Below are 111764 nucleotides of genomic sequence, written 5' to 3'. Positions count from 1 at the left end.
GCACCTTGCCGTCGCGCCGCGCGATGAGCTTCGTCCCGCTGCCGCGGCCGATGTAGTACCCGATCTGGTTGCCGAGGACCGCGACGATCAGCGCGGCTCCCGACAGGAACCACGCGTTCGCGTCCGAACCGTGCTGCGCCAGCACCACGCCGGCCCCGAACAGCAGCGAATCACCGGGCAGGAACAGCCCGATGATCAGCGCGCACTCGACCAGCACGAAGCTCAGCACGATCACCCAGACGAGCAGCGGTCCGGCGGTGTCCAGCCAGCTCACGCCGACGCCCGCGGCCTCGGTGCTCACGACGTTCACCCCGCGAGCCTACGTGGCCCAGGTGAACGGTCCGCGGCGAACGGTCAAATCGCGCTCTCCGGGAGTTTCAGCTTTCACGAACGGTGAAGGCCCCCTCACCCAGCGGTGAGAGGGCCTTCCGGAGACGGGCTCAGAACTGCGGCAGCGTCTCGCCCTGCACCGCTTCGATGTCCAGCTCGACCTTCACGGTCGTGCCGACCGCCGCCACCCCGGCGCGGACCATCGCGTTGTAGTTGATCGCGAAGTCGTTCCGGTGCAGCGTCGTCTCGGCGTGGAACGCGACGCGCACGCCGCCCCACGGGTCGGGACCCCAGCCGCCGTAGGTCAGCTCGAGCTCGATCTCGCGGCGCTCGCCGTGCAGCGTCAGCTCGCCCAGCAGCGTCCACGAGTCCGCGCCGCGCTGGCGCAGCCCGGTGCTGGTGAAGGTGATGACCGGGTGCACGTCGACGTCGAGGAAGTCCGGCGAGCGCAGGTGGTCGTCGCGCATCTTGATGCCGGTTTCGATGCTCGCCGCCTTGATCTCGGCGTGCACCGACGACCGCTCGGCCGGGCGGCCGATCTCGATCCGGCCCGAGACGTCCGGGAACCGCGCCTTGATGCTCGCGATGCCCAGGTGCCGGGCGGTCGCGACCACCGACGAGTGGATCGGGTCGATCACCCACGGCCCGGCGGGCGGCAGCTCGATCGCCTCGGCGACCGGGGCCAGCACGACGTCGCCGAGCGAGCCGCTGCCGTCCGAGGCGATCTGGGCCGTCCGGGCGACCGGGGTGTACCCGGCCGCCGTGACGACGGCGGTGTAGACACCCGGGGCGAGGGCGTCGGTGACGACCTCGCCGCGGACGTCGGCCGCCTGCCGGGCGACCTGCCGCCCGGCCGGGTCGGTGACGGTGAGCACCGCGTGCTCCACCACCCAGCCCTCGGCCGTGCGCAGCGACGCGCGCAGGCCGGTCATGACCGGTCGACCAGCTCGTCGAGGGCCTGGTCGTAGCTCAGCCGGACGTCGTGGTCGGCTTCGCCGCCGGTGAGCTCCACCTGGCTGGTCGCCGGCGGGTAGCCGCTCGCGACCACGGTGTACGCCCCCGCGGGCAGGTCGCTGACCACGTACCGGCCTTCGCCGTCGGTCCGCGCGACCGCGGCCACGTTGCCTTCGGCGTCGAGCACGGTGATCCGCGCGTCCGGCACGATCCGGTCGCCCTCGGTCCGCGCGGTGCCGGACAGCAGCACCGAGCTGGCGAGCTCGACGTCGTGGCGCAGCACGCCGCTGTCGGGCACGGTGAGCGTCAGCGCGACGGGCCGGTAGCCCGCACCGCTGGCGACCAGGGTGTACGCCCCGGCGCCGACCCCGACGAAGGCGTAGGTGCCGTCGGTCGTCGTGATGAACGCGCCGTTCACCTCGCCGCGGCCGTCGGTCAGCGTCACCGTCACGTTCGGCAGCGGCTGCCCGGTGGCGGCCGCCTTCACCGTGCCGGTCAGCTCGCCGGACCCGGTGAGCGTGACGTCGACCGTGGCCGGCCCGTTGCTGATCACGACGCTGGACGCCTGCGGCTGGTGGCCGTGCGCGGACACGATGAGCACGTACGCGCCCGGGCCCTGGCTCGGCACCGAGTAGCTGCCGTCGGCGGACCCGGTGGCCCGCGCGACTTGGCGGCCGCGCTGGTCGATGAGGGTCAGCGCCGCGCCGGCGACGTGGCTGCCGTCCTGGCGCCGGACGTGGCCGGTCACCGGCAGGCCGCCCGCGCCGAGGGGCGTGTCGAGCTCGGACTCCGCGACGGAGTTCGTGATCGGCAGCGCGCCCGAAACGGCCTGGTAGTCGCCGTGCCCGTTGCTGCTCAGCGCGTGCCGCCCGCCGCCGACCAGTGCCGGCTCGCGGTCGACCGGCTTGACCGGCTCGACGATCTCGGTGGGCTCGTCGGCGTGGTCTTCGAGCAGCGCCTCGCCGCCCTCCATGGCCGCCGCGGCCGGGGCCGCGTTGGTCAGCGGGATCTCCTTCATGAACAGCAGCACCACGGTCGCCAGCAGGGCCACCGCGCCCGCGATGTAGAACACCGTGGTGATCGACTCGGTGAAGCCGATCAGCACCGGGGTCTTGATCGCCTCGGGCAGGCTCTGGATGCCGCTGGTGTTCTCCGACAGGCTGCCGATGCCCGCGCCGGCCCCGGCGGGCAGCTGCCCGCCGAACGCCTTGGTGATGTTGGGCAGCAGGGTGTTGAACAGGACCGTCAGGAAGATCGCGACACCGGCGGTACCACCGATCTGGCGGAAGAACGTCGCCGCCGCGGTCGAGACGCCCATGTCGCTGCGCGGGCCGGCGTTCTGCACCGCGATGATCAGCGTCTGCATGCACTGGCCGAGGCCGAGGCCGATGATGGCCGCCGCGACCAGCGGGTGCCACAGCGCCGAGTCGTACTTGACCTGGGCGAAGAAGAACGCGCCGCCGGCGATCAGGATGGTGCCGATGATCGGGAAGATCTTGTAGCGCCCGGTCTTCCCGGTGAGCCGGCCGGACACGATCGAGCTGAGCATGATGCCCGCCATCAGCGGCAGCATCAGCAGCCCCGATTCGGTCGGCGTGTAGCCCTGCACGACCTGCATGAACTGCGGGATCATCGTGATCGCGCCGAACATCGCGACACCGACGATGACACCGCCGATGATGGCCACGGTGAACGTCGAGTTCTTGAACAGCCGCAGCGGGATCAGCGCGGCGTCCTTCATCAGCCGCTCGACCACGATGAACGCGATCACGCCGACGCCGCCGACGACGTAGCAGAGGATGGCCTTCTGGTCGCCCCAGCCCCACTTCTGGCCCTGCTCGGCCACGATCAGGAACGGCACGACCGCGACGATCATCGTCAGCGCGCCCCACCAGTCGATCTTGTGCTTGTGCGGCGTGTGCGGCACGTTCAGCACCTTGGCCACGACGAACAGCGCGATGACGCCGATCGGGACGTTGATCAGGAAGACCCAGCGCCAGCCGTGCAGGCCGGCCAGGTTGTCGATGCCGGCGAAGAAGCCGCCCAGCACCGGGCCGAGCACGGTGGACAGGCCGAACACGGCCAGGATGTAGCCCTGGTACTTGGCTCGCTCACGCGGCGGCACGATGTCGCCGAGGATGGTCATGGCCAGCGACATCAGACCGCCGGCGCCGAGGCCCTGCACCGCGCGGAACGCGGCCAGCTGGTACATCGACGTCGCGAAGGTCGAGGCGAGCGAACCGGCGACGAAGATGCCGATCGCGGTCAGGTAGAACGGCTTGCGGCCGTAGATGTCGGACAGCTTGCCGTAGATCGGCGTGACGATCGTCGAGGTGATCAGGTACGCCGTGGTCGCCCACGCCTGCAGGTCGAAGCCGTGCAGGTCGTTGGCGATCTTGACGATCGAGGTACCCACGATCGTCTGGTCGAGCGCGGCGAGGAACATGCCGCACATCAGGCCGCTCAGGATCGTGACGATCTGGCGGTGGCTCAGCCGTGGCGGTTGTCCCGCCTCGGCCGGTGCCGTTTCGGTGGTGGTGCTCATGCGTTGGCCCCCTTGGCCGGTGCACCGGCGGACGCGTGCGCGTCGGCCAGCTGTGGAGAGTGGTTCTCGATACCTGTGTTCAGCCGGGCGAAGAGGCGGTTCAGGGTCTGGATTTCCCCGTCGGTCCAGTCCCCGAGCACTTCGGCCAGCCACTGGTTGCGCTGCTTGCGGTTCTCTTCGAACACCCGCATGCCCTCGGTCGTCGGTGCGAGCAGGCAGGCCCGGCCGTCTTCCGGGTCGGCCTGGCGCTCGACCAGTCCGTGCTGGACGAGCGAGCTCGACTGCCTGCTGATCGTCGAGATCTCCGAGTGGAGCGACTCGGCGAGCCGGCTGGTGCGCTGCGGGCCCTCGTGGATGAGGGTGAAGAGGATCGCGTACGCCGCCCGTTCGATGCCGTCCGGACCTTGCTTGGCGACCTGCGACTTCGCCTTGTTGATCAGCCGGACCAGGCGGACGAGCTCGTGCCCGAGCTGGTCGGCGAGGTCCAGTTCGGCCGTGGGCCGGGTGGCGGAGCTGGTGGGTGCCATGGTGATCCTTCACGGCGTTGGTTGGCGGCTGCAACTAGTTGCCTGAGGCAAGGATGTGCCTTAAACAGCCGTTCTGCAAGCGGAGTACCTCGTGATGTGGCACAACACACTTTAGTTGCCGTATGCAAGCAGATTTCGCCGGCCTCCCTTCGGAACAAAGCCGGCGGGCGCCGGTTTCAAGGGGTATGACCGACGACACAGCGTTTAAGGATTTCCTCGCGGCACGCCGCCACGGCGTCCTGGCCACGATCCGCCGCGACGGCCGGCCGCAGCTGTCGACCATCACCCACCTGTACGACCCGGAGGCGAACACGATCACGGCGTCGATCACCGAGACCCGGGCCAAGGCGAAGAACATGCGCCGCGACCCGCGGGTGACGTACCACGTGGGCAGCGAGGACGGCTGGAGCTACGTCGTCGCCGAGGGGCGCGCTTCGCTCACCGCGCCCGCCGCGGCGCCCGACGACGACACCGTCGAAGCCCTCGTCGACTATTACCGGCGGGCGGCGGGCGAGCACCCGGACTGGGCCGAATACCGGGAGGCGATGGTCGCCGACCAGCGGGTGGTGCTGACCATCCACATCGAGAAGCTCCTGGGTCTGGTCCGCTGACGGCTGCTCCGTTCCGGCCGGATTCGAAACTAAATTTCCGCACTGCGGACTGTGCGGGCTTACGATGAGGCCATGAGCAACGAAGCTTTGGTCACCCGGCTCCGCGACCTGCTCGGCAAGAGCGCCGTGCTCACCGACACCGACGTCACCGCCTCCTACGCCCGCGACATGATGCCGCTGGCGCCGTCGGGCACGCCGCTCGCCGTGGTGCTGCCCGCGAACGCCGCGGAGGTGCAGGCGGTCGTCAAGGCGTGCGCCGAGGCCAAGGTGCCGATCGTGCCGCGCGGGGCGGGCAGCGGCCTGTCCGGCGCGGCCAATGCCATCGACGGCTGCGTCACGCTGTCGCTGACCAAGCTGAACGAGATCGTCGAGATCGACCCGGGCAACCGGCTCGCGGTCGTCCAGCCGGGCGTGGTCAACCTGGACTTCCGCACCGAGGTGGAGAAGCACGGGCTGTTCTACCCGCCGGACCCGTCGAGCTACGACTGGTGCACGATCGGCGGCAACTTGTCGACCAACGCCGGCGGCCTCTGCTGCGTGAAGTACGGCGTGACGACGGATTCGGTGCTCGGCCTGGAGGTCGTCCTGGCCGACGGGTCGTTGCTGAAGACGGGCCGCCGCACGGTCAAGGGCGTCGCGGGCTACGACCTGGCCCGGTTGTTCGTGGGCAGCGAGGGCACGCTCGGGGTGATCACGCAGGCAACGGTCCAGCTCAAGCCGCTGCCGCAGGCGCCGGCGACGCTGGTGGCGGGCTTCTCGACGACCGAGGCCGCGGGTGAGGCCGTGGCCCGCGTCGTCCGGGAAGGGCTGGTGCCGTCGCTGCTGGAGATCATGGACGCGTCCTCGATCAAGGCGGCCGAGGCGTACCTGAAGACGGACCTCGGCGCGGGTTCGGACTGCCAGGCGCTGCTGCTGGGCCAGTCGGACGCGGGCGGCGAGGTCGCGCGCCGCGAGCTGGCGGCCCTGGAGCAGATCTGCGTCGACTGCGGCGCGGACCTGGCGTACACGACGGAGGACCTGGAGGAGGGCCGCATGCTGCTGCAGGCCCGCCGGGTGGTCCTGACGGCGCTGGAGACGTACGGGCTGTGGCTGACCGACGACGTGTGCGTCCCGCGGACGAGGATCGCGGAGCTGATCCGCGGCTGCGAGAAGATCAGCGCCGAGGTGGGCCTGCGCATCGCGGTGGTGGGCCACGCGGGCGACGGCAACATGCACCCGACGATCGTCTACCAGCCCGACGACCCGGACGAGTTCGAGCGGGCGCAGCGGGCGTTCGACGAGATCCTGGAGGTCGGGCTGGCACTGGGCGGCACGGTGACGGGCGAGCACGGGGTCGGGAAGATCAAGCGCGAGTGGCTGGCCCGGGAGATCGGGCCGGTGGGGATGCGGGTGCACCGGCAGATCAAGCAGGCGCTGGACCCGGAGAACCTGTTCAACCCGGGCTCGATGTTCTCGATGACCTGAGCCGTCGGCAGGGGTCCCCGCCCGGGGGACCCCTGTTTTCACGTTACCGCGGGGGTCCGACAGTTTCGGCCGCAGCGCACGAAGGTCGCCGGAGCGCACGAAGGTCGCGAATGACTCATTCGGGACCTCCGATGTCCCGAATGAGTCATTCGCGACATCGGGGGTGGCGCCCGGGGGCTGGGCCGGACCTCAGTCCTTGATGCGCGGGATCCGCTGCGTGACCTCGGGGTCGGTCTCCGCGACCGCCTTCTTCTCGCGACGCGACTTCAGGTACTCCAGCCCGATCGGGACCACCGACACCAGCACGATCAGCACGAAGATCGCGTCGACGTTGTCCTTGATGAACGAGATGTTGCCCAGCAGGGAGCCCAGGATCGTGATGCCCGCGGCCCACAGGATGCCGCCGATCACCGTGTACGTGAAGTAGCGCTTCGGGTCCATGCGGCCGATGCCCGCGATCCACGTGATGAAGGTGCGGACGAACGGGACGAACCGGGCCAGCACCACCGCCTTCGGACCGTGCTTCTCCAGGAACTCGTGCGTCTTGTCGACGTACTCCTTCTTGAAGAACTTCGAGTCCGGCCGGTTGAACAGCTTCGGCCCGGCGAAGTACCCGAGGTAGTAGCCCACCACGTTGCCGAGCAGCGCGGCGACCGTCACCAGGACGCAGACCAGCCACAACGGCGCGTTCAGGGTGCCGTTCGCGATGAACAGGCCCGCCGTGAACAGCAGGGAGTCACCGGGCAGCACCGGGAAGATGCTGCTCTCGATGAAGATGATCAGGCACAGCACCGCGATGACCGGCGTCGTCAGGCCGCTCAGCAGGTGCTGCGGGTCCAGCCATGACGGCAGCAGCGACATCGTGTTGACCGTGCTCTGGGCGAGAATCACCCCAAAAACGGTACAGGGTCACCCTGAGTCGTTACTGAGACCCGGTCAGACCAGCGTCAGCAGGCCCACCACGGACCCCGCGGCGAGGCCCAGCAGCACCGCCAGCAGCAGGATCCAGTACGCGGGCAGCTGCGCCGAGGTGCGCACCGGCTCCGGTGGGCGCGGGGCGAACGCCGTCGGTGCCTCCGCGTCCAGGGCCGCGCGCTCGCGCTCCAGTGAGTCCGCGCTCGCGCCCGAGAGCAGCCCGTACGCCGACGGGAGCTCGTTGATCGCGCTGGTCGGGACGGCTTCGGTGGTCGGTTCGGGCTCGCGAGCCGGGGAGGCCGAAGGGGCGAAGACCGCTTGGGCGCGAAGGGCGTCCGCCAGCAACTGCTCGGGGTCCTTCGGCTCGCTCATCTCCGCCCGTCTCTGTCCAATGGGGGATGCCCCCACACCCCCGCCGGGGCTCCGCCCCGGAGCCCCGTCCGCTCGCAACGAAACCTACGTGCTCAAGGTAGCCGTTCCCACCTCGGCGACCCATTCTCCCCGGCGCAGCACCTTCGCCGGCCGCAGGTCCTGGTCGAGGACCACGATGTCGGCCTGGTAGCCGGAGCACAGCATCCCGGTGCGGTCGGCGATGCCGAGCAGCTCCGCGGGCCGTTGCGACGTCGCGTGCACCGCGTCGAGGATGCCGAGTTTCGCACCCCCGACCAGATTGCGGAAGGCGGTGTCCATCGTCAGGGTGCTGCCGGCCAGCGAGCCGTTGTCCGCCAGCGTCGCGACGCCGTCGTGGACGTCTACCTCGAGCCGGCCCAGCGTGTAGCGGCCGTCCGCCGCGTCCGTGGCCGACATCGCGTCCGTGATCAGGACCGTGCGGTTGCGGCCCGCGTGCTTCGCCGCCAGCCGCACCACCGTCGGGTGCAGGTGGACCAGGTCGCAGATGAGCTCGATGGTGATGCGCTCGTCGTCGAGCAGCGCGCCGATCGGGCCCGGTTCGCGGTGGTGCAGCGGCCGCATGCCGTTGAACAGGTGGGTCGCGACCGTCGCGCCCGCGTCGATCGCCGGCAGCAGCTGCTCCTCGACGCCGTCGGTGTGCCCGATGGCCGCGATGACGCCGGACTCGGCCAGCTGCCGGACCGCCTTGACGCCGCCGTGCAGCTCGGGGGCGATGGTCACCATCCGGATCGCGCCCTGGCCCGCGCGCAGCAGCTTCTCGACCGTGCCGGTGTCCGGTTCGAGCAGCGTCTCCGGGTCGTGCGCGCCGCAGCGGGCCTTGGAGATGAACGGCCCCTCCAGGTGGATGCCCGCGACCTCGCCGTCCTGGACGAGCTCGCGCAGCGCGGCGACCTGGTCGCGCAGGATGTCCACCGGGTCGGAGACCAGGCTGGCGAGCATGGTGGTGGTGCCGTGACGGCGGTGCGCTCGCACCGCCGTCAGGAGTTCCTCGGGATCGAGGGAGGTGAACGAAGCACCTCCCCCGCCGTGGCAGTGGGTGTCGATGAACCCGGGCACGACGAGTGCCCCGCCGACGTCGACGTGTTCGCCCGACGGCGGGGTCCCGGAACCCACGCCGGCGATCCGCCCGTCGGAGACGGCCACCCAGCCGTCGTCGAGTAAACGGTCCGGGGTTGCCACCCGGCCGCCCATGATCACGAAATCTCCGGCGCCTCTCACGCCCCCCAGCATATATTGGTCTGGACCAAGCATGGTGATACGACTCAGTGATCGGAATGGTCCACCCGGGTCACTGTGGGGTCTGCATGGCCTTCTGGAGTGCCTCGAGCGCCCGGCTGGCGGTCGATTTAACGGTACCCTTGGAAATGCCTGCGGCCTCAGAGATCTCGGCCTCGCTCAGCCCGCCGTAGTACCGCAGCACCAGCACTTCGCGCTGGCGGGGCGGCAGCTTGGACAGCGCGCTGACCACCGCCTGGTGCTCGCTGGAGAGCATCGCGAGGCTCTCCGCGGACCGCGCGTTGACCGCGTGCGGCGGCACGTACTCGCGGGCGGTCTTGCGGCGGCGCAGCACGCTGCGCGACCCGTTGACCACCGCGGTGCGCAGGTAGCCGACCGCGGCCGCCGCGTCCCGGAGCCTGCCCCAGTTGCGGTGCAGGCCGGTGAAGGCCTCCTGGACGACGTCTTCCGCCGTCGCGGGCTCGTCGACCAGCAGAATCGCCAGCCGGACCAGCCGCATGCGGTGCTGGCGGTAGAGGTCTTCGAGGGTCAGTGGCGCGGCGGTCTGCGCCGGGGCCGGACCGTCCATGACCCGCAGGTGGCCGAGGGTCGCCTCGACGCTGCGTTCCGCATTGCCCTCGAGCATGAACCCCTGCCTGTTCTCGACCCCGGTTTGCACGGTGTGCCGCGTCAGCAGGTTCACGGTATTCACAGCGCTCACACAGGTACTGACGCACGCCCAGCCTATCGGGTTCAGATGCCGGTGCCACAGATCGGCCGCTGGTACGGAACTGTGACGCGGGTAGCGTCGGGTTCGTCCCGCCCGTGCCGACCCCGGAGATCCACATGGCCTGGTTCCTCGTCGAAATCACCTACGTCCAGGAGAAGATGCCGGACGTCCGGCCGCGCCACCGCGAGTTCCTGTCGAAACTGGCCGGGGAGGGCCGCGTCGCGGTCGCCGGGCCGCTCGGCGACGGCACCGGCGGCGTCACGCTGTACCAGGCCGACGACGAAGCGCACCTCAAGGAGACGATCGACCGGGACCCGTACTTCCTGGAAGGCGTCATCGCCGAGCGCAGCGTCCGCGAGTTCAAGCCGGTGATCGGCGCCTGGCTGCCCGCGGAGTCATAGGTCGAGCACGGCGGTGCCGCGGTCGACGCAGATCCGCATGGATCCGCCGTCGGCCGTCGGCACCGCGCACGTCCCGCAGAAGCCCTGGCGGCACGAGTACGGCGTCCCCGGGCGCGCCTCGCGCAGGACATCGAGCGCACTCCGGTCGCCCGGCACCTCGAGGACCTCGCCTGACCTGCGCAAAGTGAGCCGGAACGGCGTCCCGGCGACGATCGGCGGCGGCGCGAACCGTTCGAAGTGGACGGCCGTGGTCCGGGCCAGGTCCATGCGGACCCCGGTGATCATCGGCACCGGCCCGCAGCAGTACACGGACGCGCCTTCGGGCAGCCCGGCGAGCAGTTCGGCGCCGGACGCCGGAATGCCGTACTCGGTGTCCGGGCGGATCCACACGCGGTCGTCGTCCGGCAGCTCGCCGAGGAACGGCATCGACGCCCGGCTGCGGCCGGTGTAGACCAGCCGCCAGTCCGCGCCGCGCGCGACGGCTTGGCGGACCATCGGCAGGATCGGCGTGATCCCGATGCCGCCGGCGACGAACAGGAACGGCCCTTCGCCGACGAAGGGGAACGCCGTCCGCGGGCCTTTGACGGTCAGCCGCGTGCCCGGCGTGAGGGCGTGGATTTCGCCGGAGGCGGCGCCGATCTTGCGGACGGCGATCCGGTAGCGCGAGCGGTCGGCGGGGTCGCCGCAGAGCGAGTATTGCCTGGTCAGGCCGGACGGCAGCACGACGTCGACGTGCGCACCCGGTCGCCAGGCGGGCAGCGGGGTGCCGTTGGTGAGCCGCAGGCTGACGACGTCCTCGGCCTCGGGGCGGATCGTTTCGACGACCAGCGAAAGGTTCCGGTCCACCGCGCGGACGGGCGGCCGCCGCCGTCCGCTGAATTGCGACAAGCGGCGGTAAACGCCCACGACACCGACCAAAGTGGACATCAGGTGATCGGTGCGGGCGCTGCCGTCCAGCCGCGTGGGACGGCCGAGGGTCACCCGGCCGCCCGGGCCGCGGGCGAGCTCGCCAGGTAGGCCACCGCCTGCTCGGTGTTCCCGGTCTCGGACGGGTGATACGCCTTCCGGAAGTACGGCCGGATCTCCCGCGCCAGCTCCCGTCCGGTCGGCAGCAGCCCCCGTCTGGCCGCCCGCCGGTACGCCCGCAGGGACGCGCGGCCCGGGCGGGCCGGGTCGTTGCGCATCAGGTACCGCGTCCCCCGCAGGAACACCCAGGCCAGCACCGGCGTCACCGCCGCCATGCTGCGCACGCGGCGCGGGTACCGGCCGTCGAGGTGCATGAACACGTCGAACGCCACCGACCGGTGCTCGACCTCCTCCGCGCCGTGCCAGCGCAGCAGGTCCAGCATCACCGGGTCGGCGCCCGCCGCCGCCAGCGGCGCGTCGAGCACCCACTGGCCGAGGAACGCCGTGTAGTGCTCGATCGCGGCGATGATCCCCAGCCGCTCGACCAGCCACTCCTCGGCGGCCTGCCCGGTCAGGTCGCGGTCGCCGAGCAGCTTCCGGAACAGCCACTCCATCTGGGCCACGAACGGCCGCACCCGCACGCCCGCCGCTTCGAGGTGCGCCGCCGCGCCGTCGTGGGCCTCGGCGTGGACCGCCTCCTGGCCGATGAAGCCGAGGACGTCCTCCTTGAGCCGTTCGTCGCGGATCAGCGGCAGCGCCTGCTTGAACACCTCGACGAACCAGCGCTCGCCTTCGGGCAGCGCCAGGTGCAGCACGTTGATCGTGTGCGTGGCCTGCGGTTCGCCGGGGATCCAGTGCGACGGCAGCGCTGCCCAGTCGAACTCGACGTCTCGCGCGTGCAGGACGAGCTGCTCGTCTTCGGACGTCATGACGCTCGGCCGGACAGTTCGTAGTCGGCCGGGTCGACCTTGCGCGTCTCCAGCCAGTAGCGCCAGGTGAAGCCGGGCCAGATCGTCCGGTTCACGCCCTGGGCGTCGAGGTACCAGCTCTTGCAGCCGCCCTGCGTCCAGACGCCCTTGACCAGCTTGTCCTGGATCTCCCGCTGGAACTCGTCCTGCACGCCCGGCCGGACGTCGAGGGCGGCGGCGCCGCGCGAGTCGGCGAGCTTGATGGCGTCCACGACGTACCGCGACTGCGATTCGATCATGAACACCACCGAGTTGTGGCCCAGCGCGGTGTTCGGGCCGAGCAGGAAGAACAGGTTCGGGAAGCCGGACACGGTGATGCCCTTGTGCGTCCGCATGCCCTCACTCGCCCACTCCTTCGCGAGGTTGCGGCCGTCGACGCCGGTGATGTCGAGGTACTCCAGCGCGTCGGTCACCTTGAAGCCGGTGCCGTAGACGATCGCGTCGACCTCGTGCTCGACGCCGGCCGCGTCGACGATCGAGTGCGCCTTGACCTCGCGGATGCCGTCGGTGACGACGTCGACGTTCGGCCGCGCCAGCGCCGGGTAGTAGTCGTTGGAGATCAGGACGCGCTTGCAGCCCATCGTGTAGTCCGGCGTGACCTTCTTGCGCAGCGCGCGGTCCTGGATGCCCTTCGCGATGTTCCGCTTCGCGATCAGCTCGCCGGCCTTCATGATCGCCGGGTGGCCGTTGAAGCCGATGGCGCGGGCTTCGAGCAGCCAGTACAGCGCGTTGCGGTACAGGCGCTGGGTGCCCGGGACGCGCTTGAACAGCGTCTGCGCCCACGACGGCATCGCGTGGTCGGGCTTGGGCATGATCCACGGCGGCGTCCGCTGGAACAGCGTCAGCTCGGCGACCTCGGGGGCGATCTTCGGGACGAACTGGACCGCGCTGGCACCGGTGCCCACGACGGCAACACGCTTGCCGCGCAGGTCGTACTCGTGGTTCCACCGCGCCGAGTGCCAGGTCTGACCCTGGAAGTTCTCGATCCCGGGCAGCTCGGGGACCTGCGGGATGTGCAGGCCGCCGACGCCGGAGACGAGGAACTGCGCGACGAACTCGCGGCCGTCCTTCGTCGTCGCCGTCCAGCGGCGCTCGCGTTCGTCCCAGTGCGCGCCGGTGAGCTCGACGCCGAACCGGATCTTCTCGCGCAGCCGGTACTTGTCCGCGACGCCCTTGAGGTAGTCGAAGATCTCCGGCTGCGGCGAGAACGACCGCGACCAGTCCGGGTTCTGCTCGTACGAGAACGAGTACATGTGCGACTGCACGTCGCACGCGCACCCGGGGTAGGAGTTGTCGCGCCAGGTCCCGCCCACCTCGGCGGCCTTCTCCAGGATCACGTAGTCCCGGATGCCGGCCTTTTCGAGCTGGATCGCCTGGCCGAGCCCGGAGAACCCGGTGCCCACGATCACGACCTTGAACCGCTCGGTCATCTGTCGGCCTCCGCTGCGTCGAGTTGGCTGCCCAGATGACGTTACCTCAGGTAACAGTTACTTGGAAGTACTCCCTACCGATCAGTACGTCCCGCCGAGCTTGCCGTGGTCCCAGCTGACGACCTTGGTCGGGCGGAACACGAGCCCGACGCGTTTTGCCGCCTGACCTGCGATGAAGGCCTGGAGTTCGGCCGGTGCCGGGTCACCCGGCTTGGCGCCCGAGTACCGCTGCATCAGCGCGGTCCCCATCCGGGTGACCTCGGCGGTGTCCTCGACGAGCTCGACGTCGGCCTCGAACGAGACGCCGCGGAGCTTCTCGTAGCTGTCGCCGTCCTCCACCAGCACCGTCGCCTCCGGCAGGCGGCGGAGGTTCTTCGCCTTCTGCGACGTGCCGTACGTCCAGGTCGCGACGCCGTCTTCGTGCGGGAAGTACCAGAGCGGCGCGAGGTGCGGGCGGCCGTTCGGGCCGACGCTGGCGACGTTGATGACCTTCTGCTCCGCGAGGTACGCGCGGACCTCGTCCTCGGTCATCCTGATCTGGTCGCGACGGGACATCTTCACCCCTTGGTGGCGGCCCGCCCGCCGTGGCCGGTGACCGCCGACTCGAACGCGCCGCGGGCCTCGATGTCGGCCAGCGCGGCCTTGTCCGCCGACGGTACCCGGCTGCGGGAGCCGATCTCGATGATCGGCGGCAGGAACGCGCGGAGCAGCTTGAGGCCGCCGACCCAGCGCGGCACGTGGATGGTCCGGGCGCGCTTGAGGATGCCGGCTTCGAGGTCGTCCAGGGCGACGTCCAGCGGGTACGTCTTGCCGATCAGGCCGGGCATCGACGCGCGGAGCTTGCCGAACACCGGGTGGGCGTCGGCGCTTTCGACGAGGTCGGTGCGGATCCACGTCGGGTGCGCGACGCCGACCTTGACGCCCAGGTGGGCGACTTCGGCGCGCAGGCTGTTCGAGAAGGCTTCGACGCCGGCCTTGGCGGCGGCGTAGTTGGCCATCCCCGGCGCGTGCGTGATGGCGGCGAGGCTGGAGATGGCCAGCAGGTAGCCCTTGCGCTCGATGACGTGCGGGAGCGTGACGCGGAACGTCCGCCAGACGCCGAGCAGGTCGACTTCGATGACCTTCTCGAACGCGGCCCGGTCGACCGAGCGGACGAAGCCCGCGGTCGCGATGCCGGCGTTGGCGATGACGATGTCGATCCCGCCGAAGTGCTCGACAACCCCCTTCGTGGCGGCTTCGAGGGCGTCCCAGCTGGTGACGTCGGCTTCCCAGGCGTGGGCGTTCGGGCCGATCCGGTCGGCGACCTTCTGCTGCTCCTCGGCTTCGAGGCCGACGAGGGCGACCTTCGCGCCGCGGGCGGCCAGCCGTTCGGCGAGCCCGGCGCCGATGCCGCGGGCCGCGCCGGTGATCAGCACGACCTTGCCGTCGACCTTCTTGGTGCCGCTCAGCAGCGAAAACGGGTTGGCCACGGTGCCCTCCTAGACGTCACTTGAGGGCACCGTACCTCAACTTACCCACAGTAAGCTACCCGTGAGTATGTTCAGCTGGCGGCGTCGCTCAGCGCGGTCACCTCGGCGTCCGTCAGTTCGAGCGCCACGGAAGCGGTCAGGTCGGCGAGCTGCTCGGGCGTCCGGGCGCTGGCGATCGGGGCGGCGACCGTCGGCTGCTGCCGCAGCCACGCGAGCGCCACCGTGGCGACCGAAACGCCGTGCGCGGCCGCGACTTCGTCGAGCGCGGTCAGCACGCGCTCGCCGCCGGCGTCCAAATAGGACGCGGCGCGGGCGGCACGCGGGCTGTCGCCGGTCTCGTCCTTCGAGCGGTACTTGCCGGTGAGGAAGCCCTTCGCCAGGGCGAAGTACGGCAGGGTGGCCAGGCCCTCCCGCTCGACGACCGGGGCGAGATCGCGCTCGTAGTCCCGCTCGACGAGGTTGTAGTGCGGCTGCAGCACGGCGTACCGCGCGAAGCCGTTCTGGTCCGAAATGGACAGTGCTTCGGCGAGCCGCTCGGCGGTGTAGTTCGACGCGCCCAGGTAGCGGACCTTGCCCGCGCGGACCAGCGCGTCGAACGCGCCCAGCGTCTCCTCGAGCGGCGTGTCCCGGTCGTCGATGTGGGCGTAGTAGAGGTCGATGTGGTCGGTTCCGAGCCGCCGCAGCGAGTCCTCGGCCGCGCCCTGGATGTTCTCCGCCGACAGGCCCGGCCGCTGCGGCCACCCGCCGACCTTGGTGGCCACGACGAAGTCGTCACGCCAGCCGCGCGCCGCCAGCCAGCCGCCGAGGATCTCCTCGGAGCGGCCGCCCCCGCCGTAGAGGTCGGCGGTGTCCACGAAGTTGCCACCGGCGGCGGCGTAGGCGTCGAGCACGGCGTGGGACTGCGGCTCGTCGGCCGTCCAGCCGAAGACGTTCGCGCCGAGGTTGAGGCCGTAGACGTCGAGGTCGGTGTTGCCCAGCTTGGTCATGCTCCCGACGTTAGTCTTCCCGGGTCGTGGGAACCGGGAGGAAAACCGGTACTTCGTGCGTTGGGGTGTTCTATGGCTATCGAACTGGGCAAGCTCGGGATCTGGCGGTACCACGCGAACGTCGACGCGAAGTTCGCGGCGGAGGCGGAGAAGCTCGGCTACGGCGCGATCTGGCTGGGCGGTTCGCCCGGCGCCGGCGACCTCGACTCCGTCGACGACCTCCTCGCGGCGACGGACTCGCTGGTCATCGCGACCGGCATCGTGAACATCTGGCAGGACGAACCGGCGTCGATCGCGAAGGTGTACGAGCGGCTGGCGGGCAAGTACCCGGACCGCTTCCTGCTGGGCGTCGGCGCAGGCCACCGCGAAGCGACGAAGGAGTACAAGAAGCCGTACGCGGCGCTTGTCGACTACCTGGACGGCCTGGACGCGGCCGGTGTCCCGGTTTCCGGCCGCGCGCTGGCGGCGCTGGGGCCGAAGGTGGTGGAGCTGTCGGGAACGCGCACGGCCGGCGCGCACCCGTACCTGACGACGCCGGAGCACACCCGCTCGTCGCGCGAAATCCTCGGCGCGGGGCCGCTGCTGGCGCCGGAGCACAAGGTCGTCCTGTCGACAGACGCCGACGAGGCCCGCGCGATCGGCCGCAACACCGTCAAGTACTACCTCGGGCTGTCGAACTACGTCGCCAACCTGCGGAAACTCGGCTTCACGGACTCCGATTTGGCGGGCGAGGGCAGCGACCGCCTGGTCGACGCGCTGGCGCTGCACGGCGACGCCGCGACGATCGCGCGGGGGCTGTCGGCCCACCTGGACGCGGGGGCCGACCAGGTCGTCGTCCAGGTGCTGAACGAGGACCCGTGGCCGGCGTACCGCGCGCTGGCGTCCGAGCTGCTGTGATCTCCGTCCGGCCGCCGGTGCGCCCGGCGGCCGGAAGCACCCCCTTCTGAACCGATTCGACGTGCGGGGAAGTTTCTCGCCGGGGACCGGTGTGCGGCGGCGGTACACCTCGTACGATGCGGTCGGGACCACCCTGTGCCAAGGAGGAGTAACGATGCCCATCGCCACCCCCGAGGTCTACGCGGAGATGCTCGACCGGGCCAAGGCGAACGAGTTCGCCTACCCGGCCATCAACGTGACCTCGTCCGAGACCGTGAACGCCGCCATCCGCGGCTTCGCCGAGGCGGAGAGCGACGGCATCATCCAGTTCTCCACCGGTGGTGCGGAGTTCGCGTCCGGCCAGAAGGTCAAGGACATGGTGACCGGCGCGACCGCGCTGGCCGAGTTCGCCCAGGTCGTCGCGGCGAAGTACGACGTCAACGTCGCGCTGCACACCGACCACTGCCCGAAGGACAAGCTGGACGGCTTCGTCCGCCCGCTGATCGAGATCTCGGCCGAGCGCGTGAAGAACGGCCAGAACCCGCTGTTCCAGTCCCACATGTGGGACGGCTCGGCGATCGACCTCGACGAGAACCTGGAGATCGCCCAGGAACTGCTGGCCAAGACGGCGGCGGCGAAGATCATCCTCGAGGTCGAGATCGGCGTCGTCGGCGGCGAAGAGGACGGCGTCGAGGCGGAGATCAACGAGAAGCTGTACACGGCCGAAGGCGACTTCCTGAAGACGATCGACGCATTGGGCGCGGGCGACCGGGGCCGCTACCTGCTGGCGGCAACGTTCGGCAACGTCCACGGCGTGTACAAGCCGGGCAACGTGAAGCTGCGCCCGGACGTGCTGAAGGGCGGCCAGGAAGCGGCGTCGAAGAAGCTGGGCCTCCCGGAGGGCTCGAAGCCGTTCGAGCTGGTCTTCCACGGCGGATCGGGCTCGCTCCCGGAGGAGATCCGCGAGGCGGTGTCGTACGGCGTGGTGAAGATGAACGTGGACACGGACACGCAGTACGCGTTCACGCGCCCGATCGTGGACCACTTCTTCAAGAACTACGACGGGGTCCTGAAGATCGACGGCGAGGTCGGGAACAAGAAGGTGTACGACCCGCGGTCATACCTGAAGGCGGCTGAGGCCGGGATGGCGGCTCGGGTCGTCGAGGCTTGCCAGGCGCTGGGCTCGGCGGGCACGAAGCTGAAGTAGGTCTTTTCGCGCGAAGAGGGGGCCGCCACGGTTGAGTGGCGGCCCCCTTCGTCGTTTCAGACCTCGACGACTTCGAGGAGACTTTCCAGGCCGCGGAAGTCTTTGGCGTTGCGGGTGTACAGCGGCAGGCCACGCACGGAGGCGATCGCCGCGATCATCAGGTCCACCCGGCGGGGTCGCGGCGATCGGCCTGCGGCGATGGTCAGCGCGACCAGCGTGCCGTAGCGCGCGGCGGCTTCGCCGTCGAACGGCAACGGGGTGAACTCGACGATGGCAGCGCCCAGCTGCTCGTTCCGGATGGCCTTCGCGGCCGGGTCCGCTGTCATGACAACGCCTTGGTGGAGTTCGGCCATGGTCACCGCGGTGATCTCCGGGAACTCCGGAAGCGCCGCCGGATCAAGCGTGCCGAGCTCGAGGTAGGCGCAGGTGTCCAGCACCCCGGCGGCGTGACGATCAGCCATGCTTGCGCTCCCACGGGTTGTCGTCATCGCCGAGGCGATCGTCGCCGAAGAACTCGCCGGCCTCTCGACGCAGCTCGGCTGCATCGACCCTTGGCAGTCGCTTGTGCCGCTCGACCAGCTCCGCCGCGGTGAACTGCTTCCGGCGCGACACCGGCCGCAGTTCGGCGATCTCCACGCCGTTGCGGGTGACGTGGTACGTCTCGCCGGCCTCGACCGCGTCCATGATCGCGGCCGAGTTGTTCCGGAACTCGCGCTGGCTGATGACGTTCACCACGTGATTGTAGCACCGCGTGCTACACCGTTACCCGCCTTGCGGACCACCGCCGCGAAGCCGGGCCGGCCGCCGCCCACAGGGCGAACACCCCGCCCAGCACCACCAAAGCCGTCCAGTACGCCGCCGGTGGGGCCGACTCCGTGTGCGCGTCCCCCAGCACCCACGGGCGGAACTGCGACTGCACCCAGAACGCCCCGTACCCGAACGCCGTCACCAGCAGCGCCCCCGCGCCGGCCTGGAGAACACCCGAGCTCATCGCGAACGCCAAGTCCACCGCCAACCCGACGAACAAGAGGTAGAACGGCACCGTCGAAACCGGAAAACCCAGCCCCAGCAACAACGGCCACATCACCGACCGGTAAGCGACGTACGCCAGCGCCACCGAAGTGGCCGCCCAGCGGAAGCCCAGCGTCCGACGCGCCAGGGCCAGGATCAGCGCCATCACCCCGATGCCCCACAACGGATACACCCACGACGGGATCGGCATCGTGAAGTGCAGCACCGCCGTCCGGTCGACCGGGTGGCCGATCTGGTTGGCCGCGAAGTCCAGCAGCGACTTCTCCGCCTCCGGCTCGCCGCGCTCCCACGCGCGCAGGCCGAGGATGCCGTACTCCTGCTGGCCGTTCGGGAAGAACGTGTTCTCCAGGAAGAACGCCCACAGGCCGAGCAGCACGCCCGTCCGGAAGCGGCCCGGGGGCGCGTACTTCAGCCAGCCCAGCAGCACGCCCGCCTGCATGATGCCCGTGCCCAGGTACAGCATCATGTGGGACGGGCTCCACGCCGTCAGGTCGAGGCCGTTGACGCGGTGGTTGATCACGTCCAGCGGTGCCGCCACCAGGAACGTCAGCAGCCCGATCTGCATCAGGCGCAACGACCGCTTGTCACACCCGAGGCCCGTGTAGCTGTGGATCGCCACCAGCACCACGATGATCACCGTGCCGACCGTGTTGATCAGGTGCGGGGGTGCCAGGTCGTCGCGCAGCCAGCGGAAGTGCCACGACATGTCCCACGACGAGCCCAGCAGCTTGAACGCGAACGCCGTCAGCCACATCCCGTAGCAGAACCGGAGCACCCAGTCCGGGGTCGGCTGCCCCGGGGCGCCGCGGTGCCAGTGCCGCGTGAAGAACAGCCGCGTCTTGCCGATCGGGCTGCGCGGGATCACGTCCACCGGGACGTCGACTGCCTTGGCCATGCCGGACATCATGGCCGGTCATGGTCACGAGTGGGCCAAGACCGTGGCAAAGGACGCGAAAATCGGGGTTCACCCGTAGGGGTCACGAACTTGCCCTGAGCGGCCACCCCTTGGCATGGTGTCGCGCCATGATGCCGAAACGAGTTGTCGCGGGCGTGCTCGTCGCCGCCCTGGTGCTGGCCGGAGCCGGGGTGCTGGGGACCCTCTTCCTCTAGGGGCAGAATGGCCCCATGACGCACAACCTGCTCGGCCCCGAGCCGACGCTGCTGCCCGAGCACACCGCCGCCCAGGCCGCGCTCGACGCCGGGACCGACCCGGCCACCGTCGCCGCCGAACACCCGGACTACAGCGAGGCGTGGGCCTCGCTCGCCGAGAAGGCCCTGGACGCGGGCGAGACCGTCGCCGCGTACGCCTACGCCCGGACCGGCTACCACCGGGGCCTGGACCAGCTGCGCCGCGCCGGCTGGAAGGGCTTCGGCCCGGTGCCGTGGTCGCACCGCCCCAACCAGGGCTTCCTGCGTGCCCTCGCCGTCCTCGGCAAGGCCGCCGGCAAGATCGGCGAGACCGAGGAGTACGAGCGCTGCAAGACCTTCCTCGCCGACTCCGACCCCGCCGCCGCGGAAGCCACCGGCCTGAAGTGACCCACCGGTCGTGAGTGGTAAGGCGCGTTAGAACGCGCCTTACCACTCACGACCAGCCGCGGCAGACCTCAGAACCAGCCGCAGTTGACCGGTGCCGGGAGGCCGGCGAAGCGGCCCTCCAGCCAGGCGAACGCCTCCGGGTACGCCCGCACCGCGCCGAGCACGTGCGTCGGCACCAATGACGTGCTGAACTGCAACTTCACGCCCTTGCCGCACCACGTCCGGCCCAGGTCGCGGTCCTGCGCGTAGGGCACGATGTCGTCGAGTGCGCTGTGCACGATCAGCACCGGCGCCGACGGCTTCAGCGAGCCGATCTTCTGCTCGGCCACCCGCGACCGGTACGGCTCTTCGCCGAGGTACGCGGTCAGCGAGCGGCCATCGCTGGTCAGCGACGCCGACTGCGTGAACGCGTGCGCGGCGATCGCCTCCACCGTGCACTCGGTCCGGACCTGCTCGAACAGCTGCTTGCCGCGCGCGTTGAGCAGCGCCGGGATGTTCAGCTCCGGGTACGCGTAGTTCAGGCTGACCAGCGCGAACCCGAGGAACCCGACCGCGTAGTGCCCGTCGAGGTTCTTCGCGACCTCGGCGAGGTCTGCCGGCACTGCTCCGGCGTACGCGCCCTTCAGCTTCAGCTCGGGCGCGTAGCTCGGCTGCAGCTCCGCCGCCGCGGCCGACGCGCCGCCGCCCTGGGAGTAGCCCGCGATCGCGACCGGGCCGTCGTCCGGCAGGCCCGCTTCCGGCAGCCGCTGCGCCGCGCGGATCGCGTCGAGCACCGCGTGCCCCTGCGAAGCGCGGTTGACGTACGTGTGGTCCCCGGGCGTGCCGAGCCCTTCGTAGTCGGTGACGACGACGCCGTAGCCGCGCGTCAGCAGCCCGGCGATGAACGGGCCTTCGTACTCGAAGCCCGCGGCAAGCGCTTTCGACGGCGCGCAGTCGTCGCCCTCGCCCTGCGTGCCGACGGCGTAGGAGACGATCGGGCGCGGTCCGGAGCCGTGCCAGGCCGCGTGCGGGGTCAGCACCGTGCCGGTGACGGCGATCGGCGTGTCGTGCGTGTCGCGGCTGAGGTACATGATCCGCTGCACGTCCGCGTCGGCCTTGATCAGCTGGATCGGGTCGATGTAGAACGTCGACGCCTCGTGCCGGATGACGTCGCCGTTGCCGAGGGCGGGGAGGGGGGACGGGGGATCGTAGAAGGACGCGGCCGAGGCGCCGGGCGGGCCGAGCGTCGCCAGTGCCAGAACGGAAACCGTGGCGACGGCCGCAGACAGGGCGCGGCGGGAGAAGATACGCATGCTTGCTCCTCGTTGAGCAGGTCGAGTGCGCGGGGAACACCTTTTCAGACAGAGGTGTCGGAAAAAGAATCACGTGAGGTGGACCACATGTCAAGCCCGGCTCCGCGCGGGCGGCCGCGCAAGCTCCCGGTTTCCGAGCAGCGCGCCCGCGTGCTGCAGGCGACCGCGCGGGTCGTCGCGCAGCACGGGATGCAGGGCGCGACGATCGAGCAGATCGCCCGCGAAGCCGGCGTCTCGCGGCAGGCCGTCTACGAGCAGTTCGGCGACCGCGCGACGCTGTTCGCCGAGGTCGTGGCGCTGACCGAGGAAAGCGCGTTCACCGCCATCGCCGGGCCTTCGGTGGCCGACACGCAGCCCGGGCTGCGGGCCTGGGCGCGGGCCAACTACGCCAACATGGTCACCTTCGTCGCCGACAGCCCGGAGGCGTACGGGGTGCTCCGGGCGGCCGAGCGCGCCGGCGACCCCGCTCTCACCCGGTTGAGGGAGAGGCTGGCCGTCGTCTACGCCGACGCCAGCCGCAAGCGGTGGGCGGCGCACGGCATCGACTCCGGCCGCGCCGACCGCGCGCTCGTCACGCTCTTCTTCGCGATGACCGAATCACTGGTCCAGGCCACCTGGGACGGCGAGCCGCCGGACCAGGACGCCCTGATCGACCTGCTCACCGAATTCACCGTCGGTGGCGTCGCCCGCCTCCAGACCAAGGCGAGCGACGTCATCGACCGGCTGCGGTAGGCAAGGGCGCTAAGCCGCGGCCAACGCCGCCGCGGCCGACCCCACCACCCTATTTCGCCCGCCGTGTTTGGCCGCGTACACGGCCGCGTCGGCGGACGCCATCACTTCCTCGATCGACGACCCGTCCAGCGGGTAGGCGGCGACGCCGATGGACGCCGTCTGCCGTTCGATGTCGACGGCGGCGCCCGCGTTGGTCGTGGTGCTGATGATCAGCTCGCTGACCCGTTGCCGGATCCGCTCCGCCGTGACGATGGCGTCCTCCTTGGACGTCGACGGCAGCAGTGCGACGAACTCCTCGCCGCCGAACCGGCCGACCAGGTCGTGCGCCCTGGTCTCCTGCTTGACCACGGCGGCGACCGCCTTGAGCACGTCGTCCCCCGCGAGGTGCCCGTAGGTATCGTTGATCCGCTTGAAGTGGTCGAGGTCGATCATCATGGCGCCGAAGCTGCCGTTCTCGCGCTCGGCGCGCGAGATCTCGCGCTGGGCGCCGTCCTGCCAGGTGGTGGCGTTGAGCAGCTGCGTCTTCTGGTCCGTGGTGGCCAGCTCTTCGAGCCGCTTGACCAGCACGGACCGCTGCAGCACGTACAGCGGCAGGATGACCAGCACCGACAGCAGCGGCTCATGGCCGAGCACCATCACCAGCAGGCCGCCGACGCACAGCGTGGACAGCTCGAGGAGGTTGTCGTCCATCCCGCCGAGGCAGCTTTCGACCGTCGCCTCGGCCGGGTTGGCCAGGTAGAGGCCGAGTCCGGTGAGGGCCGCGTTGACCACGAAGTACACCAGCACCGCGATCGAGACGGTGACGACGCTCAGCTCGGGCGAGTACAGCGTGACCAGCCCGGCCGAGCACGCCGACAGCGTCGCGCTGGTGGCGTTCGCGGCGACCCGGTGCGGCTGGCCCGGGCGGGTGCCCGACCAGCTGCGCAGGGCCAGGCCGACGTACAGCGTCACCCCGAGCAAGGTGACCAGCTGCGTCGGCAGCAGGAGCGCGGCGGGCAGCAGCCACACCGACGTCATGTTCATGTGCGGGCCGTCGCTCAGGATGCGGCGCTGGCGCTCGATCCGGCGGCTGACCTCGGTTTGGGCCAGTGCGAGGGCCCCCAGCAGGCCCAGGATGCCCAGGTGCTTCAACGTGACCGGGGTGGTGACCGTGGCGACGGCCGTCCAGCCCACCAGTACTGCGATCGCCGCGAGCGTGACAGCGATCCAGCGGGGCGGCCGCCGCCACAGCGCCCAGCCCGCAACACCAGAAATCACGCCTTGTCCAGACCGTTCCCCCAATGTGACCATTTTTCCCCCAAACCCTTGCGCTCGGTGGTGGTGATGAACCACTCACGGACAGTTTCAGCCCGTTTGCCGTCTGTCCACAAGGGCCTTAGGTGTGTACATTTTCCGGGACGCCGGATCGAAGGGTGGCCAGCGATGCGTTCCAGAGATCAGTGAGCCGGAGCCGCGCCGCAAGGTCGCGATGACGAAGCCAGCGTGTCGAGCGTGTTCAGGCGTGTTCGGCGCGCTGGGTCTCAAAGTCGTGCCCGCCTCCGCCTGCCCTTGAAAGCCGCGCTCGCCGCCACGCCAGGGCGAGCGGCGCGGTAAGTATCAATCCGGCAACGCCGAAGATGCCGACAGTCGTTTGCGCCCCGACGTAGTCCGTCAGGACGCCACCGATGAGCGGGCTCACGCCGAGCATCGTCGTCAGCCCGGTGTTGGACAGCCCCATCGTCTGCGCGCGGTTCTCGTCCGGGACAGCCAGCGTGAGCGACGCCGTCGCCTGCAGCAGCGCGACCGCGCCGAACGCCCCGGACAGGACGAACAGGACGATCGAGACCCACGGTCCGGGCTGCGCGAAGCCCACCAGCATGGGCACCCCGCACAGCGCCGACAGCGGCGCGATCAGCTTCGGCCGGGCGTCGGCCGGCACCCACCGCGTGAAGACGAACGTGCCGATCACGCTGCCGACCGGGTCGGCCGCGAGCAGCAGCCCGACGAGCTCGGGGCCCCCGCCCGCCGAAGCCACGTACGGCGCGGCGATCCCCTCGTACACCGGCAGCAGGCCCATCAGCCAGGTGAACAGCACCAGCGTCCGCAGCGCGGGGCTGGCGAACGCCACCCGGCCACCGGCCCCGATCGTGGCGAAGAACGACTTCCGCGTCTCCGCCTTCGCGGCGGCCGGCCGCGGGCGGACGCCGAACCGGACGAAGGCCGCGGACAGCAGGAACGTGACGGCGTCGAGCACCAGCGCCACGTGCGGGTCGAGGGCCAGCAGCAGCGCACCGCCGCCGGCGAACCCGAGCAGCTGCGCCGTCTGGACGGTCATCGTCCGCACGCCCATCCCGACGACGAACCGGTCGCCCTCCAGGACCTGCGGCAGCAGCGCGAGCTGGGCGGCCTTGAACGGCGGGTTCAGCAGCGAAACGCCGCCGACGAGCACGCAGACCACCCAGAACGGCAGCTCGGGCACGGCGACCAGCAGGATCAGCCCGGCGCGCAGCAGGTCGACGGCGACCATCACGGTGCGCCGCGAGAACCGGTCGGCGAGACCGGTCAGGAAGATGCCGCCGATCAGCGACGGGGCGAAGGTCAGCGCGTAGGTGAGGCCCGTCAGCGTGGCGGAACCGGTCGTGGTGAACACCAGGATCGACAGCGCGACTCTCGCCAGCTGGTCACCGGCGATCGACAACAGTTCCGCGAACCAGAGCGCCCGGAACTCGGCGATCCCGAACACCTCGCGGAACGTGACCCGGTCCGGCGGTGCTGCCATGCGTTTCTCCGACTCCGTGTGCAGACCGTGCCCGCCTCGGACCAGTCGTCGATTTGACCGGCTGGTCACCAGGCCGTCACGGTACGTGAGTTCCCCCAGCCAGTGTCCCGTGACAGTGGGTAAATCTCTAGGTTCTTTCGCTGGTATCCAAGGTGTCACGGAGCTTTCCCGAACGGGTCAGACGATAGCCCGCAGTGTCTGACCGGTCGCCCAGGAGTCACCGGTGGATCATTCCGTACCCGCTGGTCGGTCGCCAGAGGCAAAAGTAGCCACCTCGCGTTCGCGAGGTGGCTACCGGGTGGGACGGGGGCTCAGCCGTCGACGGCCAGGGCGTCCTCCGCGGGGATCCGGGCGGGGGCGGCCGCGCGGGCGGCGTCGCGCTTGGCGACCTCTTCACGGACGATCGGGATGACGTGGCGGCCGAAGTCGATCGTGTCCCCGAGCATGTCGTAGCCGCGGGCGGACAGGATTTCGACGCCGAGGTCGTAGTAGTCCAGCAGGGCCTGCGCGACCGTCTCCGGCGTCCCGACCAGTGCGTTCGAGTTGCCGGCGCCGCCGGTCGCGGCCGCGGTCGGCGTCCACAGGGCCCGGTCGAAGCGCTCGCCTTGCGCCGCGATCTCCAGCAGCCGCTGCGAGCCGGTGTTCTCGGGCTCGGTGAGCTTGTGCCGCCGGGTCAGCGGCTGCCCGCCCTTGGTCCGGTCCTTGATAGCGCCGACCGTGGCGTACGCCTTCTCCCAGGCCAGCTCCTCGGTGGGCGCGATGATCGGCCGGAACGCGACCTGGATCCGCGGCACGTCGGTGCGGCCGGCGGCCTTCGCGGCGGCCTTGACCGACTCGATCTGCTCGGCGGTCTGCGCCAGCGGCTCGCCCCAGAGGCAGTAGATGTCCGCTTCGGCGCCTCCGGCGGCGTACGCGGCGGGTGAGGAGCCGCCGAAGGACACCCGCGGCCGCGGCTGCTGCACCGGCTTGACGTCGCTGACGTAGTCGGCGAAGCGGTAGTACTCGCCGTCGAAGTCGAACGGCTCATCCGACGTCCAGGCCCGCTTGATGATCTGGATGGCCTCGCGGGTCCGGCCGTAGCGCTGGTCCTTGGTCAGGAAGTCGCCCTCGCGCTGCTGCTCGTGGTCGTTGCCGCCGGTGATGAAGTGCACCGTGAGCCGGCCGTCGGAGATCTGGTCGAGCGTGGCGAACGTCTTCGCCGCGAACGTCGGGTACGAGACGTTCGCGCGGTGCGCGAGCAGGATCTGCAGCTTGTCGAGCTTCGTGGCGACGTACGCGGCCGCCTGCGCGGGATCGGGCGAGCCGGAGCCGTAGGCGAACAGCACCCGGTCCCACCCGAAGTCCTCGTGCGCGCGGGCCAGGCGCAGCGTGTACTCCTTGTCGAACACCCCGCCCGAGCGGGCGTGCGTCTCGGACCCGTCGTGCGTGCCCCCGATGCCCAGGAACTCCACCGGCATTCCGTTCACCTTCTCTCGCCTCGGTACTGCCAGGGCTACGCCCGGGTGAGCGGGAGCGGCAACGACGTCCGCAGGGTGGAACTAGCGCCGGTGCGCCTCGATCACCTCGATCGACGCCCGGACCTGCTCGAAGCTGGGCGGCGCGGCCCGGTTGAACACGACGGTCAGGGACCGGCGCGGGATGACCACGAACTCGACGTCGACCCCGGCCGCCTCCGCGGCGGCCTCGACGACGTCCTGCCAGTGCTCCGGGTCGATCCCGTCCGGATCGGCCCATTCGTGGGCGAAGATCGCCCAGTTCCCCCGCAGCAGGGTGCCGACCACGTCCTGCGCGGTGTGGACGCGGTGCGGCGAGCCGATCTCATCGGGCAAGTATTCGCAGGTGGCGGCGTGCGGCTGAGGCCCGGGCGCCTCGGTGGACGAAGGTCAAGTTCGCTCCTTTCGCCGGCGTACCCCGGGAGTTCGGAGCCGCGGGCGGCCCGGATGGGTTCCGCCCTGTGGGAAGGCCGTCCGGTCGCGAAAGCCCGGCGTAGCTTCGGGTTCGTGGCTGATCTCCCGCCGTTCACCCTGGCTGTCGTGGGCGCCGGACCCCGCGGGGTCGGCGTCCTCGAACGGCTCGGCGCGAACGCCGGCGAGCTGCTCGGCGGCCGCCGGCTCGAAGTGCACCTGATCGACCCGTTCCCGCCCGGCCCCGGCCGGGTGTGGCGCTACGACCAGTCACCGCTGCTGCGGATGAACTCCATGCCCGAGGACGTCACGATGTTCACCGACGACTCGGTGACGATGGCGGGCCCGGTGCGGCCGGGGCCGTCGCTGCTGGAGTGGGCGCGGATGGTGCGTGACGGCGGGCTCGAGGCCGAGGTGCCCGCCGACGTCGTCGCCGAGCTGACCGCGCTCGACCCCTTCGACTTCCCCACCCGGCGCCTGCAGAGCGCCTACCTGACCTGGGTGTACCGGCACGTCGTGGCGGACCTCCCCGGCGGTGTCGACGTCGTCGAGCACGCGGCCAGGGCGACCGGGGTGGCCGGGAACACCGTCAGCCTCTCCGACGGCTCGGCGGTCGTCGCGGACGCCGTCGTGTTCACCGTCGGGCACCTCGACGCGGAACCCGACGAGCGGGAGCGCGAGCTGGTGGCGTTCGCCGCGCGGCACGGGCTGGCCTACTACCCGGCCGGCTACACCGCCGACGTCGACTACTCCGCCATCGCCCCGGGCGAAACCGTGCTGGTGCGAGGCTTCGGCTTGGCCTTCGTCGACCTGATGCTGCTGCTGACCGAGGGCCGCGGCGGCCGGTTCGAGGAACGCCCCTGCGGTGGCCTGCGCTACCACCCGAGCGGCGCCGAGCCGGTGCTGCACGTCGGCTCGCGACGCGGGGTGCCGTACCACGCGAAGATCGGCTACCGGCTGCTCGGGAAACCGTTGCGGCTGCCCAGGTTCTTCGACGCCTACGCCATCGACTCGCTGTCCGGGGACGCGCTGGACTTCCGCCGGGACGTCTGGCCGCTGGTCGCGAAGGAACTGGCCTGGGGCTACTACAGCGAGCTGTTCACCGGACACCCCGAGCGGGTGCGCCTGGACTTCACGGTGTTCGCCGACGCCTTCGCCGACCTGGCCTGGGATTCGCCCGGCATGCTGGACCTCGTCGCGCGCGCGGTGCCCGCCGAGGCCGACCGGCTCGACCTCGACCGGCTGGACCGGCCGCTGGCGGGCCGCACGTCCGGCACGGCCGAGGAGTTCGGCAAGGAACTGCGCGAGTACATCGAGGCCGACCTGGCGCGCCGGGCGGACCAGGAGTTCAGCGCCGACCTCGGTGCTTTCATGGCGCTGCTGTCGGTGTACGGCCAGCTGCCCACGCTGGTCCGGAAAGGACGGCTGGACGCCGCGTCTCAAGTGTCCGATATGGACGGTTGGTTCCACGGGTTCTTCTCGTACTACGCCAGCGGCCCGCCCCCGCGCCGGCTGGAGGAACTGCTGGCGCTCCAGGAGGCGGGCCTGGTTTCTTTCGTGGGCGCGGAAATGCAGGTCTCGGCCGAGCGCGGCGTGTTCGTGGCGTCCGGAGCGAGCCACCCGGAGACGGTCGAGGCCCGCACGCTCGTCGAAGCGCGGCTGCCGGGCCCGAGCGTGACCCGCGCGGCCGACGGCCTCCTCCGGCAGCTGCGGGACGCAGGTGAACTGGCCGAAGAGACCGTGGCGGACCCGGTGACGGGCGCGTTGCTGCGGTCGGGCCGGATCCACACGCGAGTGTCGGACTCCCGCCTGCTCGACGGAACCGGACGAGCCCACCCGCACCGGTTCTCGGTGGGCCCCCACACGAGCGCCCGCTCGGCGGCGGCGTTCACCCGCCCGCGGACGAACGCCCTGTCCTTCCGCCAGAACGACGCCGTAGCCCGCGAGATCCTGGCGCTCGTGAGTGGTAAGGCGAGTTAGAACTCGCCTTACCACTCACGAGGCCCAGGTGACCAGCTCGCCGAGCACCACCTCGGGGGCGGGCATTCCGGCGATTTCCCGGGCGACGCCCTGGGCGATTTCCCGCGGCTTCGGGTCGGTCAGGAGGGCGTGGGCTGCTGTCTCGATGGCGTCGATCCGGACCGCGTCGCCGACCAGGGCCCTCGCCGCGCCGAGTGTGCTGAGGGTGTCGGCGTTGGCGAACTGGTCGGCGCCCTGCGGCAGGACCAGCTGCGGCAGCCCGGCCGCGAGGGCGGCGAGGGTGGTGCCGGTGCCACCGTGGTGCACCACCAGACCGGCGTGCTTCAGCACCTCGGCCTGCGGCACGAACCCGGCGGCCCGGACGCGGTCCGGCAGCTCACCCAAGGCCGCGGGATCGCCCGGGCCGAGCGCCACCAGCACGTCGAACTCGGACAGGGCGCGGATCGCCCCGCGCAGTACTTGGGTGGCGCCGTAGACGACGGTGCCGAGCGTCAGGTAGACGAAGCCGTCGTCCGGCAGGGGCGGCAGCGGGACGTCGGGGTCGTACGGCGTCGGGCGCATCCGGAACACCCGCGGCACGGCTGCGGTCCCGGGATCGCGGACGCTGTCGGGCCAGACGTCGACGCAGGCGTCGCCCAGCAGGGCGTCGGCGGGCAGCTCACCCCACAGCGGCCGCAGCCGTTCGGCGGCGACGGCCAGGATGTCCGGCGGCATCGACCGCCCGATCACCACCGAGACGGCGGGAAGCCCGGCGCGCCGGGCCGCGATCCCCGCGCCGACGTCGCTCATCTCGTGGATGACGAGGTCGGGCCGCAGGACCGGGAGCAGCGGGGTGAGGTCGTCGAGCAGCGAGCGCGGCAGCAGCTCGGCGAACATCGTGATGCCGACGTCGAGGAAACCGGCGTCCTCGCCGTGCCGCCGCTTGGCCTCGGTTTCGGCCTCGCCGATGCCGATCCCGGCGCGGTGGGCTTCGAACCCGAGGTCCCGAACCTTGGCGACGAAGTCGTCCCCGGTACCGAAGACGACGTCGTGCCCGGCGGCTTTCGCGGCGTCGGCGAGCGGCAGCAGCGGGAAGAGGTGGCCGTACGCCGGGCGGCACGTGAAGAGGATCCGCACTCACCCGAGCGTACTGACCTCCTGCGCCGCACGTCCCGGAATTGCCGCCAGCAGTTCCTTCGTGTACTCCGCCCGTGGCTGCGCCAGCACCTGCCCCGCCGGCCCCAGTTCCACCAGGACGCCGTCCCGGAGCACGCCCACGTGGTCCGCGAGCTGCCGCACCACCGCCAAGTCGTGCGAGATGAACAGGTACGACAACCCCAGCGACGACTGCAGCTCCGCCAGCAGCCGCAGGATCTGGGCCTGCACCGACACGTCGAGGGCCGACACCGGTTCGTCGCACACCAGCAGGTCCGGCTGCAACGCCAGGGCCCGCGCGATCGCCACCCGCTGACGCTGGCCGCCCGACAGCTCGGCCGGTTTGCGGCGCGCCACCGACGCCGGCAAAGCCACCTGGTCGAGCAGCGACGGGACAGCGGTGCGCGGCAGGCCGAACGCCCGCAGCGGCTCCGCGACGACGTCCTCGATCGAGAACTTCGGGTTCAGGGACGCATAGGGGTTCTGGTACACGATCTGCATCCGCCGTCGCAGGCGGCGCAGCTCCGCGCCACCCAGCGTCGTGATGTCCTGGCCGTCGAACACCACCGAGCCCGCCGACGGGGTCTCCAGGCGCAGCACCATCCGGGCCGTCGTCGACTTGCCCGAGCCGGACTCGCCGACCAGGGCCAGGGTCTGGCCGCGGGGGATGTCGAACGAAACGCCGTCGACCGCGCGGATGCCGCCGTCGAACGTCTTCGCCAGGTCGCGCACCGAAACCAGCGGTTCGGCGGGCGGTGCCGGTTCACGCGAAGCGCTCGTCATGCTCGGTGCCGCCGCCAGCAGCTGCCGCGTGTAGGGGTGCGTCGGCGCGCTGACGACCGACGAGCCCTCCTCCACCACCGACCCCTGCGAGAGCACCACGATCCGCGACGCGCGATCAGCGGCGACGCCGAGATCGTGCGTGATCAGCAGGATCGCCGTCCCCGAGTCGAGCGCCAGCGCCGTCAGGTGGTCGAGGATCCGCCGCTGCACGGTGACGTCCAGCGCCGAGGTCGGCTCGTCCGCGATGATCAGCTTCGGCCGGCCGGCCAGCGCGGCCGCGATCAGCACGCGCTGCCGCAGCCCGCCCGACAGCTGGTGCGGGTACTGCCGCGCGCGCAGCTCCGGCGACGGCACCCCGGCCCGTTCCAGCAGCTCGATCGCCTGCACGGACGCCGATCGCCGGTCCGCGAGGCCGTGGATCCGCAGCACCTCCGCGACCTGGTCGCCGATCCGGTGCACCGGGTTGAGCGACACCGCCGGGTCCTGCGGCACCAGGGCGATCTCGCGCCCGCGCACCGAGCGCCACTGCCGGGACGACAGCGAAAGCAGGTCCCGGCCGTCGAAGGTGATCGAGCCGCCGTCGACGCGGCCGCCGCGCGGGAGCAGGCCGATCGCCGCGTGCGCCGTGGTCGACTTGCCCGAGCCCGACTCGCCGACGACGGCCACCACCTCGCCCGCGCCGACGTCGAACCCGACGTCCCGCACGGCCGGGACGTCCTTGTACGACACGGCCAGGCCGGAAATCCGCAGCAGGGTCATCGGTCTCCTCCGTCCAGCGCACGCGACAGCTGGTTCGCGGACAGCACCACCGCCGCGACCGTCAGCCCCGGGAACGTCGTCATCCACCAGGCCGTGGCCAGGAAACTGCGCCCGCCCGCGACCAGCGACCCCCACTCCGGCGTCGGCGGGGTGGCGCCGAAGCCGAGGAAGCTCAGCGCCGACACCTCGAGCACCGCCGTGCCGAGGGTGAGCGTCGCCAGCGCCAGTACCGGGCCCGCCGCGTTCGGCAGGACGTGCCGCAGCAGCACGCCCGACCAGCGGACGCCGGAAGCCCGCGCCGCCTCGACGAACACGCCGTTGCGCACGCGAAGCACCTCCGCGCGCATGACCCGCGCAAAGGACGCCAGGTTCGCGATGCCGACGGCGATCGCGACGTTCGTCGTGCCGAAGCCCAGCGCCGTGACCAGGGCCAGCGACAGCAGGATCGGCGGGATGGCCAGGAAGACGTCGACGACCCGCATGATCGCGGTGTCGAGCCAGCCGCCGCGGAACCCGGCGAGCAGGCCGAGCGCCGAACCGGCGACCAGGGCCACGAGCACGGCGATGGCGGTCGCCCGCAGCGAGAGCGACGCACCGTGGACCACCCGCGCGTAGACGTCACGGCCGGTCTCGTCGGTACCGAACAGGTGCTGCAGCGACGGGCCCTGCAGCCGTTCCTTCGGGACGCCGGTGATCGGGTCGGCCCCGGTCAGCAGGGCCGGCGCGAAGGCCGCCAGCAGCACGAACGCGAGCACGGCGACGGCCACCACCAACCCGGGCGGCACCTTCACGCGGCGCTTCGGGAGAGCCAGGTCAACCACGGGCCACCGCCGGGGTACGGGCGATGCGGGGGTCGAGCACCGGGTACAGCAGGTCGACGGCCAGGTTGAGCACCACGAACACCAGCGCGGCCAGCACGATCACCGCCTGCACCACCGGGACGTCCTGCGCGGTGACGGCGGCCGCGGTGATCCGGCCGACGCCGTCGCGCGAGAACACCGTCTCGGTGATCACCGAACCCGCGACCAGGTTGCCCGCGACCACCCCGGCGACGGTCAGCGTCGGCACGGCCGCGTTGCGCAGCAGGTGTCCGAAGTGGACCCGCCAGCGGCTCGCACCCTTGGCCGCGGCGATCTCCGCGTACGGCTGTTCCTGTTGTGTGGCCAGGCTCTTCGCCAGCACCTGGCCGATGATCGCGCCGGTCGGCAGGGCCAGGGTGATCGCCGGCAGGAGCAGCGCGGCGAACCCCTGGGTGCCCAGCGCGGGCAGCAGCCGCAGCCGGAACGAGAAGAACTGGATCAGCAGCAGCCCGACCCAGAACGGCGGCAGCGAAATGGCCAGCGACGGCAGGGACAGCAACGCCTGCCGCAGCCAGCGGAACCGCGTGAACGTGCCGAGCAACGCCGTGCCGCCGCCGAAGAGCACCGCGAACACCAGCGCCAGCCCGGTCACCGCGAGCGTCGGCGGCAGCGCCGTGACGACCATGTGCGTCGCGTCGTCGCCGGTCGCGACGCTGCGGCCGAAGTCGCCGTGCAGGGCCGCGACCAGCCGGTTCAGGTACTGCACCGGCAACGGCGAGTCGAGGCCGTATTCCGCGCGGGCCGCGGCGACCTGCTCCGCCGTCATCGACGCCCCGCCCTCGCCGCCGGCGAGCTTCGCCGAAACGGCGTCACCCGGCAGCAGGTAGAGGATCAGGAACGACAGCGTGAACGCCGCCCACAGCACGAACACCGCCTGCCCGACGCGGCGGAGCAGGTAGCGCCTCACGACAGCCACGCGTCGAACAGCTGCAGCCGTGACGACGCCTCGAAGTCGACGGCGTGCGCCTTCGAGCTCAGCGCGACGACCTGGGTCAGCTCGAACACGGGGATGGCGTAGGCGTGCTCGATGATGAGCTTCTGTGCCTCGTCGGCGGCCGGCTTGCGCTTCGCGATGTCCACTGTGGACGACTGGGCGTCGAGGGCGGTGTCGAGCGGGTTGCCCGGTGCCAGCTTGCTGCGATTGCCGGCCTTCGTGGAGAACTGGCCGCGCAGGATGTCCGGGTCGGCGCGGGTGACGTTGTACCAGAGGAAGTCGTAGTTGCCGGACAGCTGGATCTGCGTGGTCTCGGCGATGGTGTGCTGCTCGATCTTCAGGTCGAAGCCGACCTTGCGCAGCTGCTGCTGGATCAGTTCCAGCGCGCTGCGGTTCTGGTTGAACACCGGCGAGAACACGACGGACGCGCTCAGCCGCTGCCCGTTCTTCGTGCGGATCCCGTCGGCGCCGGGCACCCAGCCGTCGCCGTCCAGCAGCGCGGCCGCGCCCTTCTGGTCGTGCGCCAGCTGCTGCGACAGGTCGCTGACCAGCGGCGTCGCCGACCCGAGGATGCTCGTGGCCGCCTTGTAGTTCGGGGTCAGCACGGTGTTCACCACCTCGGCGCGGTCCACGCCCTTGAGCACGGCCTGGCGCACCTTCTCGTCGGTGAGCACCCCGCGGGTCGTGTTGGCGTGCAGGTTGAACACGACGCCGGGGTTGGGCCGGATGTTCTCGCTGAAGCCGTTGCCGGTGAACTGGGGCTCGTCGACCGGCTGGATGTCGGTGGCCGCGTCGAGCTGGCCGGAGGCGAGGCTGCCGGTGCGGACCCCGGGCTCGGGCACAATCTTGTAGTCGATCTTGTCCAAGTATGCCTCGCCCTGGTGCTTGAACAGCGACGAGTCCCACGCGTAGCCCTTGCGCTTGGCCAGCACGATTTCCTGGTTCTGCTTGAGGCTCTCGAAGACGAACGGCCCGGAGCCGACCAGGCCGTCGCCCTGGCAGCGCTGTTCCGGCGTCTTCTTGAACGCCGCGGGCGCGAGGACGCCGAGTGACACCGTCGAGCTGGCCTGCAGGAACTGGGCGCTGGGCGCGGAGAACTCGAGGCGCACGGTCTGCGGGCCGACGACCGTCGACGCCTTGTACGCGGCGAGGTAGCCGTAGCCGAGCTGGGCCTTGGTGCCGAGGGCCTTGATGCCGTCGAAGCTCGTCTTCACGGCGGCGGCGTCGACCGGGCTGCCGTCGGAGAACGTCGCGCCGGGCCGCAGGTGGAAGGTGAACGCCGTCGAATCGGCGTTGCCCTCCCACTTCTCGGCCAGCCACGGCTTGATCTCGCCGGTCTTCGGGTCCTGGTCGGTCAGCGAGTCGACGAGCTGGCGGGCGACGTTGATGGACGCGTTCGTGGCGACCTGCTGAGGGTCGATGCAGTCGGGCGCGGACGAGATGCCCAGGCGCAGGGTGCCGCCGGGCTTGGGTGGCCCGGACGCGGCTTGTTCGGTGCCGGCGGCGGCGCAGGCGGTCAGCAGCAGGGGCAGGACGAGCAAGGCCGCGGCAGCGCGGGGACGGGGAAGCAGGGACACCGGACGGCCTCCAGCGGGAGTGGTTGCGTCTTCAACCGCCGACGCTAACCACGCGCTGAAGGCCGTCTCACCAGGCGAACCGGAGTCCCAAAGCCTGGCACCGCAACGAACGCCCCTTGACTTCGCGCCCGTGCTGGTCTCGTGAGTGAGAAACAGTGTTAGAACACTGTTTCTCACTCACGAGGCCGGGTCAGCAGCGGCCGAGCATGTCCGTCAGCGCCGTTTTCTCCGCCGAGTTGACCGTCAGCTTGAACTTGTACTTCACCGCGACCCACATCTTCGCGTAGGTGCACCAGTAGCTGACCAGCGGCGGCTTCCACGCGTCGGGCGACTTGTCGCCCTTCTCCTGGTTGACGTTGTCCGTCACGGCGATCAGCTGCGGGTCGGTGAGGTCGTTCGCGAACGCCTGGCGCTGCGCGGTCGTCCACGCCGACGCGCCGGTGCGCCACGCGTCGGCGAGCGGCACGACGTGGTCGATGTCCACATCGGACGCCGCCGTCCAGGTCGCGCCGTCGTAGGGGCTGACCCACTTGCCGGAGGTGGCGGCGCAGCTGGAGTCGGTCACCACGTTCGTGCCGTCGCGCTTCAGCACCACTTCGCGGGTGTTGCAGCTGTTGCCCTGGTCGATCCAGTGCGGGAACTTGTCGCGGCTGTAGCCGGTCTGCGAACCGTCGGCCTTGACGGTGAGGGCCGCGAGCTCGGACTTCGCGGTGGTCGCCGACGGGATGCCCGGCGGGGTCGCGTCGGCGACGCCGGCCAGGGTGCCGGACAGCACCGCGGTGACCGCAAGCACGGTGAACGAATGACGAACAGCACGCCTGGTTGGCATTTTGCTGCCTCCGTGTCAGAAGTGGGGACAGCTAACCCTGAGGCATGCGAATGGCGCGTACAACACGTATAGGTGACGTGTTGCTGTCCGTCAAACGGCGCCTCGGACCAGCCTCAGGTCCTCGGTGTGCCGGTACCAGGTCCACTTGTTCACCGCGCGCTCGTAGACGACGTCGTCGCGCACCGGCCGGGTCGGGATGCAGCCGATCTGGAACGCTCGCGAGTACAGCGTCGACGGCCGCTTGAAGATCGTCCCCTTCACGACGCGCACAGCCATCCCCGGCCCGCCCGGGTCCGGCGTCACCTCGATGGCCGCGGCGGCCCCGCGCAGCGCCACCTGCTCGTCGGCGTAGGCCACCCCGCGGACCATCCGCAGCTGCCCGCGCCCGACGAGCACGCCGCCGACGTCGTCGCGGATCAGCGGCACCGGGTCGACCTCGCCGCGCAACGCCAGCGCCAGCGCCTGCAGCGGCGTCTTCGGCAGCCCCCAGAGCGCGGCCACGGACGAGTCCGGCGACGACGGCACGAACCCGACCGACACGCCCGAGACGGCGTCCTTCCGCAGCAGCCGCACCACGACGGCGGCGAGGTCCGCGTCCGTGCCCGACACGACCAGGTGATCGTGTTCGCCCAGCAAGGGGTCGATTTCCGCCTTGCCGGGACGGCTCGGCACGCGGATCGACTCGACGTCGTCGACCTCCTCGAAGCCGGCCGCCTCGTCGCCACAGGCCACCACTATTCCGCGCACCCGCGGGTCCTCCGTTACAGTCATGCACCGGCATTTAGCAGCGCCACCGGTGTCCGTCCGGGACACTTAACCTCAGTCGTCGAACACCTGGAGTGTCACATGCCGGCCATCGTGCTCATCGGTGCCCAATGGGGAGACGAAGGCAAGGGCAAGGCCACCGACCTGATGGGTGACCGCGTCCAGTGGGTCGTCCGCTACCAGGGCGGCAACAACGCCGGTCACACGGTCGTCCTGCCGAACGGCGAGAACTTCGCCCTGCACCTCATCCCGTCGGGCATCCTGACGCCGGGGGTGACCAACGTCATCGGCAACGGCGTGGTGGTCGACCCGGGGGTGCTGCTCGAGGAGCTGTCCGGCCTGGAAGCGCGGGACGTCGACACGTCCAAGCTGCTGATCTCGGCCGACGCGCACCTGATCATGCCGTACCACGTGGCCATCGACAAAGTCACCGAGCGCTACCTCGGCAGCCGCAAGATCGGCACCACCGGCCGCGGCATCGGCCCGTGCTACCAGGACAAGATCGCCCGCGTCGGCGTCCGCGTGCAGGACCTGCTGGACGAGAAGATCTTCCGGCAGAAGGTCGAAGCCGCGCTGGAGTTCAAGAACCAGGTGCTGGTGAAGGTCTACAACCGCAAGGCCCTCGACGCCGACCAGGTCGCCGACGAGGTGCTGGCGGCCGGCGAGAAGTTCGCGCACCGCATCGCCGACACGCGCCTGCAGCTCAACCAGGCCCTCGAGCGCGGCGAAACCGTGCTGCTGGAGGGCTCACAGGGCACGCTGCTGGACGTCGACCACGGCACGTACCCGTTCGTGACGTCGTCGAACCCGACGTCCGGCGGCGCGAGCGCGGGCTCGGGCATCGGCCCGGGCCGCATCACGACGGTGCTCGGCATCCTGAAGGCGTACACCACCCGCGTCGGCTCGGGCCCGTTCCCGACCGAGCTGCACGACGAGTCGGGCGAGTACCTGCGCAAGCAGGGCGGCGAGTTCGGCGTGACGACGGGCCGCTCCCGGCGCACCGGCTGGTTCGACGCGGTGATCGCGCGGTACGCGGTGCGCGTCAACGGCATCACCGACTACTTCCTCACGAAGCTGGACGTGCTGTCCGGCCTGGAGAAGGTCCCGGTGTGCGTCGGCTACGAAGTCGACGGCTTCCGCACCCAGGACATGCCGATGACGCAGACCGACGTGCACCACGCGATCCCGATCTACGAAGAGCACCCGGGCTGGTTCGAGGACATTTCGGCGTGCCGCACGTTCGAGGAGCTCCCGGCGAACGCGCGGGCGTACGTCGAGCGCCTGGAAGAGCTGTCGGGCGCCCGGATTTCGGCGATCGGCGTGGGCCCGGGCCGCGACCAGACGATCGTGCGGCACCAGTTCGTCTAGGTCAGCTTGGTGCTGACGGGCGTTTCGTTGCGGAACAGGTCGAGCACCGGGCAGTGCTCGTCGACCTCGCGCTTGAGGTCTTCGTAGCGCTCCCGGCTCGCCGGTCCTTCGAGCTCGACCGACACCCGGACGTCCCCGAACCCGGGGCGGGTGTTGAAGGAGAAGCCGAAGAAGCCGTGCAGGTCGAGGTCGCCGTCGACGGTGACCTTGATCGAGTCGATCGGGATCCCGCGCTTCGCCGCCCAGAACTGGTACGTGATGACCTGGCACGACCCGAGGGCGGCGAGCGCGTACTCGACGGGGTTGGCGGCCTGGTCGGTCCCGCCGAGCGCGGCCGGCTCGTCGACGGTGAACGCGTGGTCCCGCACTTTCACTTCGACTTCGGTCTTGGTGCCGGGCTTCAGGACGTGGTCGACGCTGAAGGAGACGGCGGCGTTGTGGGGATCCGCGTCGACGGCCTTGCGGGTGCCTTCGATGACTTCGGTCAGCGACATGGGACGCTCCTCGGTGATCGGTATTTCGCCACAGAGTGGGCGAAACCCGCGGGCTCCGCTCGGGTTCTCAAGTCCTGGGAAGCCGGAAACCGCTGGCGCCGCTCGCTGACTTGGGTGCATGACCACGCTGCCCGCCGGGGACACCGGGTCCGCCGCCAACCTCGCCGACGACTTGCTCGCGCACGCCGGGCCTGCCGCCGACTCCCGAGCGCGCCCCGCCCTTCCCTGGGGGGCCGGTCCCGCTTCCAGCGTATCGGTGCGCGGGGCGCAAAAGCGCTGTTCACCGAAATCTGTGGATAGCGCCGGCGCATGTGGATAACTCGGCCTGATTCGCCGCGAATCGCCGCTGGCGTCGGTGCGTGCCGATAGACTGGAGCCGGGCACGCCCCCCAGGGAAGGGCGGGGGGTGTTCAGCTCCGCGCGCCGGGCGGAAATCTTCGCCGCCGATCCGGCACCTGCGCGAGTACCTGACCGTCCTGAAGCGGGTGTTCGCCGGGGAAGCCGTCGACTTCGACGGCGAGACCGTCCGGGCCCACCCGCCGGGTCCGTCCACAGTGGCTGGTGGCGGGAACATCCCGATCATCGTGGCCGCGATGGGGCCGCAGGCGCTGCGCGTCACGGGTGAGCTCGCCGACGGCACGCCACCCTTCCTCGCCGGGCCGAGAGCGCTTTCCGAGGAGATCGTCCCGGCCCTCCCGGCGGGCAAGCGGATCATCGCCGCCGTCCCGGCCATTGTCACCGACGATCCCGACGCCGTCCGGGCGCTCGCCGTCGAGCAGATGGGCTTCTACGCGCAGATCCCGTCGTACCGGCGGATCCTTGACGTGGAAGGCGTCGGCCACCCGGCCGACCTGGCGCTCATCGGCGACGAGAAGACCGTCCTCGACGGCCTGCAGCGCTACTACGACGCCGGCGCGACCGACGTCCTCGTCTCGCAGACCGGCATCCGTTCGAGCGAAGAGCGGCTGCGGACCTGGGAGGTCGTCAGCTCAATCGGTTCGTGAGGGTCGTCGTCACCGACATCTCCTCCAGGTCCAGCTCCCGCAGCACCTTCCGCAGCACCTCGTCGTCGAGCCGGCCGGCGCGGTTCTCCTCGATCATCGCCTTGCGCTGGGTGATCAGCAGCTCGCGGCGGGCCTTGGCGAACTGCGCCTGGGGATTGCCGGCCTGCTCCTCGCCGGACAGCGTGATCGCCGCCTTGGCGAACCGGTAGCGCATGTCGATCAGCCGCTGGAGCCGCTCCTTGAGCCGGTCGACCTTCTCCTGGGGCAGGTCCAGCGAAGCCAGCCGCTCGCGGCTGAGCTCGCGCAGCCGTTCCTGCGCGGCCTTCTTCGCGACTTCGCGCGCGGCGAGCTCCTCGGCCTCGTCCCGCGACGCCTCCTCGGGGTCCTCCACCTTCAGCGCCCGGATCAGCGGCGGCAGCGTCAGGCCCTGGATCAGCACCGTCCCGATGGCCACCGTGAACGCGAACAGCTGGATCTCCTCGCGGCCCGGGGTGCCCGCCGGGACACCGGCCGCGGCGGCGAGCGTGACGACCCCGCGCATGCCGGTCCACGACACCACCGCCAGCGTGCGCCACGACGGCGCCGTGCGGTCGCGGCCGAAGAGCCGGACCGTCTGCGGCAGGTACGCCGAGACGAACACCGCCGGGACCCGCACGAACATCGTCACCGCGAGCACGGCCACCGCGACCAGGGCGAGCGTCCCGTTGTCGCGGGCCGCGTGCTGGGCGTCTTCGAGGACGAACGGCAGCTGCAGCCCCATCAACGCGAACACGAGCGCTTCCAGCAGGACGTCGATCGACGCCCACACGGACCGGTCCTGCATGCGCGTGGCCGGTGACGCGTACACCGAACGGTGGCCGAGGTACAGGCCCGCGGCCACGACGGCGAGCACGCCCGAACCGCTGAAGTCGTCGCTGAACGGGTGCAGGTGCTCGGCGGTGACGTACGCGGCGAACGGCACGATGATCCCGAACGCCGACTCCACCAGCGGGTCGTCGAGCTGCCGCCGGATCAGCACCACCAGGCCGCCGATCGCCAGGCCGACGGCGATGCCCAGCACGGTCGCGACCCCGAACACCGCGAACCCGTGCCCGGCCGAGCCCGCGATCCCGGCGACGGCGGCGAGCGCGACCTTGTACAGCGTCAGCGCGGCGGCGTCGTTCACCAGACTTTCGCCGGTCAGCACGGTCATCACCCGCCGGGGCAGGCCGAGCTTGCGGCCGATGGCCACCGCCGTCACCGCGTCCGGCGGCGCCACGACCGCGCCGAGGACCAGCGCCGACGCGAACGGCACGTCCGGCAGCAGCAGGTGCACGACGACGGCGACGACCACCGCGGTCACGCCGACCAGCACCACGCCGAGCGCGACGATCGGCCGCAGGTTCGTCCTGAAGTGCGTCACGGAGCTCTCGAGCGACGTCGAGTAGAGCAGTGGTGGCAGGACCACGGTGAGGACCAGCTCGGGTTCCAGTTCCAGCCGCGGCACCCCGGGGATGAGCGCGACGCCGAGCGCGACGACCACCACCAGCAGCGGCGCGGACAGGTTGCAGCGCCGGGCGAGCGCGGTCAGCGCGAGGGAGCCCGCGAGCACGCCCATCAGCGTCAGGATTTCCACCCGCCGGATCTTTCCGCAGGTCGCGCGGCCCTGCCCGACTTCCGCCCAATGGAACCGCGCTGGATTCTGTCGGACCCCCGGTGCATACTTGTGCGCAATCCGCACACGTGTGCGGAAGACGTGCACCGACGCACATCCGGAGGTACCCGATGTCCCCTGGCACCCGCTCCTGGGTCGTGCCCCTGGCCTGGACCGCCGTTCTGCTCGACGGGTTCGACCTGGTCGTGCTCGGCACCGTGCTGCCCGTCCTGCTCCGCGGCCACGTCTGGGGCCTGACCCCCGGCACGGCGGCGGTGGTGTCGACCGTCGGGCTCGCCGGGATGATGCTGGGCGGGCTGGCGATCGGCACGGTCACCGACGTCATCGGCCGCCGGAAGTCGCTGATCATCTCGGTGGCGCTGTTCTCGCTGTGCACGCTGTTGTGCGCGTTCGCGCCGTCGACGTTCGTGTTCGGGCTGCTGCGGTTCGTCGCCGGCCTCGGCCTCGGCGGCTGCCTCCCGACGGCGATCACGCTGGTCACGGAGTACGCGCGCCACGGCAGGGCGGGCAGCGCGACGACCACGGTGATGACGGGCTACCACGTCGGCGCGGTCCTGACGGCGCTGCTGGGCATCGTGCTGATCTCCCCGCTGGGCTGGCGCGCGATGTTCGTGGCCGGCGCGCTGCCCGCCGTGGTGCTGATCCCGCTGATGCTGAAGTTCCTGCCGGAGTCCGAGACGTTCCAGCGGGTCCGCGAGACCGAGCGGTCGGCCGGGCACGCGGTCGCCGGCCTGTTCCGCGGCGGCCTGCTGCGCGCCACGATCGCGTTCTGGGTGACGTCGTTCATGGGCCTGCTGCTGGTCTACGGCCTGAACACGTGGCTGCCGGAAATCATGCGCCAGGCCGGCTACCCGCTGGGCGCGGCACTGAGCCTGCTGCTGACGCTGAACGTCGGCGGCATCGTGGGCCTGCTCGTCGCGGGCCGGGTCGCCGACCGGGTCGGCATCCGCCCCTCGGCGACGGTCTGGTTCTGCGCGGGCGCGCTGTTCCTCGCGCTGCTGAGCGTGAAGCTGCCGGCCGTCGGGCTGTACGCGGCGGTGTTCCTGACCGGGTGTTTCGTGTTCAGCGCCCAGGTGCTGGTGTACGCGTACATCGGCCGGATCTACCCGGACGCGATCCGCGCCACGGGTCTCGGCTGGTCGGCGGGCATCGGCCGGATCGGCGCGATCTCGGGCCCGGTCCTCGGCGGCGCACTCCTGACGGCGGGCATCGCGTACCCGTGGGGCTTCTACGCGTTCGCGGGCGTGGGCGCACTGGGCGCGGTGGCGGTGACGGCGGTCCGCCCGGGCCACCACAGCCCGGCACCGGACGTCAGCCCGGCCGCCAGCGAGTCCCGCCCCGCGACGACCTGAGGGCGCTGGCTGCCCCGGACAGCCGCACCGGGCTGTCCGGGGCCGGGCGGTCAGGCGGCGGCCTTCTCCGCGCTCGCGGGCTGGGTAGGGCCTGCCGCTGCCTTGCGCAGCGCAGCCCGGCGACGGCTGAACCAGCGTGATCCGGCGAACCGGATGACGCGCCACCTCAGCCGCGCGGCGACGGACAGCATGTGTTCCTGGTTGTCGCGCTTGGCGACCAGGTAGGCGAGCGTGTGCGCGCCCGGCTCCGGCATCACCAGCGGCCGGTGGCGCACCTTGAGCCCGCCGACGTCGAGGCCGGCCAGCTTCCCGGGGTTGTTGGTGAGCAGCGTGATTTCCCTGAGCCCCAGCTGCTTCAGCAACGCCACCGCGTCCGCGTACGACCGGGAGTCGGCCTTGCACTCCAAAGCCGCGTACGCGGCGAACGTGTCCACGCCCGTGTCCTGGCAGATCCGGTATCCGCGCGCCTTCGTCAGCAGCCCGGCACCCCGGCCTTCCTGGTCCAGGTAGATGAGGACCCCGGAGTGCTGCTTGATCGCCTCGATCGACTTGTCGAGCTGGTACCGGCAGTCACAGTTGACGGATCCGAAGATCTCGCCGTAGAGGCACCGGGACTGGATCCGTACGAGACACCCGTCCTGCGGGTCGCCGAACACCGCCGCGCACGCCGGAGTGGGCAGTTCGGAACCGTCGAGGACGACGATCCGGAAATCGCCGTCCGCATCCTGCAATCTGTGCTCCACGACCTCGGTCACGGGTTCTCCACGTCGGATTTTTTCCACAGCCGGTCGACGTCTTCGGTGCCGGGCATGGAGTCGGTGATCTCCTCGAGCGTGAGGTTGACGGTCATCGCCTGGATCGCCCATTCGAGGGCGTCCGAGGTCAGGTCTCCGCCGTCCTTGAGGAGCTGGAAGGTCAGGGCCGCGGAAAACGCTTCCCGCGCTCCGGGGGTGTCTTCGAGCGGAACGTTCGGGCCCTCGATGTCCCGGGACCGGTTGCGGGTCCGGATCTTGGCGCCGAAGTTCTCCACCACGCAGACGGTCTCCACGCCCAGGGTGAGCAGTTCCTCGGCGAGCGCGTCGACCGAATCGGGCCGGCCCGGGTAGGACAGGAGCCCGCGCAGTTCGCCTTCACGGCCGACGAGGTAATCGACGCCGTGCAGGTGCCGGTAAAGCTGTTGCGGTGTTTCCATGGGTGGTGAAGCCTGCAACAGGACCAGCGGTTTCGGTGATTGCCGGGCGGCCGTGTCGAGCGCCCATTGCACCGTTTCCACCGGTGGTTCCAAGGTGATCAGCACCGCATCGGCGTCGGCAATTGCTCGTTTCGTGCGCGGTTGCTCGAATTCCGTTGTGGACAGTGAGACCTTACCCTTGTTCATCCAGCCCAGGTAACGGGTCTCACCCCGTTGTGTCACGAGCATCAAAGCCCGCGGATTGGCCTCGCCCGGTGTCGTCCGGATCAGCTCGGTCGAAAGGCCTTCCTGCTGCATGTAGCGCGTGAGCTCGCGGGCGGCTTCGTCGCCCCCGATGGCGGCGCAGAGCCGCGCGCGCAGGCCGAACCGCCGTGCGGCGACCGCCAGGTTGAGCCCCTTGCCGCCGGGGTGCTCCTCGAACGAGGTCGCCTGTACCGCGGCCCCGATCCCGGGCAGGTCGTCGGAAACCACGACCACGTCCGTCACCGCACCCCCGACCACGACGATCGAGTTGCTGGGCTCGCGGGAGTCGGTGGCCGGCTCCAGCAGGGAGGCTTCCGGGCTGTGCACGCAGCGCTCCGCGAGCCGGACGAGCGCCCGTGCCTCGATCGAGCCGCGCAGGGTGCGCACGGTCGGCGCCGGGGGAACGTCGGTCACGCCGAGCAGGCGGTGGTACGCCGCCCAGTGCTGGGCGAGCGCATTGCGCCGCTCGCCGAGGTCGTCGGCGTACAGCCCCTGCAGCTTCGGCTGCTCCGAGAGCAGGTCGTCGAGCACGCCGAGGGCGAGCACGGCGTCGGCGATCAGCCGGTCGGTCGGCTCGAGGTCGGCGGTGACCCGGGTGACGACGTCGACGATGGCCTGGTCGGTGGACACGGCGTGCTCACGCGCGTACCGGCGCACGACGGGCAGCTCGGCGAGCAGCGCGACATCGACCTCCGTCGCGCTGAGCCGCTCGACGTTGAGGCCGCTGCGGGTGCGCAGCTTGAGAAAGACGTTTCGGACGCCCTCGACGGCGGCGTCGGGCTTCGCCATCAGCCAAGCCTACCCTTCCCCTGCCAAATGACGTCGTGAACTTGACACTTGTTGGACAAACTCCGGGCGATGCCATGGCAGGTGCACGGGTGGACGTCACGATTGGTTCACCTGCCGCGGGCGAGGGTACCTCCTCCACTAGGCCGATCAGGTAACGACTCCCCGGCTTCGACCGCCGCTCGACTCCGAAGCGAAAGAGCGTCGAGGTGACTGCCGGGAAAACGTCTGCCCTCTCTGTCGTTACGTCAATTGACATCGTTACTCGGCAAATGTCACCCTGTGGTTGCCTCATCGGCCCCAGGGAGGTCGCCATGAAGCCCTGCAACTTCGGTTCAGGCCACGAAATCCGCCCCACCAGTCCCGCGCTCGCGCTGCGGATTCCGCAGGAAGCCGGGCAGATCGACACCGGAAACCGCCGCCGTCCGGCATTTGTCGCGCTGGGATTGCTCACGCTGTCAGTTGCCGGGTGTGCCGTGCCCGCGAAGGCGGTCAACCCCGCCGGCGGGGACCGGGTCGTCATCGTCGTCAGCGCCACCGCGAACGAGCCCCGGCCCGCCGTCACCGACGTGACCCGCAAGGTCCTCACCGACGCCGCGAACAGCGAAAACGCCTCGCCGCAAGGGTCCGGCAACAGCAGCGTCGCGCTCGTCTCGGCCGCCGACGCCGCCGACTCGCGCCCGCTCGTCCTGACCCCGAGGCGGGCCGACGGCTCGCTGGAGCACGGGCTGCAACGGCCGTCGCTCGTCGAGCGCAACGTCCAGGCCGTCGCCGACGCTGTCGCGGCCACCGCCGCCGCGCGGCCCGGGCTCGACCTGCTCGGCGGCATCGACGCCGCCGTCCGCGGGGTCACGCCCGGGCGGCTGGTCGTGGTGAGCAGCGGGCTGAGCACGGCGGGGGCGTTCGACCTGCGGCAGGTCGGCTGGGACGCCGACCCGGACGTGGTCGCCGACCAGCTCGCCGCGAAGAACGCCTTGCCGCACCTCGAAAACTGGCACGTGCTGTTCACCGGGCTCGGCAGTGTCGCCGGCGCGCAGCCGCCGCTGCCCGGGCTCGCCCACGACAAACTCCTGTCGTACTGGCAAAAGATCTGCGCGCGGGCCAAGGCTGCCGGCTGCGACTTCGACGACAAGCGCGTCGCCGCCGAGCCGCCCCGCGCCACGGTCGCCACGCCGGTCGTGCCCGTGCCCGGGGTGACGTCGGTGGTCGGGCCCGCGGGTCGGGTCAGCACCACCGTTTCCGACAGCGCGCTCGGGTTCACGGGTGACTCCGCGGTGCTGTCCCCGGACGCCCTGGACCTGCTGCGGGCCCTCGCCAGGAGCATCACCGCGGCGGGCAGGTCCGACCCGGTGGTCGTCCGGGGCTACGCCGCCGATCCGCCGGGGTCGACCGCCGCCGGCCGGCAGGCCCTCGCCGACCTGCGCGCCCGGGTCGTGTCCGACGCGCTCCGCGAGGCCGGGGTGCGCCGGCCGGTCGACGCGGCGGGCGTCGGCACCCAGCCCGGCCGGACGGCGATGGCCGGCGGCCGGTTCGACGAAACCGTGGCAGCCGCGATGCGGCGGGTGGAGATCGCTTACTAGCAGACGAGGAGGTACCGCCATGACCAGCAGCGACGAAATGCGCAACCTGCCGCTCCCGCAGCCGCGGCGCCCGCGGGAGCACGCCGGAGGCACCGCGATCACCCAGGCGGACCGGCTGCTCGCCCGGATCCGGGAGCTGCGCTACCTGTCCGACCGGGTGATGGACGACCACGTCGTCGGCCCGCACGGGCAGAACCTGACGGTCGCCGAAGCGCACGCCAGGGCCGGGCTCCTCGACGGGCTGATCGAGCTGGAGCAGGTGCGCGGCAGCTTGCGCCACCGCCGCGTCAACCGGCTCACCCGGGTGCTGACCATGCTCACCGTCACCGTGGTCGACCTGCCGATCATGGTGTGGCTGGCCAGCTCGGTGTTCAACGTCGACTGGACGGCCCCGCTCGGCCTGCCCCTGCTCATCAGCGTGGTGATCTCGGTGCTGGCCACCGTCGGCGCCGCCACCGCCCTGCACCACCTCGGCCACAACCAGCGCCAGCACAAGAACCACCGCCGCCAGCTGGAGTGGCGCAAGCTGTCCACCGGCGCCAAGCTGAGCCTGCTCACCGTGGGGTTGCTGGTGGGGCTGATGGGCGTGGTGATGTTCGTCCGGGTGTCCACCGAGGGGCTGCTGTCCGGGATGAACGGCCTCGCGGTGCTGATGGCGGTGCTCGTCGCGCTCGTCATGGTCGTGTCGGCGACGCTGGTGTTCTGGACGGCGTTCCGCGACGGTTCCCTGGAACAGGACGACCTGCGCCACTACAGCGACTGCGTCCGGCCGCACCTGGCCGCCCAGCGCGAGTACGAGGACCAGGCCTACGAACTCGGCTGCCAGTACGACCTGCTGCGCCGCCACGCCGAACGAGAGGACACCATCGGTGCGCCCGCCGAGTGAACGCGGTCGTGAGTGGTAAGGCGAGTTCTAACTCGCCTTACCACTCACGACAACTCAGCCCAGTTCCTTCAGTTCCTGTTCCACCGCAGCCAGTTCCGCCTCGGAGCCCTGGACCTTCGGCCCCTTGAACCACTTCCGGGCCGAGACCGCCCACCACAACGCCGCGCCGCCCAGCACCACGAGGAACGCGATCGGCGTGTAGTTGAAGGAATCCACGTTCACCGGCGAGACCTGCGGGAGCATGAAGAGCACGAAGATCAGCGCCACCCACACCGTCGCGACGATGCCGATCGGCTTGCCCCACCGGCCGAGCGTCCACGGACCCGGTTCGAACGAGTCGCCGCGGCGGACCCGCAGGAACACCGGGATCACGTAGGCCACATAGAGCCCGACCACGGCGATCGACGTCACCGCCGCGTACGCCGTCGCGCTCCACAGGTACGGCAGGGCCAGGAGCAGCGCGCCGCCCGCGGCGAGCCAGACGGCGTTGGTCGGCGTCTGCGTCCGCTTGTTGATCTTGTGCCAGAAGCCGGAACCCGGGATGGCGCCGTCGCGGGCGAAGGCGTAGATCATCCGCGAGTTCGCCGTCACCGACGCCATGCCGCAGAACAGCTGGGCGCCGATGCAGATCAGCAGCAGGAACTTGCCGGTGACCGCGCCGGTGGCGTCGATGAAGATCTGCGCGGGCGGGACGCCGGTGGCCGAACCGACCGCGCCGTCGTAGTCCTGGATCGCGAACGTCAGGCCGATCAGCAGCACCCAGCCCGCGACGAGCGAGACCACGATCGACATGACGATGCCGCGCGGCCCGGCCGTCGCCGCGCTCTTCGTCTCCTCGGTCATGTGCGCCGACGCGTCGTAGCCGGTCAGCGTGTACTGGGCCACCAGAAGGCCCAGCGCGAAGACGTAGAACGTCGAGCCCCAGCCCGTCTGGTTGACGAAACTGCCGAAGACGAACGAGGCGTCCTGGTGCTTGGCCGGCACGAAGACCAGGACGCCGACGATCACCAGCACGCCGATGAGGTGCCACCAGACGCTGACGTTGTTGAGGATCGCCACGATCCGGACGCCGAAGGTGTTCAGCAGACCGTGCACCACGAGGATGATCGCGAGCAGCAGGATCGTGTGCCCCGGCGTCGCCTCGTAGCCGAACTGCAGGTCGAGGAACGCGTTGAGGAACAGCGCCGCGCCGAAGTCGATGCCCGCGGTGACCGCGATCTGCCCGATGAGGTTGAACCAGCCGGTGAACCACGACCACGCGGGGCCGTTCTTCGGCGCCAGCTTCGCGGCCCAGTAGTACAGCCCGCCGGCGGTCGGGTAGCTGGAGCAGACCTCGGCCATGCCGAGCCCGACCAGGATCACGAACAGCCCGACCAGGGGCCAGCCCCAGATCATCGCCGCCGGGCCGCCGGTCTTCATGCCGAAGCCGTAGAGCGTCAGGCAGCCGGAGAGGATCGAGATGATCGTGAAGGAGACGGCGAAGTTCGAGAACGCCGACATCGTGCGTTTCAGTTCCTGCGCGTACCCCAGCTGGTGCAGGCGGGCGCTGTCGTCGTCGGCGTGGTCGGGAGTGGTCTGCTGGTCGGAAACATCCATCGGGCACCTCTTGAAAGGTATGCGGCCAGACCATTGAATTCGCCGAAGGTAGCCCCGGTGCCGGAGGGTGTCAAGCCTTCGTCAAGAACTCGTCCAGCTGCCGCAGCCGGGGCCCGCCACCTCGGTGGTCGTTCGAGATCAGGGTCGCGGTGAGCCCGGACGCCGGCTCGTGCGTGCTCCGGAACGCGACGCCGTGGTCGCCGCCCGCCAGCCGGACCACGCCGGGCCGGGGCAGCCAGAAGCCGAGGCCGTAACCCGCCGCGTGCGGGCGCAGCATCCGGGTGACCCACTCGGGCGGCACGATCCGGCCGGCCAGGAAGGCGGGCCAGAACCGGCGGAAGTCCGGCGCGGAGCTGTAGATCCCGCCGTCGCCGTGGCCGACGACCGGGAGGCTGAAGACGTTGCTGCGGCCGTCTTCCAGGTAGCCGGTGGCGGTGCGGGCGGGCAGCGCGTCCGAGCGGAGGAACGCCGTGTCGGTCAGCCCGGCCGGCGCGCACACGCGGTCGTGGACGAGGTCGGTGAAAGGTATGCCCGCGATCCGTTCGGCGATCAGGCCGAGGACGGCGAAGGCGCCGTTGTTGTAGCGGAATTCCTTGCCGGGCGGCGTCTTCTGCGGATATCCGTCGAGGGCGGCGAGGTAGTCGGCCGACGTGACGAGCCCCGGCGGCGCCGTTTCGGGCGGGTTGTCGTCGTCGCAGTAGTCCCCGATGCCGGAGGTGTGCGTCAGCAGGTGCTCGACGGTGACGCGCTCGTCGATCAGCGGCAGGTCGTCGCCGAGTACTGCGCGGGCGGTGGTCTCGAGGCTCAGCCGTCCCTCGGCGACCAGGCCCACGACGACCAGCGCGGTGAACCCCTTGGTACCGCTGGCGATCGCGAACCGCGTGCCGATCGTGTTCTCGACGCCGTGGGCGATGTGCGCGTACCCGGACGCCTCGGCGAGCAGCGTCTCGTCGCCGCGGGTGACCAGCACGACACCGGAAAAGGGCGCTTCCACGGACTCAGCGTCCCCGGAAGCGCCCTTCCCGGCAAAGCGTTTACCGGCCCAGGAAGGCGTGCAGCGATTCGAGGGCGGTGTCCGGCTGGTCGGCGAAGAAGCCGTCGACACCGGCCTTGAGGAAGGCGGCTTCTTCGGTGAAGACGTCACCGAAGGCGTCCGGCGCGGCCGACGAGCGCAGGTTCGCGGGCAGGAACGGGTTCTCGTTCCGGAAGGTGTACGGCTGCACCTTCAGGCCGGCCTGGTGGGCGTCCGCGACGAGCGCGGTCGGCGTGCCCAGGTTGTCGCTCTTGTCCCGCGGGATGACCTGCGCCTTGTCCGGCCCGAGGTACTTCGCGTACTTCGCGACTTCGCGCAGCCCCTGCGGCGTGACGAGGTCGGCGTACGTCCGCTTGTCGCCGTTCGCGACGAAGTCCGCCGGGGCACCGGAGGCCGAGGTGAGCTGCAGCAGCGGCGTCCGGAGCTGCTTGTGCAGCGCGATCAGGTTCGACACCTCGAACGACTGGATGATCGCGGGCGCGTCCGGCCGGTCGAGGCCGTTGCGCTTGAGGATCGACACCAGCTTCGGCTCGGTCGGGTTGCCGATCGACTGGAAGAACGTCGAGTGCTTGACCTCGGGGTAGGTGCCCAGCGTCCGGTGCAGCTCGCGGCCGAGGCGCCGGGTCAGGTCGAGGACCTCCTGGTAGGAGGCGATCTGGTAGCGCCCGTTGTACAGCGTGTTGTGCGGCCGGTTCTGCGGGATCCGCTCGACCGCGCGCAGCGTCTTCAGCTCGGCGAGGGTGAAATCCTGGGTGAACCACCCGGTGGTGGTAACCCCATCGAGCACGACGGTCTTTTTCCGGCCGGCGAACTCCGGGTGCTTGGCGACATCGGTGGTGCCGCCGATCTCGGGTTCGTGCCGGGCGACGAGCTGCCCGTCCTTGGTGGGCACGAGGTCGACGTCGACCCAGTCGGCCCCCATCCGGAAGGCGAGCTCGTAGGAGGCGAGGGTGTGCTCCGGCCGGTACCCGGGCGCGCCGCGGTGTCCGATGATCACGGGGTCATCGTGGCCCCGCCCCCGCGCGACCGCATCGCCGGACCCACTTTCGGCGGCGGTCGCCGCCCCCGCGGCAACGCCGGTGACGCTCAGCAACGCCAACCCGGCCAGCGCGAGCAGACCGACACGTTTGCGCTTCATCTGGTGACCTCTTTTCACACAGGGTGTGCCCTGGATGTACCCGCGCCACCCTCGGTGTCGCAAGCGTCCGAAGTACGTACCTGGCCGGTCGACGCGGTAAACGGCGCGTGGACTCCTGTTCGCGAGGATGTGGCCTGCGGCACGGCGGGGCGGGGACGGCTGTGAGCGGCGCGGCTCACCCATCGGCCCCGGGGACGGCCCGCCCTCCCTGGGGGCTGCCCCCGCTTCCAGCGTATCGGCGGGGGCCGACAGAACTTGCGGATCGCCGACCCGCAAGCCGAGGTTGTCCCCATCGGCGGAGACCTGTGGACAAGGCGGGGGCGAGCCGACCAGGCAGCGGCGGTCGGCGCGCTGCGGACCCGGCCGCCGGGCCAAGCCGCCCGGCCAGGTCGCCCGGCCCGCCAGACAAAGCCGCCCGGCCAGGTCGCCCGGCGCGGCGGGGCGGGGGGCTTGGCTTGGCTACCTGTGGACAAGCCCGGCAGGCGGCGAGCCGACCAGGCAGCGGCGGTCGGCGCGCTGCGCACCCGGGCCGCCGGGCCAAGCCGCCCGGCCCGCCGGGCGAAGCCGCCTGGCCCGCTGGCCAAACTCGCCGCACCAAGCCACCCGGCCAAGTCACCCCGGCGGCCACCACCCCGCGCGCCCAGCCCCATCGCCCACCCCCGACCCAAGCCACCCCCGAGGACGGCGCAATGTCCCCCGCAAACCCGGCCGGATACGCTGTGCGGCGTGCGCGTACTGGTAATCGGCTCCGGCGCCCGTGAGCACGCCCTCGTCCTCGCGGCCTCCGGTGATCCCGCCGTCACCGCTCTGGCCTGCGCTCCCGGTAACGCCGGGACCGCCGCCGTCGCCGAACAGCTCGGGGTTGATGCCGCTGATCCCGAGGCCGTTGCCGGGCTCGCCAAGAGCTGGCAGGCCGACCTTGTCGTCGTCGGGCCTGAGGTGCCGCTCGTCGCCGGGGTTGCCGATGCTGTCCGGAAGGCCGGGATTGCCTGCTTCGGTCCGTCGGCCGCCGCCGCTCGGATCGAGGGCTCCAAGGCCTTCGCGAAGGACGTCATGGCCGCCGCGAACGTGCCGACCGCTCGGTGCGAGGTCGTCGACAACCCCGCCCGGCTCGATGCCGCGCTCGCGCGCTTCGGGCCGACCTGGGTGGTCAAGGACGACGGGCTCGCCGCCGGCAAGGGCGTTGTCGTCACCACCGACTACGACGTTGCGCGCAAGCACGCCATCATGCTGCTCGACGGGGGGCACCCCGTGCTTCTGGAGTCCTATTTGGACGGTCCGGAGGCGTCGCTCTTCTGCTTCGTCGACGGCAACACCGTCGTGCCGCTGCTGCCCGCGCAGGACTTCAAGCGCGTCGGCGACGGCGACGCGGGTCCGAACACCGGTGGCATGGGTGCGTACGCGCCGCTGCCGTGGGCGCCCGAGAACCTGGTCGACGAGCTCGTCGAACGGGTCGTCCAGCCGGTCGCCGACGAGCTGGTGAACCGCGGCGCCTCCTTCTCCGGCCTGCTCTACGCCGGGCTCGCGCTGACCTCCGACGGCCCCCAGGTCATCGAGTTCAACTGCCGCTTCGGCGACCCCGAAACGCAGGTCGTGCTGGCGCTGCTGCGCACCCCGATCGCCGGGCTCATGCACGCCACCGCCACCGGCAAGCTCGCCGAGCACCCGCCGCTGGAGTGGTCCGGCGGCGCGGCGGTCACCGTCGTGATCGCCGCCGACGGCTACCCCGGCAAGCCGCGCACCGGCGATGTCATCACCGGTGCCGAACTCGAGGGCGTGCTGCACGCCGGCACGCGTCGCCGCGACGACGGCGCCGTCGTCTCCTCCGGCGGCCGCGTGCTGTCGGTGGTCGGCACCGGCAAGACGCTGAAGTCCGCGCGCAAGCACGCGTACGAAACCGTCGAAAAGGTCCACCTCGCCGGCTCGCACCACCGCACCGACATCGCCCTGAAGGCCGCGAACGGCGAGGTCGGCGCCCCGACGGCGAAGCAGCGCGCCTGATTTCAACGGATCGGGGGAACCGGCCGGGCCCGCTCTTCGTCCAAACTCAGGGCTGCCGCCGCACGCGGATTGGTAGCCTCGACGGGAACCGGCCGGTCACTGTCCGTATGACGTCAGGGGAGCGCATGTCAGGACCCTCGTACGACCTCAGCTCGGCCGTCCCCGTGGCGCCGGCGGCCGCGGACGTCCTGGTCCACCCGGACAAGCTGCTCGACGTCGCCCGGATCGTCGAAGAGCAGGCCAACGCCCTCGAAGACCAGCTCATCACCCGCCTGGACCAGCTGCGGATCGACGCGCCGTCGGCGGACGTGATCAGCACCCAGTCGATCGAGGCGTGGAACTCCCTCATCGCCGACGGCGACCGCTCCTACGCCGGCCAGGTCCGCGAGTACGTCGCGGGCCTCAAGCGCCTGGTCTCGCAGCTGCGCGAAGCGGCGAAGGACTACAAGGTCGGCGAAGAGGAGAAGGCGGCGGTGTTCGGTGACCGCGGCAGGCATGGTGCGTAACCACGCGCTGCGCTTCACCGGTGGCGTGCTCGCGACGGCGGCGCTCGCCGGCTGCTCGGCGGGCACCGACGGCACCCCGTACCCGGTCGAGACGGCCGCCACGGCGGCGTCGCAGAGCGCGAAGGCCGCCCAGCTGCCGCAGCGCCCGGCCGACCTGCCGCTGCAGGGTGTCGACCTGTGCGAGCTGTTCCCGCAGGTCGAGCTCGACGCCATGAAGATCAGCAGCGTGCCCCGCCAGGCCGACGGCGCGGACGGCCCGGTCTGCGTGTTCGACGCCGACAAGGCCGAACCCTTCCACGGCTACGAGGTCGGCGCGGTCGCCGCGGACCTCGACCAGTGGATCACCGGGGCCCGGCGCAAGAACAGCCTGACCACCGAACCGAAGGCCGTCGGCGGCTACCCGGCGCTGACGAGCTACCGCGCGGCCACCGATCCGGCCGACTGCACCACCCTCGTCGGCGTCGCCAAGGGCAAGACGCTGACCATCCGGACGTTCCCCATCACCCGCGGCGGGTTCACCCAGCCGCAGCTGTGCGAGATGTCGGCGCACGCCGCCGACGTGGCGCTGCAGACCCTGAAAGCACGCAACTAGGGAGGGCGCGTGGAATTCTCCGAGCTCGCGGCCGGGATCCAGAACCACCGGTTCGACGGCTGGACCAACACCGCGATCGCCACGCAGATCACGCGGATGGTCAACGGCGACGGCACCGGCAGCATCGGCACCGCCGTCGACGCGCTGAAGGCCGTCGCGACCGCGCTCGCCCACACCGACCAGACGCTGCGCGCGCAGCTGCTGAAGCTCGGCGTCGAATGGCAGAGCCAGGCCGGTGGCGCGGCGAGCCAGGTGCTCACCGAGCAGGCCGGCTTCTCCCAGGACGCCACCACGAAGGTCGCGCACGCCGCGGAAATGGTGTTCGAGCAGGGCGAGGCGTTCAACCGGACCAAGTACAAGCTGCCGGACGCCGAGACGGTCCGGAAGGGCGCGGGCGGCTACACCCTCACCGACGGCGTGCTGCTGAGCCTGATCGGCTTCGAAACCGACCACGCCCGGCAGGTCGAGGCCGCGAACGACGCCAAGGCCCAGGCCCAGCAGGCGTTGAACGAATACGCGCAGCAGAGCGGCACGAACCTGCTGTCGACGCAGTCGCTGTCCGACCCGGAGTCGCTGAAGCTGGCCGTCCCCGGCGTCACGCCCGGGGTGCTCGACGTCGCCGGCGCCGCGGTCGGCGTGACGCCCGACGGCGGCGTGAAGCCGGCGTCCGACAAGGTCCGGTCGGTGCACGTCGACCCGCCGGTGGTGCAGCCGGTGTCCCACACCGTGCACGCCGACCCGCCCACCCCGGCCTACGGCATCGCGGCGCAGCAGCAGCCGTCCCGGCCGGTGGTGCAGCAGCCGCGGCAGACCGGCTCGGCGGGCGCCGCGCCCGTCCAGCACACGACGCCGAGTTCGTCGACGACGCCGTCGGGCGTGAAGCCGCCGACTGTGTCGCCCGGCCCCGGCTGGGTCCAGGCCCCGGGCCGCGGCCAGTCCGGCGACCCCGCCGGCCGCTTCACCCCCGGCCCGCTGACCGCGGGCCAGGGCGAACAGTTCGTCCCGCCGGGCACGCCAGGCGCGCCCGGCGCGCTGCCGCCCGGGTCGGCCCCGGCGACGGCGCCGATCAAGTCCCTCGGCGGTGGCGGGGGCACGCCCGGCGGCTCGACCGGCATCGACAGCTCGGCCGGGCGTGGCCCGGACGGGCTGCTGGCGAAGGGCCGCACGGTCGGCGCGATGCCGCAGGCGCCGCTCGCGCCCGGCCAGTACACGGGCGAACGCGTGGTGCCGGGCAAGCCCGGCGCGACGCCCGGCGAGCTGGGCGCGGGTGCGGCGGCGATCGGCGCGGGCGCGGCCGGCGGCGCGCTGAGCGGCGACAAGGAGCGGCTGCGGCGGGAGAAGACCGGGCCGAAGGGGCCGGTGCGGCCGTTGCCGGTCGGCGAGCTGCCCGAGGAGGAGGCCGTCGCGCTGCGGAAGTCGGAGCAAATCAGCCCGAAGCAGCAGCCCGGCGAGGCGAAGTACCTGTCGGAGGCGGCACCGCAGGAGGACGACGCCGAGCACGTCCGCCGCTTCGGCGTCGACGACCAGGACCTGTTCGCCGACCAGCGGATGGTTTCGCCCGACGTGATCGGTGACCACGGCGGGGATGTGCGCTGACCGTGTCGCTCGTGCTGTCGGCCCTCGAGTTCGACGTGCTCTGGGAGTCCTTCGCGCTGCCCCGGCGGCACGTCGCGCTGGACGTGCCGAGCGCCGGGACCACCCGCACCGAACGGCGTGAGCTGGTGGAGTCGGCGTGGGTGTCGCTGAGCGAGCGGCGCCTGGCCCGCAACGGACGGCCGTCCGGCGAACTGGCCGACATGCTGCACCTGCTGGCGCGCCCGGGCTTCGGGATCGACGTGTGGGTGTGGGCGGAACGGGAAATCCGCGGCCGCGCGGTCAGCCTGCGCAGCCAGGCGGTGCTGGCGGTGGTGGACAGCGGCGAGGTCTGGCTGATCCCGGCGACGGAGGACGGCCTGCCGGAAGCGGCGGTCTCGGTGGCCGGCGACCTCGGCCCGGGCATCGGCCAGACGGTCAGCCTCCCGTACGACGTCGTGAAGTCCGCCGACGCGGCCGCGAAAGGCGACGCGAAGGCGCTGGTGACGGCGTTGGAGGACCGCGGCGTGCCGTTGTTCCAGGCCCAGGAGCTGTCGGGGATGCTGCTGGGCCAGGAGGCCCGCGGCCAGTTCGGCGCGGAACGCACTTCGCGTGACGGCGTGGTGCACCGGGCGGGCCGGGTGGTGGCGTTCTTCGACACGGACGCGGGCCGCTACCTGTTCCAGGTGGGCCGCGACCGCGACGCCCGCGAGTGGGCGACGGTCACCCCGGCCGACAACGCCCTGCTGGCCACCCGGATCCGCGAGCTGATGGCGGAGGCCTGAGCCCCGCCGGGTGGAAGTTCGCGGAGATCCGTGCCTGCGCTCCCGGCGAAGTCATAGAGTGAGCGCGGGAACCGTCCTGGTCATGGCGACGTCTGATCGGGCGGAGACAAGTTTGGCGAAGGGGATGACGAACCGTGCCTGTCTACGACCCGGACTCGATGGCCATCGCGGCCGGCCAGGTGGAGAAGCTGAAGGACGAGTTCGAAAAGTCCAAGCACAAGGTCACCGGGCTGGACCACGAGAAGGAAAGCCCCTTCGGCGGGATGGACGAAACGGGCGACGCGCACGGCGCGGTCGGCAAGTTCAAGGACGGCGTGCACAGCCAGTTCGACGCCGCGGGCAAGCACATGGAGGCGCTGGGGTACGCCATGCGCAAGGCCGCCGGCCTGATCGCCGAAACCGACCAGGTCGGGGCGAGCGACCTGAAGCTGCACGTCGACAAGTAAGCAGGGGGCACGAGAGTGGGCTTGAACCCGGGCGGCGCCGGAACGCCGGACAATTGGGACGCCTTCATGAAGAAGGTGGACCAGGTCGAAAAGGTCGACCTGGAAAAGATTTCGGCGGCGGCAACGCAGTTCCGTGAAGCGGGTAAGAACGCCGGCGACCACAATGCGTCCCTTAAGAATTCGACTGACGCGCTCAACGGCAGCGTGTGGGCCGGCCCGGCGGCCGACCAGTTCTTCCAGTACGTCCGCCAAGTCCGCGACGCCGGCACCAAGGTGCAGACCCACCTCGAGGACGTCGCCAAGGACCTCGACGACCTGCAGTCGAGCCTGGCGCAGATCAAGAAGACGGTCCAGGACAAGCAGCTGGCCGCGGAGAAGGCGGTCAACGAGCGCAACGCCAAGGCCGAAACGGACATCAAGAACGCGCAGGCCGCGGAAAGAGCGGCCCACCACGAGGGCGAACCGGGTCCGAGCCCGAGCTCGGCGGAGATCCTGGCGACGGCGAAGACGGACATCCACACCATCACCGCCGGCTACGACGGCGACGTGACCGGCCTGCAAACCCAGGCGGACACGGCGATCAAGGCCTCGCAGAAGCTGATGTCCCAGCAGATCGAGGGCGGCTACGACCAGGTCCCCCTGCCGAGCAGCTCGGCCGCGCCACCCCAGAGCACCGGCGGCATCCACAGCAACGGCGCGTCCCACCACGGCGGTGGCGGGGGTGGCGGCGGTGGCGGCGGGGGCGGTGGTGGCCTCGGCCCGAGTGGCGGGCCGCCTTCTTCGCCGCCTCCGGGGAATGTGCAACAATGGATCCAGGAAGCCATGAAGGCTCTCCAGGCCGCTGGTATTCCGGTGACGGATGCGGATATCCCGAAGATCTGGGCGATCATTCAGCATGAATCCGGCGGAAATCCGAATGCGATAAACAACTGGGATTCGAACGCCGCCGCCGGGCACCCGTCCAAGGGGCTCATGCAGTGCATCGACTCCACCTTCAACGCCCACAAGCTCCCCGGCCACGACAACATCTACAACCCCGTCGACAACATCATCGCCGGTGTCCGGTACTCCTTCGACCGGTACGGGAGCCTCGACAACGTGCCCGGGATCAAGGCCATGGCCCACGGTGGTGCCTACCGCGGCTACTAGCCTGGCCGCATGGTCGACCTCGGAGCCTTCGCCGGGCCCGCGCTGCGGGCCGGTGTGCCGCCCTTCCACGTCATGGACGTCCTCTCCGCGGCCGGGGCCCGGCAGCGCAGTCACGGCGATCTCGTGTCGCTCGCTGCCGGGCAGCCCTCCGCGCCCGCGCCGAAGGCCGTGCTCGAGGCCGCGCAAACCGCCCTGCGGGAAAGCACCCTGGGCTACACCGAACAGCTCGGCATCCCCGAGCTGCGCGAGGCCGTCGCCGGGCACTACCGGCGGCGGTACGACGTCGACGTCCAGGCGCACGACGTCGTCCTGACCACCGGTTCCTCGGGTGGCTTCCTGCTCGCCTTCCTCAGCGCCTTCGACCCCGGGGCCAAGGTCGCCATGGCGCGGCCCGGCTACCCCGCCTACCGCAACCTGCTCTCCGTCCTCGGCTGCGAGGTCGTCGAGTTCGCCACCACCGCGGAGACGAACTTCCAGCCGACCGTCGCGCTGCTGGACGAGCTCGGGCCGATCGACGGGCTCATCGTCGCCAGCCCCAGCAACCCCACCGGGACCGTGCTGCCGCCCGGGGAGCTCGCCGCCATCTCCGGCTGGTGCTCCTCGCACGGCGTGCAGCTGATCAGCGACGAGATCTACCACGGCATCTCCTACGGCGCCGAGCTCGACTGCGCGTGGCAGTACGGTCGTGAGCCGATCGTGCTCGGCAGCTTCTCGAAGTACTTCGCGATGACCGGGTGGCGGCTCGGCTGGATGCTCGCGCCGCAACGCCTTCACCGGGCCATCGACGTCCTGACCGGCAACTTCACCATCTGCCCGCCCGCCGTTTCGCAGTACGCGGCCCTCGCCGCCTTCACGCCGGAGTCGTACGCGGAAGCCGACGCGCACGTCGAGCGGTACCGCGAAAACCGCGATCGCCTCTTCGCCGGCCTGCAGCGCATCGGGCTCGGCGAGCTCGCCCCCGCGGACGGCGCCTTCTACGCGTACGCCGACGTCAGCGCGTACACGCACGACAGCCTGAGCTGGTGCCAACGGCTGCTCGCCGACACCGGGCTCGCCATCACCCCCGGCGTCGACTTCGACCCGGTCGACGGCGGCAAGTTCGTCCGGTTCTCCTTCGCCGGCAGCGCCGCGGACATCGACGAGGGGGTCCGCCGCCTCGGTGCCTGGCTCGGCCAGGGGGAACCCTGATTTAACCCCGAACGTTGGCCGTCCGAGGGGAGTTTCCCCGCCGGAGATGGCACTGTTGAGTCATCGGGCCGGTGGGGCCACGGGGAAGAGTCGGAGGAGCCATGTTCTGGAAGATCGTCGGCGGCCTGATCGTCGCCTGGGTGGCGTTCATGGTGCTGGGCGCCGTGATCGGCTTCGTGTTCAAGGCCGTCCTGTGGATCGCCATCATCGGCGGCATCGCCTTCCTGGGCGCCGCCGGCTACAAGGCGATCACCGGCGGCAAGAAGGACCCGCGGCGCATCAACCGTTATTAGGAAATTCGCGCCACGCCGCCCAGTGCCGTCCAGTTGACCGGCGTCAGCGGCGCCAGGCGCGGCCCGTCCGGCCACCACAGGTGCGGTGCGGTCAGCCCGGGTTCCAGCAGGTCGAGGCCGTCGAAGAAGGATGCGATCTCGGCCCGCGCCCGGTACTGCGTGTCGAGCCCGCTGCGGCCGAACCGGTCCTGCAGGGACGCCGCGACGGCCGCCGCGGGGGAGCCGTCGGCGGGGTTGTGGCGGTGCAGCAGGAGCAGGTACGAACCCGGTGCCAGTGCGCCGACGTAGGACTTGACCACCTGCTGCGCCTGCTGGAGGTCGGCGATGTGGTCGACGACCCCGGACAGCACGAGCCCGGCCGGCCGGTCGAAGTCGATGAACCGCGTGACCCCGGCGAGCGTCTCGCCGGGGTTCAGCGGGTCGGTGCCGCAGATGTGCGTGAAGTCGTTGTCGACGAGCAGCGCCCGCCCGTGCGCTTCCACCACCGGGTCGTCGCCGACGTAGACGACGTGGGCTTCCGGGTTGTACTTCTGCGCCACCTGGTGGGTGTTCTCCGCCGTCGGGAAGCCGGAGCCGAGGTCGAGGAACTGGTCGACGGCCAGCCGCTCGGTCAGGTAGCGGACCGCCCGGACCAGCCACTGCCGCTCCTCCCGCGCCATCGCCGGGGCTTCCGGGGCGATGGCCAGGATCTGCCGCAACACCGCGCGGTCGGCCTCGTAGTGGTCCTGCCCGCCCAGCAGCGCGTCGGAGACGCGGGCGATGCTCGGCCGCTCGAAGTCGACGCGCGCCGACGGTCGTTCGCTCTCCGCCATGGGCACCTTTACCGTGGGGAAGTCGGGTGCCCCAGCCTAGGTCATCGGGATCACGGCGGGTAGGCGGCCGTGCGGTGCGGGTGAGCCGCTCAGTCCAGCCAGGCGCGGGCCGCGTCGGCGCCGTTCCAGACGTGGGCGCGGAGCCCGACCGCCCGTGCTCCCTCCACATTGGACTCGCGGTCGTCGAAGAACAGGCAGTCGGCCGGTTCGGCGCCGAGCTCCTCGAGCAGCAGGCGGAAGATCTTGGCGTCCGGCTTGACGCACCGGACGTCACCCGAGAACAGGGTCACGCGGAAGTGCCGCGCCCAGTCCTGCGCGCGGACCCATTCGCCGAACGCGATCGGCGCGTTGGACAGCAGCGCCAGGTTCGCGCCGGCTTCGGCGAGCCCTTCGAGCAGCGCCATCGAAGCCGGCTCCAGCTGACCCCAGCCTTCGACGTCGATGCGGGTCAGCTCGGCCGACAGCGGCTCGTCGACCGGCACGCCCACCGCGTCGCCGATGGCCTGCCAGTACTCCAGCGGCGCGCTGCCGGCGTCGTACGGGATCCGGTACTCCCAGTACGCCTTCAGGAACTCCGGCAGCGGTGCCCGCATCGCCGCGGCCAGGTCCGGCAGCGCCGCGCTCGGCTTGCTGAGCACGTCGCCGTAGTCGAACACGATCCAGTTCACGAGGTCCCCCGCGGTTATCGGGCGCCGGTCTTGATGCGGCGCAGGGCTTCTTCGACGTCGGCCGCGCTCAGGTCCCGGTGGGTGACGAACCGGACCTTGCCCGCCATCGGCACCGCGCGGACGCCGAGCGAGTCGAGCCAGGCCAGCGCGGTCGGGATGTCGGGCACCTCGGCGAGCACGATGTTGGTGTCGGGTTCGTTCGCCGGCCAGCCGTGCTCGCGCAGGCCCTCGGCGAGCCGCCGGGCGTTCTCGTGCGACTCGGCCAGCTCCGGGACGCGGTCGAGCGCGATCAGGCAGGCCGCGGCCAGCACGCCGCCCTGCCGGACGCCGCCGCCGAGCATCTGGCGCATCCGGCGGGCGCGTTCGACGAAGGTCCTGCTCCCGGCGACGACCGAGCCGACCGGCGCGCCGAGGCCTTTGCTGAAGCAGGCCGACACGGTGTCGACGCCGACGGTCAGCGCGGCCGGCGGCACCTCGAGCGCGACCGCGGCCTGCCACAGCCGGGCGCCGTCGAGGTGCACGGTCAGGCCCGCTTCTTTGGCGACGGACAGCAGCTGGGCGTGCTCGTCCGGCGGGGTCACCGCCCCGCCGGCTGCGTTGTGGGTGTTCTCGAGGCAGAGCAGTGTTGTCCGTAATGTGAAGTACGGCCCGGGTTGTCCGATCGCGGCCGCGAGGGCGTCGGGCGATGGGCGGCCCGGGCCGCCGTCGTGCTCGAGGACGTCCGGCATGCCGCCCGCCAGCCACGCGGCCGAGCCCAGCTCGTTGGTCAGCACGTGCGCGCCCCGGGTGGCCAGGAACCGGTCGCCGCGCTGCAGGTGCAGGCTGAGCGCGATCACGTTGGCCATCGTCCCGCTCGGCACCCAGAGCGCGGCCGGCATGCCCAGGACGTGTGCGGCCCGCTCCTCCAGCGCGGCGATCGTCGGGTCGTGTTCCAGGACGTTGTCGGCGACCTCGGCGGAGGCCATCGCCGCTCGCATCGTTTCGTCCGGCCGGGTGACGGTGTCGGAGCGGAAGTCCAGCGGCGGCAGCGTGAAGGTCACAAGGCGATCACATCACACCTGCCTCCTGGGGATCAACGAGCCCCGGAGTGGTGGGACTCCCGCGATCCGTGCAACCGTGGACGCCCCTGATTCCGTCTTACCGGCCGGACGACCACAGAGCGGAGCACGACTGCGCGTGGACCAGCGCGACGAGCAGGAGTTCGCGGAGTACTTCGCCGCCAGGCGGGACGCCGTGCGCCGGACCGCGTACATGCTCTGCGGTGACTGGCACAAGGCGGACGACCTCGCGCAGACGGCGTTCGTGGCACTGCACCGGAGGTGGAAGAAGATCAGGGATCGCGCGGCGACCGACGCGTACGTGCGCACGACGCTCGTCCGCGCGTCGATCGACGAATCGCGGCGGCCGTGGCGGCGCGAGTGGCAGACCGAAACGCTGCCGGAACCCGCCGACGACACGCCGGGTCTGGACGACCTCGTCGCGACCAGGGAGGACCTGCTCGCGGCGTTGAAGGAAGTGCCGCCCAAGCAGCGGGCGGTGCTGGTCATGCGGTTCTTCGAAGGACTCGACGTGACCAGCGCGGCGCAGGCGCTGGGCTGCAGCGAAGGCAACGTGAAGAGCCAGACCGCGCGCGGGCTGGCGAACCTGAGGCAGGTCCTCGAACGGGAGGTGGAGACCAATGGATGAGCAGGAGCTGCGCTCGTTGTTCTCCGCCGCGCCGCCGGACGCGCCGCCGCCGGCGTTCACCCGCGACGACGTCGTCCGCGAATCCCGGCGGCAGACCGTGCGCCGCCGGAACCGGCTCACCGCCGGGCTGGGCGCCGTCGTGCTGATCGTCGCCGGGTTCGGGGTATACGGCGTGACCTCCGGGGGTAACCCCGGCTCGCTGACCGCCGCCAAGGACAACGCCGGGCAGTCGGACGCCGCCTCCGGGCAACCGGGAGACGGGCCGATGCGTCCTCAGATCGAGGGGGAGTCACCGAACTTCTCGTCCCAGGTACCCCAGCAGGGGGGTCCCGGGGAGGGGAAGACCGGCCAGCTGGCCGAAGGCGCCTCCGGGTGCGAACAGGTGGACGGGGAGCTCGCCACTGCCCTCGCTGGCGAGCTCCCCGGCCACGTCGTCGCCACCCAGGCCGTCCCGGGCGGCGCCTGTTCGACGGTGACGCGGTCCGCCGGGTTCCCGGTTCCGGGCGGCGAAATCGCCGCGGCGGTGTACCCGAAGGGCATCCCGGTGGCCTACAAGTCCCAGCCCGCCGGCACGGTGACGGCCCAGGTGGGCACCGCGTCCGGCGGGGTGCTGGTGCTGGTCAGCGTGCCTTCCGCGGGTGCGTCGGCGCCGTACGCGAGCCAGGTGGACCGGTTGGCGCACGATCTCGCGCCCCAGTTCTGAGCCCGGCTCCGCCCGGTTGGCAGAATGACCCGCCATGACCGCTGCGACCACCCCCAAGGGGGAACGACGGCGCGCCGCGCTCGTCGAGGCCGCCGCGAAGCTGCTCGTCGAAGGCGGGTTCGACGCCGTGCGGCACCGGGCGGTCGCCGAGCGGGCCGGCCTGCCCCTGGCGTCGACGACGTACTACTTCGACTCGCTGGAAGACCTGGTCACGGCGGCCGTCGAGCACCATTCGAACGCCGAGCTGGCCACCGGCCGCCGCCGGCTGGAGGAGCTCGCGACCCGCAACCGCGGCGTGCAGGCGACCGTCGAGCTGGTGCTGGACATGCTGCTCGGCCCGGAGAGCGGTGACCAGGCGGCCGACGCCGAGGCGGTCCTGCTGCGGTACGAGCGGCTGGTCGCGACCGGCCGCCGCCCCTACCTGCGGCCGCTGATGCGGACGCTGTCCGCCCAGCTCAACGAGCTGCTGACGGAGATCTTCGCCCGCTCGGGCACCCCGGTCTCCGAAACCGAGCTGGAACGGCTGGTCGCCCTGGTCGACGGCGCGGTGGTCAACGCCTTGATCGCGGTCGACCCGGAGCCCCGCGCGGCAGCGGCCCGCATGCTCCAAGCCGCCCTCGCCTGAGCCCCCTGCCGCAGCCCGTCGTGAGTGGTAAGGCGAGTTAGAACTCGCCTTACCACTCACGAGCGGGTGCGCTGGGCCTTTTCCAGGTCGTCGCGGGCCTTTGTGACCAGGGCGAGCATTGCCTGCTCGGCCGCGGCCGGGTCGCCCGCGGCGATGGCGTCGACCACCTTCCGGTGGCTCGGCACCGGGTCCTCCGCCGTCGCCGCGCCGTGCACCAGCTTGTCCCGCTCGGCCAGCCCGATCGCGATGACCCGTTCCATCCGCATCAGGAAGTTGTTGTGGGTGGCGGCCATCAGCCGCCGGTGGAAGGCGAGGTCGGCCTGGACGCTCGCCTCCGGGTCGTCGACGGCGGCGGCCATGTCGGCCAGCGCCGCCCGCAGCCCTTCGAGGTCCTCCTCCGACGCGCGCCCGGCGGCGATCCGGGCCGCGGCGGGCTCCACGACCGCCCGCACCTCGGTGAGCTCGTCGAGCAGGGCCGGGTCGTCGGCGGCCGCGGTCTGCCACCGCATGACGTCGGCGTCGAGCATGTTCCACTTCTCGCGCGGCTGGACGAAGGTGCCCCGCTTCTGCCGCGCGTCGATCATGCCCTTGGCGGCCAGCACCTTCAGCGCCTCCCGCAGCGCGGTCAGGCTGATGTCGAGCTCTTCGCGGAGGGCGGGCAGGTCGAGGACGGTGCCTTCACCCCACTCGTCGGAGAGGATCCGGCTGGCCAGGGTCTCGACGGTCTGACCGTGCAACCCGCGTGGCCGGTGTTCGCTCAATGGAGGGCCTCCCAGGCTGGCAGGTCGTGACCGCTGCATCCTACGTAGTCAGGGCAGCGAAACCGGTAGTACGAACGTCGGCGAACCCGTCGGGTGGTAACGCAGTTCCGCTTCGCCGGACGCGGTCAGCGTGAACGCCGTGATCGCGTCCTCCGACTGCGCCGCCACGTAACAGGTTCCGTCCACCAGCGCGAAGTGCCGCGGGTTCGCGCCGCACGGCTGGTCCGCCACCGCCGCCGCGTCGTCCAGCGCGAACTCCGTCACGCAGTCCGGCCCGCGGTTCGACACGTACAGGCGCGACTCGGCCAGTTCCAGGTGCGCCACCAGGTTGGGCTGCACGGGAGACAGCGTCGAAGGCGTGGTCCCGACCACTTCGAACGCGCCCGGCGACGTCTCGCGGACCGTCACCAGCGTCCCGGCCAGCTCGCCGACGACGTACGCCAGGTCCGTGCCCGGGCGGCGCACCAGCTGACGCGGTCCCGTGCCCGGCGGCAGCGAAGACACCGCCAGCGGCTCGAGGGAACCCGACGACGTCAGCGTGTAGCTGCGGATCTCGTCGGTGCCCAGGTCGACCGCGCTCACCACGGAACCGTCCGGCGACGGGACCACCATGTGCACGTGGGCCGCTTCCTGGCGGTCGGCCACCGGGCCGCTGCCGCGGTGTTCGACCAGCGCCATCCGCGACTCCGGCGCACCTGAGGTCGACAGCGAAAACACCGCCACGCTGCCGCCGGTGTAGTTGGCGCACAACAGGAACCGGCCGTCCGGCGTGACCGCCAGGTGGCACGGGTGCGCGCCGCCGGTCTCGGCCGTGCCCAGCACCGACAGCTCACCCGAGGGCGAGACGGCCAACGCCGTCACGCCGCCGGTGGCGGTTTCGTTGGCCGCGTACAGCACCGGCAACGACGGGTGCCGCGTGAGCCACGACGGCGATTCCAGTGGCAGGGAACCGATCTCGGTGAGCTCGCCCGCGGGCGACCGCTCGAACGTCGTGATCCCGGTGCCGTTGCCGGCGTCTCCGGTGTAGCACCCGACGAAGACCAGTTCAGCCATGCGCGCTCCTCACCAGCGTCCCGACCCGGGCGGCGATCTCCGCCGCGGTGCCGCGGGTCAGCGCCGAGCCGATCCCGCAGGCCACCGCCCCCGCGGAGAGCCAGCCTGGCACGTCCGCCGGCGCGATGCCGCCGGTGGGTACCAACGGCGCCTGCGGCAGCGCCGCCCGCACGTCCGACACCCACGAGGGGCCCAGCGCCGAAGCCGGGAACACCTTCACCGCGTCGGCGCCTTCTTCCAGCGCGCGCACGATCTCGGTGACCGAACCGGCGCCCGGGAGGGCGGCCACGCCGTACCGGTGCGCGGTACGGATCACCGCGCTGTCCACCGACGGCGACACCAGGAACCGCGCGCCGGCGCGGATGGCGAGCACCGCGGACGTCTCGTCGAGCACCGTGCCCGCCCCGATCGTCGCGTGGGGGTAGGCGGCGGCGAGCCCGGAGATCGCGTCCAGCGCGCCGGGGTTCGTCAGCGGCAGCTCGATCGAGCGCAGCCCGGCTTCGAGGGCCGCGCGGGCCGCTTCCACGGCGGATTCCGCGTCGTGCGTGCGCACGATTCCGACGACCCCTTGGCGCACGACGTCCGCCATGATCTCCCACCGGTGGCTCATGAACCGTAGTCTACCTTGTGAAATCTTAAATTAGGATTTATTGTCTGGATGGAGACAGGAGGGGCCATGCCCACAGCGGTGGTGACCGGAGCGGCGTCCGGGATCGGGGCGGCGACCGCGCGGAAACTACTGGACGACGGCTACCGCGTGCTCGGCGTCGATATCGCCGAGCTGCCCGGCGGCGTCACGCCGATCCGCGGCTCGGTGGCCGACGAGTCGACCTGGGCCGCGATCGGCGAGGTGGACGCCCTGGTCAGCAACGCCTACGTGCCCAGCACCGGGCCGCTGCACGAGATCGGCCGCGCCGAGTGGCAGCGGCAGCTCGACGTCAACCTGACCGGGACCTACCTGGCCGTGAAGGCGTGCTTGCCCTCGTTGCGGGAGCGGCGCGGCGCGATCGTGCTGGTCTCGTCGGTGCACGCGCACTTCGGGCTGCCCGGCCACCCCGCCTACGCCGCCAGCAAGGGCGCGCTCGTCGCGCTGGCCCGGCAGCTGGCCGTCGAATACGCGCCCGAGGTGCGGGTGAACTCCGTGCTGCCGGGGCCGGTGCTCACCGAGGCGTGGGCCCGAATCTCGCCCGAGGACCGCGAACGCAGCGCGCGGGCGACGCCGGCGGGCCGGCTCGGCGAACCGGACGAGGTCGCGAACGTGATCGCCTTCCTGCTGTCGCCCGCCGCGTCCTTCGTCACCGGGGCCGAACTGACCGTCGACGGCGGGTGGTCCGCCGCCAAGGATTCCGCGTAGCCGGGAGGACACGGGTGAAGATCACCGCCGTCGAGACGTTTCTGGTCGCGCCGCGCTGGCTGTTCCTCAAGGTCAGCACCGACGAAGGGGTCAGCGGCTGGGGCGAGCCCGTCGTCGAGGGCCGCGCGGGGACCGTGCGCGCGGCCGTGCACGAGCTGTCGGAGCTGCTGATCGGCCAGGACCCGCTGCGCATCGAGGACCACTGGCAGGTGCTGCGCCGCGGCGGGTTCTACCGCGGCGGCCCGGTGCTCTCCAGCGCGCTCGCCGGGTTCGACCACGCGCTGTGGGACATCGCGGGCAAGGTCCGCGACGCGCCGGTGCACGAGCTGCTCGGCGGCCCGGTCCGCGACCGCGTCCGGGTGTACAGCTGGGTCGGCGGCGACCGGCCGTCCGGCATCCGCGAGGCCGTGTCCGCGCAGGTCGAGGCCGGGTTCACCGCCGTGAAGATGAACGTCGCCGGCCCGCTGGCCCCGATCGCGTCGCCCGCCGAGGCCGATGCCGCCGTCGCTCGCGCGTGGGAAGCGCGGGAGGTGCTCGGCCCGCACCGCGACCTGGCGATCGACTTCCACGGCCGGGTTTCGCCCGCGATGGCGCGGCGGCTGGTCAAGCTGCTCGAGGACGTCCAGCCGATGTTCGTCGAGGAGCCGGTGCTGCCGGAGACCCAGGGCGACGCGCTGCGCTCGGTCGTCGAGGCGTCCACGGTGCCGGTCGCGGTCGGCGAGCGGCTGTACTCGCGCTGGGAGTTCAAGCCGGTGCTCGACGCGGGCGTCGCGGTGGTCCAGCCCGACCCGTCGCACGCCGGCGGCATCTCCGAGCTGCGGCGGATCGGGGCGCTGGCCGAGATGTACGGCGCTTCGCTCGCACCGCACTGCCCGCTCGGCCCGATTTCGCTGGCGGCGTCGCTGCAGGTCGCCTTCGCCACCCCGAACTTCCTGATCCAGGAACAGAGTGCGGGCATGCACTACCACGAGGGCCGCGAACACGCGTACCTCGCGGATCCTTCGGTCTTCGCCTTCCAGGACGGCTACGCGGCCCGCCCGCTGAAGCCCGGCCTCGGCATCGAAGTCGACGAAGAGGCCGTGCGCCGCGCGGACGAGGCCGGGCACGCCTGGCGCTCCCCGGTGTGGCGGCACGACGACGGTGGCTTCGCCGAGTGGTGAACGCTTCCGGCGGTTCTGGGAACATGACATGTGACCTTCCCCGTGAGAAGCCTTGCTGCCGCGGTGTTCGCGCTGGTGATCACCGCCGCCGTGCCCGTCACCGCGTCCGCACAGGACACCCCGTCGCCCGAGTGCCCGGCCGACCTGGACTGCCGATTCGTCCCGGCCGCCTACGACTGGTCTAGCGCCGACCACAGCGACCCCAACAACTACGGCAACTACGACCCCGCGAACCGGCCCGCCGACGGCCAGCAGATCAAGTACATCGTCATCCACGACACCGAAAGCGTTCCCGGCAGCGGCGTGAGCCCGTACGACCAGGCCATCGCCACCTTCCAGAAGCCGTCGAGCGGATCCAGCGCGCACTACGTGATCCGCTCGTCCGACGGCCAGGTGACGCAGATGGTGCCGACCAAGGACGTCGCCTGGCACGCCGGCAACTGGACGGTGAACGAGCACTCGATCGGCATCGAGCACGAGGGCATCGCCGCCGAGGGCGGCACCTGGTACACCGAGCAGATGTACCGCGCCTCCGCGGACCTGGTGAAGTACCTCGCGGCCAAGTACCACATCCCGCTCGACCGCGAGCACATCATCGGCCACGAGGACGTTTCCCGTGAGCGCACGAAGAACTTCGCTGCGGCGCACTGGGACCCGGGCCCGTACTGGGACTGGAACCACTACCTGGACCTGCTCGGCGCGCCGGTCCACGCCACCGGTGGCCCGGCGAGCCAGGCCGTCACGATCAAGCCGGACTACGCGGCGAACCAGCCGCCGATGACGACGTGCACCGGCACCACCTGCACACCGCTGCCGGCCCACGGCGCGAACTTCGTCTATCTCCACACCGCGCCGGACGCCGCCTCGCCGCTGATCACCGACCCGGTCGTGCACCCGGACGGTTCGCCGGGCACCACCGCGATCGACGACTGGAGCGACAAGGCCGTCGCGGGCCGCACCTACGCCCTCGCCGGTGAGCAGGACGGCTGGACGGCGATCTGGTACGGCGGACAGAAGGCGTGGTTCGAAAACCCCGGACACCGGGCGACCGTGCCCGCCCGCGGCCAGCGTGCCACCGCGACCACGTCGGTGCCGTTGTACGGGCGGGCCTTCCCCGAGCAGTCCGAGTACCCGGCGGACATCCCGTTCGACCCGATCTGGACGGTCGGCGCCATCCCGTGGACGCTGCCCGCGGGCCAGAGCTACGTCGTCACCGGCGAGTTCCAGGCGGAGAACTACTACGCGCGCTTCGACCCGGCGGCCGTGCCGGACAACCACACGCTGGTCACCGGCGCGACGAAGTACCTCCAGCTCTCCTACAACCACCGGCTCGTCTACGTGAAGGCCTCCGACGTCCAGGTGCAACCCTGCTGACCTGCGCAGGTATCGTGAGGGCGTGACGGACAAGCCCCGCATCCCCAACGTGCTCGCCGCCCGCTACGCCTCGCCGGAGCTGGTCCGGCTCTGGTCGCCCGAGCAGAAGGTCGTGCTCGAGCGGCAGCTCTGGATCGCGGTCCTCGAGGCGCAGCGGGACCTCGGCGTCGCCGTGCCCGACGGCGTCGTCGAGGCGTACCGGCGGGTGCTGGAGCACGTCGACCTCGAGTCGATCGCCGCCCGCGAGCGCGTCACCCGCCACGACGTCAAGGCCCGCATCGAGGAGTTCAGCGACCTCTCCGGCGAGGAACACATCCACAAGGGCATGACCTCGCGCGACCTGACCGAGAACGTCGAGCAGCTGCAGCTGCTGCGTTCCCTCGAGCTCGTGCGCACCCGTGTCGCCGCCGTGCTGGCGCGGCTGGCCGTCCTCGCCGTCGAGCACACCGACACCGTCATGGCCGGGCGCTCCCACAACGTCGCCGCGCAGGCCACCACCCTCGGCAAGCGGTTCGCCACCGCGGCCGACGAGCTGCTGGTCGCCTTCGAGCGGCTCGACAACCTCATCGAGCGGTACCCGCTGCGCGGCATCAAGGGCCCGGTCGGCACCGCGCAGGACATGCTCGACCTGCTCGGCGACGAGTCCACTTTGGACCAGCTCGAGGACCGCGTGATGGCGCACCTCGGCTTCAACCGGCGGTTCGTCAGCGTCGGCCAGGTGTACCCGCGCTCGCTCGACTTCGACGTGCTGTCCACTGTGGTCCAGCTCGCCGCCGCGCCGTCCAGCCTGGCCAAGACGATCCGGCTGATGGCGGGCCACGAGCTCGTCACCGAGGGCTTCAAGCCCGGCCAGGTCGGCTCGTCCGCCATGCCGCACAAGATGAACACCCGGTCCTGCGAGCGCGTGAACGGGCTCGCCGTCGTGCTGCGCGGCTACCTGTCGATGATCGGCGAGCTGGCCGGCGACCAGTGGAACGAGGGTGACGTCTCGGACTCGGTCGTCCGCCGCGTCGCGCTGCCGGACGCGTTCTTCGCCCTCGACGGCCTGCTGGAGACGTTCCTCACGGTGCTGGCCGAATTCGGTGCCTTCCCGGCGGTGATCGAGCGTGAGCTCGATCGCTATCTGCCGTTCCTCACCACGACGAAGGTGCTGATGGCGTCGGTGCGCGCGGGCGTCGGACGTGAGACGGCCCACGAAGCCATCAAGGAGCACGCGGTCGCCGTCGCGCTCGAAATGCGCGAAGGCCGCGCCGAGAACGACCTGCTCGACCGGTTCGCCGCCGACGACCGCATCCCGCTCGATCGCGGTGAGCTGGACAAACTCCTCGCGGACCGGATCTCGTTCACCGGGACGGCCGGGCGGCAGGTGGCGCAGGTGGCCGAGCGCGTGGCGGCGGTGCTGGAGCGGTTCCCCGAGGCCGCGGGCTACGCGCCGCAGCCGATCCTGTGAGCTGACGCACCCGTCCACGGAGTGGAACGAATCCACTCGAACGGGCGAAATCCCTAATCTCGATCGCTGACCACGGAGCGCTGCGAAGCGCCAGTCCTCACCATGGAAGAAGCGATGAGATCCACGCTGTCCACAATCGCCGCCGTCCTGACCGCGGGCGCGCTGACGTTGACCCTCGCCGCCTGCGGTGGCTCCGGCGCGGGGTCGACCACCCTGCGCGTCGGGACGCTGAGCGACGCCCCGCCGTCGATCTACCTGGAGAACGGCCGCTTCACCGGCTACGACAACGAACTGCTGCGTGACATCGCCAAGCGTGAGGGCTTCGAGGTCGAGTTCGTCGGCACGGAGTTCTCCGGTCTGCTGGCGGGCGTGGCGAACGGCAAGTTCGACATCGGCAGCTCGACGATCTCCAGCACCGAGGCGCGCAAGAAGACGGTCGCCTTCTCCAACGGCTACAACACCGGCTTCACCACGGTCGTCACGGCGAAGGGCGCGAACCTCAAGGACGTCGCCGCGCTGTCCGGCAAGCGCCTCGGCGTGGTCCAGGGCTCGGTGCAGGACGAGTTCGCCGGCGGCAAGGTGGCCGGCGCCCAGGTCGTGCGCTTCCCGGACTACAACGCGGGCTTCGCGCAGCTGAAGAACGGCACCCTCGACGGCTGGGTCGTCCCGCAGGACATCGGGCAGAAGTACCTGGACCAGAACCCGGGTGTGCCGCTGGAGCTCGGGTACACGGTGGAGGACAAGGACACCCCGTCGGCGTTCGCCGTGGCCAAGAAGAACGCGGACCTGCTGAACAAACTGAACGACGGGCTCGCGAAGGCCGTCGCCGACGGCACGGTCGCCCGGATCTACGCGCAGTTCTACAAGAACACGCCGTTGTCGAAGGAACTCCAGCAGGGCGGCCCCGGCCTCCCGGTCAAGAACGCGGGTGCGTGACATGAAGAAGCTGATCGTCACCGTGCTGGCCGCCGCCCTCACGCTGACCGCGTGCGGTGGTGGCTCGGACAGCGCTTCCACCACTCTGCGCGTCGGCACGCTGAGCGACGCGCCGCCGAACATCTTCCTCAAGGACGGCAACTACACCGGCTTCGACAACGAGCTGCTGAAGGCCATCGCGGCCAAGCAGAACCTGAAGCTGGAGTTCGCCGCGACCGACTTCTCGGCGCTGCTCGGGCAGGTCGCCTCCGGCCGCTACGACATCGCCAGCTCGGCGATCGCGCAGACCGACGAGCGCAAGAAGACCGTCGACTTCTCCGCGGCCTACGACTTCGAGACGATGAGCATCCAGGCCAAGCAGGGCACGCCGGTCACCGACGAGAAGGGCCTGGCCGGCAAGCGCGTCGCCGTCATCCAAGCCACCGTCGGCGACCACTGGCTGACCAGCACCGTCCCCACGGCCCAGGCCGTGCGGTTCCCCGACTACGCCGCCGCGCTGACCGCGCTCAAGTCCGGCGCGGTCGACGCGTACATCCTGGACCAGAGCATCGCCGAGAAGAACGTCACCGACAACCCGGACGCCAAGCTCGTCGTCGTGAAGAGCTTCACCACCGACGTGCCGCACGGTTTCGCGGTGAAGAAGGGCAACGGCGAGTTGCTCGGCAAGATCAACGACGGGCTCAAGCAGGTGATCTCCGACGGGACCTGGCTTAAGCTGCACCAGCAGTTCCTGCCGACCGCTCCGGTGCCGGCCGGGTTCCAGGGTTAGGAGAAGCATGAAGAAGACACTGGTCACGGCGATCGCGGCGACGCTGCTCGCGGCGCTGACCGCGTGCGGCGGCGGCTCGGCCGGCGGCGGTGACAAGACCCTGCGCGTCGGCACGCTCAGCGACTCCAAGCCGAACGCCTACCAGGAGAACGGCACCTTCACCGGCTTCGACAACGAGCTGCTGAAGGCGATCGCGGCGAAGGAGAACCTGAAGCTGGAGTTCGTCGCCACCGACTTCTCGGCGCTGCTCGGCCAGGTCGCGAACGGCACGTTCGACATCGGCAGCTCGGCGATCTCCCAGACCGACGCCCGCAAGAAGACGGTCGACTTCTCGGCGGCGTACAACTACCAGGCCCTCGGCATCGAGGCGAAGGAAACCGCCGGCATCACCGACGAGAACTCCCTGTCCGGCAAGCGGATCGGCGTCGTGCAGGGCACGGTCTCGGACACCTGGCTGGGCACCAACGCCCCGGCCGCGCAGGCCGTCCGGTTCCCGAACGACGCCGCGGCGCTGGCCGCGCTGAAGACCGGCGCGGTCGACGGCGCGGTGTTCGACCAGGCCACCGCCGAGGACTACGCGAAGAACAACCCGGACGCGAAGCTCAAGGTGACCAAGGCGATCACCACGACCATCCCGCACGGGTTCGCGTTCAAGAAGGGCAACACGGACCTGATCAACAAGGTCAACGACGGCCTGAAGAAGGTCATCGCGGACGGCACGTGGGTCAAGGTGCACGACCAGTTCGAGCCCACCGCGCCGGTGCCCGCCGAGTTCAAGCCGGGGCAGTAATCCACCCATGGATCAGTTCTTCGACACCTTCCTGAACTGGGAGTACATCTGGCAGGTCTTCCCGGACCTGCTGAAGACCGGCCTGCTCAACACGCTGGTCCTGGCGGTCACGTCCGCGCTGATCGGCACCGTGCTCGGCATGGTGCTGGCGGTGATGGGCCTGTCCACGAAGATCTGGCTGCGCTGGCCGGCGCGGGTGTACACCGACATCTTCCGCGGGCTGCCGGCGATCCTGACCATCCTGGTGATCGGCCAGGGTCTCGGCACGCTCGCGCGGGACGTCGTCGGCACGAACCCGTACCCGCTGGGCATCCTGGCGCTGAGCCTGATCGCGGCCGCCTACATCGGCGAGATCTTCCGGTCCGGCATCCAGAGTGTCGACAAAGGACAGCTGGAGGCCAGTCGCGCGCTGGGGATGAGCTACAGCAAAGCGATGCTGCTGGTGATCATCCCGCAGGGCGTGCGGCGGGTGCTGCCGGCGCTGGTGAACCAGTTCATCGCGCTGATCAAGGACTCCAGCCTGGTGTACTTCCTCGGCCTGCTGTCCGAGCAGCGCGAGCTGTTCCGGATCGGCCAGGACCTGGCGGCCAACACCGGCAACCTGTCGCCGCTGGTCGCGGCCGGGTTCGTCTACCTGGTGATCACCGTGCCGCTGACGCACCTGGTGAACTACATCGACAAGAAGCTCCGGACCGGCCGCAAGGTGCGCGCGGACGAGCCGGGCGAGGGTGATGAGCTGGACCTGGTCGCCAGCGGGAAGGTCAGCTCGTGACGACGACGGCGGTGCGTTCGTCCAGTGTGGAGCTGCGGGACATCCACGTCAGCTTCGGCACGCTCGAAGTCCTGCGCGGGGTGGACCTCCGGGTGGAAAGCGGCCGGACGACGTGCGTGATCGGGCCGTCCGGCTCGGGCAAGTCGACGCTGCTGCGCTGCGTGAACCGCCTGCAGGAGCCGGATTCCGGCGACCTGCTGCTCGACGGCGAGTCGGTGATCCGGTCGGACCCGGACGCCCTGCGCCAGCGCGTGGGCATGGTGTTCCAGCACTTCAACCTGTTCGGCCACCGGAGCGTGCTGGACAACATCGTGCTGCCGCTGCGCAGCGTGAAGAAGCTGGGCAAGGAGGAGGCGGCGGAGATCGCCCGCGCCCGGCTGGCCGAGGTCGGCCTGGCGGACAAGGCGCCGTACCGGCCGAGCGCGTTGTCGGGTGGCCAGCAGCAGCGCGTGGCGATCGCGCGGGCCCTGGCGATGGACCCCGAGGTGATGCTCTTCGACGAGGCCACCAGCGCGCTCGACCCGGAGCTCGTCAAGGGCGTGCTGAACCTGATGGCGGGCCTGGCCGAGCGCGGCCTGACGCTGATCGTGGTGACGCACGAGATGGGGTTCGCCCGCAGCGTCGCCGACGAGGTGGCGTTCATGGACGCGGGCCGGATCGTCGAGCAGGGCCCGCCGGCGAAAGTTTTCGACGAGCCGCAGAGCCCGCGGCTGCAGCGGTTCCTCTCGCAGGTGCTCTGAACGGCGGGCGCTTCGGCGGCTGCAGCCCGGGTAGCCTGCGAAGGTGGCGAGAATCGCGCGGCTGACGTACTACCCGGTCAAGGCCTGCGCCGGCACCGACGTGCCGTCCGCCGAAGTGACCCCCGCCGGGCTCGCGCACGACCGGGTCTTCCAGCTCGTCGCGCCGGACGGCGGGGTGCTCACCCAGCGGCCGCACCCGGTATTGGCGGCCGTCCGGCCGCGGGTGCTCGGTGACCGGCTCGCGCTGTCCGCCCCCGGCCGCGACGACGTCGTGTTCCCCATCCGGCTCGACGGCCCGCGGCGCCCGGCCTCAACGTACGGCTGGCAGGGCGACGGCGTCCGCCAAGGCGACGAGGCCGACGAGTGGTTTTCGGACCTGCTCGGCCGGCCCGCGGAGCTGATCCGCATCGCGCCCGGGCACGACCGCGTCACCGGCGGCCACACCCCGGGCACGGCCGCATTCGCCGACGGGCACGCGCTGCTCATCGCCTCGGAGTCCTCTTTGGACAGCCTGAACGAGCGGATCGCCGCCGGGCAGGGCGAACCCGTGCCGATGGACCGCTTCCGCCCCAACATCGTGCTCGCCGGCTGGGCCGAACCCCACCGCGAAGACGAAACCCGCGAGCTGTCCGCGGGCACCGCGAAGTTCGGCTACGCCCAGCAGTGCGTCCGCTGCACGGTCCCGATGATCGACCAGGAAACCGGCGCGAAGGCCGGCCCCGAGCCGATCCGCACCCTCGCGACCTACCGGCGCGGTCCGGACGGCGGGGTCGTCTTCGGGGTGCAGGCCGCGGTGCTGCGGCCGGGTCAGGTCGCCGTCGGCGACGAGGTGATCGTGCACTCCTGGGCCGGCCCGAGCCCGAGCACCGCGGCCGCGGAACCGCCGTTCACGGCGACGGCGAGGCGGCCGGCCGAGTCCGTGTAGAGCACGCTGGCGCCGGCGGGCACGTCCGCGAACGTCCGCCCGAGCACCGTCGTCACGGCCACCCGCTCGCTGTGCACCGAAACCGCGCCCGACAGGCCCGAGAGCTCGAGGTCCGCCGGGGTCGCGGCCAGCTGGACGTTGCCGAAGTGGTCGACGGTCAGCACCTCCGACACGAGCTTGCCGGGGAACGCCGCGACGAACGGCTCCGGCATCGCGACCAGGCCGGCCACCGGGTCGCCGAAGTCGGCGGGTGGCACGCCGAGCGCGAGGTGCGCGGCCGCGGGCGCGAAGACGTCACGCCCGTGGAACGTCGCCGACGTCGTCGGCAGCCGCAGCGAGGGCTCGGCCAGCTCGTACGCCGCCTCGACGCCGCCGAGGGCCTGCGCGGCCGGCAGCAGGAGGCCGTTGTCCGGCCCGACCAGCAGCCCGTCCCCGGCGACGACGACCACGCCGAGCCGGGTCGTGCCGACGCCCGGGTCGACGACGGCCACGTGGACCGACGGCGGCAGGAACGGCACCGTCTGGGCCAGCGCCATCGCCCCGTGCCGGATGTCCTGGGGCGGTACTTCGTGCGTCACGTCGATCACCCGCACGGCGGGCGCGAGCCGCGCGATCACGCCGTGGCAGGCCGCCACGAAGCCGTCGCGCAGGCCGTAGTCGGTCGTCACCGAGATCCAGTCGTACGCCATGCCAGCATCATCCATGGTGGCACAGGGTGCCCGTTAGGGTTCGGTGCGTGACACCCCTCCCCACGGGCCGGAGGCTCGCTTCCGGCAAGGTTCGTGACCTGTACGCGGCGGGCGGCGACCGCCTGCTGGTCGTCGCCTCCGACCGCATTTCGGCCTTCGAGCGCGTCTTCCCCACCCACGTCCCGGACAAGGGCCGGGTGCTCACCGCGATGAGCGTGTTCTGGTTCCGCGAGCTGGCCGACGTCCTCCCGAACCACCTGGTGGCCTGGGACGGGCCGCTGGTGCCCGCGCCGGTCCGTGGCCGGGCGCTGGTGGTCGAGCGGCTCGACATGCTGCCGGTGGAGGCGGTCGTCCGCGGCTACCTCACCGGCCGCGGGTACTCCGACTACCGCAGGTCGGGCGAGGTGTGCGGGCTGGCGCTGCCGCCCGGCCTCACCGAGTCGGCACGGCTGCCCGAGCCGATCTTCACGCCGTCCACCAAGGCGAAGCCCGGGGACAAGGACGAGAACATCGACTTCGACACGTTCGTGTCGGTGCTGGGCCGGGCGCTCGCCGAGGAGGTCCGGGAGGCGTCGCTGGAGCTCTACCGCCGGGGCGCCGCGCACGCGGCGGAGCAGGGCCTGCTGCTGGCCGACACGAAGTTCGAGTTCGGCATCGGGGCGACCGGCGGCCTGGTGCTCGCGGACGAGGTGCTGACGCCGGATTCGGCGCGCTACTGGCTCGCCGACGGTCACCAGCCCGGCGTTCCGCAGGCGTCGTTCGACAAGCAGCACGTGCGCGACTGGCTGGTCGACCCGGCCTCCGGCTGGGACTGCGTGTCCCCGCTGCCGCCGTTGCCGCCCGAGGTGGTGACGGCCACGCGCGACCGGTACCTCGAGGCGTACCACCGCATCACCGGCCTTTCGCTGGCAGACTGGCCTCGTGATCCTGCTGATCTGCGGCAGCCTGCGAGCAGGCTCGGGCAATGCGGCGGTGCTGGGGACCGCCGCGACCCTCACCGCGAGCAAGACGTACACCGGCCTCGGCGACCTGCCGCACTTCAACCCCGATGACGACCGCGACCCGCTGCCCCCGGCGGTCGCGGCCCTGCGGGCGGCGATCAAGGAAGCGTCCGCGATCCTGATCTGCACCCCGGAGTACGCGGGCGGGCTGCCCGGCTCGTTCAAGAACCTGCTGGACTGGACGGTCGGCGGCGGCGAGATCTACGGCAAGCCGGTGTCCTGGATCAACGCGTCGTCGATCGCGGCGCCGACCGGCGGCCGGGACGCGCACGACTCGCTGCGCAAGGTCCTGACGTACGCGGGCGCGAAGATCGTCGAGGAGGCGTGCGCCCGGATCCCGGTCTCGCGCGCCGACGTCGCCGACGGCCAAGTCGCCGATCCCGATCTGCGCGGCCGGATCGCGGTGGCGGTGTCGCGGCTGCGCGAAGGCGGCTGACCCTTCCGGCAACGGTCGCCCGCCCGTTCTGCGCAGTTCACGGCGACGTCAGCCGGGTGCGTCCCAATGGTGGTCGTGGACGCTCGCTTGCTGGTTTCGCTGTCGGGAATCACCCCGCGCACGCTGCACCGGTGCGCCGACCTCGCGGCCGAGCTCGACCGCCGCAAGGTGCCGCTCTCGCTGCTGTACGCCGCCCGCACCGGCGAAGGCCCGGTGACGGAGTGGGTGCGCACCCGCGCCCGCCGTGGTGATTCCGTGCTGCTGCACGGCTACGACCACACCGTCGCGCCCACCCACCGCACGGTCTACCTGGGCAAGAAGGCCGAATTCGCGACGCTGCCCGCGCACGAGGCGCGGCTGCGGCTCATCGCGGCGAAGGCGTCGCTGGACGCGGCGGGGCTGTCGGTCGACGGCTTCGCCCCGCCGCGCTGGATCGCGTCCCAGGGCACGCTGCAGGCGCTGGCCGAGCACGGGTTCCGGCTGTGCGCGGACCTCGGCGCGGTGCGCGACCTCGTCACCGGCGAAGTGCGCCGCGCGCGGGTGAGTGAGTTCACGAGCCAGTCGCACCGCACGGAGACGGTGCGCTGCTTCGCGCTGGTGCTGGCGGCGGCGCGGTCGGCTCGCCGGGGCGGGCTGGTCCGGCTGGGGGCGGAAGCCACGGACCTCACCCGCCCCGGCCTCCGCCAGGCCCTGCTCGACGCGGTGGACGTGGCGCTGGAGAACCGCGCGTTCGGCGCGACCTACGGTTCGCTGCGCGCGGTAGCCGCCTGACGCGGCTTGCGGCGTTCGAGCAGCCAGTCGGTGAGCAGGAGCAGCAGGAGCGGGCTGAGCCAGACGCCGATGCTGGCGGCGCTGTAGCGCATCAGGTCCTCGCTGCCGCGGAAGGTGGTGTCCACCTGCGGCGTGAGCACGATCGTGGCGACGACGTCGACGACCCGGCTCAGCACGATCGACATGCTGAGCGCGAAGCTGCGTGCCATCCACCGGCGGTGTTCGCCGTACCGGCGTTGCCGGGCCAGCCGCAGACCGGTGAGCGTGACCGTGAGCCACAGCGCCGAGCCCACCAGGTTGGCGACCCGCACCGACGGGCCGGCCGCGGTGTGCCAGCCGATGTACAGCCCGAGCAGGCCGGCCGGCAGGGCGCCGGCGAAGACGTAGATCCGGCCGGTGATCCGGTGCCCGCGCCGGTAGCGGGCGCGGAAGGCGGGCCAGATCTGGAAGCAGGCGGTCGTCATCGCGACCGTGCCGAACAGCACGTGCGCGACGAGCGCGGGGTAGTAGACGGCGTTGTGGTCGGGCGGTCTGAGGCGGGACTGGGCCGGGTCGAGGGTGAGGTACGGCGGCACCGAGAAGGCCAGGAAGGCCACGACGACCAGCAGGAGCGGCACGATCCACGGCCGGTCCAGCCAGGTCGTCTTGGCGGCAGGCTGCTTCGAAACTGTGTATGTCATACGTTTCAGTGTAGGACATACACAGTTTTAGGATGGGCGCATGGACTCAGCCGGTGTGGAGCGCAGCCTCGAGCTGCTGTGGTCCGGGCGAGCGAGGGGCCGGCGCGGGCCCCGGCCGCAGCTCAGCGTGGCCCGGATCGCGGAGGCCGCCGTCCGCATCGCGGACGCGGACGGCTTGGAGGCGCTGTCGATGCAGCGGATCGCCACCGAGCTGGGCTACTCGACGATGGCGCTCTACAAGCACATCCCGAGCAAGGACCTGCTGCTCGAGGTGGCCGCCGACGTCGGAGCCGGGCGGCCACCGGAACTCGACGGCGGCTTCCGCACGGCGGTCCGGCAGTGGGTGGGCGCGCTGTGGGCGGGCTTCCTGACGCGGCCGTGGATCCTGCGCGTTCCGCTGGACCACACGCCGGTGGGGCCCAACCAGCTGGCCTGGCTCGACCGCCTGCTGCGGCCGCTGCTCGCCGCGGGCCTGGCGGGCGCCGAGGCCCGGGCGGCGGCGCTGCACCTGACGGCGGTCGTCCGCGGCACGGCGCAGATCAGCCTCGACCTGGCCGGCCCCCGCAGCGACGGCGAGCTGGCCCGGGCCCTGGCGGCGGTGCTGGACCCGGCGGAGTACCCGGCCCTGACGGCGGTCCACGAGGCCGAAGCCGCCGGCGGCCCCGGGTACGAACCCGAAGGGCTGCCGGCGGAACTCGCCTTCGGCGTGGACCGGTTCCTCGACGGCGTCGAGGCGTGGGTGACTAGAACTTCGCCGGTTCGGCCCGTTCCAGAACCTTGACCTCGGTGCCTTCGGGCGCGAGGTTCCCGAACAGGCCGTAGTGCATGGCGGGGTTGGCGAGCACGGCTTCGTGGATGGGCACGGCCACCCGGGGCGCCACGGCCCGCAGGTAGTCGACGGCTTCCCCGGCCTTCAGCCACGGCGCCCCGGTGGGCAGCCCCAGGACGTCGATCTTCTGCTCGGGCACGAAGAAGGAGTCGCCGGGGTGGAAGAACGCCCCGTGGTCGAAGACGTACCCGATGTTCGGGATGACGGGGATGTCGGAGTGGATGACGGCGTGCTCCCCGCCGACGGCGTTGACCGAGGTCCCGCCGATGGTGAAGGCGTCGCCGACGTTGGCGACGTCGAACTCCAGGCCGAGCTTCCCGACCTCGGGCGCGGAGCCGGGATCGACGATCAGCCGCGCCCCGGGGTTGGCTTCGAGCACCTTGGGAAGCCGTTCGACGTCGAGGTGGTCGAAGTGCTGGTGCGTGACGAAGACGGCGGACAGTTCCCGCTCACCTTCGAACCCGGTGGAGAAGACGCCGGGGTCTATCAGGATCCGCTCGGAGCCGGTCTCCAGCAACAGGCAGGCGTGTCCGAAATGGACGATACGCATCGATGGTTCTCCTTCACGGGTGGTCGATTCCAGCCTAGTCCCGTTTTCCGGCCAGCAACGCGTCGCCGAGCTCCGTCCGCCGGTACAGCACCCGGTGCCCGCGCCGCTCCGAAGCCAGCAACCCCGCCCCGCGAAGCGCCGTGAGGTGCGCCGAAACCGTCGCCGGCGCCAGCCCGTGCCGCCGGGCCAGCTCGGTCGTCGCCGCGGGGCGGTCGAGCGTGGTCAGCAGCAAGGCCCGCGTCCGGCCGAGGATCTCCGCGAGCGGTTCGGGCGGAGAACCTGCCGCAGTCCACAGGGAAGCCACCCCGCGAGCCGGGTAGAGCAGGGAAACCTGCCACGGCGGCACGGTCACCACGCCGACGTTCGGCCACGCGAACACCGCCGGGATCAGCAGCAACCCCCGCGAATCGATCGACAGGCGTTCCCGGGCCCGGACGTCGACCAGCACCGACGTCCCCGACAACCGGACGCGCGGGTGCAGCTCGGCCAGCATCGCGGCGAGCCCGCCGGAGCCCAGCTGCCGCGTCCGGTGCGCGATGTCCGCCGCGAGCAGCTCGCGCAGGCGCGGCCAGTGCGGGGCCAGCACCGCCTGCCACACCGTCTCCAGCTGGCCGGCGAGCAGGTCGCGCGCGGCCGCCGGGTCGGCGGGCAGCCCGGACAGGTCCGCGTCGACCATGCCCAGCTCCAGCGCCGCCTGCTCCGGGGGCGTCGCGCGAACCACCGCGAGCTGGGCTTCGGCGGTGGTCTCGGGGCCGTCGGGCGGCGGGCTCAGGAACTCGGTGATGTAGTGCCGGGCGCTCAGCACCGCCCTCAGCTCGGGCACATCGGGGACGCCGGCGAGCCATGGCAGCGGCGTGGGATGCCGCCGGAGGCCGAGCAAGGTCTGGACTGCACCCAGGACCTCCTCCAGCGGCGAGATGGCGAAGCGGACGCGCTGGCTCCCGGCCGCCGTCAGGGACAGCTCGATCACGACTGATTCGCTCTCACCCGAATCAGTGTGCCGCAGCACCGCGCCGGGAGAGCGTGGGGACATGTCGTTGTTCACCCACCGCGCCTACTGGCGCTGGTCGGCCGGGGTGCAGCTCGCGCGCCTCCCCGGGACCATGGCGCCGCTGGCGTTCACCCTGCTCACCACGGCCACGACCGGCTCGTACCGGCTGGGCGGCCTGCTGATGTCGGTCTACGTCGCCGCCGAGATGGTGTGCGCGGTGCCGGTCGGGCGGCTGCTGGACCGCGTCGGCCCGGCCCGCGGCCTGCCGGCGCTGCTGCTCCTGACCGCCGCCGGGTTCGCCGCCCTCGCCGCGGCCGCGCACGCGCCCGCCCCGGTGCTCGTCGCGCTCGTCCTGCTGCCGGGGATCTCGGCCGGCGCGTTGTCCGGCGGGTTCCGGACGCTGCTGGCCGACACCGTCGACGACGCGCTGCTGCCGCGGGCGATTTCGGTCGACTCGATGCTCCTCGAGGGCGTGCTCATCGGCGGTCCGGCGCTGGTCGCGCTGCTCGACCTGGCCGGCACGGTCGTCCCGCTGGCCGCCATGGCCGTCGCCTGCGTGGCCGCGGCCGTGCTCGTCCCGCGCCGCCCGGGGTCCGGCGATCGGGTGGAATCCGCCGCCGACGTCCCGCCGGCCGGGCTCGGCACCTACCTGCCGTGGCTGTGCTGCGCGTTCACCGTCGGCCTGCTGCTGTCGACGATCGAGGTGGCGCCGCTGCCCCTGGTCCAGCGCCTCGGCGCGCCGGAGACGGCCGCGCCGGTGGTGATCGCGGTGCTGTGCGCGGCGAGCATCGCGGGCAGCGCCCTCTACGCGTGGCGCGGCAAGACCGGCGATCCGCGGCTGTTCCTCGCGGGGTTCGTCGCCGGCGGGCTCGTGCTCGCCGCGGACCTCGGCTGGGCGGGCCTGCTCGCGTCGGTCGCGGTCATCGGCGCCTGCACCGGCCCGCTGGTCGCCGCGACCTCGGTCAACCTGCAGCGGCTCCTGCCGAAGAACCGCAGGTCAGCGGGGTTCTCGCTGAGCTTCATCGTGCAGGCGGGCGGCTTCGGGCTCGGCTCGCTGGCGGTCGGCGTGCTGCCGCTGTGGGTGGCTCCGTTGTTCGGTGTCTTTGCCGCGGCGATCGCCGGTGCAATGCTGGTGCGGAAGCCCGCACGAGCTATTGGCACGGTGTCAGTAACGTCGTAACCTGGGCTGACCCTCGACCTACGGGAGACGCCGATGACTGCCGTCCAGCCGAAACCGACGTCGGTCGGCGAGACCTTCGACTCGCTCAGCCCGGCGACCGACGAGGTGGTCGGAACGTACCCGATCCACACCGCCGAAGACGTCAAGGCGGCCGTCGAACGGGCGCGCGTCGCGGCGGAGTGGTGGGCGGGCCTCGGGTTCGCCGGGCGCGCCGAGCGGCTCAAGGGCTGGAAGGGCGTGCTGACGCGGCGGCTGCCGCAGCTGTGCCAGGTGGTCCGCGACGAGACGGGCAAGCCGATCGCCGACGCGCAGCTGGAGAGCGTCCTGGCCATCGAGCACATCGCGTGGGCGGGCAAGCACGCCCGCAAGGTGCTCGGGAAGCAGAAGCGGTCGGCGGGCCTGCTGATGTCGAACCAGGCGGCGACGGTCGAGTACCAGCCGCTGGGCGTGGTCGGCGTGATCGGCCCGTGGAACTACCCGGTGTTCACCCCGCTGGGCTCGATCGCGTACGCGCTCGCGGCGGGCAACGCGGTGGTGTTCAAGCCGAGCGAGTACACCCCGGGCGTCGGGAAGTGGCTGGTCGACGCGTTCGCCGAGATCGTGCCGGAGCAGCCGGTGCTGCAGCTGGTCACCGGCTTCGGCGAGACGGGCGCGGCGCTGGTGTCGTCGGGCGTCGACAAGATCGCGTTCACCGGTTCGACGGCGACGGGCAAGCGCATCATGGCGTCGGCGGCCGAGACGCTGACCCCGGTGGTGATCGAGGCAGGCGGCAAGGACCCGGTCCTGGTCGACGCGGACGCGGACCTGGACGCGGCGGCGGACGCGACGGTGTGGGGCGCGTTCTCGAACTCGGGCCAGACGTGCATCGGCGTCGAGCGGGTTTACGTGCACGAGAAGGTCCACGACGAGTTCGTGGCCAAGGTGGTCGAGAAGTCGAAGGACGTGCGGGCGGGCTCGGACGAGGCGGCCCAGTACGGCCCGGTGACGATGCCGTCCCAGCTGGCGGTGATCAGGAGGCACATCCAGGACGCACTGGCCCGCGGCGGCAAGGCGGTCCTGGGCGGCGAAGACGCGGTCGGCGACCGGTACGCCCAGCCGACGGTGCTGGTGGACGTCCCGGAGGAGTCGGAAGCGGTCACGGAGGAGACGTTCGGCCCGACGGTGACGATCGCGAAGGTCCGCGACATGGACGAGGCGGTCGAGCGCGCGAACAGCACGAAGTACGGCCTGGGCTCGACGGTGTTCTCGAAGTCGAGGGGCGTGGAGCTGGCGGAGAAGCTGCGCACGGGCATGACGGCGATCAACGCACCGCTGTCGTTCGCGGGCATCGCCTCCCTGCCGTTCGGCGGAGTCGGCGATTCGGGCTTCGGCCGGATCCACGGGCCGGAGGGCCTGCGCGAGTTCGCCCGCACGAAGGCGATCGCCCGCCAGCGGTTCACGGCACCGTTGACGTTGACGTCGTTCAGCCGCAAGGAATCAACGGACGCGTTGGTGGCGAAGCTGGTGACGATCCTCCACGGCAAGCGCTGAGCGGCCCGGGGCTGTGGACAAGCCGAGTCCACAGCCCCGGAACCGCCCGGAACTGTCGGTGGGCGCCGGTAAACTGGATACCGGGGGGCCGAGGGCCGCCCACACCTACGCCGACTTCCCCCGGATCAGGTCCGCCGCCTTCTCCGCCACCATGATCGTCGGCGCATTGGTGTTCCCCCGCGGCACCACCGGCATCACGGACGCATCGACCACCCGCAGCCCCTCGACCCCCTGCACCCGCAGCTCCGGATCGACCACCGACCCGATAGCGCAAGTCCCCACCGGGTGATAGAGCGTCTGCGTGTGCTCCCGAACGTGGTCCGCCAGCTCGGTATCACTCAAATCGTGCCGCGAAGGCAGGAACGGCCGGTCCAGGAACCGCCGCAGCGGCTCCGACTTCCCGATCTCGATCAACGCCCGCAACCCCGCGATCATCGTCTCCATGTCGCGCGGCTCCGAGTAGTAAGCTGGGTCGATTTCCGGCTTCCACAACGGGTTCGCCGACTTCAGCCGCAGCCGCCCGCGGCTCGCGACGTCCACCAGCGTCGCCGCCGACGTGAAGCCCGGCACCGTCGGCTCGCGCAACCCGTTGTCGTAGAACAACGTCGGCGCCACGTGGATCTGCATGTCCGGCGCCGGCAACCCGTCCGTGGTCGGGTAGAACGCGCCCGCTTCGCCGATGTTCGACGTCAGGGGCCCGCGCTTCGTCAGCTGGTAGCGGACCAGGCCACGAGGAGTGGCCGCGTCGACCAGGTCGGTCGTGTCGCGAGTGGACCAGATGATGCCGCAGGCCGGGTGGTCGTGCAGGTTCTCGCCGACGCCGGGCAGCGCCGCGACGACGTCGATGCCGTGCTCGCGCAGGTGCTCGGCCGGCCCGACCCCGGAAACCATCAGCAGCTGCGGCGAATTCACGGCGCCGCCGCTCAAGATCACCTCCGCCGAAGCGCGAGCCGTGTGCTCCACGCCGTTGTCCAAATAGGACACACCGACCGCGCGGGTGCCTTCGAAGACTACGCGGGTCGCCGGCGCCAGGGTCTTCACCGTCAGGTTCGGCCGGTCGAGCGCCGGGCGCAGGTACGCGTCGGCGGTCGACCACCGGCGGCCCTTCTTGCAGGTCACCTGGTAGACGCCGGCGCCTTCCTGGCTCTCGCCGTTGAAGTCGTCGGTGCGCTTGAGGCCCCACGCGACGGCCGAGTCGACCCAGGCGTGCGACAGCTCGTGGGTGAACCGGCGGTCCTCGACGTGCAGCGGGCCGTCGGTGCCGTGCAGCGGCCCGCCGAGCCGCTGGTTGCCCTCGGCGCGCTTGAAGTACGGCAGGACGTCGTCCCAGCCCCAGCCGGTGGCGCCGTGTGAATCGCGCCAGCCGTCGTAGTCGGCGCGGTTACCGCGGATGTAGATCATCGCGTTGATCGACGAGCAGCCGCCGAGCATCTTGCCGCGCGGCCAGTACGACGTCTTGCCCGTGTGCTTCTGCTCGACGGTCTCGTAGTTCCAGTCCCACTTGGTCTTGAACAGGGACGCGAACGCGGCCGGGATGTGGATCTCGTCCGCGGTGTCCTCCGCGCCCGCTTCGAGGAGCAGGACCTGGGCCGAAGGATCCTCGGTGAGGCGGTTGGCGAGGACGCACCCCGCGCTGCCGGCGCCGACGATGACGTAGTCGTAGGACTCCTGGACGGCCACGGTGCCTCCTGTTGGCGAGATGTCAACGACTCATCATGGCGCAGCCCGGCGCCGTGGGCCAGTCTAGGTTTCGCGGTGGGCCCCGCCAGGGGTTCGAGCGGGTGAACTATGCTCGCGGGGTATCCACGACCTGCGTGAATAAGGAGCAGCCTGCCGTGGCCCGAGTCGTCGTCGACGTCATGCCGAAGCCCGAAATCCTCGACCCGCAGGGACAGGCCGCGCTCGGCGCCGCCGGCCGCCTGGGGTTCACCGGGATCACCGAGATCCGCCAGGGCAAGCACTTCGAGATCGAGGTCGACGACACGGTCGACGACGCGACGCTGGAGAAGATCGCCGAAGGCTTCCTCGCGAACCCGGTGATCGAGCAGTGGACCATCAAGCGGGTGGACGCGTGAGCGCGCGCATCGGCGTCATCACCTTCCCGGGCACGCTGGACGACGGCGACGCGGCCCGCGCGGTCCGCTACGCCGGCGGCGAGGCCGTGCCGCTGTGGCACGCCGACGAGGACCTGAAGGACGTCGACGCCGTCGTCGTCCCGGGCGGGTTCTCCTACGGCGACTACCTGCGCGCGGGCGTGATCGCCCGGTTCGCGCCGGTCATGACGCCGGTGATCGAGGCGGCGCGCGCCGGCATGCCGGTGCTCGGCATCTGCAACGGGTTCCAGATCCTGTGCGAGGCCGGCCTGCTGCCGGGCGCGATGATCCGCAACCAGGGACTGCACTTCATCTGCCGCGACCAGTGGCTGCGGGTGGAGAACACCGACACGGCGTGGACCACCCGGTACGACGCCGGCGCGGAAATCCTCATCCCGATGAAGAACATCGACGGCTGCTACATGGCCGAGCAGTCCACTTTGGACGAGCTCGAGGGCGAGGGCCGCGTGGTGTTCCGGTACGTCGGCGGCAACCCGAACGGGTCGCGCAACGACATCGCGGGGATCCGCAGCGAGAACGGCCGCGTGGTCGGGCTGATGCCGCACCCGGAGCACGCGATCGACGCGCTGACCGGGCCGTCGGACGACGGGCTGGGCATGTTCTTCAGCGCGGTGGACGCGCTCGTCAAGGCTTGAGGGCGGCCCTCGGCCCCCCGGGTATCCATGCTACCGGTGGGGACCGACAGTTCCGGGGCTGCGGACGTGAGTTGTCCACAGCCCCGGCAGGGTCACTTGCTCTGGTCGTTCGACAGCCACTTCTCCGGCCGGACCCGCACCAGGATCGACCGCTCTCCGAGAGCTGAGTCGACGTAAGCCGTCGCCTGGTCCGCCGGCCAGTACCGCTTCGCGATGCGCAGCGCCTGCTCGCGCGTCGGCGGCTCGTCGTTCGCCACCACCGGGCCCTCGACCGTCACGTACTTGTACGGCGGGTTCTCGTCCTGCGCCACCAGGCTCAGCCGGCCGGCGGCGCGGATCGACCGGTCCTTGACCGTGTCGCGCGCCATCCAGATCAGCAGCTCGCCGCCGGGTTCGTAGTCGTACCAGACCGGCACCGCCAGCGGTGCCCGGCCGGCGCGCTCCACCGCCAGCACTCCCACGTGCACCCCGCTCAGGAACTCCTCGCGCTCCGCGGCGGTCATCACGAACGACGACATGTCACTCCCCAGGTAGACCGGCCATCCACCGGGGAGCAACACGTCCGCCGGTCCGGACATTCCGGACTAGCTCGCCGCCGCCACCAGCCGGGCGTACGAGCCGCCCGCCGACAGCAGTTCGTCGTGCGGGCCCAGCTCGGTGATGCGGCCGCCCTCGACCACCGCGACCCGGTCGGCCGCCGCGGCCGTGTGCAGGCGGTGGGCGATCGCGATGACCGTCCGCCCCGACAGCACGCTGTTCAGCGACCGCTCCAGGTCCCGCGCCGAGCCCGTGTCCAGCAGCGACGTCGCCTCGTCGAGGACCAGGGTGTGCGGGTCCGCCAGCACCACCCTGGCCAGCGCCAGCTGCTGCGCGATCGCCGCCGGTACCGGGTGCTCGCCCGAGCCCAGCTTCGTGTCGAGCCCGGACGGCAGGGTCGCCACCCAGTCCGACGCGCCCGCCGAGGCCAGCGCCGCCAGCAGCTCGTCGTCGGTCCAGTCGCCGCCTTCGCGACGCGCCGGGAGCGCCAGGTTCTGCCGCAGCGTCCCGGAGAACACGTGGTGCTCCTGGGTCAGCAGCAGGACCTCGCCGCGCAGCACGTCGTCGGCCAGTGCCGAGACGTCCTGCCCGCCGATCCGCACCGAGCCCGACGACGGTGCCGCGATGCCGGCCAGCAGCCGCCCGAGCGTCGACTTGCCCGCGCCGGACGGCCCGACGATCGCCAGCCGCTCGCCGCGCGGGACCCGCAGGTCGATGCCGTGCAGCACCTCGCGGTCCGCGGTGTAGGCGAACCGGACGTCGTGCACGTCGATGTCGCGGCCGCGCGGCACGTCGGTCACCTTCGGCGACTCCTCGGCCGTGACCGCGTGGACGCCGAGGATGCGGCGCGCCGCGGCCGCTGCGACCTGCAGGTCCTCCAGCCAGAACAGCGCCTCGTTGAGCGGCGCCGACATCGCCTGGACGTACAGCAGCATCGTGGTGATCTCGCCGAGCCCGGCCCAGCCGCGCGTGTAGGCGAGCAGCCCGAGCGGCAGCATGACCGCCAGCGGCAGCACGTAGCTGATCTCCAGCGACGGCAGCCACCGCAACTGCAGGACCCGCATCCGGCGTTCACCGAGGATGCTCTGGTCGAGGGCGTCGTACGCGGCGCCGATCCGCCGCTCGGCCAGCCCGAGCGCCTCGACCGTGCGCGCTCCCTCCGCCGTCTCGTGGACGCTGGTGGTCAGGTCCGCCCAGCGGTCGAGCATCCACTGCATGACCGCCGGGATCCGCCGCTGGTACCAGACGTTGACCGGCACCAGCAGCGGCAGCGCCACCAGCAGGCCCAGCGCCAGCAGCGGCGACGTCAGCACCATCGCGACGACCGTGAACACCACGGTCACCGCCGCGACCAGGATCTCCGGCGCCGCGAACCGTGCCGCGTGGTCGATCCGGCCGAGGTCGGTGGTCGCCCGGCTGAGCAAGTCACCCGTCCCGGCCGCCTCGACTGTGCCGAGCGGCAGCTGCAGCGCCGTCCCGACGAACTCCTCGCGCGTCTCGGCCAGCACCAGCTCGCCGAACACCGCACCGCGCATCCGCGCGATCTTCCGCGCCAGCGCCTGCAGCACGAGGATCGCGACGAACGCCGCCGCCAGCACGTCGACGTGCCCGGTCGTGGTGCCGGCCGCGACGTCGTCGACCAGCGCGCCGAGCAGCTGCGGCCCGGCCAGCCCGATCAGCGTGGCCACGGCCAGCGAGCCCAGCAGCAGGCCGAACTCGCGTTTGTGGGTCGCCGCCGTCTTCAGCGCCCAGCGGCGGACGTCCCGCCGGGACGCCGTGGGAAGCCGTTTCATACCGTCACCACCTTCGCCGTGAAGACTTCGTCCGCCACGTGTGTCCACAAGGGACTCTGGCTGAATACCACCGTCGTCCGGCCGCGGCGCAGCGCCGCGACGCGTTCGGTGATGCGCGCCTCCGTGTGCGCGTCGACCGCCGACGTCGGCTCGTCGAGCACCAGCACGTCGGCGTCGGCCGCCAGCGCGCGGGCCAGGTTCAGCCGCTGCCGCTGGCCACCGGACACCTCGCGGCCACGCTCGCCGATCACCTCGTCGACGCCGTTGGGCAGGGCGTCGACGATGTCGTCGGCGTCGGCCGCGTACAGCGCTTCGGTGATGCCCACGTCGCCTGGTCGCGCCGGCGTCAGCTGCTCGCGCAGCACGCCCGAGAACCAGATGTCCTGGTTGTGCGCGTAGACGACCCGCCGCCGCAGCTCCGCGAGCGCGACGTGGTCCGCCCGCACCCCGCCGACCAGCACCTCTTCGCCCTCGGCCGGGTCGGCGAACCGGGCCAGCCGGTCGGCCACCGCCTCGCCGTCGGCGCCGAAGTCGACGACCGTCAGCCGGCCCGGCGCGACCCGGACGCCCGACTCGGTGTCCACCAGCTCAAGCGGCCCTTCGGGCAGCGGCACCGGCGTCTCGGGGTCCGCCAGCTTCGGGCGGATGGCCAGCAGCGCGACGACCTTCCGCGACGCGACCAGCCCGGACGTGATCGAGCCGACCGCCTCCGTCGCAGCGGTGACCGGCCAGATCAGGAACGCCGAGACGCCGTAGAAGGACACCAGCTGCCCGACGCCGATCTCGCCCGCCACGGCCAGCCGCGCGCCCAGCCAGGTGATCACCACGGTGACCAGGCCGGGCAGCGCGATCTCCGCCGCGGCCAGCCACGCCTCGGCCTGGCCGACCTCGATGCCGGACCGCCGCACCCGCTGGCTCGTCTCGCGGAAGCGCGCGAAGAACCGCCGCTCGCCGCCGATGCCGCGCAGGATCCGCAGGCCGGACACGATGTCCGCGCCGAGCGCGTTGACGTCCCCGCGCTTCTCGCGCTGCTTCGCCTTGCGCTTTTGCAGCGGCGCGAGCAGCGGCCCGATGCCGAGCACCGCGAGCGGCACGCCGACCAGCGCGACCAGGCCGAGCAGCGGCGACGTCGAGATCAGCCACACCGCGACCACGACGAACGCCAGCAGCGAGCCGAACGCCCGCCCGGTCATCTCGACGGTGTTCCCGATGTGGTTGATGTCCGTCGTGCTGACGGCGACGAGGTTCCCGGTGGTGGTGTGTTCGCGCAGCGCGGCGCCGACGCGCGTGGTGTGCGCCGACACCGTCCGCTGCGTCGAGCCGGCGCCGTGCAGCCAGAGGCCGTAGTTGAGGAAGTGCAGCCAGGTCCCGGACAGCGCCTGCAGGACGCCGAGCGCGGCCGCGGCCAGGGCCCAGCGCCAGACGGCGGCACCGTCGTGCGCACCGACGGCGCCGATGCCCTGGCCGATCACCAGCGGCACGAGCGCACCGGGCAGCGCCCAGACGACACCGATCGCGGCCGCCCCGAGCACCGACCCGAGCCGAGCCCGGAACACGGCGAGCAGGAAGCGTCTCGCGGTCGGCCACGCGGGCAGCCGCAGCGGCGGGAAGGGATATGTGGCGGAAAGCACGATTCCCGACGGTAAGCCGAGGGTGCGGAGAAGGCGACCGATTTTCCCGGGCCACGGCCGCTCGGGCGCCGTTTCGCGCCCGCCGGTGCACCCACTCGGGTACTCGGCGATGGCCCCCGGCCGCTTGGGGGACCCCCGGTTTCAACGTTACTCGCGGGCACCGACAATTCCGGGCCGCGCGCCGCCCGCCCACGTGAGTTGTCCACACCGCGGCCGTCACGATGTCGCCTCGCTCACACCGCCCCGGGCCCGGCCGATTTCGGCGGCCCACCGTCCGGGGCGCCACCGGGCGGCACGTATCCTGACGGCCGTGGCGAACCCTGACACGGACACCGTGACCAGCACCGTTGACACCACCGAGCGCGCCGGGGCGACCCCGGACCACACCCAGCCCTACCGCGAGCTCGGGCTCGCCGACGACGAGTACGCCCGCATCCGGGAGATCCTCGGCCGCCGGCCCACCGACGCGGAGCTGGCGATGTACTCGGTCATGTGGAGCGAGCACTGCTCCTACAAGTCCTCCAAGAAGCACCTGCGCTACTTCGGCGAGACCGCCACCGACGAGATGAAGGCCAAGATGCTGGCCGGCATCGGCGAGAACGCGGGCGTCGTCGACATCGGCGAGGGCTGGGCGGTCACCTTCAAGGTGGAGAGCCACAACCACCCGTCCTATGTGGAGCCGTACCAGGGCGCGGCGACCGGCGTCGGCGGCATCGTCCGCGACATCATGGCCATGGGCGCGCGGCCCCTCGCGGTCGCCGACGCGCTGCGCTTCGGCCCGGCCGACGCCCCCGACACCAAGCGCGTGCTGCCCGGCGTGGTCGCCGGCGTCGGCGGCTACGGCAACTGCCTCGGCCTGCCGAACATCGGCGGCGAGCTGGTGTTCGACCCGTCCTACTCGGGCAACCCGCTGGTGAACGCGCTGTGCGTCGGCGCGATGCGCGTCGAGGACCTGCACCTGGCGTTCGCTTCCGGCACCGGCAACAAGATCATCCTGTTCGGCGCCCGCACCGGCCTCGACGGCATCGGCGGCGTTTCCGTCCTGGCGAGTGACACCTTTTCGGGTGACGAGTCGGCGTCCGGCCGGAAGAAGCTGCCGAGCGTCCAGGTGGGCGACCCGTTCACCGAGAAGGTGCTCATCGAGTGCTGCCTCGAGCTGTTCGCGCAGAAGCTGGTCGTCGGCATCCAGGACCTCGGCGGCGCCGGCCTGTCCTGCGCGACGTCCGAGCTGGCCGCGGCCGGCGACGGCGGCATGCAGATCTACCTCGACCGGGTTCCGTTGCGCGCCAAGGGAATGACGCCCGCGGAGGTGCTCTCCAGCGAGTCACAGGAGCGCATGTGCGCGGTCGTGGCGCCGGAGAACGTCGAGGCGTTCATGGCGGTGTGCCGCAAGTGGGACGTCATCGCCACCGACATCGGCGAGGTCACCGACGGCGAGCACCTGGTGATCACCTGGCACGACGAGGTCGTCGTCGACGTCCCGGCGCACACGGTCGCCCACCAGGGCCCGGTGTACGACCGGCCGATCGAGCGACCGTCCACTCAGGACGCCCTGATCGCGGACACCTCCGCGAAGCTGCCGCGTCCGTCCACTCCGGACGAACTGCGCGCGGACGTTCTTCGCCTGATTTCGTCGCCCAACCAGGCGTCCAAGGAATGGGTGACGTCGCAGTACGACCGGTACGTGCGCGGCAATTCCGTGCTGGCGCAGCCGTCGGACTCGGGCATGATCCGCATCGACGAGTCGACCGGCCGCGGCGTCTCGGTGGCGACGGACTGCAACAGCAAGTTCGTGTACCTGGACCCGTACCGCGGCGCGCAGCTGGCGCTGGCGGAGGCGTACCGCAACGTGGCGACGGGCGGCGCGACACCGGTGGCGGTGTCGGACTGCCTGAACTTCGGCGCGCCGACGGACCCGGGCGTGATGTGGCAGTTCGAGCAGGCGGTGCACGGCCTGGCGGACGGTTGCGTCGAGCTGGGCATCCCGGTGACGGGCGGCAACGTCAGTTTCTTCAACCAGACGGGTTCGACGGCGATCCTCCCGACCCCGGTGATCGGCGTCCTCGGCGTGATCGACGACGTGACCCGCCGCATCCCGACGGGCATCGGCGCGGAGGCGGGCGAAACCCTGCTGCTGCTGGGCGAAACGCACGACGAGCTGGACGGTTCGGCGTGGGCCCGAGAGCTGCACGGCCACCTGGGCGGCGTCCCGCCCCGCGTGGACCTGGCCCGCGAAAAGCTCCTGGGTGAAATCCTGGTGGCGGGTTCCCGCGACGGAATGATCTCGGCGGCCCACGACCTGTCCGACGGCGGCCTGATCCAGACGCTGGTCGAGACGGTCCTCATCGGACAGTGCGGCGCCCGGGTGTTCCTGGACGCGGACCAGGACCCGTTCGTCCAGCTGTTCTCGGAATCGGCGGGCCGGGTCCTGGTGGCGGTCCCGCGCACGGAGGAGCTGCGCTTCACGGAGATGTGCACGGCCCGAGGCCTGCCGTGGCGCAAGACGGGCGTGGTGGACCCGGAGTCGGGAACGCTGGAGCTGCAGGGCATCACGGAGTTCACGCTCGACGAGCTGCGCGAGGCATGGGAAGGCACGCTCCCGGCCCTGTTCAACTGAGCCTTCGACCTGTCCACAGCCCGGTGTGGTTGTGGACAGGTCGGGCGCGCGCGGGCCGTTCCGGCGTTTTTGTCGGACCCCACCGATAGACTGGACTCGGGGACGCCCCCCTGGGAGGGCGGGGGCTGCTTGAGGTCCCCGAGGGGGCACAGCAAGACTCAGCCCACCTTGGCGACGATTCGCCGTTCCCCGTCCCGCCGCTCCTCGACCCCCCAAACCCCGGGCAGCTGAACATCCTTCTCCGCCCGCACCAAAGTGTTGTACAGCGAAACCGACTCCGGCAGCACCCCGAACCGCAGGTCGGTCTGCCCCCGGAAGCAAGCCCGCCGGAGATCGAGCGACCCCGTCACCTTCACCCCAGTGAACAGCGCGTCATTATCGAACCGCGCATCCTTGAACGTCGTCGGTCCCGCGAACGTCGTGTCCGTGAAGTCGGTGAGCTCGGCGAAGTGCGTCCCGCTGAACCAAGCGTGCCTCTCGAACACCGCGCCCCGGCAGCGGAAGTACCCGATCAGACGACCCGCGTCCGTGCCCGCCGCCGTGAAGTACACGCTGCCCGTGAACCGGCAGCCGCTCAAGTTGGTGCTGCTGTGCAATGCCGCGTACCGCAGCAGCATTCCGCCGATGCGGCGGCCGGAAAAATCGAGGTACTCGACGACCGCTCCGGTGAGGTCCAGGTCGTAGTCCGGGGCGTCCGGCGCGTCGGCCGGTGGGAGGAGCTCCCTGACCAGGCGCTGCGCCGTGAGGCGCACCTGGAGCTCCTGCTCCTGCTCGGGCGTGCCGCGGGTGCCGTCGCGTTCCTTGCGGTCCAGCTGCTTGTCGTACCGCGGGTGCTCGAACGGCCGCCGCAGGTACGAACACAGCACGTCCAGCACCGTCTGCGTGTAGTCCGGACGGCTCCTGGCCAGCCCCGCCAACGCGTGCAGCGCCCCCACCCGGACCTGGTCGGCCGCGTGGCCGAGGAGCTCGACCGCCTTCGCGAAGCGCTCGTCGGCGACCCGGGAGCGGTCCTGCTCCGCCCGCTGCGACTCGAGCTCGTGCCGCTGCCGCTCGATGTCCTGGCGTCGCTCCTCGACGCGGCGGCGCCGGTCGTTCAGCCACAGCGCGTACAGCGCCACGATCGCGCCGCCCGCCAGGCCGCCCGTCTTCAGCGCGTCGCTGCGGCTGGTGGCGGGGTCGGTCAGCAGCCAGCCGCCGACCCCGAGCAACAGCACCACCGACGCGAAGAACGTCCACGCCAGCGGCGATCGCCACAGCTTCACCGGCTCAGGACACCAGCATCGTGCTGACGCAGAAGCCCTTGTCGTCGAAGTTCGTCGCGCTCAGCGTGCCCTTGACCGGCTTGCCCGCGGCCGTTCCGGTGACCTGGCCCTCGACCAGGTACTTGTCGTTCGGGACGTCGCCGAGCTGCAGCTGCAGCGGCGGCTTGAGGAACGTCGAGAGCCATGACTGGAGCAGGTCCTTCGAGTCCGCGCAGCCCAGCGCGACGGCGCCGGTGTTGTCGCCCGCGTTCAGCTTGTCGATGAACCCCTGCAGCACGGCCTTGGCGTCCGAAGCGCCTTCGCCGCCGCTGGGCGTCGACGGCTTCGGAGCCGTAGCCGACTTCTTGGGCGTTGTCGGCTTCGGCGCTGTCGGCTTGGCGGACGTGCTCGACGCCGGCGGCGCGGCCGTGTCCTCCTTCGACAGGAAGAACCCGGGGGCGACGAACCCGGTGATGCCCACCAGGGCCAGCACCACGACCACGGCGGCGCCGATGGCGATCCACATCCCGGTCTTGCTCTTCTTCGGCGGCGCCGGCGGCCCGCCGAAGCCCTGCCCGTAGCCGCCGGTCGCCGGGTCCCAGCCCGACACCTGGCCGCCCGCGTTCGGGTCCCACGTCTGCTGCCCGTACTGCTGCGCGTTCGGGTCCGCCCACGCCTGCTGCTGTTGCTGCTGCGCGTTCGGGTCCGCCCACTGCTGCTGCGCGTACGGGTCACCCCACGCCGGCTGCGGGTTCGCCGGGAAACCGCCCGACGCCGGCGGGTAGCCCTGCTGCGGGTACTGCTGGGTCGGGTACGGCTGCTGCGGCTGGTTGGGATCCCACCCGCCCTGCTGCGGGTACGGCTGCTGCGCGAAGCCGCCGGACTGCGGCTGCTGGCCGTACGGGTCGGGCTGGCCGGGCTGGCCCGGCTGAGGCGGGTAGGTCATCGGTCCGTGCCTTCCGGGCGCTGGAGGTGTTCGTGCGCTTCCGACGTCCGGTGGACGCGTGCGGTTCCCCCGGGCGTGGCTGCAGCATTCTGCAAGCTCGGACGGTACGGCATGAAACCGGCTCCCGGTCGCGGCGACGCGAAACCTTCACGACCGGGAGCCGGCCGGGGATGGCTCAGCCGTTGGCGAGGGCCTGGAGCCGGTCGTAGGCACCGTTGAAGGTGTCCTGGTCGAGCGGGCTCGAGGTGTACTGCCAAACGGTGTAGAAGCCCCAGTTGTAGGGCAGGGTGCCGACCGACGACGAGTACCGCGCGACCCACAGCGGGGCCGTGCTGGAGAAGTCACCGCTGACGCACTGGCCCCACCAGTTCGTCGACGTGTAGATCACCGGGTACCGGCCGGTCTTGGCGTGGTAGGTGTCGTGGAAGTCGAGGATCCACGCCGTCATCGCCGCCTTGCTCAGCCCGTAGCAGGTCGCGCCGTACGGGTTGTACTCCATGTCCAGCGCCCCGGGCAGCGTCCTGCCGTCCTTCGACCAGCCGCCGCCGTGCGCGACGAAGTACGTCGCCTGCGCCGCGCCGCTCGAGGTGTTCGGCGTGGCGAAGTGGTAGGCGCCCCGGATGAAGCCCTGGTTGTACGAGCCGTTGTACTGCTGCGCGAAGTACGGGTTCGTGTAGTTGGTGCTCTCGGTGGCCTTGGTCCAGACGAACCGCTTGCCCTGGTTCCACCAGCTCGCCCAGTCGACGTTGCCCTGGTAGCTGGCGACGTCCATGCCGGCCACCGTGGCCAGCACCTGGTTCGGGACGGCCTGCGCCGGCTGCGGTTGCTGCGCCGCCTGCTTCGTCTCCGGTGTCGACTTGTCGCCTTCGACACGCCGGATCTGCGACCCCAGATCGTGGTTGTGCTCGGCGATGTCCGCGTTGATCGCGGCCACGGGGTCGACTTCGGGGGAGAACGGGGTCGCCTGGGCCGTGCTGCCGAGCAGGAGCAGCGTGGCCGGGACGACCAGGGCGGCGAACAGCCGCCCTCTTCGGGATGTGGACATGTCGGATCCCTTCACAGATACCCTCGCGAAGGGCGGCTTACTGCAGGTAGCCGCCCGAGCACGATTGTTAGGGACGAAGTGGCGTTTGTCACTCAGTTCCGTGAAATTGGGTATACGTGTGGGTGATTTTCTCCGGAAGTCGATCTTCAATTGGTGACTGGTTAACACCTATTACCCGGAATACTGGGCCGTTCAGCCCAGCGCGAGGGCCAGCAGCCCCGCCACCGGGCCGTTGAACCAGTTCTGGTCGCCGGGCAGCGTGCCGCGGTCGGCGAACTGCCAGATCGCGTGGCTGGTCCAGCTCGCGGGCAGCTCGCCGATGAAGGTGTTGTAGCGCGCGATCCACAGCGGGTTGCCGCCGAAGCCGGCGTTGTTCGCGGTGCAGCGCTTCCACCAGCTCGTCGACGTGTAGATCGTCGGGAGCCGCCCGGTCTTGGCGAAGTAGGTGTCGGAGAAGTCCCGGATCCACGCGACCATGCCCGCGGCGTCCTTGCCGTAACACGTTTCGCCGTACGGGTTGTACTCCGCGTCGAGCGCGCCCGGGAGCGTCTTGCCGTCGGCCGACCAGCCGCCGCCGTGGGCCAGGAAGTACCGCGCCTGCGACGCGCCGTCGGAGATGTCCGGCCGCGCGAAGTGGTAGGCGCCGCGGATGAGACCGACGTTGTAGGAGCCGTTGTACTGCTGCGCGAACTGCGGGTTGACGAAGCCGGTGCCCTCGGTCGCCTTGACGTAGACGAACTTCGCGCCCGAGCCGGCCGCGCCGGCCCAGTCGACCGGGCCCTGGTGCCCGCTGACGTCGTGGCCGAGCTGCTGCTCGTCGCCGCCGTACAGCACGTCGGGGGCCTCCCCGACGCCCTCGACCTTGGCGATCTGCGAACCCGCGAAGTGGTCCTCGGCGCCGGCGTAGCCGTCCGCGGCGGTCGCCGGGCACGGCCCGGCGAGGAGCAGGACAGCGGCGGCGAAGGGCACCAGCGAACGACGTTTCACCCTCTTGCACCCCATCCGTCTCGTCAGACTTCTTCAGCCTCACGATGCACCCGAGCCGCCGGATCGGCGACTCGGGTGGTCACCCGATGGAGTTGGATCCGCAGGTCAGCGGCGTTCGTCGGCGAGCGCCTTCAACAGGTGCTCCGCCGGCACGACGGCCGTGATCAGGTCGTGCGGGTTGATCGCGACGGGGTGGCCGCCGAGCAGGCTGACGATGTCGCGGCCGAGCACAGCTCGCGCGTGCGGCCACTCGCTCGGCACCAGCGACTTGCGCGTGTACGCGGGCACCATGACCCGGCCGTCGGTGTTGTGGAAGCCGATGACGGTCCGCTGCACCGGCGACATCGCGTAGACGAACAGCGTCGCGTCGAGGACGACCTTCGGCAGGTCCGACGGCGGCCGGTGCTCGGTCCGGACGAGCTGCAGCAGGTGCTCGAGGTCGTTCGCCGGGTCCGGGAAGCCGAGCGCCTTGGGCGAGGGCCGGTAGCGGTCGTTCGGGTGGAAGTCGGCCACGACGTCCCCGGCGCCGTTCACCGGGTACGCGCCGACGACCGCCCACGACGGCACCGGGCCGTTCGGGTCGAAGGCCTCGTCGATGACGTAGAGCCAGCTGTCGGGGTTGGCGCGGGCGTTCGCGCGCATCTCCGCGGTGATCTCGGGAGTGCCGTGCTTGCCGGCGCGCCGCGCCTGCTGGCCTTCGCGCCGCGAGGCGCGGTTCTGCTTGCCGTGCCTGCCGGGGCGATCGGCTCCGCTTCCGGTGGGCTGCTGCGAAACCATCCGATCCGCCTCGTCCCGCTGCGCCATCGTCATCCCCACGTTCTCGGGTGTGCCTGCCAAGTCTTGGTGCGCCACTCTACTGTTTGCCCATGGCCTCTTCGCGTTCGGTCGACCCCGGACAGTTACGTGCGGCGGTGCTGGCGATTTCCCCGTGGTTGCAGGGTGATGCGCCCGATCCGGCGCGCCCGGAACTGGCCGCGGCGGTCCGGCTGTCCCTGCGCGCGCTGGCGGCGGACGCGCCGGGCCGGACGGTCGAGGTGCGGGTGCCGCCCTTCGCCGCGGTGCAGTGCGTCGAGGGCCCGCGCCACACCCGGGGCACCCCGCCGAACGTGATCGAAACCGACCCGCGGACGTGGCTCGAACTGGCGACCGGCCGACTGGACTGGACCACGGCGGTGGCGGACGGCCGGGTGTCCGCGTCGGGCACCCGGGCCGACCTTTCCCACTGGCTCCCCCTCGTCCGGTTCTGACGGACGGGTCCCGGACCTCCCGGACTCCCGGGCACCCGCGCGGTCCGCGTCCAGCAGCGCTGACGTCGCGAATGACTCATTCGGGACCTCCGGCGTCCCGAATGAGTCATTCGCGACCTGGGGGCGCAGGCGTCGGACGGGGAGCGCGGGTCACGGCTTGCGGCCGACCCCGCCGGCGATGGTCCGCTGCGCCACGTTGAGCTCCTTGAGCCGCGGCCCGTCCGGCCACCAGTCGGCGCACAGCGTCACGCCGGGGTCGACCATTTCGAGGCCGGGGAACAGCGCCTCGATCTCCTTCTGCGTCCGGAACGTGCCCGAGCCCATCGGGCTGTGCAGGAAGAAGTCCTCCATCCGGCGCGCGGTCGCGGAGTCCTCGTTCTCGGGGTCGAAGAAGTGGCTGAGCCCGACGAAGGAGCCGGCGGGCAGCGCGGCGACGTACTCCCGCATGATCTCGGCCGGCCGGTCGTGGTCGCCGTTGAAGTGGTGCAGCGTGCCCATCTGCAGCAGGACCAGCGGCTGGCTGAAGTCGATGTGCTCGCGGACGACCTCGTTCTCGAGGATCCGCTGCGGCTCGAAGATGTCTTCGGCGACGAAGTGGGTGTGCTCGTTCTCCTCCAGCAGCGCCCGGCCGTGCGCGAGGACCACCGGGTCGTTGTCGACGTAGACGACCTTGGTCTCCGGGTTGATCCGCTGGACGACCTGGTGGGTGTTCTCCGCCGTCGGCAGGCCCGAGCCGAGGTCGAGGAACTGGGTGATGCCGGTCTGGCTGGCGAGGAAGCGGCAGGCGCGGATGAGGAAGCCGCGGTTCTCGAACGCCAGGTCCTGGGCTTCCGGGGCGGCCTTCTGCACCTTGTGCAGGACCTCCCGGTCGATCTCGTAGTTGTCCTTCCCGAGCAGGAAGGCGTCGTACACGCGCGCGATGCTCGCTCGGGTCGGGTCGACCCCCACGGGAACTCGTTCGGTTCGGGTCGCGGCGTCGGGCATGTTGAACCTCGCAAGTTCTGTGTCGAAAGTCTCGTACCCTACGTAGAGTAGGACTCCACACGCATGCGGTAAACCGGGTCACCTCTTTGCGCAGGACGGCCCAACGTGTACTTTCGGTAGTCGGGCTAGAACCCCCTGGTGACGTGAGCGCGGAAGGTCCGGGAATGAACGCGGTGAACGCGTCCGCAGGTGAACAGAACATCGGCCCCACGGCGCGCCGGATGATCCTGGGCTCCCAGCTGCGCCGGCTCCGGGAGGAAGCCGGCATCACCCGTCAGCAGGCCGGTTACAACATCCGGGGGTCCGAGTCGAAGATCAGCCGGCTCGAGCTGGGCCGGGTCGGCTTCAAGGAACGCGACGTCACCGACCTGCTCACGATGTACGGCGTCGACGACCCGACCGAGCGCCGCACGTTCCTCGACATGGTCAAGCAGTCGAACGAGCCGGGCTGGTGGCGGCGCTTCGGCGACACCATGCCGAACTGGTTCACCGACCTCGTCGGTCTCGAAGAAGCCGCCGCGCGAATCCAGATCTGGGAACCGATCTACGTCTCGGGCCGGCTGCAGATCGAGCCGTACGCGCGGGCGATCTTCAGCCACGGCCGGCCCGAGATGGCCGACGAACGGGTCGACCAGCTCGTCGCCCTGCGCATGCGGCGGCAGAAGATGTTCAGCAGGCCGGACGCGCCCCGCGTGTGGATGGTGCTCGACGAGTCGGTGCTGTACCGCCCGATCGGCGGCGTCAAGGTCCTCAAGCAGCAGATCGAATACCTGCTCGAGATGAGCGCCCTGCCGCACGTGTCGGTCCAGGTGCTGCCGTACTCGCGCAGCGGGCTGTCCGCCGAGCACGCGTTTTCGCTGCTGCGGTTCGGTGAGCCGGAACTGCCGAACATCGCGTACGTCGAATACCTCACCGGCGCGCACTACATCGAGAAGCGCGAAGAGATCGAAAAGTACAGCCGAGCGCTCGACATGCTGGCCGTTGACGCGGAGACGCCGGAGCGGAGCCGTTCGATGCTCGCGAAGCGCCGCCAGGAGATCTAGTAACCGGCAGTAGTGATTAGGCCGTTCGTGCTGACAACTATCACCCGATAGGTTAACCGCGAACGTGGGATTCTTTACCGTCAGAGAACTTTGCAAGAAATTCTGCACGTGCATTTACCGCTGCATGCGAACGTGCTAGCCTCGGATACGCGGGCAAATGCACATGCAGATGCATAGCCCCGGAAGATCTTCCGCATCGAGAGGTGGGACCATGGCTGAGCGATTCGAGAACGGCATCCCGGCCGATCGGCTGTCCGGTGCTCAATGGCGCAAGGCGAGCTACAGCGGCGCGGTCGGCAACTGCGTCGAAGTCGCGCCGCTGGCCAACGGGGAGATCGCGATGCGCAATTCGCGCTTCCCGACCGGCCCGGCGCTCGTGTACACGCGCGCGGAAATGGCGGCGTTCCTGGCGGGAGCCAAGGACGGCGAATTCGACGATGTCCTCGGCTGAGGTCGTCGCCCCCGTCTTCGACATCGAAACCGGACTGCAGGAGCTGGTGGCTCGCGGCTACCAGTTCGTGCACCCGGCCGACGAGCGCGGCGAGGTCCTCGCCGTCGTCGGCGTGCGGGTGCACGACGACGTGGTGGACGTGGTCCGGCTCAACGCCGAAGACGACGTCGTGGCGATCAGGATGCCCGGCACCGAGGAGAACATCTTCGAGCCGGAGCGGTGGCTGTGGCGGCGCCGCGGCGAGGGCGCGCAGGTGCTGACGGAGATCCTCTCCCTGCCGGACGCGTGCTAGACGTGCAGGCTCACGGCCCCTGTCCGAAGTGGTCAGAACCACGTCGGGCGGGGCCGGGCCGTCGATCGGACCGTTTACACTGAAATCGGCCTGACCACGTCTTCCCAGGAGCTCCTCGGTGGTTTCCGACCCGCAGCTCGTGTCCGACCAGCCCGAACCGGAACCCCGTGAGGAGTGTGGCGTCTTCGGCGTCTGGGCTCCCGGGGAAGAAGTCGCGAAGCTGACCTACTACGGCCTCTACGCCCTGCAGCACCGGGGCCAGGAGGCCGCCGGCATCTCCGTCTCCGACGGCTCGCAGATCGTGGTCTTCAAGGACCTCGGCCTGGTCAGCCAGGTCTTCGACGAGCAGATCCTGCAGTCGCTGCAGGGCCACATCGCCGTCGGGCACTGCCGGTACTCGACCACCGGCGCGACCATCTGGGAGAACGCGCAGCCGATCTTCCGCACCACCGAGACCGGCAGCGGCCTGTCCTTCGCGCACAACGGCAACCTGGTGAACACCGCCGAGCTGCGCGAACGCACGATCGCCGCCGGCCTCAAGCCGCACGCGGGCCTGACCGGCTCGTCGAGCGACTCCGACCTGATCTGCGGCCTGCTCGCCGCGACCGCCGCCGACAAGGGCATCGAGGCCGCGGCCATGGAGCTGCTGCCCACCCTGAAGGGCGCCTTCTGCCTGGTGTTCTCCGACGAGAACACGCTGTACGCGGCCCGTGACCCGCACGGGGTACACCCGTTGGTGCTCGGCCGGCTCGAGCGCGGCTGGGTCGTCTCGAGCGAGACCGCGGGCCTCGACATCGTCGGCGCGTCCTTCGTCCGCGAGGTCGAGCCGGGCGAGCTCATCGCCATCGACGCCGCCGGCCTGCGCTCCTCCCGGTTCGCGAACCCGGACCCCAAGGGCTGCGTCTTCGAGTACGTCTACCTCGCCCGCCCCGACACCACGATCGCCGGCCGCGGCGTCCACGCGACCCGCGTCGAGATCGGCCGCCGCCTCGCCGCCGAGCAGCCGGTCGAGGCCGACCTGGTGATGCCGGTGCCGGAGTCCGGCACCCCGGCCGCGATCGGCTACGCGCAGGGCTCGGGCATCCCCTACGGCACCGGCCTGGTGAAGAACGCCTACGTCGGGCGCACGTTCATCCAGCCGTCGCAGACCATCCGCCAGCTGGGCATCCGGCTCAAACTGAACCCGCTGCGGGACGTCATCCGCGGCAAGCGCCTGGTCGTGGTGGACGACTCGATCGTCCGCGGCAACACCCAGCGCGCGCTCGTCCGGATGCTGCGGGAGGCCGGCGCGCTCGAGGTGCACGTCCGGATCGCGTCACCGCCCGTGCGCTGGCCGTGCTTCTACGGCATCGACTTCGCGTCGCGGGCCGAGCTGGTCGCGAACGGTGTCGACACCGACGGCATCCGGCGCTCGATCGGAGCCGACTCCCTGGGTTACATTTCCCTGGACGGCCTGGTCGCGGCGACGGAACAGCCGAAGTCGCGGCTGTGCACGGCGTGCTTCTCCGGCGAGTACCCGATCCCGCTCCCGGAGGACGCGCTGATCGGAAAGCACCTGCTTGAAAGCCTCGACGCGGTCAATGGCGCGGCGACCCCCGTCAGTCCCGCCGGGTACGGTGCCGAAGACGCCGTCCGGCGTCCCTGAGTTCCTTCCAGTAGGGAGTCCGTCCACCGTGAGCGAGTCCACGAGCGCCACGTACGCCGCCGCCGGAGTCAGCATCGACGCCGGTGACCAAGCCGTCGAGCTGCTCAAGCCGCACGCCCAGCGGGCCACGCGCCCCGAGGTCCTGGGTGGCGTCGGCGGCTTCGCGGGGCTCTTCTCGCTGAAGCTCGACAAGTGGAAGGAGCCGGTGCTCGCGTCGTCGACCGACGGCGTCGGCACCAAGATCGCGGTCGCGCAGGCGCTGGACAAGCACGACACGGTCGGCATCGACCTGGTCGCGATGGTGGTCGACGACCTGGTCGTGACCGGCGCCGAGCCGCTGTTCCTGCAGGACTACATCGCCGTCGGCAAGGTGCACCCGGAGAAGATCGCGGCGCTGGTCGGCGGCATCGCCGAGGGCTGCGTCAAGGCCGGCTGCGCGCTGCTCGGCGGCGAGACCGCGGAGCACCCGGGGCTGATGGGCGAGCACGACTACGACATGTCGGCCACCGGCGTCGGCGTGGTCGAGGCGTCCCAGCTGCTCTCGCCGGAGAAGGTCCGCCCGGGTGACGTCGTGCTCGCGCTCGGCTCGTCCGGCCTGCACTCGAACGGCTACTCGCTGGCCCGGCACGTGCTGCTGGACATCGCCCGGATGCCGCTCGACGGGCACGTCGAGGAGTTCGGCCGCACCCTCGGCGAGGAGATGCTGGAGCCGACGCGCATCTACGCGAAGGACTGCCTGGCGCTCGCCGCCGAGACCGAGGTCCGGACGTTCGCGCACATCACCGGCGGCGGCCTGGAGGCCAACCTGGCCCGGGTCATGCCGCGCGGCCTGGTCGCCCGGCTCGAACGCGGCACCTGGACGCCGGCGCCGGTGTTCGCCCTGATCGGCCAGCGCGGCAAGGTCGAGCGGGCCGAGCTGGAGAAGACGTTCAACATGGGGGTCGGCATGGTCGCGATCGTCGGCGCCGAGGACGTCGACCGGGCGCTGGCCATGCTGACCGCGCGGCACGTCCCGGCGTGGATCCTGGGCGACGTCCAGCCCGCCGGCGACGTCGACGGCCCGCGCGCGGTGCTTTCGGGCGACCACCCGCGGTTCTGATATCCGCTCGACCCGGCTGTCACACTGGTTGACGTGGCAGCCGAAGACGTGGTGGTCGGCTCCCGGTTCACGATCCCGGGAGCCGAGTTGAGCGAGCGCTTTTCGCGCTCGTCCGGCCCGGGCGGGCAGGGCGTGAACACCACGGACTCGCGCGTCGAGCTGTCCTTCGACGTCGCTGCGTCGCCGTCGATCCCCGAGCACCTGCGGGAGCGGGTCCTGGCCGGCCTCGGCTCGCGGCTGGTCGACGGTGTCCTGACGATCGCGGCCAGCGAGCACCGCTCGCAGCTGCAGAACCGCGAGGCCGCGCGCGGCCGGCTGGCGAACCTGCTGCTCGACGCGTCGGCGCCGCCGCCGGCCAAGCGGCGTCCCACGAAACCCTCCCGCGGTTCGAAGGAGCGCCGCCTGGCGTCGAAGAAGCGCCGGAGCGACGTGAAACGCGGCCGCTCCGGGCGCTTCGACGACTAACTCAGCGACAGGTGCACGCACTCGCCCGCCGGCCGGTAGCCGACGCGGGCGTAGACGTTCCCGATCCCCAGGTCACCGGGGGTGAGGAACGCCGTGTGCGCCCCGGCGTCGTGCACCTCGCGGGTCAGCCGCGCGGTGAGCGCCGCGGCGATCCCGCGGCCGCGGTACGCCTCGAGCACGGCGATCCCGGCGATCTCGGTGGTGCCGTCGACGATTTCGAGCGCGAGCCCGCCGCCGACCACCACGCCGTCGGATTCCGCGAGGAGGTACCGCACCCCGGCGCTCGGCTGGCCGGCCTCCCCGGCTTCCGCGGGTTCGCCGAAGGCGATGTTCTGCGCCGATCGCATGCGCCGGAAATCCTCGGCGGACTCGGGTGCGCGCAGCCGGATGCCGTCCGGCACCGGTTTGTCGACCCGCACGGCCGGTGCGCAGGTCATCAGCGGTACCCGGCGTTCGAGCTCGTACCCCGCGTCGACCAGCAGTTCTCCAGGTCGGGGGCGACGTCGGTGAAGTACTCGAGCCGCGGGAGCAGGTCCCGCCGCCGGTACGCCTCCGTCAGGGCGTCGATCTCGGCGGCGGTCGGCTTCGCGCCGTCGTCCGGGATCGCGTAGTTGAGCATCGGGTGGGCCGTGTCCGGCGAGAAGATGGCGAGGAACGGGCCGACCCGCTCGGTCGCCCGGCCGCGGGGCGCCGTCTTGCGGACATAGGTCTGGATGGCGGACATGGGGAGCCTTTCGAGAGCACGTCAAGGAGCCGCAGCCGGTGACCGGCCTGCGGGCGGGGCGCTGGGCGTCGGGCCTAGCGGGGGCCGACGCCGAAGGCGGCGCCAGGCATAGGCAGTCCCTTGATCTCGAAATGGCTCTTCCCGGCCATGGTCGCACGGCCGGCAACCGGTTTACCGGCGTTCCGGGTGCGCGATGGCCGCGTAGCGCTTGTCCCACACCGAGCGCGGCACCCGCAGGCTGAGCGTGGGCGCTTCGCAGATGGTGCGACGCGGCAGGGGGATCGCCACCGGGGCGTCGAGCCAGCGCCAGCCGCGGCGGCTGAGGGCCGCTCCGAGCGTCGCGCCCGCCGCGTTGAGCAGGACGTCGTCGGTCGACGTCACGCGGCCGTCATGGATCAGATATTGCGTACCCTCCACCAGCACGGAGGCGATCAGTGCGGCCAGGGCCACCCGCAGCAGCGCCCGCAGGCGGCGGATCCGCAGCGGGAGCAGCGCGCCGAGCGGGCACAGCAGCAGGACGTTGCCGATCACCTGCCAGAGCGAGCCGCCGCTGGCGAGCGCGGCGGTGACGTCGGCGCCGGGCACGAGGTCGAGCGTGCTGTCCGCGGCGTCCCCGACAGGCATTGTGACCAGGCAAAACACCAGGAAAGCGACGAAGGTGGCGGCGCAGTCGACGGCGGCCGTCGCGGTCGCGCGGCGGGCGGGCATTCGTCGGCGGCGCCTCGCCGCGAGCAGTGGCCAGCCGAGCAGCGCGTACGGCAGCGCGATGGCCGAAACCGGAACCATCCCCCAGAAGGCGCGCAGCAGAGCTTCCATGCGTGAACCCCTCGAAACATTCGATGCGCGGTGGAACGACCCAAGATCACCTTCGCATCACGAGATCGGCTCGGCATTCCGAGCCGACCGCACTATTCGGTGATCTTTCCGGTGGCGCCGGTTGTCCGGTCGTGGTTCGGTCAGGGGGCCGCACTGTCCACAGTGGAGACTGTGGACAACCCTGTGGATGAATTCGGGGTGCGGTGAGAGAACCGTTGTGGCGCAGGGGAAACGCGCGAAGTGTGCCTGTGTACTACTTCGCGGCGAGGTGGCGCGCCTGCTCCAGCAGGGCCTGCAGGTGCAGCCCGCGCCGGACGTCGCAGGGGTGCGTCGTCGTGCCGCTCGCGATCATCGCCGCGAAGTCGTCCAGCAGTGCGGTGTAGGACTCCTGCGCCGAGCCCGGTTTGCGCCCGAGCGTCCGGTAGCCGTGCTGGCCCCAGACGGCGACCTCGACGACGGTCGGCTGAACCGGCAGCCGCAGCGAGAGCGTGGCCGTGCTGATCGCGCCGCCGTCGTGGGCCAGCATCAGGTGCCAGAGGTCGCCGGGGCTCTGCCGGGCCGCCACGACCTCGGTGATCGGGCCGAGCGCGGCGTCCAGCATGTCGAGCGCGTGCGGGCCGATGTCGTACAGCGCGCCGCCGTCGTCCTGCCGCCACTCCGAGGCGGCGTACTGGCCGCCGAGCAGGGCGCCGGACAGCCAGCGCGCGCCGCCGCCCGCCCAGCCGCCCGCCTGGGCGAGGCCGGCGAGCCACTCCTGGGTCTGCGCCGAGTAGCGCAGGGTCAGCACGACGAGCGCGGCCACGTCGGCGGCCGCGACCGCGTCGGCCAGCCGTTGCGCGCCGTCGAGGTCGGCGGCGATCGGCTTCTCCAGGATCAGGTGCTTCCCGGCCTCGGCGGCGCGCACGCCCAGCTCCGCCTGCACCGACGGCGGCACCGCGAACGCGACCGCGTCGACCTGCGCGAACAGCTCCTCGACGCTGGCCGCGGTGGCCGCGCAGTGCGTCTCCGCAAGCGCTTGCGCCGCCTCCAGCCGCCGCGCCCAGACCGCGGTCAGCGCGGTGCCGGGGTGGTCCGCCAGTCCGGGCGCGTGCACCGTCGCCGCCCACGGGCCGGCGCCGACCAGGCCGACGCGCAGCTGTCCGTCCGCGATGAGCTGTCCCACGGCCCGCAGTCTAGGTGTGTCCCGCGTCGCGCCGGAACCGCACCTTCGGCGGGCGCCGACCTGGTTAAAGTGCCTGCATGATCGCCTCCCGCTTCGCCGTTGTCTGCGCGCTCCTGTTCGGCGCCGCCTTCGTGGGTGCCGCGCCCGCGTCGGGGGCGGGCACCGACGGGGCCTGCCCCGACGGCGGCGGCGTCACGGTGGTCGTCGACTTCGGCGACCTGGGGCCCGGGTCGCTGGTCCGCTGCGCCCCGGGGACGCCGTCGAACGGCATCGCCGCCCTGCAGGAGGCCGGGATCGACGTGGCGGGCTCGCAGAAGTACGGCCTCGCCGTGGCCTGCCGGATCAACGGCAAGCCGGGCCCGGACGTCGAATCCTGCGCGGGGATGCCGTCGGCGACGGCGTACTGGAGCTACTGGCACGCGACCGCCGGGGGCAGCTGGACGTCGAGCCAGGAAGGCGCCCAGACGGCCAAGCCGGCCCCGGGCGGGTTCGAGGGCTGGGCGTTCGCGCGGCCGAAGTCGGTGAACGACATGCCGGCGCCGCCGCGCGTGCCGCCGGTGCGCCAGGCGGCCACAACGGCACCCGCTGCGTCCGGCGAGGGCAGTTCCTTCCCGTGGGGCCTGGTGGTCGGGGCCGTCGTGATCGTGCTGGTCGGCGGCGCGGGGATCGTCGTCGCCCGCCGCCGGCGTGCGCAGTAGGGCCCTGCACCCCGGCGCCTGGTGGGCCTGGGCGCTCGCGCTGGCCGTCGCCGCCAGCCGCACGACGAACCCGCTGCTGCTCGGGCTGGTCATCGCCGTCGCCGGGTTCGTCGTCGCGAACCGGCGGAGTGACGCGCCCTGGGCGCTGGCGTTCCGCCTGTACGTCTACGTCGGCGCCCTGATCGTCGCCTCGCGCGTGCTGTTCCGGATCCTCGTCGGCGGCGAAGACGGCGGCCACGTGCTGTTCACGCTGCCGCGGATCCCGCTCACGACCGGGTTGTCCCTGCTCGGGCCGACGTCGGCGGAGGAGCTGCTCGGCGGCTTCTACGACGGCCTGCGGCTGGCGGCGATGGTGGTCTGCATCGGCGCGGCGAACGCCCTGGCCAACCCGAAACGCCTGCTCAAGGCGGTTCCCGGCGCGCTGTACGAGGTCGGCACGGCGGTGACGGTGGCGTTGACGGTCGCCCCGCAGCTCGTCGAGAGCGTGCAGCGCGTGCGCCGCGCCCGGCGGCTGCGCGCGGGCCGGACTCGCGGGTTGCGGGCGGTCAAGGGCATCGTGGTGCCGGTGCTGGAGGACGCGATGGACCGGTCACTGCGGCTGGCGGCCGCGATGGACTCCCGGGGCTACGGGCGCCGGGAGTACCTGAGCGCCCGGCTGCGGGCGTTCATCGCGTCCTGCGTCGTGGCCGGCCTGGTCGGGGTGTGCGTCGGTGTCTACGGCGTCCTCGACGGGACGTCGTCGGCCTGGCTCGGGGTGCCGTTGCTGGCGGCCGGGCTCGCGGTGGCCGTCGTGGGCTTCGTCGTCGGCGGCCGCCGGGTGCGCCGCACGGCGTACCGGCCGGACCCGTGGCGCTGGCCGGAGACGCTGGTCGTCGCGTCCGGCGTCGCGGCGTGTGCGCTGTTGTTCGTGACCGCGCGGGTGGACCCGGACCGGCTGTTCCCTTCGCTGAGCCCGCTGCGCTGGCCGGAGGTTTCCTGGGTGCACGTGGTGTCCGTGCTGGTCGCGGCGCTGCCCGCGGTCGTTTCACCCCCGGCTCCGGAGGTTGCCCGGTGATCGAGTTCTCGCGGGTCACGGTGACCTACCCGGACGCCTCGCGGCCGGTGCTGTCGGACGTGTCGCTGACGGTCGACGAAGGCGAGTTGTGCCTGGTCGCGGGGCCGACGGGGGCGGGCAAGTCGACGTTCCTCGGCGCGCTCAACGGGCTCGTCCCGCACTTCACGGGCGGCCACCTGGCCGGCCGGGTGCTCGTGGCCGGGCGCGACACGTCCCGGTACCCGCCGCGCGAACTGGCGTCGGCGGTCGGCGTCGTCGGGCAGGACCCCCTCGCCGGGTTCGTGACCGACACTGTCGAGGAGGAGCTCGCGTACGCGATGGAGCAGCTGGCGGTGCCGCCGGACGTGATGCGCAAGCGGGTCGAGGAAACGCTCGACCTGCTGGGCATCGCCGACCTGCGCAACCGTCCACTTCGGACGCTCTCGGGCGGCCAGCAGCAGCGCGTCGCGATCGGCTCGGTCCTGACGGCGCACCCGTCGGTGGTGGTCCTCGACGAACCGACGTCGGCACTGGACCCGACGGCGGCGGAGGACGTCCTCGCGGCGATCACCCGCCTGGTGCACGACCTGGGCACGACGGTGGTCGTGGCGGAGCACCGGATGGAGCGCGTGGCCCAGTACGCGGACCGGCTGCTGTACCTGCCGGGCGACGGTTCGGTCCGGTCCGGCCCGCCGGCCGAGATCCTGGCGACGTCGTCGATCGCGCCGCCGATCGCCGAGCTGGGCCGGCTGGCGGGCTGGTCACCGCTGCCGTTGTCGGTCCGGGACGCCCGCCGGGTCGCGGGGCCCCTGCGATCGCGGCTGCGGAAATTGTCGGTGGTGGGTCGTAGTCTCTCGGTGACCGGTTCGGCACTGGATGTGAGAGGGGTGGTGGTCCGATACGGAGATGTCCTGGCGGTACGTGGGGTAGACCTGCGTGTCGGACCGGGTGAGGTGGTCGCGCTGATGGGACGCAACGGCTCCGGCAAGTCGTCGCTTCTCTGGGCGGTGCAGGGCAGCGGCCCGAGGTCGGCGGGGAAGGTCGACGTCGGCGGCGCGGACCCGGCAACGCTCAAGCCACGAGTGGCCCGTCAGCGCGTCGGCCTGGTCCCGCAGTCCCCGGCCGACCTGCTGTACCTCGATTCGGTGGACGCCGAGTGCGCACAGGCGGACACCGAGTCCGAGGTACCGGCAGGAACGGCCCGGGGCCTGCTGGACAGGCTCGCCCCGGCAGTAGCCGGTGAAGCGCACCCCGGCGACCTCTCGGAAGGGCAGCGACTGGCGTTGGTGCTGGCGATCCAGCTGGCGGCGGCCCCACCGCTGGTCCTGCTCGACGAGCCAACCCGAGGCCTCGACTACCACGCGAAAAGGCGCTTCGCCGCGATCCTGCGAGAGCTGGCCTCGCAGGGCCGCGCGGTGCTCCTGGCCACCCACGACGTCGAGTTCGTGGCGACGGCGGCCACCCGAGTGACGGTCATGGCCGAGGGCGAGGTGGTAGCGGACGGCCCGACAAGGGAGGTGATCGTCGCCTCCCCGGCGTTCGCACCCCAGGTGGCCAAGATCCTGGCCCCGGAGCCGTGGCTGACGGTCGACGAGGTGGGGGAAGCGTTGGGATGAGGGAGCAGGAGGAGGGGAGGGGGTGGGGGG

The 111764-nt window shown here is 71.2% G+C and carries 114 protein-coding genes (1 of these 114 running past the window's edge); 54 read left to right on the top strand and 60 right to left on the bottom strand.

Going from position 1 to position 111764, the window contains the following annotated elements; translation table 11 throughout:
* The 4 genes from OO60_RS34785 to OO60_RS34770 all read right to left on the bottom strand — a co-directional run.
* A protein-coding gene (locus OO60_RS34785; protein ID WP_003091752.1) for a DedA family protein crosses the window boundary here: on the bottom strand, window positions 1-310 show its start. The gene continues 359 nt to the left of window position 1, outside the view; 310 of the gene's 669 nt are visible here — the first part of the coding sequence; it begins with the start codon at window positions 308-310; its stop codon lies beyond the left edge, outside the window.
* A gap of 130 nt (window positions 311-440) precedes the next feature.
* A complete protein-coding gene (locus tag OO60_RS34780) occupies window positions 441-1262 on the bottom strand; it encodes a YceI family protein (RefSeq protein WP_003091754.1) in 822 nt (273 codons plus the stop codon).
* The gene (locus OO60_RS34775) at window positions 1259-3829 is read right to left on the bottom strand and encodes an MFS transporter (protein WP_003091755.1); all 2571 of its coding nucleotides are present in this window, start codon (window positions 3827-3829) and stop codon (window positions 1259-1261) included. The genes OO60_RS34780 and OO60_RS34775 overlap by 4 nt, the downstream gene beginning before the upstream one ends.
* Window positions 3826-4356: a MarR family winged helix-turn-helix transcriptional regulator gene (locus tag OO60_RS34770; protein ID WP_003091757.1), complete on the bottom strand. Its 531-nt coding sequence runs from the start codon at window positions 4354-4356 to the stop codon at window positions 3826-3828. Before OO60_RS34770 ends, OO60_RS34775 begins: the two co-directional genes overlap by 4 nt.
* A gap of 185 nt (window positions 4357-4541) precedes the next feature.
* Between OO60_RS34770 and OO60_RS34765 the strand changes: the two genes are divergently transcribed.
* Together OO60_RS34765 and OO60_RS34760 are read left to right on the top strand one after the other, a co-directional pair.
* On the top strand, window positions 4542-4967 hold the full coding sequence (locus OO60_RS34765) for a PPOX class F420-dependent oxidoreductase (RefSeq protein WP_003091759.1): 426 nt from the start codon (window positions 4542-4544) through the stop codon (window positions 4965-4967).
* Between the two features lie 72 nt (window positions 4968-5039).
* The gene (locus OO60_RS34760) at window positions 5040-6431 is read left to right on the top strand and encodes an FAD-binding oxidoreductase (protein WP_003091764.1); all 1392 of its coding nucleotides are present in this window, start codon (window positions 5040-5042) and stop codon (window positions 6429-6431) included.
* Window positions 6432-6620: 189 nt separating this feature from the next.
* Here OO60_RS34760 and OO60_RS34755 read toward each other — a convergent pair whose 3' ends face one another.
* The 4 genes from OO60_RS34755 to OO60_RS34740 form a co-directional block, all read right to left on the bottom strand.
* Window positions 6621-7322, bottom strand: a complete 702-nt coding sequence (locus OO60_RS34755) for a DedA family protein (RefSeq protein WP_033262939.1) — start codon at window positions 7320-7322, stop codon at window positions 6621-6623.
* 45 nt (window positions 7323-7367) lie between these two features.
* A complete protein-coding gene (locus OO60_RS34750) occupies window positions 7368-7718 on the bottom strand; it encodes a hypothetical protein (protein ID WP_003091767.1) in 351 nt (116 codons plus the stop codon).
* 84 nt (window positions 7719-7802) lie between these two features.
* On the bottom strand, window positions 7803-8954 hold the full coding sequence (gene nagA, locus OO60_RS34745) for an N-acetylglucosamine-6-phosphate deacetylase (protein WP_033262938.1): 1152 nt from the start codon (window positions 8952-8954) through the stop codon (window positions 7803-7805).
* Between the two features lie 91 nt (window positions 8955-9045).
* Window positions 9046-9618 (bottom strand): SigE family RNA polymerase sigma factor, encoded by a 573-nt coding sequence (locus OO60_RS34740; protein ID WP_033262965.1) that lies wholly within the window; start codon window positions 9616-9618, stop codon window positions 9046-9048.
* A 200-nt stretch (window positions 9619-9818) separates the two neighbouring features.
* On the opposite strand from OO60_RS34740, the gene OO60_RS34735 reads away from it, so the two are divergent.
* Entirely contained in the window at window positions 9819-10103 is a 285-nt protein-coding gene (locus OO60_RS34735; protein WP_003091772.1) for a YciI family protein, read from the top strand.
* Here the strand turns inward: OO60_RS34735 and OO60_RS34730 are convergent.
* From OO60_RS34730 to OO60_RS34705, 6 genes are all read right to left on the bottom strand, one after another.
* On the bottom strand, window positions 10098-11084 hold the full coding sequence (locus OO60_RS34730; protein WP_003091774.1) for a PDR/VanB family oxidoreductase: 987 nt from the start codon (window positions 11082-11084) through the stop codon (window positions 10098-10100). The genes OO60_RS34735 and OO60_RS34730 overlap by 6 nt on opposite strands.
* Entirely contained in the window at window positions 11081-11938 is an 858-nt protein-coding gene (locus tag OO60_RS34725; protein ID WP_003091775.1) for a metal-dependent hydrolase, read from the bottom strand. The genes OO60_RS34730 and OO60_RS34725 overlap by 4 nt, the downstream gene beginning before the upstream one ends.
* Window positions 11935-13407 (bottom strand): flavin-containing monooxygenase, encoded by a 1473-nt coding sequence (locus tag OO60_RS34720; RefSeq protein WP_003091777.1) that lies wholly within the window; start codon window positions 13405-13407, stop codon window positions 11935-11937. The genes OO60_RS34725 and OO60_RS34720 overlap by 4 nt, the downstream gene beginning before the upstream one ends.
* Before the next feature lie 81 nt (window positions 13408-13488).
* Entirely contained in the window at window positions 13489-13962 is a 474-nt protein-coding gene (locus tag OO60_RS34715) for a pyridoxamine 5'-phosphate oxidase family protein (RefSeq protein WP_033262937.1), read from the bottom strand.
* Window positions 13963-13964: 2 nt separating this feature from the next.
* The gene (locus OO60_RS34710; protein ID WP_003091780.1) at window positions 13965-14876 is read right to left on the bottom strand and encodes an SDR family oxidoreductase; all 912 of its coding nucleotides are present in this window, start codon (window positions 14874-14876) and stop codon (window positions 13965-13967) included.
* A 71-nt stretch (window positions 14877-14947) separates the two neighbouring features.
* A complete protein-coding gene (locus tag OO60_RS34705; RefSeq protein WP_003091783.1) occupies window positions 14948-15862 on the bottom strand; it encodes an aldo/keto reductase in 915 nt (304 codons plus the stop codon).
* 72 nt (window positions 15863-15934) lie between these two features.
* On the opposite strand from OO60_RS34705, the gene OO60_RS34700 reads away from it, so the two are divergent.
* Window positions 15935-16759, top strand: coding sequence for an LLM class F420-dependent oxidoreductase (locus OO60_RS34700; protein WP_003091785.1), 825 nt, complete (start codon window positions 15935-15937; stop codon window positions 16757-16759).
* Between the two features lie 154 nt (window positions 16760-16913).
* Complete coding sequence (gene fbaA / locus OO60_RS34695) at window positions 16914-17945, top strand: class II fructose-bisphosphate aldolase (RefSeq protein WP_003091787.1); 1032 nt, start codon at window positions 16914-16916, stop codon at window positions 17943-17945.
* Between the two features lie 56 nt (window positions 17946-18001).
* On the opposite strand, the gene OO60_RS34690 is transcribed toward fbaA, so the two are convergent.
* The 3 genes from OO60_RS34690 to OO60_RS34680 are packed head-to-tail and all read right to left on the bottom strand — an operon-like array spanning window position 18002 to window position 19872.
* Window positions 18002-18406, bottom strand: coding sequence for a type II toxin-antitoxin system VapC family toxin (locus OO60_RS34690; RefSeq protein WP_003091789.1), 405 nt, complete (start codon window positions 18404-18406; stop codon window positions 18002-18004).
* Entirely contained in the window at window positions 18399-18677 is a 279-nt protein-coding gene (locus OO60_RS34685; protein WP_033262964.1) for a type II toxin-antitoxin system Phd/YefM family antitoxin, read from the bottom strand. Before OO60_RS34685 ends, OO60_RS34690 begins: the two co-directional genes overlap by 8 nt.
* Before the next feature lie 22 nt (window positions 18678-18699).
* Window positions 18700-19872, bottom strand: a complete 1173-nt coding sequence (locus tag OO60_RS34680; RefSeq protein WP_205624203.1) for a hypothetical protein — start codon at window positions 19870-19872, stop codon at window positions 18700-18702.
* Window positions 19873-20102: 230 nt separating this feature from the next.
* Between OO60_RS34680 and OO60_RS34675 the strand changes: the two genes are divergently transcribed.
* Window positions 20103-20513: a DUF3151 domain-containing protein gene (locus tag OO60_RS34675; protein WP_003091797.1), complete on the top strand. Its 411-nt coding sequence runs from the start codon at window positions 20103-20105 to the stop codon at window positions 20511-20513.
* A gap of 68 nt (window positions 20514-20581) precedes the next feature.
* Here OO60_RS34675 and OO60_RS34670 read toward each other — a convergent pair whose 3' ends face one another.
* Window positions 20582-21805, bottom strand: a complete 1224-nt coding sequence (locus tag OO60_RS34670; RefSeq protein WP_003091799.1) for a lipase family protein — start codon at window positions 21803-21805, stop codon at window positions 20582-20584.
* An 87-nt stretch (window positions 21806-21892) separates the two neighbouring features.
* Between OO60_RS34670 and OO60_RS34665 the strand changes: the two genes are divergently transcribed.
* A complete protein-coding gene (locus OO60_RS34665) occupies window positions 21893-22537 on the top strand; it encodes a TetR/AcrR family transcriptional regulator (RefSeq protein ID WP_033262936.1) in 645 nt (214 codons plus the stop codon).
* 9 nt (window positions 22538-22546) lie between these two features.
* On the opposite strand, the gene OO60_RS34660 is transcribed toward OO60_RS34665, so the two are convergent.
* From OO60_RS34660 to OO60_RS34645, 4 genes are all read right to left on the bottom strand, one after another.
* Entirely contained in the window at window positions 22547-23710 is a 1164-nt protein-coding gene (locus OO60_RS34660; protein ID WP_003091801.1) for a GGDEF domain-containing protein, read from the bottom strand.
* A 322-nt stretch (window positions 23711-24032) separates the two neighbouring features.
* Window positions 24033-25295 (bottom strand): MFS transporter, encoded by a 1263-nt coding sequence (locus OO60_RS34655; RefSeq protein WP_003091803.1) that lies wholly within the window; start codon window positions 25293-25295, stop codon window positions 24033-24035.
* 311 nt (window positions 25296-25606) lie between these two features.
* Entirely contained in the window at window positions 25607-26752 is a 1146-nt protein-coding gene (locus OO60_RS34650; RefSeq protein WP_003091806.1) for an LLM class flavin-dependent oxidoreductase, read from the bottom strand.
* Between the two features lie 81 nt (window positions 26753-26833).
* A complete protein-coding gene (locus OO60_RS34645) occupies window positions 26834-27124 on the bottom strand; it encodes a hypothetical protein (protein WP_003091807.1) in 291 nt (96 codons plus the stop codon).
* Window positions 27125-27295: 171 nt separating this feature from the next.
* Here OO60_RS34645 and OO60_RS34640 point away from each other — a divergent pair, with 171 nt between their 5' ends.
* Window positions 27296-29179, top strand: coding sequence for an FAD/NAD(P)-binding protein (locus OO60_RS34640; RefSeq protein ID WP_033262963.1), 1884 nt, complete (start codon window positions 27296-27298; stop codon window positions 29177-29179).
* A 15-nt stretch (window positions 29180-29194) separates the two neighbouring features.
* Here OO60_RS34640 and OO60_RS34635 read toward each other — a convergent pair whose 3' ends face one another.
* From OO60_RS34635 to OO60_RS34605, 7 genes are all read right to left on the bottom strand, one after another.
* Window positions 29195-30295 carry a glycosyltransferase gene (locus OO60_RS34635; RefSeq protein WP_003091812.1) on the bottom strand — a complete coding sequence of 367 codons (1101 nt, stop codon included), beginning with the start codon at window positions 30293-30295 and terminating at the stop codon, window positions 29195-29197.
* Window positions 30296-31855, bottom strand: a complete 1560-nt coding sequence (locus tag OO60_RS34630) for a dipeptide ABC transporter ATP-binding protein (RefSeq protein ID WP_003091814.1) — start codon at window positions 31853-31855, stop codon at window positions 30296-30298.
* On the bottom strand, window positions 31852-32676 hold the full coding sequence (locus OO60_RS34625; RefSeq protein ID WP_051767854.1) for an ABC transporter permease: 825 nt from the start codon (window positions 32674-32676) through the stop codon (window positions 31852-31854). Before OO60_RS34625 ends, OO60_RS34630 begins: the two co-directional genes overlap by 4 nt.
* Window positions 32669-33622, bottom strand: a complete 954-nt coding sequence (locus tag OO60_RS34620) for an ABC transporter permease (protein ID WP_003091816.1) — start codon at window positions 33620-33622, stop codon at window positions 32669-32671. Before OO60_RS34620 ends, OO60_RS34625 begins: the two co-directional genes overlap by 8 nt.
* The gene (locus OO60_RS34615; RefSeq protein WP_051767853.1) at window positions 33619-35226 is read right to left on the bottom strand and encodes an ABC transporter substrate-binding protein; all 1608 of its coding nucleotides are present in this window, start codon (window positions 35224-35226) and stop codon (window positions 33619-33621) included. Before OO60_RS34615 ends, OO60_RS34620 begins: the two co-directional genes overlap by 4 nt.
* A gap of 190 nt (window positions 35227-35416) precedes the next feature.
* Window positions 35417-36055, bottom strand: coding sequence for an HNH endonuclease family protein (locus tag OO60_RS34610; RefSeq protein ID WP_051767852.1), 639 nt, complete (start codon window positions 36053-36055; stop codon window positions 35417-35419).
* A gap of 90 nt (window positions 36056-36145) precedes the next feature.
* Window positions 36146-36826, bottom strand: coding sequence for a hypothetical protein (locus OO60_RS34605; protein ID WP_240490729.1), 681 nt, complete (start codon window positions 36824-36826; stop codon window positions 36146-36148).
* Between the two features lie 75 nt (window positions 36827-36901).
* Here OO60_RS34605 and OO60_RS34600 point away from each other — a divergent pair, with 75 nt between their 5' ends.
* Window positions 36902-38188, top strand: coding sequence for an adenylosuccinate synthase (locus OO60_RS34600; protein WP_003091820.1), 1287 nt, complete (start codon window positions 36902-36904; stop codon window positions 38186-38188).
* Here OO60_RS34600 and OO60_RS34595 read toward each other — a convergent pair.
* Entirely contained in the window at window positions 38185-38682 is a 498-nt protein-coding gene (locus OO60_RS34595; RefSeq protein WP_003091821.1) for an OsmC family protein, read from the bottom strand. The two genes, OO60_RS34600 and OO60_RS34595, sit on opposite strands and share 4 nt — an antisense overlap.
* 359 nt (window positions 38683-39041) lie before the next feature.
* Between OO60_RS34595 and OO60_RS34590 the strand changes: the two genes are divergently transcribed.
* The gene (locus OO60_RS34590) at window positions 39042-39686 is read left to right on the top strand and encodes an LLM class flavin-dependent oxidoreductase (protein WP_240490730.1); all 645 of its coding nucleotides are present in this window, start codon (window positions 39042-39044) and stop codon (window positions 39684-39686) included.
* On the opposite strand, the gene OO60_RS34585 is transcribed toward OO60_RS34590, so the two are convergent.
* Window positions 39667-41301 carry a Na+/H+ antiporter gene (locus OO60_RS34585; protein WP_003091825.1) on the bottom strand — a complete coding sequence of 545 codons (1635 nt, stop codon included), beginning with the start codon at window positions 41299-41301 and terminating at the stop codon, window positions 39667-39669. The genes OO60_RS34590 and OO60_RS34585 overlap by 20 nt on opposite strands.
* A gap of 149 nt (window positions 41302-41450) precedes the next feature.
* Here OO60_RS34585 and OO60_RS34580 point away from each other — a divergent pair, with 149 nt between their 5' ends.
* Window positions 41451-42692, top strand: a complete 1242-nt coding sequence (locus OO60_RS34580) for an MFS transporter (RefSeq protein ID WP_003091827.1) — start codon at window positions 41451-41453, stop codon at window positions 42690-42692.
* A 50-nt stretch (window positions 42693-42742) separates the two neighbouring features.
* Here OO60_RS34580 and ribA read toward each other — a convergent pair whose 3' ends face one another.
* A complete protein-coding gene (ribA, locus tag OO60_RS34575; RefSeq protein ID WP_003091828.1) occupies window positions 42743-43447 on the bottom strand; it encodes a GTP cyclohydrolase II RibA in 705 nt (234 codons plus the stop codon).
* The gene (locus OO60_RS34570; RefSeq protein WP_003091830.1) at window positions 43444-44916 is read right to left on the bottom strand and encodes a carbohydrate kinase family protein; all 1473 of its coding nucleotides are present in this window, start codon (window positions 44914-44916) and stop codon (window positions 43444-43446) included. Before OO60_RS34570 ends, ribA begins: the two co-directional genes overlap by 4 nt.
* A gap of 311 nt (window positions 44917-45227) precedes the next feature.
* Here OO60_RS34570 and OO60_RS34565 point away from each other — a divergent pair, with 311 nt between their 5' ends.
* Window positions 45228-46493, top strand: a complete 1266-nt coding sequence (locus OO60_RS34565; RefSeq protein ID WP_244885625.1) for an OmpA family protein — start codon at window positions 45228-45230, stop codon at window positions 46491-46493.
* Window positions 46494-46512: 19 nt separating this feature from the next.
* Window positions 46513-47379, top strand: a complete 867-nt coding sequence (locus tag OO60_RS34560; RefSeq protein WP_033262934.1) for a hypothetical protein — start codon at window positions 46513-46515, stop codon at window positions 47377-47379.
* Between the two features lie 54 nt (window positions 47380-47433).
* Here OO60_RS34560 and OO60_RS34555 read toward each other — a convergent pair whose 3' ends face one another.
* From OO60_RS34555 to OO60_RS34545, 3 genes are all read right to left on the bottom strand, one after another.
* Complete coding sequence (locus OO60_RS34555) at window positions 47434-48975, bottom strand: amino acid permease (RefSeq protein WP_033262933.1); 1542 nt, start codon at window positions 48973-48975, stop codon at window positions 47434-47436.
* A gap of 70 nt (window positions 48976-49045) precedes the next feature.
* Window positions 49046-49969 carry a serine hydrolase domain-containing protein gene (locus tag OO60_RS34550; protein WP_033262932.1) on the bottom strand — a complete coding sequence of 308 codons (924 nt, stop codon included), beginning with the start codon at window positions 49967-49969 and terminating at the stop codon, window positions 49046-49048.
* A 40-nt stretch (window positions 49970-50009) separates the two neighbouring features.
* On the bottom strand, window positions 50010-51146 hold the full coding sequence (locus OO60_RS34545; RefSeq protein ID WP_033262931.1) for a glycerophosphodiester phosphodiesterase: 1137 nt from the start codon (window positions 51144-51146) through the stop codon (window positions 50010-50012).
* Between the two features lie 726 nt (window positions 51147-51872).
* Between OO60_RS34545 and purD the strand changes: the two genes are divergently transcribed.
* From purD to OO60_RS34500, 9 genes are all read left to right on the top strand, one after another.
* Window positions 51873-53147: a phosphoribosylamine--glycine ligase gene (purD, locus tag OO60_RS34540; protein ID WP_033262930.1), complete on the top strand. Its 1275-nt coding sequence runs from the start codon at window positions 51873-51875 to the stop codon at window positions 53145-53147.
* Window positions 53148-53272: 125 nt separating this feature from the next.
* Complete coding sequence (locus OO60_RS34535; protein ID WP_063749446.1) at window positions 53273-53653, top strand: hypothetical protein; 381 nt, start codon at window positions 53273-53275, stop codon at window positions 53651-53653.
* Window positions 53643-54245, top strand: a complete 603-nt coding sequence (locus tag OO60_RS34530; RefSeq protein WP_209441418.1) for a DUF3558 domain-containing protein — start codon at window positions 53643-53645, stop codon at window positions 54243-54245. Before OO60_RS34535 ends, OO60_RS34530 begins: the two co-directional genes overlap by 11 nt.
* 9 nt (window positions 54246-54254) lie before the next feature.
* Window positions 54255-55841: a hypothetical protein gene (locus OO60_RS34525; RefSeq protein WP_033262928.1), complete on the top strand. Its 1587-nt coding sequence runs from the start codon at window positions 54255-54257 to the stop codon at window positions 55839-55841.
* A gap of 2 nt (window positions 55842-55843) precedes the next feature.
* A complete protein-coding gene (locus OO60_RS34520) occupies window positions 55844-56602 on the top strand; it encodes an ESX secretion-associated protein EspG (RefSeq protein WP_003096037.1) in 759 nt (252 codons plus the stop codon).
* A 134-nt stretch (window positions 56603-56736) separates the two neighbouring features.
* Window positions 56737-57048, top strand: coding sequence for a hypothetical protein (locus tag OO60_RS34515; RefSeq protein ID WP_003096034.1), 312 nt, complete (start codon window positions 56737-56739; stop codon window positions 57046-57048).
* A gap of 15 nt (window positions 57049-57063) precedes the next feature.
* Window positions 57064-58197 carry a transglycosylase SLT domain-containing protein gene (locus OO60_RS34510; RefSeq protein ID WP_003096032.1) on the top strand — a complete coding sequence of 378 codons (1134 nt, stop codon included), beginning with the start codon at window positions 57064-57066 and terminating at the stop codon, window positions 58195-58197.
* Window positions 58198-58206: 9 nt separating this feature from the next.
* Window positions 58207-59385, top strand: a complete 1179-nt coding sequence (locus OO60_RS34505; RefSeq protein ID WP_003096029.1) for a pyridoxal phosphate-dependent aminotransferase — start codon at window positions 58207-58209, stop codon at window positions 59383-59385.
* Between the two features lie 101 nt (window positions 59386-59486).
* Window positions 59487-59678 carry a hypothetical protein gene (locus tag OO60_RS34500; protein WP_003096028.1) on the top strand — a complete coding sequence of 64 codons (192 nt, stop codon included), beginning with the start codon at window positions 59487-59489 and terminating at the stop codon, window positions 59676-59678.
* On the opposite strand, the gene OO60_RS34495 is transcribed toward OO60_RS34500, so the two are convergent.
* The 3 genes from OO60_RS34495 to OO60_RS34485 all read right to left on the bottom strand — a co-directional run bounded on the left by OO60_RS34495 (window position 59675) and on the right by OO60_RS34485 (window position 62198).
* On the bottom strand, window positions 59675-60490 hold the full coding sequence (locus OO60_RS34495; RefSeq protein ID WP_033262927.1) for an SAM-dependent methyltransferase: 816 nt from the start codon (window positions 60488-60490) through the stop codon (window positions 59675-59677). The two genes, OO60_RS34500 and OO60_RS34495, sit on opposite strands and share 4 nt — an antisense overlap.
* An 89-nt stretch (window positions 60491-60579) precedes the next feature.
* The gene (locus OO60_RS34490) at window positions 60580-61158 is read right to left on the bottom strand and encodes an HAD family hydrolase (protein WP_003096021.1); all 579 of its coding nucleotides are present in this window, start codon (window positions 61156-61158) and stop codon (window positions 60580-60582) included.
* Window positions 61159-61172: 14 nt separating this feature from the next.
* Window positions 61173-62198: a threonine aldolase family protein gene (locus OO60_RS34485; RefSeq protein ID WP_003096018.1), complete on the bottom strand. Its 1026-nt coding sequence runs from the start codon at window positions 62196-62198 to the stop codon at window positions 61173-61175.
* A 136-nt stretch (window positions 62199-62334) separates the two neighbouring features.
* Between OO60_RS34485 and OO60_RS34480 the strand changes: the two genes are divergently transcribed.
* The 3 genes from OO60_RS34480 to OO60_RS34470 are packed head-to-tail and all read left to right on the top strand — an operon-like array spanning window position 62335 to window position 64172.
* Complete coding sequence (locus OO60_RS34480) at window positions 62335-62844, top strand: SigE family RNA polymerase sigma factor (protein ID WP_003096014.1); 510 nt, start codon at window positions 62335-62337, stop codon at window positions 62842-62844.
* Window positions 62837-63547, top strand: coding sequence for a hypothetical protein (locus OO60_RS34475; protein WP_003096010.1), 711 nt, complete (start codon window positions 62837-62839; stop codon window positions 63545-63547). The genes OO60_RS34480 and OO60_RS34475 overlap by 8 nt, the downstream gene beginning before the upstream one ends.
* Window positions 63548-63581: 34 nt before the next feature.
* Complete coding sequence (locus OO60_RS34470) at window positions 63582-64172, top strand: TetR/AcrR family transcriptional regulator (protein ID WP_003096007.1); 591 nt, start codon at window positions 63582-63584, stop codon at window positions 64170-64172.
* Window positions 64173-64228: 56 nt separating this feature from the next.
* Here OO60_RS34470 and OO60_RS34465 read toward each other — a convergent pair whose 3' ends face one another.
* From OO60_RS34465 to OO60_RS34455, 3 genes are read right to left on the bottom strand one after another with little or no spacing between them, the layout of a single operon-like run.
* Complete coding sequence (locus tag OO60_RS34465; RefSeq protein WP_033262926.1) at window positions 64229-64933, bottom strand: FadR/GntR family transcriptional regulator; 705 nt, start codon at window positions 64931-64933, stop codon at window positions 64229-64231.
* 48 nt (window positions 64934-64981) lie between these two features.
* Complete coding sequence (locus OO60_RS34460; RefSeq protein ID WP_003096002.1) at window positions 64982-65986, bottom strand: lactonase family protein; 1005 nt, start codon at window positions 65984-65986, stop codon at window positions 64982-64984.
* Window positions 65979-66596, bottom strand: coding sequence for a bifunctional 4-hydroxy-2-oxoglutarate aldolase/2-dehydro-3-deoxy-phosphogluconate aldolase (locus tag OO60_RS34455; RefSeq protein ID WP_003096000.1), 618 nt, complete (start codon window positions 66594-66596; stop codon window positions 65979-65981). The genes OO60_RS34460 and OO60_RS34455 overlap by 8 nt, the downstream gene beginning before the upstream one ends.
* A 66-nt stretch (window positions 66597-66662) precedes the next feature.
* Between OO60_RS34455 and OO60_RS34450 the strand changes: the two genes are divergently transcribed.
* The 10 genes from OO60_RS34450 (at window position 66663) to OO60_RS46095 (ending at window position 76256) form a co-directional block, all read left to right on the top strand.
* On the top strand, window positions 66663-67340 hold the full coding sequence (locus OO60_RS34450; RefSeq protein ID WP_033262925.1) for an SDR family NAD(P)-dependent oxidoreductase: 678 nt from the start codon (window positions 66663-66665) through the stop codon (window positions 67338-67340).
* A gap of 14 nt (window positions 67341-67354) precedes the next feature.
* Window positions 67355-68500, top strand: a complete 1146-nt coding sequence (gene dgoD, locus OO60_RS34445; RefSeq protein ID WP_003095994.1) for a galactonate dehydratase — start codon at window positions 67355-67357, stop codon at window positions 68498-68500.
* A 42-nt stretch (window positions 68501-68542) separates the two neighbouring features.
* Window positions 68543-69874, top strand: a complete 1332-nt coding sequence (locus OO60_RS34440) for an N-acetylmuramoyl-L-alanine amidase (protein WP_240490750.1) — start codon at window positions 68543-68545, stop codon at window positions 69872-69874.
* A 22-nt stretch (window positions 69875-69896) separates the two neighbouring features.
* Window positions 69897-71324 (top strand): adenylosuccinate lyase, encoded by a 1428-nt coding sequence (purB, locus tag OO60_RS34435; RefSeq protein WP_003095989.1) that lies wholly within the window; start codon window positions 69897-69899, stop codon window positions 71322-71324.
* Window positions 71325-71438: 114 nt separating this feature from the next.
* Window positions 71439-72260: a substrate-binding periplasmic protein gene (locus OO60_RS34430; RefSeq protein ID WP_003095986.1), complete on the top strand. Its 822-nt coding sequence runs from the start codon at window positions 71439-71441 to the stop codon at window positions 72258-72260.
* 1 nt (window position 72261) lies between these two features.
* On the top strand, window positions 72262-73029 hold the full coding sequence (locus tag OO60_RS34425; RefSeq protein ID WP_033262924.1) for an ABC transporter substrate-binding protein: 768 nt from the start codon (window positions 72262-72264) through the stop codon (window positions 73027-73029).
* Between the two features lie 7 nt (window positions 73030-73036).
* Window positions 73037-73819 carry an ABC transporter substrate-binding protein gene (locus OO60_RS34420; RefSeq protein WP_003095982.1) on the top strand — a complete coding sequence of 261 codons (783 nt, stop codon included), beginning with the start codon at window positions 73037-73039 and terminating at the stop codon, window positions 73817-73819.
* 7 nt (window positions 73820-73826) lie between these two features.
* Entirely contained in the window at window positions 73827-74591 is a 765-nt protein-coding gene (locus OO60_RS34415; RefSeq protein WP_003095979.1) for an amino acid ABC transporter permease, read from the top strand.
* The gene (locus OO60_RS34410) at window positions 74588-75331 is read left to right on the top strand and encodes an amino acid ABC transporter ATP-binding protein (RefSeq protein ID WP_003095972.1); all 744 of its coding nucleotides are present in this window, start codon (window positions 74588-74590) and stop codon (window positions 75329-75331) included. The genes OO60_RS34415 and OO60_RS34410 overlap by 4 nt, the downstream gene beginning before the upstream one ends.
* 43 nt (window positions 75332-75374) lie before the next feature.
* Complete coding sequence (locus tag OO60_RS46095; RefSeq protein ID WP_003095971.1) at window positions 75375-76256, top strand: MOSC domain-containing protein; 882 nt, start codon at window positions 75375-75377, stop codon at window positions 76254-76256.
* Here OO60_RS46095 and OO60_RS34395 read toward each other — a convergent pair.
* The gene (locus OO60_RS34395) at window positions 76139-76945 is read right to left on the bottom strand and encodes an SAM hydrolase/SAM-dependent halogenase family protein (RefSeq protein WP_003095968.1); all 807 of its coding nucleotides are present in this window, start codon (window positions 76943-76945) and stop codon (window positions 76139-76141) included. The two genes, OO60_RS46095 and OO60_RS34395, sit on opposite strands and share 118 nt — an antisense overlap.
* 47 nt (window positions 76946-76992) lie before the next feature.
* Between OO60_RS34395 and OO60_RS34390 the strand changes: the two genes are divergently transcribed.
* The 3 genes from OO60_RS34390 (at window position 76993) to OO60_RS34380 (ending at window position 79153) form a co-directional block, all read left to right on the top strand.
* Complete coding sequence (locus tag OO60_RS34390; protein WP_003095967.1) at window positions 76993-77997, top strand: phosphoribosylaminoimidazolesuccinocarboxamide synthase; 1005 nt, start codon at window positions 76993-76995, stop codon at window positions 77995-77997.
* Window positions 77918-78382, top strand: a complete 465-nt coding sequence (locus OO60_RS34385; protein ID WP_003095965.1) for an NADPH-dependent FMN reductase — start codon at window positions 77918-77920, stop codon at window positions 78380-78382. Before OO60_RS34390 ends, OO60_RS34385 begins: the two co-directional genes overlap by 80 nt.
* A gap of 66 nt (window positions 78383-78448) precedes the next feature.
* Window positions 78449-79153, top strand: coding sequence for a DUF2334 domain-containing protein (locus OO60_RS34380; RefSeq protein WP_003095964.1), 705 nt, complete (start codon window positions 78449-78451; stop codon window positions 79151-79153).
* On the opposite strand, the gene OO60_RS34375 is transcribed toward OO60_RS34380, so the two are convergent.
* Window positions 79123-79833, bottom strand: a complete 711-nt coding sequence (locus tag OO60_RS34375) for a DUF2306 domain-containing protein (protein ID WP_003095960.1) — start codon at window positions 79831-79833, stop codon at window positions 79123-79125. The two genes, OO60_RS34380 and OO60_RS34375, sit on opposite strands and share 31 nt — an antisense overlap.
* A 40-nt stretch (window positions 79834-79873) precedes the next feature.
* On the opposite strand from OO60_RS34375, the gene OO60_RS34370 reads away from it, so the two are divergent.
* A complete protein-coding gene (locus tag OO60_RS34370) occupies window positions 79874-80614 on the top strand; it encodes a TetR/AcrR family transcriptional regulator (protein WP_033262921.1) in 741 nt (246 codons plus the stop codon).
* Here the strand turns inward: OO60_RS34370 and OO60_RS34365 are convergent.
* Together OO60_RS34365 and OO60_RS34360 are read right to left on the bottom strand one after the other, a co-directional pair.
* Entirely contained in the window at window positions 80577-81212 is a 636-nt protein-coding gene (locus OO60_RS34365) for an MBL fold metallo-hydrolase (RefSeq protein WP_003056875.1), read from the bottom strand. The genes OO60_RS34370 and OO60_RS34365 overlap by 38 nt on opposite strands.
* A gap of 34 nt (window positions 81213-81246) precedes the next feature.
* Window positions 81247-82182, bottom strand: coding sequence for an ArsR/SmtB family transcription factor (locus OO60_RS34360; RefSeq protein WP_003056876.1), 936 nt, complete (start codon window positions 82180-82182; stop codon window positions 81247-81249).
* A gap of 61 nt (window positions 82183-82243) precedes the next feature.
* Here OO60_RS34360 and OO60_RS34355 point away from each other — a divergent pair, with 61 nt between their 5' ends.
* Entirely contained in the window at window positions 82244-83383 is a 1140-nt protein-coding gene (locus OO60_RS34355; RefSeq protein WP_003056879.1) for an MFS transporter, read from the top strand.
* Between the two features lie 33 nt (window positions 83384-83416).
* Entirely contained in the window at window positions 83417-84913 is a 1497-nt protein-coding gene (locus OO60_RS34350; RefSeq protein ID WP_003056881.1) for an aldehyde dehydrogenase family protein, read from the top strand.
* A 105-nt stretch (window positions 84914-85018) separates the two neighbouring features.
* Here OO60_RS34350 and OO60_RS34345 read toward each other — a convergent pair whose 3' ends face one another.
* On the bottom strand, window positions 85019-86593 hold the full coding sequence (locus OO60_RS34345; RefSeq protein ID WP_003056882.1) for a GMC family oxidoreductase: 1575 nt from the start codon (window positions 86591-86593) through the stop codon (window positions 85019-85021).
* 155 nt (window positions 86594-86748) lie between these two features.
* On the opposite strand from OO60_RS34345, the gene purS reads away from it, so the two are divergent.
* Entirely contained in the window at window positions 86749-86988 is a 240-nt protein-coding gene (purS, locus tag OO60_RS34340) for a phosphoribosylformylglycinamidine synthase subunit PurS (protein ID WP_003056885.1), read from the top strand.
* Window positions 86985-87662, top strand: coding sequence for a phosphoribosylformylglycinamidine synthase subunit PurQ (gene purQ, locus OO60_RS34335; RefSeq protein ID WP_003056887.1), 678 nt, complete (start codon window positions 86985-86987; stop codon window positions 87660-87662). The genes purS and purQ overlap by 4 nt, the downstream gene beginning before the upstream one ends.
* A gap of 92 nt (window positions 87663-87754) precedes the next feature.
* Here the strand turns inward: purQ and OO60_RS34330 are convergent, their stop codons facing one another.
* The 3 genes from OO60_RS34330 to OO60_RS34320 form a co-directional block, all read right to left on the bottom strand.
* Window positions 87755-88180: a pyridoxamine 5'-phosphate oxidase family protein gene (locus OO60_RS34330; RefSeq protein ID WP_003056889.1), complete on the bottom strand. Its 426-nt coding sequence runs from the start codon at window positions 88178-88180 to the stop codon at window positions 87755-87757.
* A 66-nt stretch (window positions 88181-88246) separates the two neighbouring features.
* Window positions 88247-89992 carry an ABC transporter ATP-binding protein gene (locus tag OO60_RS34325; RefSeq protein ID WP_003056891.1) on the bottom strand — a complete coding sequence of 582 codons (1746 nt, stop codon included), beginning with the start codon at window positions 89990-89992 and terminating at the stop codon, window positions 88247-88249.
* Window positions 89989-91623: an ABC transporter transmembrane domain-containing protein gene (locus OO60_RS34320; protein ID WP_003056893.1), complete on the bottom strand. Its 1635-nt coding sequence runs from the start codon at window positions 91621-91623 to the stop codon at window positions 89989-89991. Before OO60_RS34320 ends, OO60_RS34325 begins: the two co-directional genes overlap by 4 nt.
* Window positions 91624-91933: 310 nt before the next feature.
* On the opposite strand from OO60_RS34320, the gene purL reads away from it, so the two are divergent.
* Window positions 91934-94240: a phosphoribosylformylglycinamidine synthase subunit PurL gene (gene purL / locus OO60_RS34315; RefSeq protein ID WP_003056896.1), complete on the top strand. Its 2307-nt coding sequence runs from the start codon at window positions 91934-91936 to the stop codon at window positions 94238-94240.
* A gap of 158 nt (window positions 94241-94398) precedes the next feature.
* Here the strand turns inward: purL and OO60_RS34310 are convergent, their stop codons facing one another.
* The 5 genes from OO60_RS34310 to OO60_RS34290 form a co-directional block, all read right to left on the bottom strand.
* The gene (locus OO60_RS34310; protein WP_003056898.1) at window positions 94399-95502 is read right to left on the bottom strand and encodes a pentapeptide repeat-containing protein; all 1104 of its coding nucleotides are present in this window, start codon (window positions 95500-95502) and stop codon (window positions 94399-94401) included.
* Window positions 95503-95506: 4 nt separating this feature from the next.
* The gene (locus tag OO60_RS34305; RefSeq protein ID WP_003056900.1) at window positions 95507-96427 is read right to left on the bottom strand and encodes a hypothetical protein; all 921 of its coding nucleotides are present in this window, start codon (window positions 96425-96427) and stop codon (window positions 95507-95509) included.
* 175 nt (window positions 96428-96602) lie between these two features.
* Window positions 96603-97472 (bottom strand): lysozyme, encoded by an 870-nt coding sequence (locus tag OO60_RS34300; RefSeq protein ID WP_003056903.1) that lies wholly within the window; start codon window positions 97470-97472, stop codon window positions 96603-96605.
* Between the two features lie 192 nt (window positions 97473-97664).
* Complete coding sequence (locus OO60_RS34295; RefSeq protein ID WP_051767851.1) at window positions 97665-98474, bottom strand: lysozyme; 810 nt, start codon at window positions 98472-98474, stop codon at window positions 97665-97667.
* 90 nt (window positions 98475-98564) lie between these two features.
* Complete coding sequence (locus tag OO60_RS34290; protein ID WP_003056908.1) at window positions 98565-99269, bottom strand: type VII secretion system-associated protein; 705 nt, start codon at window positions 99267-99269, stop codon at window positions 98565-98567.
* 56 nt (window positions 99270-99325) lie between these two features.
* On the opposite strand from OO60_RS34290, the gene OO60_RS34285 reads away from it, so the two are divergent.
* A complete protein-coding gene (locus OO60_RS34285; RefSeq protein WP_063749445.1) occupies window positions 99326-99706 on the top strand; it encodes a sterol carrier family protein in 381 nt (126 codons plus the stop codon).
* Window positions 99707-99856: 150 nt separating this feature from the next.
* On the opposite strand, the gene OO60_RS34280 is transcribed toward OO60_RS34285, so the two are convergent.
* Complete coding sequence (locus OO60_RS34280; protein ID WP_003056911.1) at window positions 99857-100654, bottom strand: SAM-dependent methyltransferase; 798 nt, start codon at window positions 100652-100654, stop codon at window positions 99857-99859.
* 200 nt (window positions 100655-100854) lie between these two features.
* Here OO60_RS34280 and OO60_RS34275 point away from each other — a divergent pair, with 200 nt between their 5' ends.
* From OO60_RS34275 to arfB, 6 genes are all read left to right on the top strand, one after another.
* Window positions 100855-101733 (top strand): helix-turn-helix domain-containing protein, encoded by an 879-nt coding sequence (locus OO60_RS34275; protein WP_003056913.1) that lies wholly within the window; start codon window positions 100855-100857, stop codon window positions 101731-101733.
* 211 nt (window positions 101734-101944) lie between these two features.
* Window positions 101945-102184: a DUF397 domain-containing protein gene (locus OO60_RS34270; RefSeq protein ID WP_003056915.1), complete on the top strand. Its 240-nt coding sequence runs from the start codon at window positions 101945-101947 to the stop codon at window positions 102182-102184.
* A complete protein-coding gene (locus OO60_RS34265) occupies window positions 102171-102476 on the top strand; it encodes a hypothetical protein (RefSeq protein WP_003056918.1) in 306 nt (101 codons plus the stop codon). Before OO60_RS34270 ends, OO60_RS34265 begins: the two co-directional genes overlap by 14 nt.
* Window positions 102477-102594: 118 nt before the next feature.
* Window positions 102595-104121, top strand: coding sequence for an amidophosphoribosyltransferase (purF, locus tag OO60_RS34260; protein WP_003056920.1), 1527 nt, complete (start codon window positions 102595-102597; stop codon window positions 104119-104121).
* A gap of 28 nt (window positions 104122-104149) precedes the next feature.
* The gene (gene purM / locus OO60_RS34255; RefSeq protein WP_003056921.1) at window positions 104150-105220 is read left to right on the top strand and encodes a phosphoribosylformylglycinamidine cyclo-ligase; all 1071 of its coding nucleotides are present in this window, start codon (window positions 104150-104152) and stop codon (window positions 105218-105220) included.
* A 48-nt stretch (window positions 105221-105268) separates the two neighbouring features.
* Complete coding sequence (gene arfB, locus OO60_RS34250; RefSeq protein WP_033262954.1) at window positions 105269-105685, top strand: alternative ribosome rescue aminoacyl-tRNA hydrolase ArfB; 417 nt, start codon at window positions 105269-105271, stop codon at window positions 105683-105685.
* Here arfB and OO60_RS48360 read toward each other — a convergent pair.
* From OO60_RS48360 to OO60_RS34235, 4 genes are all read right to left on the bottom strand, one after another.
* A complete protein-coding gene (locus tag OO60_RS48360) occupies window positions 105682-106122 on the bottom strand; it encodes a GNAT family N-acetyltransferase (RefSeq protein WP_338059617.1) in 441 nt (146 codons plus the stop codon). The genes arfB and OO60_RS48360 overlap by 4 nt on opposite strands.
* Complete coding sequence (locus tag OO60_RS48355) at window positions 106122-106409, bottom strand: hypothetical protein (protein ID WP_338059618.1); 288 nt, start codon at window positions 106407-106409, stop codon at window positions 106122-106124. The genes OO60_RS48360 and OO60_RS48355 overlap by 1 nt, the downstream gene beginning before the upstream one ends.
* A 171-nt stretch (window positions 106410-106580) precedes the next feature.
* Window positions 106581-107225, bottom strand: a complete 645-nt coding sequence (locus OO60_RS34240) for a VanZ family protein (protein ID WP_003056925.1) — start codon at window positions 107223-107225, stop codon at window positions 106581-106583.
* A gap of 253 nt (window positions 107226-107478) precedes the next feature.
* Window positions 107479-108387, bottom strand: a complete 909-nt coding sequence (locus OO60_RS34235) for a Gfo/Idh/MocA family protein (RefSeq protein ID WP_003056927.1) — start codon at window positions 108385-108387, stop codon at window positions 107479-107481.
* 77 nt (window positions 108388-108464) lie between these two features.
* Between OO60_RS34235 and OO60_RS34230 the strand changes: the two genes are divergently transcribed.
* Genes OO60_RS34230 through OO60_RS34220 form a run of 3 tightly spaced genes read left to right on the top strand, consistent with a single transcriptional unit; the run spans window position 108465 to window position 111734 of the window.
* Window positions 108465-109085 (top strand): hypothetical protein, encoded by a 621-nt coding sequence (locus tag OO60_RS34230; RefSeq protein WP_003056929.1) that lies wholly within the window; start codon window positions 108465-108467, stop codon window positions 109083-109085.
* Window positions 109075-110139 (top strand): CbiQ family ECF transporter T component, encoded by a 1065-nt coding sequence (locus tag OO60_RS34225; RefSeq protein ID WP_003056931.1) that lies wholly within the window; start codon window positions 109075-109077, stop codon window positions 110137-110139. The genes OO60_RS34230 and OO60_RS34225 overlap by 11 nt, the downstream gene beginning before the upstream one ends.
* Entirely contained in the window at window positions 110136-111734 is a 1599-nt protein-coding gene (locus OO60_RS34220) for an ABC transporter ATP-binding protein (RefSeq protein ID WP_003056934.1), read from the top strand. Before OO60_RS34225 ends, OO60_RS34220 begins: the two co-directional genes overlap by 4 nt.
* The last annotated feature ends 30 nt before the right edge of the window (window positions 111735-111764 follow it).

It is taken from the genome of Amycolatopsis vancoresmycina, from assembly GCF_000716785.1.
Lineage (GTDB): Bacteria > Actinomycetota > Actinomycetes > Mycobacteriales > Pseudonocardiaceae > Amycolatopsis > Amycolatopsis vancoresmycina.
Note: the sequence above shows the minus strand (reverse complement) of the source record. Positions and strands in the feature narration are given on the sequence as shown.

Coding starts and splice junctions, on each gene's coding strand:
- OO60_RS34780 (WP_003091754.1), bottom strand. CDS start 1,262: ATGACCGGCCTGCGCGCGTCGCTGCGCACGGCCGAGGGCTGGGTGGTG.
- OO60_RS34775 (WP_003091755.1), bottom strand. CDS start 3,829: ATGAGCACCACCACCGAAACGGCACCGGCCGAGGCGGGACAACCGCCA.
- OO60_RS34770 (WP_003091757.1), bottom strand. CDS start 4,356: ATGGCACCCACCAGCTCCGCCACCCGGCCCACGGCCGAACTGGACCTC.
- OO60_RS34765 (WP_003091759.1), top strand. CDS start 4,542: ATGACCGACGACACAGCGTTTAAGGATTTCCTCGCGGCACGCCGCCAC.
- OO60_RS34760 (WP_003091764.1), top strand. CDS start 5,040: ATGAGCAACGAAGCTTTGGTCACCCGGCTCCGCGACCTGCTCGGCAAG.
- OO60_RS34750 (WP_003091767.1), bottom strand. CDS start 7,718: ATGAGCGAGCCGAAGGACCCCGAGCAGTTGCTGGCGGACGCCCTTCGC.
- OO60_RS34740 (WP_033262965.1), bottom strand. CDS start 9,618: ATGCTCGAGGGCAATGCGGAACGCAGCGTCGAGGCGACCCTCGGCCAC.
- OO60_RS34735 (WP_003091772.1), top strand. CDS start 9,819: ATGGCCTGGTTCCTCGTCGAAATCACCTACGTCCAGGAGAAGATGCCG.
- OO60_RS34725 (WP_003091775.1), bottom strand. CDS start 11,938: ATGACGTCCGAAGACGAGCAGCTCGTCCTGCACGCGCGAGACGTCGAG.
- OO60_RS34720 (WP_003091777.1), bottom strand. CDS start 13,407: ATGACCGAGCGGTTCAAGGTCGTGATCGTGGGCACCGGGTTCTCCGGG.
- OO60_RS34715 (WP_033262937.1), bottom strand. CDS start 13,962: ATGTCCCGTCGCGACCAGATCAGGATGACCGAGGACGAGGTCCGCGCG.
- OO60_RS34705 (WP_003091783.1), bottom strand. CDS start 15,862: ATGACCAAGCTGGGCAACACCGACCTCGACGTCTACGGCCTCAACCTC.
- OO60_RS34700 (WP_003091785.1), top strand. CDS start 15,935: ATGGCTATCGAACTGGGCAAGCTCGGGATCTGGCGGTACCACGCGAAC.
- fbaA (WP_003091787.1), top strand. CDS start 16,914: ATGCCCATCGCCACCCCCGAGGTCTACGCGGAGATGCTCGACCGGGCC.
- OO60_RS34690 (WP_003091789.1), bottom strand. CDS start 18,406: ATGGCTGATCGTCACGCCGCCGGGGTGCTGGACACCTGCGCCTACCTC.
- OO60_RS34680 (WP_205624203.1), bottom strand. CDS start 19,872: ATGGCCAAGGCAGTCGACGTCCCGGTGGACGTGATCCCGCGCAGCCCG.
- OO60_RS34675 (WP_003091797.1), top strand. CDS start 20,103: ATGACGCACAACCTGCTCGGCCCCGAGCCGACGCTGCTGCCCGAGCAC.
- OO60_RS34670 (WP_003091799.1), bottom strand. CDS start 21,805: ATGCGTATCTTCTCCCGCCGCGCCCTGTCTGCGGCCGTCGCCACGGTT.
- OO60_RS34665 (WP_033262936.1), top strand. CDS start 21,893: ATGTCAAGCCCGGCTCCGCGCGGGCGGCCGCGCAAGCTCCCGGTTTCC.
- OO60_RS34655 (WP_003091803.1), bottom strand. CDS start 25,295: ATGGCAGCACCGCCGGACCGGGTCACGTTCCGCGAGGTGTTCGGGATC.
- OO60_RS34650 (WP_003091806.1), bottom strand. CDS start 26,752: ATGCCGGTGGAGTTCCTGGGCATCGGGGGCACGCACGACGGGTCCGAG.
- OO60_RS34630 (WP_003091814.1), bottom strand. CDS start 31,855: ATGACCCTGCTGCGGATTTCCGGCCTGGCCGTGTCGTACAAGGACGTC.
- OO60_RS34610 (WP_051767852.1), bottom strand. CDS start 36,055: ATGCCAACCAGGCGTGCTGTTCGTCATTCGTTCACCGTGCTTGCGGTC.
- OO60_RS34605 (WP_240490729.1), bottom strand. CDS start 36,826: ATGACTGTAACGGAGGACCCGCGGGTGCGCGGAATAGTGGTGGCCTGT.
- OO60_RS34600 (WP_003091820.1), top strand. CDS start 36,902: ATGCCGGCCATCGTGCTCATCGGTGCCCAATGGGGAGACGAAGGCAAG.
- OO60_RS34595 (WP_003091821.1), bottom strand. CDS start 38,682: ATGTCGCTGACCGAAGTCATCGAAGGCACCCGCAAGGCCGTCGACGCG.
- OO60_RS34580 (WP_003091827.1), top strand. CDS start 41,451: ATGTCCCCTGGCACCCGCTCCTGGGTCGTGCCCCTGGCCTGGACCGCC.
- OO60_RS34570 (WP_003091830.1), bottom strand. CDS start 44,916: ATGGCGAAGCCCGACGCCGCCGTCGAGGGCGTCCGAAACGTCTTTCTC.
- OO60_RS34565 (WP_244885625.1), top strand. CDS start 45,228: ATGAAGCCCTGCAACTTCGGTTCAGGCCACGAAATCCGCCCCACCAGT.
- OO60_RS34560 (WP_033262934.1), top strand. CDS start 46,513: ATGACCAGCAGCGACGAAATGCGCAACCTGCCGCTCCCGCAGCCGCGG.
- OO60_RS34555 (WP_033262933.1), bottom strand. CDS start 48,975: ATGGATGTTTCCGACCAGCAGACCACTCCCGACCACGCCGACGACGAC.
- OO60_RS34545 (WP_033262931.1), bottom strand. CDS start 51,146: ATGAAGCGCAAACGTGTCGGTCTGCTCGCGCTGGCCGGGTTGGCGTTG.
- OO60_RS34535 (WP_063749446.1), top strand. CDS start 53,273: ATGTCAGGACCCTCGTACGACCTCAGCTCGGCCGTCCCCGTGGCGCCG.
- OO60_RS34530 (WP_209441418.1), top strand. CDS start 53,643: ATGGTGCGTAACCACGCGCTGCGCTTCACCGGTGGCGTGCTCGCGACG.
- OO60_RS34505 (WP_003096029.1), top strand. CDS start 58,207: ATGGTCGACCTCGGAGCCTTCGCCGGGCCCGCGCTGCGGGCCGGTGTG.
- OO60_RS34500 (WP_003096028.1), top strand. CDS start 59,487: ATGTTCTGGAAGATCGTCGGCGGCCTGATCGTCGCCTGGGTGGCGTTC.
- OO60_RS34495 (WP_033262927.1), bottom strand. CDS start 60,490: ATGGCGGAGAGCGAACGACCGTCGGCGCGCGTCGACTTCGAGCGGCCG.
- OO60_RS34475 (WP_003096010.1), top strand. CDS start 62,837: ATGGATGAGCAGGAGCTGCGCTCGTTGTTCTCCGCCGCGCCGCCGGAC.
- OO60_RS34470 (WP_003096007.1), top strand. CDS start 63,582: ATGACCGCTGCGACCACCCCCAAGGGGGAACGACGGCGCGCCGCGCTC.
- OO60_RS34460 (WP_003096002.1), bottom strand. CDS start 65,986: ATGGCTGAACTGGTCTTCGTCGGGTGCTACACCGGAGACGCCGGCAAC.
- OO60_RS34455 (WP_003096000.1), bottom strand. CDS start 66,596: ATGAGCCACCGGTGGGAGATCATGGCGGACGTCGTGCGCCAAGGGGTC.
- OO60_RS34450 (WP_033262925.1), top strand. CDS start 66,663: ATGCCCACAGCGGTGGTGACCGGAGCGGCGTCCGGGATCGGGGCGGCG.
- OO60_RS34430 (WP_003095986.1), top strand. CDS start 71,439: ATGAGATCCACGCTGTCCACAATCGCCGCCGTCCTGACCGCGGGCGCG.
- OO60_RS34425 (WP_033262924.1), top strand. CDS start 72,262: ATGAAGAAGCTGATCGTCACCGTGCTGGCCGCCGCCCTCACGCTGACC.
- OO60_RS34420 (WP_003095982.1), top strand. CDS start 73,037: ATGAAGAAGACACTGGTCACGGCGATCGCGGCGACGCTGCTCGCGGCG.
- OO60_RS34415 (WP_003095979.1), top strand. CDS start 73,827: ATGGATCAGTTCTTCGACACCTTCCTGAACTGGGAGTACATCTGGCAG.
- OO60_RS34395 (WP_003095968.1), bottom strand. CDS start 76,945: ATGGCGTACGACTGGATCTCGGTGACGACCGACTACGGCCTGCGCGAC.
- OO60_RS34380 (WP_003095964.1), top strand. CDS start 78,449: ATGGTGGTCGTGGACGCTCGCTTGCTGGTTTCGCTGTCGGGAATCACC.
- OO60_RS34375 (WP_003095960.1), bottom strand. CDS start 79,833: ATGACATACACAGTTTCGAAGCAGCCTGCCGCCAAGACGACCTGGCTG.
- OO60_RS34370 (WP_033262921.1), top strand. CDS start 79,874: ATGGACTCAGCCGGTGTGGAGCGCAGCCTCGAGCTGCTGTGGTCCGGG.
- OO60_RS34365 (WP_003056875.1), bottom strand. CDS start 81,212: ATGCGTATCGTCCATTTCGGACACGCCTGCCTGTTGCTGGAGACCGGC.
- OO60_RS34355 (WP_003056879.1), top strand. CDS start 82,244: ATGTCGTTGTTCACCCACCGCGCCTACTGGCGCTGGTCGGCCGGGGTG.
- OO60_RS34350 (WP_003056881.1), top strand. CDS start 83,417: ATGACTGCCGTCCAGCCGAAACCGACGTCGGTCGGCGAGACCTTCGAC.
- OO60_RS34330 (WP_003056889.1), bottom strand. CDS start 88,180: ATGTCGTCGTTCGTGATGACCGCCGCGGAGCGCGAGGAGTTCCTGAGC.
- OO60_RS34325 (WP_003056891.1), bottom strand. CDS start 89,992: ATGAAACGGCTTCCCACGGCGTCCCGGCGGGACGTCCGCCGCTGGGCG.
- OO60_RS34305 (WP_003056900.1), bottom strand. CDS start 96,427: ATGACCTACCCGCCTCAGCCGGGCCAGCCCGGCCAGCCCGACCCGTAC.
- OO60_RS34300 (WP_003056903.1), bottom strand. CDS start 97,472: ATGTCCACATCCCGAAGAGGGCGGCTGTTCGCCGCCCTGGTCGTCCCG.
- OO60_RS34295 (WP_051767851.1), bottom strand. CDS start 98,474: ATGGGGTGCAAGAGGGTGAAACGTCGTTCGCTGGTGCCCTTCGCCGCC.
- OO60_RS34290 (WP_003056908.1), bottom strand. CDS start 99,269: ATGACGATGGCGCAGCGGGACGAGGCGGATCGGATGGTTTCGCAGCAG.
- OO60_RS34285 (WP_063749445.1), top strand. CDS start 99,326: ATGGCCTCTTCGCGTTCGGTCGACCCCGGACAGTTACGTGCGGCGGTG.
- OO60_RS34275 (WP_003056913.1), top strand. CDS start 100,855: ATGAACGCGGTGAACGCGTCCGCAGGTGAACAGAACATCGGCCCCACG.
- OO60_RS34270 (WP_003056915.1), top strand. CDS start 101,945: ATGGCTGAGCGATTCGAGAACGGCATCCCGGCCGATCGGCTGTCCGGT.
- OO60_RS34265 (WP_003056918.1), top strand. CDS start 102,171: ATGTCCTCGGCTGAGGTCGTCGCCCCCGTCTTCGACATCGAAACCGGA.
- OO60_RS48360 (WP_338059617.1), bottom strand. CDS start 106,122: ATGACCTGCGCACCGGCCGTGCGGGTCGACAAACCGGTGCCGGACGGC.
- OO60_RS48355 (WP_338059618.1), bottom strand. CDS start 106,409: ATGTCCGCCATCCAGACCTATGTCCGCAAGACGGCGCCCCGCGGCCGG.
- OO60_RS34240 (WP_003056925.1), bottom strand. CDS start 107,225: ATGGAAGCTCTGCTGCGCGCCTTCTGGGGGATGGTTCCGGTTTCGGCC.
- OO60_RS34230 (WP_003056929.1), top strand. CDS start 108,465: ATGATCGCCTCCCGCTTCGCCGTTGTCTGCGCGCTCCTGTTCGGCGCC.